This is a genomic window from Roseivirga sp., assembly GCF_034669765.1.
GTDB lineage: Bacteria > Bacteroidota > Bacteroidia > Cytophagales > Cyclobacteriaceae > Roseivirga.
The window spans coordinates 57672-173014 of sequence record NZ_JAXMOQ010000003.1; the positions used below are offsets into that span (position 1 = coordinate 57672).

The following is a 115343-nucleotide window of genomic DNA, read 5'->3' on the forward strand; positions in this document are numbered from 1 at the left end:
AGACTTAGTCTTTGTTAGACCACTAAAGTTATCAAGTAAAAAGGCCATTAGAGCGGTGGCCCCTACTATGGCAAATGCGGACAATACTTTATTATAGTTTCGTGCTTTCATGACATCAATTTTTAAGTTCAAAAATTAAAAAGGTAAGTACCTCAGTCACACACTACTCGGGGCTACTATGCTTACGTAAAACAAGTCATATTGTTTCTGAACTACATTTCAAAAACACCCTAACCCACAAAAAAAGCTGACCGTATTGGTCAGCTTTTAACTATGTTCAAATAAACCACAAACCTTTATTCTGAAATTCTATATATAGAAGTGTTACCATGACTTGATAAAAACTCTGAGCGGTTAACAAGTATTTGAATATTTTCATCTTCAATCACTTGATTACCTTTTAACGATACTTGACCTACAAGTTTATTTTCTGCATTGAATACCTTTATGATTTTTACATCTTCAGCATTTGCGTTGAAAATTTCTTCTTTATCAAAAGCATACATTTCCTTTTTAACTTCGGCTACTGCCTCTGCCAAAAGCTCCATATCAACTCTAGCGTCTATTTCTGAAATATCTTCGTGAGAAGGGACTCCAAATGAATTTGAAGCTGCGAAAAGCGTAATTACTGCTGCTAAACCAAATGCCACAAGGGCGGACAGCGTTTTTTGTTTTTTGAGCACTTGTTTCATGACCTTTTTTTGTTGTTTTTCTGTTTTTTTGTTCACTTTTCTGTTCTTTTCTACTTAGGTGTCCGTTCGTAAGAAATTCGAGTTTGTTTGTTGAATTCCTCTTACTTCCTTTAAGACGACAAAGGTCAACAAAAGTTTAGGATTTGATGAAAAAAAAGTATAATATTTTTATTACCCACATATTAACAAGTGTTAACAGAATAATATTCTGAATCAACCCCTAACAACAAAAAAGCCCACTCGAGGTGGGCTTATAAAGAGATATAATATTTGGCTAAGTCAATGCTTGCTCTAAATCTGCAATCAAATCTTCTATGTCTTCAATTCCAACACTAATCCTAATAAGTGAATCCAAGAGCCCAATTTTCATTCTTTCTTCTCTTGGAACAGCTCCATGAGTCATGGTAGCTGGATGGTTGGATAATGACTCTACTCCTCCTAAAGACTCCGCCAAGGCAAATAATTTCAATTTCTCCATCACTCTGAAAGCCTGCTCTTGATTATCTTCTTTAAATACGAAGGAAATCATTCCTCCATAACCTCTCATTTGCGCTTTTGCAACTTTATGATTTGGGTGATCTTCAAAACCAGGCCAGTAGACTTTTCCGATTTTAGGATGATTAGCTAAAAACTTAGCCACCTTCTCGCCATTCTCACAATGTCTTTGCATCCGTAAGTGCAAAGTTTTAATCCCCCTTAACACTAAAAAGCAATCTTGAGGTCCAGAAACAGCTCCACATGACTTTTGAATAAAGGCTAAATCTTCGGCTAATTGATCATCGTTCATGGCCAATGCTCCCATTACCACATCTGAATGACCCGACAAATACTTAGTAACAGAATGCATTACAAGGTCAGCACCTAAGTCTAGTGGGTTTTGAAGGTATGGTGTAGCAAAAGTGTTATCCACCCCTAGCATTACCTTGTGTAGCTTAGCGATAGCTGCCGCCCCTTTAATATCAATGATATTCATCATTGGATTTGTAGGCGTTTCTATCCAAATCAACTTGGTTTTTGGAGTAATGTATTTTTCAATGTTTGACACATCTTCCAAAGAGATGAAATTGAACTTGATTCCGTATTTCGCAAATATTTTAGTGAAGATTCTATAAGTGCCTCCATAAAGATCATCGCCAGTAATGACTTCGTCACCAGGACCTAAAAGCTTAATCACGGCATCGATAGCCGCCAAACCAGAACCGAAACACAGACCATGCTTTGCTTTTTCTAGCGCAGCAATACTCTCTTGCAAAGCAGAACGTGTTGGGTTCTGTGTTCTAGAATATTCAAAGCCTTTATGGTCGCCCGGTGAGCGCTGTACGTAGGTTGACGTTTGATAAATAGGCGTCATGATTGCCCCAGTAGTGGGGTCTGGTGTTACGCCAGCATGCACTGCTTTGGTGCCGAATTTAGCGCTTGTGTTCTTTTCCATCACTATTTTCGTTTTTAGCAATAAAGGCTTCCATTTCTTTATTCATTTCCTCTTTGCTCTGATTATAGTTAGGTGTTAAAGACAATTTACCGGGAAATTGTTCCACCATTAAAGTTTGTGTAGGGAAGGCGAACCTCACTCCTAGTTTCTCAGCCAAGCGATTTACACTCAACATAATTTCCTGACGGCATCTTAGTTCTTCATTCCAAGTAGGCACTTTGAAGAAAATATAAAGCATTACGTCTAGAGAAGAAGCGCCATAATCATTCAGGAAGATGTTATAAGAATCCTTTCGGGTGTCAGGGTGATTTAAAACGATTTTCTCGACTCCCTTTACAAACACTTCAATTAAATCCGTTGGTGTGTCGTAAGTAATAGCAAGCTTGGTAAAATACCTTCTGTATTGTCGCTTACCGTGGTTATCTACCGTTCTGTTAGAAATCACACTATTCGGTACATACATTAATGAATCTCTAAAAGTTCTGATTCGAGTGGACCTGAAGCCTACTTCTTCTACAGTTCCATCAACATCGTCCGAAGTAATCCAATCTCCGATTTGGAATGGGCGGTCGACAAAGATCATGACTGAACCAAAAAAGTTTTTGAGTGTATCTTGTGCGGCCAAAGCCACAGCCAGTCCACCAATGGATAGACCTGTTATCAATGGCCAGATGTCAAACTTAAGCCCATCAAGAATAGCCATAATCCCAACCAAAATCACGAAGGTTTTCAAAATCTTACGTACCAAAGGCACCAACTGATCATCGAGCGTATTTTGGGTTCTTTCGGCCACTTTCTTCATATAAGCGCCCAGAACGTCCACCATTTTATAGCAGAACAGGGTACCGAAGAAAGGAAGCAATGCTCCAACTCCTAAAATGAGGTATTTAGAAATCGCAATGGGTAACTGAAGCGTAGGAATGAGCACACTTACGAAGGCAAAGACAATAAGTAAACTGAATGGCTTAGCAACAGGCAAAATAAGGTTATTGGCCAAATCTACTTTACCATACTTATGAAGTAATCTAAAAATAACCACCCTTAATAGAAGTGTGAGTATTAAATGCAATATGAAGGCTACCGATATGATGATAAGCCCTCCAATTAATTGCCACATATGAAGACCTAAATATTTTTTAGAGCCTAATTTGGGCAGAAGGTTCAGAAGACGGTCTGTCCCGAAAGGGTAAACCGTTTTATGAATAAGATCTATATCTTGAACAGATTTACCAGCGTAAAACCAGCCATCAGCTTCCTTCTGAACATATATTTCGGGAAACTCATTGAACAACACATAGCGTTTTTTAAACGAAGTGCTATCATAATAATCTGGGCTTTTGGGCACATCATCTAGATAAATGTAGTTACCAGACCCGTCAAATATTTGCTTCAGTTCAATTGCTAGTTTTTCAAGTTCATCTTGAGATAAATCGCCTTGACGTAAGGATTTCGCTGCCTGAGCAGGGTTGTAATTATCTTCCTGTAAATAATTGAGGTGATTGACTATTACCTCATATGGCGAATTGAACTGATCAGGTAAACTGTCATTTTGGGCAACAGAAACCCCAATGCTGAGTACGGAAATAAGTATTGAAAAAAGTAATTTCATTGTATTTTGGCCTATTTGGCAAATGTATAAATAGCCATTTGATTATCGAAATTTACAAAGAGTTCGTATTCCCTTTTGTTCTGATAATAAAGAATGCCTACAGGGTTCGTGGAAAATGCCTCTCTAGAGAATTTCTCTTTACCTTGATCATCGAGAATTACCAAATCACCAGTGGTTAAATTTTGAGCTACATATAATTCACTGTCATTTCTGAAATTGTAGTACTCAAAAACCCAATCTCCTTGCCCTTTAAAATCATACCCGAATTTGCGCTCACCTTTTTCATCAAATACCGTAAACTGATTACTATCCTTCCTAACAGTTAAAAGCCCCGTATTAAGCTTATCTCTCACAGCTATAAAACGACTAGACACCGATGGTTTCACCAATTGATTTCGCCCTTTCACAGTCCCGTTAAAATCGAGTGAAAGCAACTCACCATCTTCACTTAAAACCTTGATGTAGGATTCATTAAACGATGGGCCTTGTTGAATGAAATAATCTCCCGAAATTTGCTTGTCCGTTTGGTATGGGAAGCCGGGATACTCTTCACCCTTTCTGTTCAAAAGGTGAATATTACCGTTAGCCTCAACAATAACAAAGCAATCTCTACCTCTGATTCTAATATGTTCAGGTGCCGCTCGTAATGCAGACCCCATCACCTTTGGTGACCAACCTTCAAGCATTTCGCCTTCTTTGCTCAGCAAATACACATTCCCCCTTCTGTCTGTAGTCGCATATCTATAGTTTTTACTATTATCATAATCCACCACTGAGTATTGTGTAATAGGGAGCTCTGTTGCAAAAGCCATTGGAAAACCTTCTACTTCATCACCATTTCTGTCGATTAAATGAACCGTAGAATCTGTAAACATCAGGTATTGAAGTTTACGATTAGCATAAAAATCTATTTGCTCGATTGCCCCATTTATCTTCCCTTCAAGTTCTTTCTTCCACAAAATATTACCCGTTCTATCTAACAAATAGAGCTGATTCAGTTCATCTTGAAAGATGATCTCCTGCGCATTGTTATTATGGTTTTTAACTACAAATGGTTTAGTGATAAGTTTACTATTTCCATAAGCATTAGTTACTAAACTCAGTCCTATCTCTGGGTTGGTTAACTCAGCATTATTATTGTTACTCTGAACCACTGGCCCTTTTACCGATTCATTAAAAGTAAGCTCAGCACTTACAATGAGTCGATTCGATGCTTCATTGATTTGGAAGTTGAAGTTATCGAATGACGAAAATAATTGAATATGATCTTTAAAGAAGGCCTTCCATTTAGGGTTAAACGAATTGACGAGTGGATCTAAATAGAATTCAAAATTATTGAGTTGTGTTATATTTGCTTCTCGAACCAAATTATCTAAATACCTTCTTTTTTCCGGAATTCTTCCCCAAGTATTTTCGGCATCGTAATCCACCAAAACCGTTTTTAGGGCATCAATATTGTCACTAATGAGCATTACATTATTAAAGAAGGCGTAATAAGGTTTACCAGATTTTTGGTATCGCTCTCCATATGTTTTGGCCAAAAATTGTCCCTCGTTCACGAACCTGATTTCGTTATTAATAAAGCTTTCTGTAAATAAGGTATCGCCATCGGCTCTACTGGCTTTAGAAATCTCTTCAAGCATTTTTGATATTTTGGACACATCAGAAACTTCTGACAAAAGAACTTGAGACATGGTGTTTGCCCCAAGCACAATGTTTACTTCACATATTTCAGAATTCTGAAGGGTTTGAAACAATGAAATATCAAAATCGCTTAGTGACACATTCTGAGATTCATCAATACCAAACCAACGCACAAAACTTGCAGAGCTAGGGATGAAATTTTCTACGTTAATCAAGGCATTTGATGGTAATGTTTGATTAATGGCCTGATTAGAAAGGCTAACTCCATTAAAAGTCAAACCAGCTGCTGATGGCTCTATTTTTATATTTATAAGACCTTTAAGTTGATTTGATGAGGATTCATTATTGCCCGTAAACACATTCCTTAGTCTTCCAACTCTATCTGTATTCAATAGCAGGCTCATCCCCTTCTGGTGTTCCTCCATCTTCAGATCTGGGTTCATCAATCGGTTAGATTCATCTTCTTCAGCACGAATTACATCTTCTAACAAGACAGAATTGGTAGAAATGATGAGGTAACTCCCCAAGCTTATAAAGCCCCATTTAGACGCTTGTACTTCAGCCTCGTAAATGAGCCTTTCATTAAACACCCTGCTTTCAAAAAGCAACTCCTTGTTGAACCATAGGTTAGCTAATTTTTTAATATTCGTTGGCAACCATTCAAACCCATCTGAGCCGATAAAAAAGAGTGGTTCTATACTATTGTTAGACGTTAAATGGAAAGAAACATATACAGGGTTCTCATTGATTTTTGACTGCAGTACTCCTGATGCTACCAATGAGTCTATTTTACTACTGGACTCTGTTAACCTATTAATAAAGGGTAAGGAATTGGCCTCATCCCACCATGAATAACTGGAATAGTCTTTAATGGCTTCTGAAACATTATTGATGGTAATTAACCCAAGGCTATTGGCAGGGATAAGCCTTTGTATTTCAGTACCGTTATCTTTCCTAAAAAAGTAGACATAACCAAGCACTGAGGCCATAACCAAAAAGAGTAGGGTAACAAGTAGAGTTTTCGTTTTCAAGAAGAGTATAGTTTGAATTTCAGAAATCAGGCGAAAATACACATTTCTATTATCACTCAAGTCTAAGCTGAAAAGAGAATCAGAAATCTAAGAGGATTCACCCTATTATGCTAACAGTTTTCCAATGCTTTCATTTTAATTATTGCCTATCAATTATTGATCGTTTGAATTTTGAATCCCGTTTATTTTTTTTGTTTTAACTGATTCAGAAGACCTCTCATTTCAAATATTAATATTCACCCCATTCAAACAATGTTTCAAAATGATCTAGTCAATTTGAAATCGATTTCATAAATTCAAGGGATTCAAATTTACTTTTTAGATATAAACCCTAATTATGTCATCCATCGAAGAAAAGAATATCCCCTCGACCTCAAACACCCGTAGAAATTTCATAAAAACTTTAGGCTTTGCTGGAGCTGCATTTACCATCGTGCCACGTCACGTGCTGGGTAACGGCTTCGTAGCCCCTTCCGACACGCTATACATTGCTGGAATCGGAGCTGGAGGAAAAGGAACCAGTGATTTAGCTTCTTTTGCAACGAGCCCAAATGTAAAAATTGCCTACCTCTGCGATGTTGACCAAAGAAGTCCTAAGGAATCTGTGAAGAATTTCCCTGACGCACCAATGTACAAAGACTACCGCAAGATGCTGGAAGAAAACAAAGACAGCATTGATGCTGTATCTGTATCTACCCCAGACCACATGCACGCTGTACAGGCCATGGCGGCAATGGAATTAGGGAAACATGTTTATGTTCAAAAACCCCTTACCCATGATATCGCAGAAGCTAGGCAATTGACGGAAGCAGCTCAAAAGTATAAAGTAGTTACCCAAATGGGAAATCAGGGAGCTTCGGGAGATGGCGTTCGGAAAATGAAAGAATATTATGATGCGGGATTAATTGGCGAAGTCCATACTGTACAATGCTGGACAAACCGAGCCATTTGGCCTATGGCGCTAGAAACCCCTACCAGAAAAGATAACATTCCGAAAGAATTAGACTGGGATTTATGGCTAGGTACTGCAGAAAAACGCGACTACAATGATGCATATTTGCCTTTTGACTGGAGAGGCTGGTCAGATTTTGGCACTGGCGCATTAGGAGATATGGCTTGCCACATTATGGATCCTGTGTATAGAATTCTACCCATCCTATATCCAGACCAGGTAGAGTGTAGTGCAGCAGACGCTTTCAAGGCTAATTTTGAAACACTCGACTTCCCAAAGAGCTTCCCCACTGCGAGTAAAATTCATTTAAACTACCCAAGAACAGATGGCAAGGGAAATATAAAAGTGGCTTGGATGGATGGAGGCATAATGCCTGAAAGACCGGAAGAACTCGGTGATGATGAAGCATTTGGAAACTGGGATGGTGGAGTACTCTTTATAGGCACCAAAGGAAAACTTCTGGCCGACTGTTACGGAGCGAACCCGAGGTTACTTCCTTTATCATTAAATGAGCAGGTATCGGTAAAAGAAACTATCGCCAGAGTTCCAGAAGGACACTATTTACAGTGGGTAAACGCCTGTATAGCTGGATACGGAAAGGCTGAAACAAGTTCTTCCTTTGACTACGCTGGACCATTCACAGAAAGTATTCTCATAGGAAACCTTGCCTTAAAAGCTTATTTTGAAATAGATCCAAACGCAAAAAATCAAGGTTTCTGGGGTGGCACAAAATACCATGGTAGAAAGAGATTGCATTGGGATGCTAAAAACATGAAGGTAACCAACTTTGACGAAGCGAATAAGTACGTAAAACGAAATTATAGAACAGGCTGGTAAAACCAATTTCCCAATTTAAAACTTGTCTCCATTGATTTGCATTCAGCTTTTCAATGGAGACATTTTCATTTCTACCTGTATTTTGACACAATCTATGAATCACATTAAAACAATCGCATTTGATGCAGATGATACACTTTGGGTAAACGAGCCTATTTTTACAAAGACTAGACTTCAGTTTGAAACTATTCTTTCCAAGTATATTGAAATTGACAACAGTTTAGAACAACAACTTTACGAAGTCGAGCTAAGGAACCTTAAGCTTTTCGGTTACGGGATTAAGGGTTTTATGCTTTCTATGATCGAATCAGCCATAGAGTTAACACAGCACAAAATATCAGGTACCGACATTCAAAAGGTTATTAATTTGGGGAAAGAAATGCTCACCCACCCTGTTGAAGTATTACCTGAAATTCAAGAGAACCTAGAATGGCTTAAAAACAATTATCAACTTCTCGTAATTACTAAAGGAGACTTATGGGATCAAGAGACTAAGATTGCAAGATCAGGTTTGGCTGATTATTTCGACCATATTGAAATTGTTAGTGAGAAGAACGCAGCGACTTACCAAACCATTTTAGACCGTTACCAAATCAACCCTACCAACTTCCTTATGATTGGTAATTCGCTAAAGTCGGATATTCTTCCCATTTGCGAAATTGGTGGGCATGCCATTCACATTCCTTTTCACGATACTTGGGTGCACGAAAAAATAGACAAGCATACCATTGGCGATTACTCATTTTATGAGCTCGATAGTATTGCTGATTTAAAAGCTTATTTAAACAAAAAATAGGCAAAACATTTCCTCTCCTCCACTTGAAAAAAAACTGGTAATCCAGCAATTGAAAATTGAACCATCTCGCTAAATTCGAGCTTTCAAATTTCATGAAGGAATCGAATAATTTTGTACTCTTTGCTGTACCAGCGCTCATCTGGGGCTCTACATGGTATGTCATCACTTTTCAACTTGGTAGTGTAGACCCAATCATGTCAGTAAGTTATCGATTTGCCTTGGCAGGCTTGCTGTTTTTGGCCTATTGTAAAGTCAGAGGAAAAGATTTATCCTTCTCATGGCAAATTCATTTACGTATTGCTCTGCAAGGCATTCTGCTTCATGGTTTCAATTATTGGTTAGTTTACCAGTCTGAGCAATACCTTACCAGCGGATTGGTGGCTGTTGGTTTCTCATTGATCATCTTCTTCAATATGGTTTTCGGTTCCATATTCTTGAAACAACCCATTATACTCAAAGTATTCATTGGGGCGCTGTTCGGTGTGCTGGGCACCATGGTTATTTTTAAGCGCGAACTGATGGCTTTCACCACAGCAGACGAGTCATTTACGGGGCTTATTCTATGCGTTTCTTCAGTGATAATTGCCAGTCTTGGCAATGTAACTTCAGGTTATAACTCAAAATTGAAAATTCCTGTAATGCAATCTACAGCTTTCGCCATGTTGTATGGCGCCATAACCATGCTAATTGTTGCAATAGCCCTCAATCGACCATTCACTATCGATTGGTCGGTTCCTTATATATTCTCCCTAATATATCTGGTCATTTTCGGTTCTATAATCGCCTTCAATATGTACCTCACGCTGATCAGCAAGATTGGTGCAGGAAAGGCAGCTTATACGATTGTAGTCGTACCCGTAGTAGCGGTTGTTATCTCCACAATTTTCGAAGGCTTTGTAATCTCCGAGTACACCATTATAGGAATGCTAATGCTGATTGTGGGTAATGTCTTCGCACTGTATAAGAAGAAGCAACGGAAAGTAGTCACTGCTTAATCCTGGCAGAAATAGATTACTTGATTTCGGCAATACATTCAATCTCTACAAGCGCATCTAAAGGAAGGCCCGCTACGGCAACGGTGGTCCTGGCGGGTGTATGGCCTTCAAAAAAATCACCATACACAGCGTTCATTGTTTTGAAGTGCTGCATATCACTGAGGTAGACATTACATTTCACCACATCCTTCACTCCAAGCCCTTCAGAGGCTAAAACTGCTTTAAGGTTCGCCAATACCTGTTTAGTCTGCCCATCAATCGTAGTTGACTCCACTTTATTGGTTAAAGGATCAATCCCCGTTTGTCCTGAACAGAAAAGTAAATTGCCTGTGCGGATGGCGGAACAATAAGGCCCTAAAGCCTTAGGTGCATTTGGTGCATGAATAATTTTCATGGTGAACTTATTATACTATTTAATTGCCGGAAGTGACCACTTATTCCTTACCGAAATAATTCTTAATCCGATAATATAACATACCGTAAGAATGATTTTCACATCAACATTGACATTGAAATAACCCAAAATCAAAAACAGAATACCGCCAGTTAAGCAGGCTGTTGCATAAATTTCTTCTCTAAAAATCAAAGGTACTTCATTGGCCAACGTATCACGTAATACTCCACCAAAAACAGCAGAGACTGTCCCCATCATTACCGCAATTACGGGGGTTAAACCAAAATCAAGCGTTTTTTCAATTCCAAGAATAGTAAACAAGCCTATCCCTATGGAATCAAACAGGAACATTGTTTTTCTCAGTTTTTCCAAGTATCGTTTGAATAAATATCCCAGTCCAATCCCCCCTCCAATCATTAACAGGTAGTTTTGATCAACCATCCACCCAACTGGCTGACTACCAATAAGTAAATCACGCAAGGTTCCACCTCCAACTGCAGTGATAAAGGCAATTACAGAAGCTCCAAAAGGGTCCATTTGCTTTTTAGAAGCTGCCAACCAACCACTAATAGCAAACACAAGGGTTCCTCCTAAATCAATAACATAAACTAATTCTTCGGTACTCATTCAATTTAACTTTGGGCGAAGATAATTGAATGCTATTAATTCAGCTTAGTTATCTATTTGTCTTTACAGAAACAGTCCAAAATTACCAAAACTACTTAACTGAGTTCTTTACTTTGGTTCATTTCTCACCTAGAAATGGTATTTGGATGAAGAAAAACCAATAGGTTGAAGTATAAGTTGTCCCCACCTTAAGAAGATAGTTCAAGAAGTTTTAACCTAAAGGCTATATAAGTGCGTTGAAATTTCAATAACCCTATTTACCATTCATTTTAAGAGATTCCCGAAATATGTACTAGTTTCGAAGTCGAAACTCAACATATTAAAACAACCACCCGTAACAGGATTTCATGTACATTAATTTAGCATCCCATTATATTCCCACGAATGTAATCCCTAATAGTTATTTCCTCGATAAAAATGGAATGGACGATGAGACCATCATCCGTAAATCGGGAATCAAAAACCGAAGAAAAGCTTCCTCAAATGAAAATGTAAATACAATGGCCATTTCGGCTATTGAAAATGGACTGGACAAATTAGCCTATGACATATCTGAAGTTGACCTGATTATTGGCGCAACCTACTCTCCTTATGACACTGTGGGTACACTTGCTCATGTCGTTCAACAAAAGTACAATATCAATGGAGCTGTAGTATTTTCCATTTCTTCTGCCTGTAGCTCTTTCCTAAATGCAGTTGAGATTGCAGAAGGTTATTTCGCTATGGGTAAAGCTAAAAAAGCCCTAGTGGTAACCTCAGAACATAATTGGGCCTATTTAAACGAATCAGATCCAGTTTCCGCTCATCTTTGGGGTGATGGGGCTTCTGCTGTATTCCTTTCAAAAGAAAGAATTACCGAAAAAGACCATGAAGTTATTGGGGTGAATACAGAAGGCCACGCCACAATTGGGCGAGGACCAAATGGAGTATGTTTAAAGCCTTTTGATGGCGGTATTTCAATGCCCGATGGAAAGGACGTTTTCTACAATGCCATTAAGTTCATGTCAGAAAAGACAATGGCAATCCTCAAAAATGGCGACTGTTCAGTGGACCAATTAGACTACCTGATCCCACACCAGGCCAATGTGAGAATCATCAACAACGTGGCTGAAACCCTAAACTTCCCTATTGAAAAAGTAGTGATTAATATGGTAGAATTCGGAAACACAGGATCTGCGAGTTCTTCCATTGGCTACTCACAAATATTTGAGTCAATGCAAAAAAATCAATTAGCAGTAATCACCGTATTCGGTGGTGGTTATTCCAGTGGTGCCATGCTGGTAAGGGCATAAAAAAAGCCGCTCTAAGAGCGGCTTTCAATTTCATAACAAAATATACTTAGTGTACATCCTGCATCCACCTTTTCAAAATTGGACCGAGTAGGAACACGATGATGGCTGCACCAAATGCATACTTAGCAATTAGTTCAAATCCACCCATGTATATATCGAGAGAATCAAAACCTCCAACGTTTGCATCTGTACTTTCAACAGCAAGTTGTTTACCGATGAAACCAACGATTTGAAAAGCGTAGGCAGAAGAAAGGAACCAAACGCCCATCATAAACGCTACAATTCGTTGCGGTGATAAGTCAGTAATTTTAGACAAACCAACAGGAGACATGAATAGCTCTCCAACTGAAATCAAGAAGTACATTACCATTAAGTAGAAAAATGGCACCATTCCTTCTGAGTCTGCGGCATTTCCGCTTAATGAAAGCACAAAGAAACTGATTGCAGCCAAGGATAAGCCTAAAGCGAATTTATATGGAGTCCGTGGATTCATTTTCTTCTTTGCTAAGAAGCCCCATAATAATGAGATCGGAATAGAAAGAATGATAATCCACATGGAGTTCAATGCATTGGTTTGCGCTGCATCTATCAACCAAAGGTTTACGTTTCTACTCGCAAAAAGGGTGATTACACTCCCTGAGAGTTCATGGAAGCCCCAGAAAATACTCATGAATACCGTAATCAATAAAGCCACCGCTAATTTCTTTCTTTCGGAAGCCGTTGCCTGATACATGATAACCCCCATATAGATTAGGATGGCAACACCTAGTAACTTAAAAATAAGGGTAACAATGTTCTGATCTCCTAAAAAAGTAGCCCCACCACCAATAGCTCCATAAGAGGCTAACATTATCGCAATTACTGGTGCAGCTAAGAAAGCCAAAATAGGCACAAATGTTTTCTTTTTAATACCTAAAACTCTTGTCTCAAGCCTTTCCTCACTTGGGGGCAACCCCTTATCTAAGAATACGCCTTTCTTAATTCCATTCCAGAAAACAAGAAGTCCTGCTAGCATGCCAATTCCTGCTAGTCCAAATCCATAGTGCCAACCATATTCACGGCCTAACCAACCACATAAAAGTGGAGCAGCAAAGCCGCCAATATTAATACCCATGTAGAAAATAGTGAAGCCTGAATCTTTTCGAGTATCCCCATCTTTGTATAGAGCACCTACAAAAGTTGAGATGTTTGGCTTGAAGAACCCATTTCCAACAACAATTAAAGCAAGCGCTAAATAAAAAGTGTATTCGTTTTCAACAGCAAGCACAAAATGCCCAAGCGACATTAGAATACCCCCAAGAATAATTGACTTTCTGAAACCTAAAAGTGTATCAGAAACTCTTCCACCTACCACAGTAGAAGCGTAGACCAAAGAGCCATAAGAAGCATAAACCGCAGCTGCGGCCAAATCTCGTGAGACAAGGGCCTCAAAAATTTCGTTGACCATATATAGGGTCAACAATGCCCTCATTCCATAAAAGCTAAACCTTTCCCAAAGTTCAGCGAAAAAAAGATAGAACAGACCTTTGGGATGCCCCATCATCTGCGGACCTTCAATAGTTCCTTTATCCAGCATAAATTCCGATTTTTGTTTAGTTCAATACCGATAAAACTACTACGGTAAAAGGGTATTTACAAATGTGTTTATGTTAATGACCACCGAACAGAGTTTTTCAACCACTTATAAGAGTGTTTTTATTATTACTGCATGGAATTCTAATCAAAACTTTTTTTCCCTATTTTTGTGCCCCTAAACAGAATGCAATCGTTTGCAAAACAGAGTATTAAAAACTAAGAAAATGCAAGAAAACGGGCTTAAATCCAACGGAGCGAGTGTGAAAGAATTAGGCATCAAAGATGCCATAGTACATTGGAACCTATCGGCAGATGAACTGGCGAAAATTTCTGTGGAAAAAGGTATGGTACAGGAAACGAGTACTGGTGCCATAAATGTGAACACAGGTGAATTCACAGGTCGTTCACCGAAAGACAGGTTTATTGTTAGAGATGAAATCACCGAAGATTCGGTATGGTGGGGAAATATTAACATCCCGTTTGAACCAGCAAAATTCGATGCGCTTTATGACAGAGTAACAGATTACCTTTCTGGAAAAGAAATTTATGCACGAGATTCATATGTTTGTGCTGATCCAAAATACAGAACCAATGTTAGAGTTGTGACTGAATTCCCTTGGTCTAACCTATTCTGTTTTAACATGTTCTTAAGACCTACTTTGGAAGAGTTTAAAGATTTTACACCAGAGTGGACAGTAGTTTGTGCTCCAGGCTTTATGGCTGTCCCTGATAGAGATGGAACAAGACAGCACAACTTTGCAATCTTAAACTTCAAAAGAAAAATCGCTTTAATAGGTGGAACTGGTTATACTGGGGAAATGAAAAAAGGTATTTTCTCTGCCTTGAACTTTATCCTTCCTCACCAAAAAGACACATTAGCCATGCACTGCTCGGCCAACGTAGGTGAAGATGGTGATACTGCCATTTTCTTTGGCCTTTCAGGAACTGGTAAAACTACCCTTTCTGCCGACCCAAGCAGAAAGCTTATTGGTGACGATGAGCATGGTTGGACAAGCGAAAACACTGTATTTAACTTTGAAGGCGGTTGCTACGCTAAAGTAATTGACCTTTCCGAAGAGAAAGAACCAGACATTTGGAATGCAATAAAGCCAGGTGCCCTTTTAGAAAACGTTACTTTCAAAGAAGGTACTAACGAACCTGATTACACAAGTGGTAAAATAACCGAAAACACTAGAGTTTCGTATCCAATTTACCACATTAACAACATTCAGGAATCTTCTGTTGGCGCTAACCCTAAGAACATCTTCTTCCTTACATGTGATGCTTCGGGCGTATTGCCTCCAATCTCTAAGTTGACTCCAGGTCAGGCTATGTTCCACTTTATTTCTGGTTACACTGCAAAAGTTGCGGGTACTGAAGCGGGTATTACAGAGCCAGTTTCGGCTTTCTCTGCTTGTTTCGGAGCTCCTTTCATGCCTTTACACCCTACTAAATATGCTGAAATGCTTGGCCAAAAAATGGAAGCTGCTGGCGTAAATGTATGGTTGGTAAACACAGGTTGGTCTGGTGGTGCTTATGGTACTGGTAGCCGAATGAAATTGAAGTTTACAAGAGCTATGATTACGGCAGCACTTGAAGGCAAGCTTGAGAATGTAGAGTATACAACTCACAATGTATTCGGTTTGGCAATGCCAAATGAGTGTCCTAATGTACCTACTGAAATATTGAGTCCTAAAAATACTTGGGCAGATAAAGCAGCCTACGATGTGGAAGCAGATAAATTAGCCGTTAAATTCAATGAGAATTTCGCAAAATTTAAAGAGTACGCTAGCGAGGAAATCCTAGCAGGCGCTCCTAAAGTGAGCGCATAAGCGAATTAACACTGTAAAAAATAATAGTTATATTAAAGCCTGCTCTCTCTAGAGTAGGCTTTTTTTTATTTAACCCCGTCAAGATGTTTGAATTACAGGAGAGTGATTTCGAAAGCATTAAAGAAACTTTTACCTCTAATGGAGCACTTGAAACAAGAATAGTTCAATTCCTGAAATTAAGTAGTCTAAGATACTATCTCAGTATGAGACAAAACAATATTCAAATTCTATTTCCAGACAATGCAAGCCCTAAAGAGTACAGACTAAGAGGCCTATTAAGTAATCAGAACTGCCAAGCAAACAGAGCTTTATCTCCAGAGGAGCGGGCAAACAATAGAGAATGGATAGAAATAGGTAATAAAACAGTGCATATAGAACTAAGGGGAAACACTTTAAAATTCCCAGATAAATTCTTTGGCTTTAACATATCAAGTGGATCATTGACCATCGATTTAGGAGGAGGCATTATTGATTGCGGAATGCAAGTTGCACGTGCATTAGATTGGTGCAATCTTGAAGAGCCCAATGCAAAATTAAAACTTGACGACACCAGCTTCTTCAAAAAGGGAGATAACATATGTTGTAGTTTTTCAGGAACAAATAGCTCGCATGAAACTAACTTCTGTTACCTACAAAATGATCCAACTGATGAAAACATATTATCCGATTTCATCTTTAAGAAATCCGATACAAAAGACACAGGCAGTCCAATCATTCCGCCAAATGCCTATGTTTCTAATGGTTGTCTTTGGGGTGGAGAAACACCAACCTTTAAAGGTACTGGTGAAATCAGAATTGAAAATGGTTTTGTACAGAATGGCTTTCATTATTTTTCTTTTATCAACAGTAAAATGACTGAGCTTTTAAAAGTTAGTCTCAATACCCTTCATTTCTCAGGTCAATTCTTAGATGGGCTTATGGTAGGGCCAGAAAACACCAATCAGCAACCAGTAGGAAATGTAGGTGTAAATATAACTTCTTGCTATTTTGGTGAATCATATGATATAGCCAAACAGGGTATCTCTTGGAATTCCATTGGTGATTTAGAGATTGATAATTGTCATTTTTTTCGTGGCAACCATGATCCAGATATCTATCAAGACATCACTATAGATTCTACCAGTTATGAGCCAGGAAACATAAAAATTTCCAACTCTGTTTTTGATGGTCAAAAAAGGAGCTTTCTTGATTATGAACATAACCCTAATCCGTATAACACAAGTAACGATGAAAAGGTACTAAGATTAATTTCAAAGTTCGAGTCTGAAGGCAGCTTCAGGTTTATGTACCTAAATTGTTTATCGGTATTGCAAGTCAGGTTTGTAAAAGATATTATTATCACCAACTGTCTTTTTGAAAATTATGAGCGACAACTGATCTTAACACAACTTACCCAGATTCCTTTTAGGATTGACTCTATCGAAGTCAACGACATCATCTACCATTCTGGCACCCCCATAGCTGTCATTTTCTTACTCCCTGGACTAGGTCAATCAAAGCTGCGGATAAAAAAGGAAGGAACTGAAGATGAGGAAGCACTCAGAAATCAGGATGGGACCCTTAAATATCTTGATGATCTTGAACAATGTCATCTAGGTAGTGTCAATTTCACCAACTCTGTTTTTGATGATGTGGGTCAATGGGCCTGGGCGGGACTTTTAGACTATGCCTCAGAATTGGCTCAAACTCACAATGTAGTCACAAAAATCAATGAACGTAAAGAGGTGTTTTCCAATCACATCTCTTTTAATAGCTGCACATTTGTAAAAAGAAGAGAAGACACTCACATACCAAATCAGACCATTGGAAATCAAATATTCATTGACACAACTATTATCAACTATACCAAGGATACACTCTATTTTGGAATACCTAAAAGTAATATTCCACCGAAGCCGAAAGGTCAAATTAGACCCATTTCATCATTCCGTCAAGCAGACGAACCCTATTCGGACTTGAGCATCGCTGGTTATTTACGAATTCTTAGAGGTAAAGTAATTATTAGAGAATCACGAAATCGCAGTAGGCCAGTTCTGCAAGTAATATATTTCAATCAAGGTCAGTTTGCTATATTTGAACCACCTTCTTGGAACCAACCTGACTACAATGAGACTAAAATAACGCCATGGAATTTTTGGCAGCTTTTAGGTATAATACGATTCCTTAGAACCAGAGATTATCAATATGATTCGATTCCTTTAAATTCTCATAACAGAAGTGTAGAGATTTTCTTAATGAATAAAAGAAATCAAACGAGTCAGCTGGAAGCCTTTTTCAACACACTATAAAGCAATTCATGGAATTGAATGACTAAAAATAAGAATGGCTGTCTCATCCGAGGCAGCCATTCTTATTTGTAAACGAGAGTTTTCTTGAGGTGTATAAAAATGACAGTGATGGTTCTTCTGTCGAGTTATCTATTCAATTCTAACTTATTCAAGGCAGTCTGGAGTTCACGCTTTATCTTAATCTGATTCTCCTTAGCTTCAAATTGATGCGCTCTAAAGTCTTCACTTACTTGCGTAAAAGAAGCTTTAATGCGTTTGGCTGATTGAACCACCTTTTTCATACGAGCAAACATGACTATTATTACTACAAATAAAAGGGCTACAATAGACCATACAATAATACTATAGGCTGCCTTACTCAAGAGAATACCAAAGAATGACATATTATCATTCAGCTTTTCACTGGCTTCCAATTCTGATTTCACCGACTCTAACTCTGATTTTAAAGCATTAGTCTCAAGTTCAATCTTGCTCTTCTCTGCCTTTAGGCTTTCTATGCTGTTGGTGTAACTGGTCAAACTATCACCTAAAGCATTTCTATACTCGCTTAAGCTAGTAATCCTGATAATTTTCTTATCCAAATAGGTTCCAGAGGATTGAATCAATTCCGCCCATTGGCTTCTCAAGTCATTTTTAGGTGGTTCTACTTGTTCTTGCCCTTGTTCTTGTCCGAAAGATTGAGGTGAAGTGGTTATTATTAGTGCAACCATCAGCACCAACATGGTTAAAATTCTATATTTCATTTTTTGTAATTATTTGTTAAAAACGCTCTGAAAAAGTAACGGCATAAATCCGATAATCGCATTCGCGAATCACATATTCTATCATATTTAATTTCACCACAAAACTAACCCCTATTCTGTACAAAAAGGAATTATCAACCATAAGGTAGAAGAAAAAAATAAATCTAATCTGTTTCTAAAAATTTGAAGATGGCCATTCAACAATTTTAACTATGATTTTGACCTCAGAAACCATATATTCATCAATTCAAACCACTCAAAATCACCCGTTATGGCAACTTACCAACTTACAATCAATGGCAAGCAACAAACCGTTGAGGCTGATGCAGACACCCCTATGCTATGGGTTTTGCGAGATCACCTAGACCTTAAAGGCACCAAGTTTGGTTGCGGAATCGCACAATGTGGTGCTTGCACCATTCATATGGATGGCAATGCTGTTCGTTCATGCTCAATTCCCGTTTCAGCAGTATCAGAAGCTAAAATCACCACCATTGAAGGGCTTTCTGAAAAAGCCGACCATGTTTTACAAAAAGCTTGGGTAGAACACGATGTCCCTCAGTGTGGCTATTGCCAAGCAGGCCAAATCATGAATGCAGCTGCTTTGCTTCAAAGCAACAGCTCTCCTTCTATGGATGAAATTGAAAACTCCATGAACGGAAATCTTTGCCGTTGTGGTACTTATAATAAAATTAAAGCAGCTATCACTTCAGCAGCAGCTAATCTATAACCTCCAAAACCAAGGAAAAATGACAGTTATAAAAACAAAAGTAGACAGGAGATCATTCCTAAAAACTTCTGCTCTTGCTGGAGGAGGATTAGTGATCGGTTTCAATTGGGCTTGTTCGCCTTCGGCAGAAGTAAAAGATCCTGCATCGGCTTGGTTCGATATCAATGCTTATCTGACCATTGCCGACAATGGTGAGATTACCATCATGTCACCAAATCCAGAAATCGGTCAAAATGTAAAAACCTCTATGCCAATGCTTGTGGCCGAGGAACTGGATGTCGACTGGAAAGATGTGATCGTAAAACAAGCCCCACTTGACAATGTATTTCCTCGTCAGGTAGCGGGCGGAAGTCAATCCATTAGAAGCAGCTGGAAAAGCATGCGGATGGCTGGTGCCACAGCGCGGAGATTAATGATAGAAACAGCCGCCAAAGAATGGGCAGTTGATGCCAACAGCCTTACCACCAAAGGTGGCTATGTGCTCAATGGTAGTAAAAAATTAAGCTATGGTGAATTGGCCTCAAAAGCTGTAGGCATAGAAATCCCTGAAGAAGTTACGTTAAAAGACCCTAAAGACTTCACCATCATTGGTAAGAGTCAAAAGAATGTTGATCTGAATGAAATCATTACTGGTAAACCAGTATTCGGCATTGATTACAAACAAGAAGGAATGCAGTATGCAGTGGTGCTTCGCCCGCCAGCTTTCGGAGCCAAGCTAAAATCCTTTGATGATACAGAAGCACGTAAAGTCAGTGGTGTTAGTGATGTAATTCAATTTGGGGATAAAGTGGCTGTTTTAGGGAATAATACTTGGGCGGCAATGAAAGGTAAAAAAGCTTTAGTTGCCAATTGGGACATGAGCGGACAGCTTGAAGACACGCCTTATCACGATAGCGAAATGAACAAGTTATTGAACAAAAGGTCGGAAAGACCAAGTCGTAACGATGGTGATGCCTTAAAAGCAATAGCTTCGGCAGACAGGGTGTTTGAAAAAACATATGAGGCTCCTTTCTTGCCACACAACACCATGGAACCGATGAATTTCTTTGCCGATGCGACAGGCGATAAAGTTAAACTAGTAGGGCCAATTCAAACCCCAGCAGGTACACGTGGGCAAATTGCTCGACTGCTGGAGAAAAGCCCTGATGATATCACATTGGAAATGACCAGAATGGGTGGTGGTTTTGGGCGAAGGCTCTATGGTGATTTTGCCTTAGAAGCTGCTGAAATTTCTCAGAAAGCCAATAAAGCCGTTCAGGTGATTTTCTCTAGAGAAGATGACATGACTGCAGGAACTTACCGTCCTGCATCCAAATATAAATTCAGAGCAGCTATTAAGGACGGAAAGCTTACTGGCTATCATTTGTCTGGTGCGGGAATGGGACGTAACAACTGGGTTCGTCCAGACTGGTTTCCAGCAGGTGGCATTGAAAACTACTTAATCGAATCAAGCTATATCGATACAAACATTACTACAGGTGCTTGGAGAGCTCCAATCACAAACTTCTTGGCGGTTGCAGAACAATGTTTCTTTGATGAGTTAGCTGCTGAAATGGGGCAAGATGCGGTTCAGCTAAGACTAGATATTCTCGAGCGCGCTAAAAACAATCCTGTTGGGGAGATTGACTATGAACCAGCAAAAATGATTGGGGTAATTAAACTAGCTGCCGAAAAAGGAAATTGGGGCAAAGCCGAAAGCGGTGTAAGCAAAGGCTTTAGTGCGTATTATTCGCACAACACCTATGTGGCCGAAGTGGCTGATGTCATCATGAAGGATGGTAACCCAATCGTTAAAAATGTAACTGTTGCTGTGGATTGCGGAATCGTGGTCAATCCTGATGCTGCGATCAATCAAATTCAAGGAGGCGTAGTAGATGGAATGGGGCATGCACTTTATGGTGACTTCTCTTTTATCAATGGAACACCCCAAGCTTCCAACTTCAACAATTATCGTTTGATAAGAACCAAAGAAGCGCCAACCGTGGATGTGCATTTTGTAGAAAGCTTAAATGATCCTACTGGTTTAGGAGAACCGTCTTTACCACCAGCAGGAGGAGCATTGGCCAATGCCATGGCTAAAGCTACTGGAAACAGGTTCTACAAAATTCCTTTTATAAAGGATCAAATGGTTTTTGGATAGAAAATAGAAACGGAAAATTAAGCCCAACTTCAAATGAGGTTGGGCTTATTGCTTTCTATCAAATCTTCGCTTGAGTTTTTCCCTTGATTTCTAAACTTGATCAAACCGTAGAAAGCCACAATTCCCCAAAAAAAATTAGCCGCAGCCGCAGCATAGGAAAAATCGTAAACAGTGTCAATCACTAAAAATACACTTCCTAGAATATTGTAAACGTGAAATTTGGTATCCCGAAGTGTCCAAACACCACGATTGAGCTGAACGTAACTGATAATGAAAAGTACAGTGCCCAACCAACCTAAGGTTTGAACACTATAACTTATTAGAGTATTGGAAATCATATAATCCGAACTATTGAGGACTAGCCATTGCAATAGTCCCTAAAAAAGTTTGGTTATGGAAGCATTTAACGGTTTCACCCACAAAGCTTAATTTCTGGTTAATCTCTCTTAACTCCAGCTGTAAGTATGGTATTGTACATCAAATGCTCCATCTTCATATAAATCGATCGTGGCAAAACCTGCTTGAGTTTCGTAGTACATTTCATTACCCCACCAGCCTCCGCTTACTGCACCATTGCAACAATAGGTCACACCATTGTACTCTACCTTATCCAACAAATGCATGTGGCCACTTACACAAAGTTTTACATTGTTATGTTGCATAAAAAGCTTTTTGATTCTGTTAAAATCAATGTGCATCCAACCTCCTGGAACCATCCAGTTTCCATCCTTTTCATTGCCTTCATAAAAACCAGTGGCGGTTAAAATTGGAATATGCGACATAATCATAACGGGGGTAGTTGAAGGAGTTTCTTGTAACTCTTTCTCGAACCAATCAAATTGCTTATCATCCAGTTTAGCTGTGTACCAGCCCTCTCCTACAGGATGTGTACTATCAAGAATAATGAATTTCCAGCCGGCCTTTTCGAAAGAATGATATGGCTTGTCCAAGCCCATTTTATCTAATGCGTACTTTTTGCCATAAAGCGGATCGGTTTTTTCACCAGCGCCCCAAACATCATGGTTACCAATGCAATTAACAATTGGTAAGTCATTTTCGGCCTTAATGACTTTATCCCAAAGCTGCCATTGGTTTTCTACACTTGTTTTATCAGTGCCCAAAGCATCGAAAATGGTATCACCACCATTAAAAATCATATCAGGCTTATCCTTCAACGACTGCATAATGTGTAAGCACTTGATAAATTTCTCGGGAGCGTTATCCGCATCACGCAAATGCACATCAGTAAGGTGAGCAAGGCGTAAAACTCTTTTCTCTTTTGGCTGAATTGGCGCTAAACTGTTGCCCATTAAGGCTCCAGTTCCAGCCAAAGCCATTGTTTTTAGAATATTCCGTCTGTTCATCGTTTTCTTATTCAACAATTACCCAAACATTCAACCAGTTATGAGGCGCTTTTAATAAAAGCTTGGTGGTTCCTGTTGGAAAAGTAATGGCCGTTTTAAACTGACCATCTTTCACTTCTGCCTTGCCTAAAAGGGAATATTCATCCTTTCCGCCTTTTGCAAAGTTGTTCGTAGTAGACTGATAAATTTCTACGCTACCAGATTTATCGGCAACATCCCAAGTCAAGGTGAGCTCATTACCTTCTGTTCTGGTTTTGGCATTCATGATTGAAATATCGCCAATGAACGGAATTCCATCCATTTCTTCCTTAATTTGAGTAGGTACTTCTATATCCAAAAACCTTAAAGCACTGGCAGCAACATCTACTACGGGTGGGTTATTTTCAAACCTATCATTTAAGTCATTTTGATTAGTAACAATCCAAGTAATACGTTCTCTCTCCGATTGTCCACCATGCCCTTTTCCTGTTTCTTCACCTCTACCGTGATCCGTTGTAATGATAATCATCCAATCTTCGTTGAATTCCTTTTCGCGCTGCTGAATAGCTGCCCAAATTCTTCCCACTTGGTTATCCATCCCTTTTACCGCTTCAATCATTTGCGGACTATCGCCATACATGTGGCCCATATCGTCCGTAAACTCTAAGTATACCCATGATAAGTTCGGAGCATTAGAAAGCACATAATCAGCCGTTCCTTTGGTAACTTTTTCGTCAATATCAAACATAAAAGTACGATCATCAGTGTGTGGGAATGCCACTGTGTCTAACTCAAATCCATCAAAAGAATAATCAAACTTAAAGTTGCCTGCTTCTGGCTTTCCTTCACCTACCAACTTAGTACGGTTGTCTTCCCATGTTGAAAAAATGGCTGTAGTCATTTCAGGATTGGCCGTTTTAACGGTACGGAAAATATTCCAATAGTTATAGTTTGGGTTTCTTACACTGTTGCCCCAAACATTGTGTTTATTACCCCAAACTCCAGTAATCATATTCATATAACCAGGAGCAGAAATAGTAGGCGTTTGCGTGTATTCGTCTTTTCCTCCTCCTTGGTAGGCACGAGTATAACCACCTTGGGCAGCGATTTGGTCCAAAATTGGCGTATCAACACTTTCCAGCACATCAGCAGGAACTCCATCGGTTAAGATGATCATTACCTTTTTTTCTGGTGCTGTACCGCAGGCCGCCATAACAATGGCCAAAAAAAGTATGCTTATTGATTTCAACATGATATGAATTTTTATCTGATTAATTGAGTGTTTGAGTATTATAGAAATAGATGAACCGAACCATAATTTAAGCTGAAAATGAGAAAATACCAGAAGAGGCCAAAAGCCTCATCCAGTATATCAACATTTGTAACCTAATCTAATTCCATCCAAAAATCTGTGTTAAGCTAGGGTTCAACGCTACTTGAGCAGCTGGCACCGGACGGTAGTAGAACTTTGGATCGTCAAAAGTTCCTCTTTCAATGACCGTTAGAATATGTCCGCTGTTGCCGTCAGATAAAAACACACCTACGTTTTCACCGAAGCTACCAACTCTGTAGTAAGCAAAAGGAACATCTAAGGCATTTCGCTCTTTGGTGTCGGGAATTGAAGCCGAAGCATCCAAAAGAATAATATCTTCAATTCCATCGCCAGTGATATCGTGCTTACCTAAGCCACTGAAGTACAAACCTTTTGGCTCTACTTCTAACAGCTTACCAGCCTTCCAACGCATCAAGTCATCGAACCTGTAACCTTCCAAAGCCATTTCAACTCTTCTTTCTCTTCTGATTTCAAGTAAAACTGGATCCAAAACCGTAGGATACTTTGCCTGCAACATTGGATCTACAGCAACACCCATCGTCAGGTTTGGCATGCCTGCCCTGTTGCGTAATAGATTTATCGACTCGTTCAATACGGCCTGGTTCATTTCATTCAACTCAGCTTTGGCTTCGGCATAAATCAAAAGTGTTTCTGCAAATCTCAACACAGGGAAGTCTAAGTTATTGACAACCGATTGATCTGTTACATTCACAAAACCTTTTAGCTGATGATAGCCCGAGAAGTTCTTCGCCAATTGTTGAACATATAAACCAGCACCTTGGCTGTAAGTTCTTGAGTTCACCATGATAAAGCCAGGGTAAGCATAAGTTTGCGATAACCTCGCATCTCTGTTTTGAAATTCTTGAACAAAGTTGAATTCATCGTAATTGGCTTGGCTCGAATATGAAGATCCGTCTTTCATCAGGTAAGACTGTAATAAGTCTTTAGCTGGGCTAGTCTCATAGTTACCAAACACCGTCTCAGACCAGCCGCTATTTTTCACTTGGTCTAGACTATATACCCCTAAAATTACTTCGGGATTTGACTCTAAATCAGTGCTATTAAACAAGCTGCTGTAGTCCGAAGCGCTATTTCCAGTATTTTTGATACTGAAAGGACCATTGTCCATGATCTCTTTAGCAATGTCTCTCGCCAACTTCAAATACTTATCAGCAGAGGCAGCAAGATTTAGCTCACTGTGATATTTTCTGAAAGTACCTTCGTGTAGCGCATTTCTTGCCATAAAGGCTTTGGCTACCCATCTGTTCACCGCGCCATCAGGCTGGTTCTCGAAAATATTCTCTATTGCAAACTGATAGTCTTCAAACACTTTATCCACTACCATTTCACGAGAATCACGTGACTTGTTCAAGGCTTCAGTATCGCCAGTTTCAATTACAAAATCGTAATAAGGCACATCTGAATACCTTTTCACTTTGTCGTAGTAAAACTGCGCTCTGAAGAATCTTCCCAAACCTTCAAAATGATTCAGTTTTTCTTGAGAAATGTTCGCTTTTTCAAAGTTTTCTAAAAACAAGTTGATTGATCTTAGCGTACCCCAGCTCCAGCCAGAAGTAACAGTAGAAGAAGATGGAGAACTCACCATCATGGTTTTCATTTCAGTATTACCCGTAATGGCAGCATTGTCTGTTCCGCCATCGGCATAGTAAATCCCTGAACCAGGGAAATTGTAAAGGCTATTGACGTAAATATTAAGGTCTTCTTCAGTATTGAAGAAATTTTCTACGCCAATCGAAGTTTCTGGCACTACATCTAAGAAGTTGTCGTCACAAGCTGCAACTGAACAAATTAAGAAGAGTGCAATCAGTATTTTAAAATTTTTCATTTTGAATTCGTTTAAAAATCAGATGATTACAAAGTGATGTTGATACCCAATACATATCGTCTTTGGAACGGGTAAGTGTAACCTTTACCTACTCCTCTTCCACCGCTCACGGCAGGGTTATACTGAATGGCATTGTTTACTGCTTCTGGATCGAAGTAGTCTTTTAGTGCTGACCATTCAAAAAGGTTTTCGCCACTGGCATAAACTCTTACACTCGAAAGACCTGTTCTAGACATTAACCTTACTGGCAAAGTATAACCGATGGTTAAATTCTTGAGTCTTAAGTAAGCTGCACTCAACAAATAATCAGTTTGAGGAATGGCCAAACCTTGCGCTTGATCAATTCTTTCTCCCAAGTTTCTGTCAGCTAACCAAGACTGTAAGTGAGGGTATTTGGCATCCAAATTCTGATCTGCCAAACCTGCATCTATATAAGACTGAGAATGTCTGTCTCTATCTGCACCAGTTTCTGATTCAGCTCTGTAGAAATCGTTCAAGTGAGCATATCCACCAGCATAAGGCTGCTGATAAAAACCCCAGTACAAGTAATCCAAAGGATAGTAATCTCTCTTTCCTACTCCTTGGAAAAGAACGCTTAGGTCAAAGCCATTCCAATCGGCAGAAAGGTTCATACCATATCGGTATCTTGGAGATTGATTACCGATAACTGACAAATCTTTTGTATCATCCAAAGTGTACCCTTTAGTGATCTTATTGTCACCGTTGAGGTCTTTGTACTTTGGCCATCCTTGAACAATTGAGATAGCACCCCAAGGCACAATCGCGTTCTGATCTAAAGCATCAATTTCCTCCACAGACTGGAAGAAACCATCGTTTTGGAGGCCCCAAATTTGGCCTAACTCCATTCCTTCATAGAATTGCGTAATGCTCCCTGTTGGATTATCGAACTTAGTAATGTAAGAACGGCTGTCAGATAAGTTGAAGCCCGCTTTGAAGTTCAATGGCTTGCCTGATAAACTCACTTCGTTTTGGTAAGCTAAAGAGAATTCCCAACCGTTGGTTTTCAAATCGGCTGCGTTTTCTTTTGGTTCAGTAGCACCTAAAACATCCGGTAACTCTCTACCCAAAGTCAACATGCCTTTGGTATCTCTTCTGTAAATATCGAACGATGCCGTTACTTTATTTTCAAGGAATCCCATGTCAACACCAAAGTTTCTAGTCACTACCTCTTCCCAAGAGAAGTTATTTGAAACCAATTGAGGTGAGGAAATTTCTAGAGGAAGCTTTCCATCAATCAGGTAGTTTCCTTGGTAGGCACTCATGGTTGAAATGTATTCATACGGACCAATGGCTTGGTTACCCAAAGACCCAATCGAGCCTCTCAGTTTAAACTGACTTACCCAGTCTCTCATTCCAGCCATAAAATTTTCTTCATCTACTCTCCAAGCAACTGAAGCAGAAGGAAAGAATCCATAACGGTTATTTGAAGGGAATTTAGAAGCGCCATCATATCGACCATTTAATTCAACAATATACTTGTCGTTATAGATGTAATTAAGTCTGTAGAATACACCTCTTACTGCCCATTCCGAAACACTTTCACCCACAAACTGGTCACCAGTAGCCAAGGCAATTGTAGGTAGCGATGAAGAAATAACATTGTTACGCTGTGCACTGAAAGAGTTCCAACGGTTATGTTCTTGGTTAAAACCTAAAGTTCCGCTCAAGGCGTGATCTCCAAATTGTTGTCTGTAGCTTAAGTAGCTATTTAACACGTAGTAATTCTCTACTGAACTGGATCTGTAGGCCGAATTATTACCCTGTTCTCTGATATCACTTGGCCCAAAACCAATGTTATATTTGGTTTGGAACCAGTTTCTATCTTGTCTTCCTCTTCTGAAAGTAAAGTCAGTGTTGAAGATTAAAACATCTTTCAACAATTCGGCTTGTACGCCAAACTGAGACTGAACACTTGTAAATTCAGTAATGTCTTCTCCTCCATCTGTTAATTGAGCAGAAATTACTCCAGCTTCAGAGTTTGCCCAACTTCCGTCAGGGTTAACATCCCATGAGGTTGGGGCAATATTGTAGATAGAGGTAATATCGAAGTAAGAAGGTTCTTTTCTTTCCGTAGTGGTTAAATAAGTGTTGTTGCTGATGGTTAACCAGTCGTTGGCTTTGTATGAAACCTTGCTTCTTACAGTGTATCTATCAAAGTAATCATCAGCAATGGCCAAAACTCCATCTTGATGACTGTATGAACCTGAAAGCAAGTAATTAACGCGATCGTCACCACCACTGATAGAAAGCTGGTGATTGCTCGATGTAGTTTGATCCTTCATGAAATGACGTGACCAATCTTGACCCCCCATGTATTCCCAAGCAGCTTCGTTGGTGGGGTTCATTCTTACCCCAGACAATGATGGATCGTTAGAGCGATCTCTGGCCCAAGCATAATACTGATCACTGAAGTTAATATTGTCCCAAGGCGTGTTGTCAGTTGATGTTTCTAACAATCTTGAGTAGATATAAGGGTCAGTGATTTTGTCTGGCAATACTGTAGCTTGGTTCATTGAAGTGTAACCAGAGTAGCTAATCTTCATTTTATCTGAACCATTTTTTGTAGTGATAATTACTACACCAAAAGCTGCCCTTGCACCATAAATGGCTGCTGAAGAAGCATCCTTAATTACTGAAATACTTTCAATATCCTGTGGAGCAATACGGTTCAACTCCACCGCATCAGAAGGAACACCATCAATCAAAATGAGCGGACTTCCACCATTGATTGAGGTGATACCTCTAATGTTAATATTAGGGGTAGAGCCCGGAGCACCAGAGTTACTATCAATATTCAGGTTAGGAATAACCCCTTGAAGTCCTTCTGTTACACTGCTGATTGGTCGTTTTGCCAATTGCTGAGCATCTACTTGATCTACAGCACCAGAAAGATTTACTTTCTTTTCTACACCGTAACCCACGACTACAAATTCTTGAAGTTCTTTAATGTCTTCTTCAAGTGTGATGTTAATAGTTGACTGATTGTTTACAGTTACTTCTTGTGAAAGAAAACCCACGAATGAGAATACGATCACCGATTCTTGATTTTTCACTTTGATGGAATACTCTCCATCAGCACCTGTAATCATTCCATTGGTGGTTCCTTTTTCAAAAACAGTCACACCAAAAATTGGCTGACCGTCAACATCTGAAATCAGACCTTTGACATTTAAATCTTGGGCAATGCCAAGCACAGACACAAATAAGCACATCAACATTAGGCATGTTCTGCGGAGCTGCCGATGTTGGGTTGAAATAGTGGATGTTAATCCTTTCATAAGTTTTGTTTTAGTTTTAGAGCAGATTTTAGATTGTCAAATGTAGGCTCGACATGTTACCCCATGATTAACCGCGATTTAATTTTAATTGAATAGTTGTTCAATCTATTTTCCGCATATTTGGGTCGCGGAATTACTCCAACAATCAATGGGAAGAAAGAACATTAAAGACCTCAGAAGGCAAGAAATAGTCAAAGCATTCTATAAAACGGCTAAGGCAGAAGGGCTTCAAAATGCCTCTATTGCTAAGATTGCGGAAGCCATGGATGTTAACCCTAGCTTAATCTTGCATAACTTTAAGAACAAAGACGAACTCGTGCTTGCCCTAATTGATTACATTTTAAGTCGTTATCAAAAAATTTATACCACTCGAAAAGAAGGCTCATCTATTGACCACTTAAGAGAGGTGCTCAACAACCTATTCTCAAGAAAATGGAATGCCCTAATTAGCGATGACGTGTATTACAGTTGCTACAGCTTGATCTTCAGAAACAATGTGATCCGTTCTAAATACAAAGAGTTACATGACTCTTTACGGGTTTGGTTAGAGACACATTTGGTAGAATGTATCGAAGAAGGTTCTCTTGAACTGGAAGACCCAAAACGAACCGCGAATTTGATTTACACTATTTTAGAAGGCGCCTACTATTATTTATGTATGGAAAAGAATACGAACAGAAAAGATGAAATCATGGAGCAGTATAAACACCATGCTTATGATATCCTGAAGCTAAAGGTCTAACTTTTGCTTTGTTGCTTGTTCCAAAACTTTTGTTCAAATTGACTTTAAGGATCAAAAACACAACAATGGAAAGCTTTAATTGGGAATCGTTCACACAGAAAATAGCTGTAAAAGCAAGTTTATCTGAATTATACGATGCTTGGACAGTATCTAGAAAAATAGAAAAGTGGTTTTTGAGTGAAGCTACTTTTTACAATTCAAATGGAGAAGCCTTAACGCCTGACCAGCACGTAACTCAAGGCGGTTCTTACCAATGGGAATGGTTTCTATTTGATGATGTTGAAAAAGGAAAAATTACTGAGGCCAATGGCACCGACTTTTTGCAATTCACTTTTGCTGGCGAATGCTTGGTTGATATTCAACTCACCCAAGTTGACGATGTTGTGATGGTTCAATTGACCCAAAAGGATATTCCAACGGACGATAACTCAAAACAAGGAATAAGGTTGGGCTGTGCTTCGGGTTGGGCTTTTTTTCTCGTCAACCTAAAATCTGTTTATGAGGGTGGCTTAGACCTAAGAAACAAAAACGAGTCGCTCAAAGGAATGGTCAATAACTAATTCATTATCCGGAAAAAACACTGAGTATGACAATTGATATCCATGAAACTGGAGAGATTAAAATTGCAGAAGTAACCTCTGACGGTTTCGTCATCAATAACAAAGAAGATGGTTTGGACCTTCTTGGCAATCTCTATTTTCAAGGTTTTGATCATGTAATCCTTCATAAGGAAAATATCGCTCCAGATTTTTTTAATCTTAAAACGGGGATTGCTGGTGAAATACTTCAAAAGTTCTCCAACTACAGGGTTAAGCTGGCCATAATCGGAGATTTTACCGGTCACCCAAGTAAAAGCCTTCAGGATTTCATCTTTGAAAGCAATAAATTGGGACAAATCAACTTCTTTCAAACACTGGATGAAGCGATAAAGAAGTTTTCTAAAAAATAAAGATTTCTATTTCAGAAAGCACATCTGAACCTTTTTGGCTGCATGTACATTCTCATTACAATTGACAACAACAAATACAAATACAACCGTTTTTATAAGTTTAATTAACTTGGAGCACAAAGAGCCCTGCAATGGAGGAGAAGAGTAAGAAAAAAAAAGGCGTCACCAAACGTGATATCATTGAGCTGTCCATTGTTGTGGTGGTTTTTCTGGTTATTTATTTAACAGGTTCTCAGGCGGAAGTTTTTGGCAAAGTTCAACAGGCTGTATTAATTACGGGTGTTGTCAACGCGTCTGAATTAGATGCTGATGAGGTTGTGGATGCCGATTACAATTTCCGATTGGTAAATGAAGAAGGCAACAAAATAGATGTCCGTGATTTAAAAGGAAAAACCATTTTCATTAACATTTGGGCCACTTGGTGCCCTCCTTGTGTGGCCGAAATGCCCAACATCAATTCGCTTTACAACAAGATTGAAAACAAAGATGACATCGTGTTCTTGATGATTTCACATGATGATGAAATGCGCACGGCTCGCACTTGGATTAAACGAAAAGGCTTCGATTTCCCTGTATACAAACTGGCCTCTCCTCTACCCGATGTTTTCGAAACAGGTGTAGTCCCCTCTACTTTCGTGGTTTCACCTGAAGGCAAAATCGTAGTAAGCAAAACAGGGATGGCCAATTACGACACCAAACGCTTTAAGAAATATTTGCTCAAGCTGGCTGAGAAATAAGGCGATGTTCCTTAAGTTTATGAGCTAAAGTGGCAAAACCGAATTAAATTTGGTTCAACTATATTAGGTTGCCCTTTATTTCTGAATAAACTTTGACATTAGCCATGAAGCTCATACACCTTTCTATTTTAACTTTTAGTCTAGCCGCTATTTCCTGCACTCCTTCTAAAAAAGACAAGTTCTCATTAGCCAACCCTGAATTGATTAGCTACAAGGTAGAGCAAACCATGCCGCATGATTCTTCCGCCTACACGCAAGGTCTACTAGTACATAAAGGAAAAATATTTGAAAGCACTGGCCAAGAAGCTTCTTGGATTGGAGTAGTAGACCCTTCGACTGGAAAGCCAGACAAAAAAGTAATACTAGACGACAAATATTTTGGAGAAGGAATTACCATTCTGAATAACAAAATCTACCAACTCACTTGGCAAGAAAAAGTGGGCTTTGTTTACGATTTAGAAACCTTTGAGCTACTAAGAGAATTCAAATACAATAACGAAGGTTGGGGGTTAACCCACGATGGTAAAAATCTGATTATGTCAGATGGGTCAAATTCCCTTTCGTTTTTGGACACCGCCAGTCTTACCACTGTAAATAAACTAAATGTAACCTATAAAGGAGTAGCAGTAAGTAGTTTGAACGAGCTGGAATATGTAGATGGTTTTATTTGGGCAAACATTTACCAAAAAGACCAAATCGCTAAAATTGACGCAACAACAGGCGAAGTACAAGGTTTCTTAGACCTATCGGATTTAACCTACCGTACCAGATTGTTGAACCCTAATGCTGATGTTTTAAACGGAATTGCATGGCATGAATCCACCAAGTCATTATTGGTGACAGGCAAGCTTTGGCCACTGATTTATGTATTGAAACTCACAGGCAGTCCTGAAAAATAAGCCCTTAATTTTTGATCATTGGTCACCTTTACCACCACTTTAGAGCAACTTCATTATGGCCATTGGAGCTATCATTTGCCTGTTAATCCAGAAATAACAGCTCAATTCACAGATGGCAATAACAGACGGGTAAAGTGCATCCTCAATAACAAAGTCACTATCAATACGGCTTTAATGCCTGTGAATGAAGGAAGCTACATTCTTATCAACCAGAAAGCGAGAACCGAACTCAATATAAGTGAAGGCGATGAGATTGAAGTGACTTTAGAAAAAGACAATTCAGAATATGGTATGCCAATGCCTGAGTCCTTTCGGGTTCTACTCGATCAAGATGAGATTGGCGCTAAATTATTCCATTCGCTTACTCCTGGCAAGCAACGTAACCTAATTTACATTGTTGGAAAAGTGAAGAGTGTAGACAGCCAATTGAATAAATGTTTAGCCATTATAGATCACCTTACAGAAACCAATGGGAAATTAGACTTCAAAGCTTTGAATGTAAAAATCAAGGAGTACAATCAGCGCGGTAAAATGCTTTAGGGTTTTGGTAAAAGCAACAAGCTCAGCCACATTATTGAACAGAGAGTTCCATTTACTTAAAGAGTTGACTCCCACTTAGTCGTATTAAACCAAAAATGGGACTACCCTGTCAGGCAGTCCCATTTTATTTATCTCTGTATTAGATCCCACTAGTTTATCTCTTTCACTTCAATCTCCATCACATCTACCGCACTCACCTGAAAATAACCGAATGCTCCATTCGACAGATTGGTTCTTGGATTCGCGGGAGGGGGGGTAAACATTCCTCCATCGTTGTTAAGCAAGTTTGATAAATCATTGTAGAAAATAAACGCCTCACGGCTTATACTGTACATTTCCACTTTAGCGAATTCGCCCGGTTTATAATAACCAGCGGTAGGTATGCCGCTAATGGCTTCTCCTAAAAACTCATCTTCAGAGAAATAGATATCCCCTTCAAAGTCCCTAAGTGTCCTGCCATTTCTATAGAACTTAAAAAGGTAATGATCAACCCTATCCTGCGGTTCTCTAGCATAAAACAGAATTTCATAAAATCTCCCTTCCTCTTCTGGATCCTCCATTTCATCTAAATCAATAGTATTGACAAGAGAGTCAATTTTCGTCACTGGCAACATGGTTTCTGTGGCTGTATAATCCATGCCATCCACTGTGACTTTTAGATGGTAAGTTGTCCAAATGCTACCTGCATATGGTGTTTGAGGTAAATAATAGCCTTCCTTCGAAGGGTCATTACCTGGGTTGTGTACGTATACAACTTCATTATTAGCATCGTCAGTAACCGTAACTACAGCGTCAGTAATGGCTGGGTTTGGGTCTAAAGAATAGAAGCCTCTTGTGTAAGAGAGTTTAATAAAGTTAAGTTCAGAGTTATTGGTCAATACGCCATCAATAACCAGCTTTGGCCCAGAAGCAATTGTATCGATATTGACGGTTTCTTCACAGGAAACGAAGAAAACAGTCAAGGAAAACAGAATATATTTATATAGATTTTTCATCTTGATATAGCCTCGATTAAAATTTAATATTATAAGTAACTGAAGGTAAAATCGGGAATAGATAGATCATTCGTGCTTCCTTCTCATTCCCATCGCCAATGGTATTCCCATCCTTATCTTGCCTCACGCGAGTATAGAGTGAAAAGGGATTCTTACGACTATAAGCATTGTATAAAGAGAATACCCATGATGTTTTCCACTTTCTATTTGCATTAGATTTTGGCGTTAGTGTTGCACTTAAATCGAGCCTGTGGAATGCAGGCAAATTGTACCCATTTCTTTCGGTAATTACATCGGCCGAATATCCGTCACCCCATTCGTAAGTGCCTGAAGGAATGGTTGTCGGCCTTCCAGTTCCATAGGTAAAACCTCCACCAAAGGACCATTTATCACTGTAATCATAAGTAGCCAGCATATTGAAGCTATGTCGTCTGTCGTAGTTTGCCAAAAAGGTTTTACCCACGTTTACGCCATCGATTGTCCGCTCTGTTTTTGATAAAGTATAAGCAATAAAACCAGTAAGTGCTCCCTCCTTTTTCTGTAAGAAGAGCTCTAAACCATAAGCCTCTCCATCACCTTGACGATATTCAGTACTCAAATCAGTATTAAAGAAAACCTGAGCGTTATCAGCAAAATCCGTAACGTTGTCCATCTTCTTGTAGTAAGCCTCCGCAGAAAACTCATACATATTATCATTTAGATTTTTGAAATAACCAATGGCCACCTGATCCGCTACTTGAGGTTTCAGATAATAACTGCTCGGTGCCCAAGTATTAAATGGTAGCGGTACTGTTCCACTAGAAATCAAATGTGTATTCTGAACCATTCGGTTATAACTCATTTTCATTGAGCTCGATTCAGTAAGCATATAACGCAAAGAGAAACGTGGCTCGATGTTCACATAGGTTTTGATGGGCTCGAAACTTATGAAGGAAAGGGTATCCGTTCTTACTGGATCAATATTATCCTTTTCATTTTCGTACAAATAAACATCGCCTTTGCCTACGCTCTGAAAAACGGAGAGTCTAGCGCCATAGGTCATGGTAAGTTTCTTGGAAACCTCATGTTGAGCACCAAGATAAAAAGCATGGTCTAAAGCATATTCATGCTGCAATTCGGTTGCTGTGAAAATAGACTCATCGCTGGATGGAGTGATTTTCCCTGGCGCAAATCGCTTATAGGTTACATGATAACCGAAATCCAATTCGAATTGTGGGGTGGCAAAATAATTAAAGTCATTTTTGAAGCTGAATTCCTGGAGGTTAGAATCCCAACGAATCCCCTGTACTGGGTCTTCAATATCGAGCCCGTAATCAAAGCTTGATGCAATCAGCGAAGTGTTTGAAAACAGCTTATCGCTAAATAGGTGGTTCCATCGGAAAGTAGCCGTCTTATTTCCCCAGTTAAAGCCAAAATCTTCGCCAAAACTGAAATCATCACGCCCTGAATAAACCGACAAAAAGAAACGGTTCTTATTATTGGCTCTCCAATTCACCTTGGCGTTGATATCGTAAAAGTAAACCAAGTTATCATTGTTGGCCGCCCTTAAAAACAAATCGACATAGGACCTTCGAACCGAAAGCAAGTAGGAACTCTCGTCTTTCTTAATTGGCCCTTCCACCGAAATACTACTGGCCAATAGACCAATTCCAGCTTCGCCTTCAAACTCCTTATTATTTCCATCACGGGTTCTAACATCCAAAATGGAAGAAAGTCTTCCTCCAAAACGAGATGGAATTCCGCCTTTGTAAAGCTCAGAATCCTTGATGATATCAGCATTGAATACCGAAAACAGACCGAATAAATGTGATGGATCATACACCGGAGCTTCATCAATCAAAATTAAATTCTGATCTGCACTTCCTCCTCGTACAAAGAAACTGGAAGTGCCCTCGCCCGCAGAAATCACTCCCGGAAGCATCTGAATAGTTTTGATAATGTCGGGCTCACCAAAAAGAGCTGGAAGCTTTTTCACCTGCTTGATGTCCAAATCATTCCTACTCATTTGAATGCTAGACACATTGGCAATTGGACTTTCACCCGTTACCACCACCTCTTCCAATTCAGTAAATTCTTCTGGAAGGGCAATGTTTAATTCAATATCCTTGTCCAGCGTGATCTTCTTTTCTATGGTTTTATAACCAATAAAACTGTACTTGACCGTATAATTTCCTGGTGCAAGCGTAATGGAATAAAATCCATAATTATTGGAAATGACTCCATTCCCAATTTCGACTACTAAAACTGTGACCCCGAGGAGTTCTTCTCCGTTGGAGGCGTCTCGTACATAACCGTTCAAGGTGACCTTCTCTTGAGCAGATGCTAGTACAGAACACAATACGACACCTGCCGTAAGTAAAAATTTGCGCATAATTTAAATTAGAGTTTTGACCTGTTGTTTGTTTAAAAAAATTAGACCTAAAATAGCCTAACCACTTTAATGACGATTCAAATGATGGATACACTTAGACACCATTAAAAAATAATCTTAAGAGTAAGTCGTAAAACCTAAAGAAAGGTTGCAGAAAGCTTCAATTAAATTGGATTTCAGTCGGAAAATTAAGTTAAATATACATGGAGGATATAAAAAAAGAGCTTAGACGAAATCTAAGCTCTTTCAAATTCTTATAAATTTTCTTTTAATTCATCGCAATTACACCGCATCCAATTCTTGGACCCGCAGCACCTGACGGTTGAGAAGTAAAATCATCTATCCCAGCGTGTACAATTACCGCATGGTTCAAAATGTTAGAACTATCATCTCCACCAATTGTCCAGCCTTCCACTTCCATAGAAAGTGTTCCACTTCCATCTTCACCAACCATTAGGTTGCCAATATCGCCTTTGTGAAAGTCTCCACCTTCAGCTCTATTGCCGTGATCTACGCCCATTGGGTTCCAGTGGCCTCCAGCCGAAGTACCATCTGCCGCAGAGCAATCCCCTACCGCATGAATATGCACTGCGTGATTACCTGGCTCTATGTTCATTAGACTTACATCCAACTTGATATTCCCATTGGATAATTCTTTAAATACAACCGTCCCTTTCAGGTTGCTATCGCTTTTACTTTCTAATTCTACCGTTACACTTTTCATAGGTTCAGCCGCCATTTCAGTGGCTGCATCTGACTTTTCCTCAGACTTCTCTTTGTTTTGAGAACATCCAAAAGTCATGGCTGCAACTGCACAAATTAGAAGCATTCCATTGATCTGTTTTTTCATCATATCGATTTCGTTTAATTCTAGTTCAAAGGTTCAAATTATATAACAGAACTACAATGAGAAGTGTTTTAATTAAGTTCAGTAAAGAGAGATTTCATGCAGGCTCGCATTCCAGAAGTTAAATCGATTTAGATTCTAAATGGTTTCTCTCCTCTCAGATTAATAATATTAAATCTATCAATCCAAACCCCGCCATCCACAAACTCTTGTCCATTATGGACATCTATGTAATGCAGGTTTAAACATCAATACGAACTACTATGATAATTTTTGCATTACCGCAAGGCACTTTACTATATTTGCAAGCTCAAATCAATACAATGCGCCTCAGACAATTAGCCCGTAAACTCCAAGTTCAGCCCAAGCAGTTAATCGGTATTTTATCCAAAAATGGGCACGAAATTGAAAACGACCCTAATTTTAAACTGACCGAAGAACAGGAAAACCTTATTCTTTCTATCGTTCCAGTGCCTGAAGCGCCTATTGAGTCCAAAGTAGTTACTCCCAAAAAAGAAGCAGTTAAAGTAGTTGAGGCCATAGAAGAGCCTTTGGAAGTTGTTGAAGAAGTAGAGATTCCCACTGAAGAAGTTCTTACGCCCGAAGTAGTGGAAGAAGCACCAAAAGCAAAACCGAAAACTAAAGCACCGGAAGAAGCGCCAAAGGTGTATAGCTTAGAAAAAGAAGCGCAAGAAAAACACAAGGATGTTGAATTGATTAAAGCGCCTAAACTAGAACTGGAAGGATTGAAAATATTGGGTAAAATTGACTTACCTGAACCCAAAGTGAAGGAAAAGACTAAACCAGTAGAGGCAGAAGAAACTACAGAAAAGCCACAAACTCGGAAGGCTACTCAAAACAGAAGCAATCCTACCCACGACCGCAAAAGAGAAAATCAACGTACAAGACCTACTGCACTTGAGCTAGAAAGAAGAAAGGCTGAAAAAGAAGCCAGACAAAAGAAATTGGCCGAAGAAAAACGCATTAAAGCTTTAAAAGAAAAGCACTATAAAGAAAATGTGCAGGCCAAATTAAAAGCTACTGCCGCAAAGAAAAAGAAGCAAAAATCAGAAACCAATCAGGCTATTGAACAACCCAAAAAAGCCACCAAAGTACCTGTTAAAAAACAAGCGCCTAAAAAAGGTCTCCGCAGGCTTTGGGCATGGCTCAATGGAAAATTGGATAAGTATTAGCCCTTGTTGGTGTTGTCACCAACAAGCCACCTTTTGGCTTCTTCTTTCCTATAATAGCTAACGATTTTGTCCTAGCAGGCGGCACACCTAAGGCTATACAGCATAAATGTTAGTGTGAATACTCCTCCTTGGAGAAGGAGGTTGCCTGCCAGCCGCAGGCTGGGGAGGATTGACATTCACTATCAATAAAATTGTAATTCTAATCCCCCTAGCCCCCTTTTCGGTTCACGAATAACCATCACATTTTGTTGGTGACAACACCAACAAAGGCAGAGGTGACAAGGCCAACAAAGGGAGACACCTCATTCCTATTTACACAGTAGGTGCTTCCAATCAAATTAAAACGATTACATTGAATGATTAATGATGAAATCGTTTCTACATGATTCATCATAAACCACAATAGACTTATGAAAAAACTAATTTACTTCACGCTAGCCCTGTTTACCCTTGTTTCATGTGGCAAGGAAGAAGAGGCAGAAACCAACAAGTTCGATTTCGATGGAATCGATGAAAGCATTAAGCCAGGAGACAATTTTTTCCTCCACGTAAACAAAACTTGGTACGATAACGCTGTAATCGCAGACGACCAATCAGGCGTTGGCTCTTATAGCTTCTTAAATATTCCTCAGAAGGTACTTTTAGAAAATATTTTGGTAGAAGTATCCAGCGGAACTCATGAAAAGGGCAGCGCTGATCAAATGGTAGGCGATTTTTACAACTCAGGAATGAATACCACACTCATCAACGAACGTGGTTTTGAACCCATTCAACCTTTACTTGATCAAATCAACGCCATCAACTCTATTTCAGCAATGATGCAATTTGTTTCCAATGAGTTCAAGTCAGGAAATGGTTCATTGATCAGCATGGGCGTTTCTCCAGACGATGAAAACAGCAGCGTCAACATGTTGCATTTTGGTCAAACTGGTCTTGGCTTGCCCGACCGCGATTATTACTTTAAAACGGATGAATCTACCCTTGAAATCCAAAAGGCATATCAGGCCTATTTGACCAAGCTGTTTGAGTTAACAGGAAATGATAATGCAGCTCAAAGTACTGCAACTGCTTATGGCATCGAAAAGCAATTGGCGGAAGCGCATAAAACGCGTATCGAGCGTAGAGATGTCAAAGCCAATTATAATAAACTGGCCGTAGCCAATCTTAATAAAAATCAACCCAATATTGGCTGGTCCAAATTGTTAAGTCAGTTAGGAGCAGCAGCCGATTCTGTCGATGTGGGTCAACCTGCCTACTATGCAAAACTGAATACTATGCTTCCCTCAATTCCTTTAGCCGATTGGAAGACCTATTTAAAAGCGAATGTATTGACCAATTATGCCGACATCTTAAGTGAGCCTTTTGAAACTGCTGCTTTCGAATACTCAAAAATCATTTCTGGGCAAGCCGTGAAACAATCACGTGCTCAAATCATGGTGAATAAGGTGGACAGACAACTGGGTTTTGCACTTGGGCAGTTATACGTGGCACGATATTTCAATGAAGAGGCGAAAACCAGAGTGGCCGATTTGGTCAACAACCTGCAAAAAGCCTTTGAAACTAGAATCAATCAACTGGACTGGATGAGTGACGAAACGAAAGTTCAGGCCAAAGAGAAATTATATGCGATTACTAAGAAGGTTGGCTATCCCGATGTTTGGAGAGACTACGGAAATGTAAGCATAGAAAAGGACAAGTTTTTTGAAAATGTAGTGGCCTTGAGACAAAACGACTACAAGTATGGTTTAGACAAGTTGAATCAACCTCCTAACAAAGATGAATGGGGCACAACGCCATCGACAGTAACGGCCTACTATAACCCTTCTCAGAATGAGATTGTGTTTCCGGCAGGAATTCTACAATTCCCTTACTTCGATTTACAAGCCGATGATGCCATTAACTATGGTGGAATTGGAATGGTAATTGGCCACGAATTGACCCATGCTTTTGACGATCAAGGCGCTCAATTTGACAAAGATGGAAATGTAAAAAACTGGTGGACGGATGAAGATTACGAGAAATTCCAAGCAAAAACGCAGCAGATCATTGATCGATACAGCTCTTATACTGTTTTGGACAGTTTGCATTTAATAGGCGAATCATCTGTTGGGGAAAATACAGCAGATAATGGCGGGATCTCCATTGCTTATGAAGCCTTTAAGTTAACCAAGCAAGGACAAGACACTGTGAAAATTCAGGGATATACGCCCGACCAACGTTTCTTTATGTCCATTGCCCGTATTTGGCGTGTAAAAACCCGAGACGAGTATTTACGCAATTATGTAAAAACGAATTCCCATTCACCACCCATGTGGCGTGTAAACGGCCCCTTAATGAACTTCACTCCTTTTTACGAAGCATATGATGTTCAGCCGGGTGATGCCAATTACAAACCCCTAGAAGAAAGAATCAAGATTTGGTAAGAGCTTTAGAAAACTAGTTGAAGGCCATGGATGAATAATTCATGGCCTTCTTTATTATCTCCCTCCTAACATAATCACCGCCCAATTTTAGAAAATCTATTAAAATCCATATCCAATTATATTATAGGCGCGCTCAATCAAATTAAAAACTATTAGATTGAGTGAAAAATAGAAGCCATTAATGAAAAAGGTTGAAGTTGTTGCAGGTGTGATATTTTGTCAAGATCAGGTTCTATGTGTTCAGAGACCAAAAAACAAATTCAATTACATTTCAGAGAAATTTGAATTTCCCGGAGGGAAAATTGAAGAAGGCGAAACCAAAGAAGAAGCTTTGCACCGCGAACTATTGGAAGAACTAAATCTTTCAACAAAAATCAAATCCTTCTACCTAACGGTTGTGCATCAATACCCAGATTTTGAATTAACCATGCACAGTTTTACGTGTGAAGTTGAATCGAAAGAACTCACCCTTCATGAACACATTGATCAAAAATGGCTAACGATTAACGAACTTACAGTACTAGATTGGGCTGCTGCCGATATTCCAATAGTCGATAAACTTGTTTCTAATGGATGACCTGATCCTAAGTTTCAATAAGAGTTTACAGACTGGGTATGTAGACAAGTCCATTTTATCTAATCTCGATTTCCAACCAGAGTTACTCGTGAACCAAAAGAATCCACCGAAAAAGGTGCTTTCAACTATTCTTCATGAGCTTGAAAATTGTAATCAGTTTTTTATATCCGTAGCATTTGTAACTACAAGTGGAGTTGCTACGATAATCAACAAATTGAAGGAATTAGAAGATCGAGGGATAAAAGGCGAGATATTAGTTTCTCAGTACTTGAACTTCACCCAACCCGAAGCTCTAAAAAGGTTAGTCCAGTTTACAAATATAGACCTAAGAATTGCTACAACAGGAAACGCTCATACCAAAGGATACATCTTTAAAAGTAAGGAACACTATAACCTAATTGTTGGCAGCAGTAATTTAACTGCAAATGCCTTGTCCACAAACAAGGAGTGGAATATTAAAGTATCCGCGTTAGATGAAAGTGGTCTCGTTGAAAAAATACTGAATGAATTTCGATCTGATTTTGAAAAAGGAGAGAATGTAACGGCAGAATATATTTTGTCTTATGAAAAAATATATCAGAGTCAATTTCTTCTAAATCGAAAAAATAAGCTTGAAAGCTTAACTGAAACTCAAGCGAAGATCACCCCGAATTCAATGCAAAAAGAAGCATTGAAAAATCTTAAAAATTTGCGGGCTGAGGAAAAAAACAAAGCGCTCATCATTTCGGCAACAGGAACTGGAAAAACCTATTTATCAGCATTCGATGCGAAAGCTTTTAACTCGAAAAAATTGCTTTTCGTAGTTCATCGGTTGACAATTGCGAAAGACTCACTAAACACATTTAAAAGTGTTTTTGGGAACGATAAAACCATGGGTTTGTATTCTGGAAGTGAGCAAAATTTGGATTGTGACTTTGTGTTTTCCACTATTCAAACCATTTCAAAAGCAAACCACTTAGACAACTTCAAGAAAGATCATTTTGATTACATCATAATTGATGAAACGCATCGGTCTGGAGCTGATTCATATTTGCGTTTGATTGAGCACTTTGAACCAAAATTTCTACTCGGAATGACCGCCACACCTGAGCGAACTGATGGCAATGACATATTTCAACTCTTCGACCATAACATTGCTTATGAAATCCGATTAAACAGAGCAATGGAAGAGGAAATGCTTAGTTCGTTTCATTACTATGGCATTACTGACTTATCAATTGACGACACCGAAGTCGAGAGAAAATCGGATTTTAGATATTTAGTTTCGAGTGAACGCGTTGAACGCATTATTGAGCAAGTCAAATTCTATGGCAGCGATAATGGAATTACAAGAGGTTTGATCTTCTGCTCCAGAAAGAACGAAGCCGTTGAATTATCCGAATTATTCAATTCAAAAGGATTTAAAACGATTGCCTTGACAGGCGATAGTTCTGAAGAAGAAAGAGCCAGAGCGATTGAAAAAATAGAGACCGATAATCTGAGCGCAAAACTCGATTACATCTTCACTGTAGACATTTTCAATGAAGGGATTGATATTCCAAAAATCAATCAGATCATCATGCTTCGCCCAACAGATTCAGCGATTATATTCATTCAACAATTGGGTAGAGGATTAAGAAAAGTGGATGGGAAAGGGTACTTGACGGTTATTGATTTCATCGGAAACTATGAAAACAATTACCTCATCCCTATCGCCTTGTATGGTGATACATCTTACAACAAAGACTCTTTGAGGAAATTGATAACGGAAGGCAGTAGAATGATTCCGGGAGCTTCTTCCATCAATTTTGATGAAATCACCAAAGAAAGAATCTTTCAATCCATTGACTCTGCCAATATGCAATTGCTCTCTGACTTGAAAAAAGATTACAACCTTTTGAAATTCAAGTTGGGTCGAACTCCAATGATGATGGACTTTATTGAGCATGGTTCTCGCGATCCTTTCTTATTCGTGGATTACGCTAATTCCTATTACAACTTTATCGTAAAAGTTGAGAAAGCAGAAAACGCAGCTTTATCAAAACAACAAGTAAAGTTACTGGAGCTGTTTGCTAAAGAAATAAACAACTCAAAACGACTTGAAGAAAGTCTAATTCTCAAAATACTCATTGTATCAGGTAAACTTTCGGTGCACGAATTGAAAGAACAGGTGCTTAAAAAGTATCGTTACTCTATTTCTGAAGAGACCATAAAATCTTGCGTTTCTAACTTGAATTTTGAGTTTGTTCGCGAAAAGAAAGACGGCAAAATGCTCCCTGCTAAAGAGATCTATGACTTAGATATTCTAAGCATTGTAAACGGAAATTTTGTCTTTTCGAACGCGTTTTCTGCACACTTGTATCAAACTGAATTCAAGCGCTTTCTGCTCGATTCAGCAGCTTATTCGATTTACGAGTTCGACAGATTGTTTGACGCAGACAAATGGCAAAATGGATTTGTGCTTTACAGAAAGTATTCGCGGAAAGATGTGTTCAGAATATTGAATGTGGCGGAAAATCCCATTGCCCAGAACGTAGGAGGATATCTCGTAAGCCCTGATAATGAACATTGTCCAATTTTTGTGAACTATCACAAAGAAGAGCATATTTCGGAATCGACAAAGTATGAAGATGAGTTTGTAAACAATAAAGAATTTGATTGGATGTCGAAGTCCAACAGGTCGGTGAGCAGCAATGATGTTCAATCTATTTTAGGTCAAAAGGGCCCTATTCGCCTTCCGTTGTTTATTAAAAAGAATAATGATGAAGGAATGGATTTCTACTACATGGGCGAGGTAAGTCCTGAATTGAATAAAGTGGAGCAAACCACCATGCCTAACGACAAAGGGAAGCAGCTTTCTGTGGTGAAAATTCGATTCAACTTAGCTAACCCTGTGACATCTATCATGTTCAATTATTTACATGAGAAGTCAGCGATCAAGACTGTTAAGCCGGCAAAAACAGCCAAAGTCATTCCGATTCAGCAATCTTTGAGTTTTGAAGAAGAAATGAAAAACCCAATTCCATTGTATGACTTTTATGCTGCTGCAGGCACATTTAGCGAATTACAATCAGAGAAGGATTTTACTCTCATTGAAGGTCCAGAAAACAGTTCAAGCAAAGATTATTTCGCTTGTAAAATCATTGGTGAATCAATGAATAGAGTCATCCCGAACGGTTCTATTTGCTTGTTCAAACCATACACTGGTGGTAGCAGAAATGGTAAAATTGTGTTGGTAGAAAACATTGATATTCAGGATCCAGATTTCAACTCGGCTTTTACCATCAAAACCTACTCAAGTGAAAAGTCTGTTTCGGAAGAAACGTGGGGACATACTTCTGTTGTGTTAAGACCAAACTCATTTGATAGCTCTTACCAAAACATAATCATCACTGAAGAAAACGCTGCAGAAATGAGAGTTGTAGGTGAGTTTGTGAAAGTTTTAATGGATACCAAAGATTAGTACCACTTAGTGAAAATATAGATACCTCAAATTTATATTGAAACTTTCGCCCTTGTTAGTATTGTCACCAACAAGCCGCCTTTTGGTTTATTCTTCCTTAAAACACCCCTCCTCCACTTTCACCCAAAGCCCAACACCCCATTTCCAAACATAAACCCTCCCTGTCTAATGCTTACAGCATTTAGTTGACCTTCAAACTATACGCCAATACATATAATTAGCCATAAACTAGATGAATTATATCTAATTACATATAATGGCAGTAAGCTACTGTGCCTAGAAAGGTAAGCTTTTAGCCCTTGTTGGTGTTGTCACCGACAAGCCGCATTTTGGTTTATTCTTCCTTAAAACACCCCTCCTCCGCTTTCACCCAAAGCATAACACCCCATTTCCAAACATAAACCCCTCTTCGTCTAATTCTATTAGAATATTCAGGAACATATCTGATGCTTTTGTGTTGTACAAGAAGCTAGATGATTGGATCAAGCTCCCTTTCAAAAGGCCTGAAATCTAGATATTGTCAGGTCAATTCAAGATCATTTGTACAAGGAAGTAATAGGCAGCTTGAGGCCAGCACATCTGCGTAAAATTCAATATAAAATCAATTATGAAAGCATTACAAATTATAAAATACGGTGAGTTGAAAGACGGTTTGGCCATCAACGAAACCGAAAAACCAAGCATCAACGCAACCAGTATTCTTATTCAAACCAAAGCAGCCTCCCTCAACCCTATTGATTACAAACTGGTGAGCGGAGGTTTGAAAGACATGGTTCCCTTGGATTTACCCAGTTCCATTGGCTTTGATGTCAGTGGCATCATTGTGGAAAAAGGCACAGACGTTACTGGTTTTGAAGTGGGTGATGCGGTATATGCCCGAGTGCCCCTACAACAGATGGGGACGGTAGCGGAGTTTGTCGCTGTTGAAAGCGCTGTGGTTTCCAAAAAACCAGAAAACATTTCTTTCGAAGAAGCCGCCAGTTTGCCCTTAATCGGACTTACCTCCATACAAGCCTTAGAGCGTGTGGGTTTGAATAAAAACGACCGCATCCTTATTCATGCAGGCTCAGGTGGCGTGGGCAGTTTTGCCATACAGTATGCCAAAGCCAAAGGCGCCTATGTATACACAACCACCAGCACCAAAAACGTCCACTGGGTAAAATCACTCGGTGCCGACCGTGTCATCGACTATAAAAAGGAAGATTATAAATCTATCGTATCCGACCTCGATCTCGTCTTCGACACACTGGGTGGTGACTATATGCTAGATGCCTTTCAGGTGATCAAAGAAGGCGGAAAAGTAACCAGCATTGCGGGGGTTCCAGATGAGGAAACTGCCGCTATGATGGGCATAAAAGGCTACGAATTACCAGAAAATCTCGCTCGTCTGATCAAAGAAAAGTCGGCCAATTACAAACTCACTTGGATGCAGCCCAATGGGGAGCAACTCGATGAAATTTCTCTTATGGTGAAAGAAGGTAGAATCAAACCGATCATCGACAAAGTCTATCCTTTCGCTGAAGGTATTGAAGCCTACTTATACCTGGCCACAGGAAGGGCCAAGGGAAAGGTGATTATAAGCATGTCCTAAGCGGTTCATGCTTGTTGGTGACAACACCAACAAAGGCAGATTATTAATCTCTAAAAAGTAAAAATCACATGACTGACAAAAAACAAAACATACTAATAGCCGGAGCAAACGGCACAACAGGTAAAATTATTGTTGAATTACTCCAAGCATCGGACCGCTATCGGCCCATCGCCATGGTTAGAAAGGAAGCACAAAAAGAAGCTTTTGAGAAAGATGGAATAACGGCAGTGCTGGCCGATCTGGAAAAAGATTTGAGCCGTGCGGTAACTGGAGTGGATAAAGTAATTTTTGCTGCGGGTTCCAAAGGCAAAAAGGTAATAGCCGTAGACCAAGAGGGAGCCAAAAATTTAACGGATGCTGCAAAAAAAGCAGGAGTCGGAAAGTTTGTAATGCTTAGCTCTATGGGCGCAGATAATCCTTCGGTAAGTGATGACCTTAAAGAGTATTTGAAGGCGAAGCAAAATGCGGACAATCACTTACGCAATAGCGGTTTGGAGTACAGCATTGTACGACCAGGTGCGTTGAGCGATAAAGACGGTACAGGCAAAATTCAGCTCAAAGAAAAACTGGACAAACAGGGAAGTATTTCAAGGGCCGATGTGGCCAAAACCTTAGTGGAAGTGTTGGAAGATGGTGTACAGCAAAACCAGACTTTCGAAATCATAGCGGGTGACACGCCTGTTGAAAAAGCAGTGCTTTAATTTTCACCCTTGTTGGTGACTTCGCCACTGTTGCTGTTGTCACCAACAGGCCACCTTTCTGTTTATTCTCTAATGTATAATTCTAGATTTTGTAGACAGAATATGTTTGAATTCACCCGGAGTGATTAATTCGTATTCTTTGAATTTCTTATTGAAGTAGCTGGGATTATTAAAGCCTGATAAGTAGGCGATTTCGGAGATTTGATGATTCGTGCTTTTAATAAGCTTTTTAGAAAGCTTAATGCGTTCGCAGGTAATATAGTCGATTGGCGAAATCCCTAAAGTGTTTTTGAAAATCTTGAAAAAATGGGACTTGCTCATACAAGCTTTGTCTACCAATTTATCAATGGAGATGTTCTCGGTGAGGTGCGCCTTGATATAACCAATCGCATAGGCAATTCGGTGGTCGCTCAAGAAGTTCTCTGTACTTTCCAATAAGGAGTTTCTGGCTTTTGATTGCAGCAACCTAATAATCAACTCTTTAATAATACCATCGATAAAAATATCCTTAGAGCTGTGATCTTCAGTAAAGGTATATACCAATCTGTCCACCAATTGCTGGATTCCCTTGTGATTGTCTAAATGAAATGAGTTTTCGCCCAAATTCCAGTTGCCATTCTCCTGCAAATCAATAATGGTCATTTCATTAAATGAATCGACTACTTCATTTATTTTACTCGGATCAATAGTAAGTGCCAAGCATTGCGTAGGTGATTCTCTTGTAGCTTCAGGGAAATCAATCAGCATCTTTTTACCACTCGGAATCACCACAGATTCACCCGGAAAAAAATCGAAAGAGGTCATGTCTTCAAGGTGCATTACCTTCTTACCCGTAAGCATACTGGCCAAAACTGGGTAATCAAAAGTTAAACTAACCTTCTCTGCCGCCTGGTGGGTTTCAAAAATATTAAGCTCTGAATAGGCCGAGTTATATACCGTATAGTTCTCAACCAGAGTCGTTAATTTTCTTTCGCGCTTATGCTTTTGAAGAAGTCTTTCCATGGTTTAAGTTAGAATCAGATTTTCATTTCATTATCTAAGACTATCGTCTTATCAGAATTTATTGTTTTAAACGAGCTTGGGTTTCGAAACAGTGTTATAAATCTAAAGAAAAACAATATGAGTTACAGTAAACCAAAATTTAAAGAAAAATATGGGAATTTCATCAACGGCAAGTTCGTTGACCCTGTCGATGGCGAGTATTTCGATAATACCTCTCCTATTGATAATTCACTAATAGCAAAGTACCCTCGGTCTAAACAAGCCGATGTAGACAATGCGGTAGCCGCAGCAAATACAGCCAAAGATGCATGGGGAAATACCTCAGCTGCCGCTAGAGCAGCACTACTCAACAAAGTAGCCGACATTATTGAAGCCAACCTTGAAGAATTCGCGTTGGTAGAAACTTGCGATAATGGCAAGCCCATCAGAGAAACTCTAAATGCTGATGTCCCCTTGGCTGTTGACCACTGGCGATATTTTGCAGCAGTAATTAGAGCAGAAGAAGGTTCGGCTACGGAATTAGACGAAAACACGCTCTCTATGAACATCAAAGAGCCGCTGGGTGTTGTGGCGCAAATCATTCCTTGGAATTTCCCTCTACTGATGTTGTCATGGAAACTTCCTCCAGCTTTGGCTGCAGGTAACTGTGTAGTATTAAAACCAGCAGAGCAAACGCCTTCTTCGGCTACGCTATTGATGGAGAAAATTGCTGAGGTATTCCCTCCAGGTGTGGTAAATGTAATTCACGGTTTTGGACCAGAAGCAGGTAAGCCATTGGCCTCAAGTTCAGGCGTAAACAAAGTAGCCTTTACAGGAGAAACCACTACGGGACAGCTCATTATGCAATACGCTTCCAAAAACCTTAATCCAGTTACGATGGAATTGGGAGGCAAGTCACCTAACGTTTTCTTCAATAGCGTAATGGATGAGGATGATGCTTTCTTAGACAAAGCCATCGAAGGGGCTGTATTGTTCGCCTTCAATCAAGGCGAGGTTTGTACCTGTCCTTCGAGGTTATTGGTGCAAGAAGACATCTACGACAAGTTCATGGAGCGCGTAATCGCCAGAACTAAAGCGATCGTACAATCGAATCCATACGACACATCTTGCATGGTAGGTGCTCAGGCTTCGAATGACCAGTTCGAGAAAATTTTATCTTATATCAAAATTGGAAAAGAAGAAGGCGCCAAAGTATTAACAGGTGGAGAAGCTTGTAAATTGGATGGAGAATTTGGCAATGGCTTCTACGTTCAACCGACTATTTTGGAAGGCCACAATAAAATGAGGGTGTTCCAAGAAGAAATCTTCGGCCCTGTACTTTGTGTAACCAAATTTAAAGATGAAGCCGAAGCATTGGAAATTGCCAACGACACGCTTTATGGTTTAGGTGCTGGCGTTTGGACAAGAGATGCGCATCAGTTGTATCAAATCCCAAGGGCCATTAAAGCAGGTAGAGTTTGGGTGAATTGTTACCATGCATACCCTGCACACGCACCTTTTGGTGGATACAAAAAATCAGGTTTCGGTAGAGAAAATCATTTAATGATGATGAACTACTATCGTCAAACTAAGAACATGTTGATTTCTTACGACAAGAATAAATTGGGCTTCTTTTAGTAGATCCTCAACATTATAATCTAGGGCAAGCCAAATTTGGCTTGCCTTTTTATTACCTAAATTGAACACTATGAAACTAGAAAGGGTAGCCATAACAGATAAAGCAGCCGCACTCGTAAAGCAGCTCCAAGAAAAACACGGTGAACTTATTTTTCATCAAAGTGGAGGCTGTTGCGATGGTTCAGCCCCTATGATTTTCGAAAAAGGAGATATGTATTTAGATGATAGCGATATCCTCCTCGGTCAAATAGCTGGTGTAGATTACTACATGAACAAAGACCAATTTGAGTATTGGAAGCACACCCACCTCACTGTCGACATTACAGAAGGCAGAGGCTCAAGTTTCTCCTTGGAAATCCCTTTAGGCTTCCGTTTCATCATTCAATCGAGATTATTCAGCGATGCAGAAAGCGCAGCTTTGAATAACAATTCAGTTGGCGAATAACTAGGATATTTTGTTGGTGACAACACCAACCAAGGCGCTACTCCAATAAAAGCAACGCCATTTAAAACTCCTTTCCATACCAATAAACACATCAGACAAGGATGTCGCAAAGGTGTCGTAAACATGGCGCAAGGCCTCTAATGTCTATTTCTTATCTTTGAGCTCAACAATATTCCGTAAATGAAGAATATAGAGCAAGCTCAAAAAATAAAGCAGATCAGAAACCGTAAAGGCATGTCTCAAGAAGGGCTTGCGCAAGCTTCTCAGCTAAGTCTACGCACCATTCAGCGAATCGAAAATGGAGAAACCACACCTCATGGTGATTCATTGCAAAAGTTGGCTTTAGCATTGGAAGTATCTCCCGATGAATTGATTGATTGGCAAATACAGGAAGATAAAAGCAAGGTTTCCATGCTACTTCTCTCTCAATTCAGCTTCTTAGCTTTCCCCGTATTGGGAATCATTATCCCATTAGTGATATGGATATTAAATCGACATAAAATCAAAGGCTTGGACAGTGTTGGCAAAGCAACTTTGAATTTTCAGATCACTTGGTCTTTACTACTTTTTGGATTGAACTTACTGGCCTTAATTACAACCCTACTCCTTTTCAAAACCTTTAGTAATGCATTAACCGCTTCTGCCATCATTACCTCAGTATTATACTTATTAAACCTTGTTATGGTCATTAAAAACCTTGTCTCTTACAGTAAACAAGAGAAAGTCACTTATTGGCCAACACTCCACTTATTAAAGTAACTAAAATGAAATTATTGAATAAATCGAACCTAGAGCTTGCCTTAAGACAATGCGTTTTCTTAATTCTGAATGTTTATGGTCTATCTAAATTATTAGGTGGCCAGTTTTATATGAAGGGAAACCTACCAGCCGAAATAGCCAATACAACGTTAGGCGAAGTCAACAGTTTTTCAATCGCATGGACATTCATGGGGCATTCTTATGCATACGTTTTATTTGTAGCGCTCAGTCAGCTCTTAGGTGCTTGGTTTCTACTTTGGAACAAAACAAAATTATTAGGCATTCTCATTCTTATGCCCATCATGGTCAACATTATGCTGTTCGATGTTATCTTTCTAGATGTTTACCCCGCACTGGCCAATGCAGTCATCGTTACGGTAATGCTCTTTCTCATTTTGAACTACAACCGTGAAAGAGTATTCTCTGCTTTTCAGCTACTTACTGGAGTTAACGAAGCCACTAGCCCGCACATGAAAAGGCGATTATCTGCACTGGTTATCGCCATACTGGCAATCATATCTATATACTTCTTTGATACATTGATTGAGTACTGGCTAGGCGCCAGTCAATATAAAATAACTGGCTAATTCTACTCCTTCAACAACACAAGCACATTCACTCTATAAAGCTTACCGATTGGGACAGAATGGCCAGCTACTTGAATTCTGTTGCCTTCAAGGTTAACAATATGGGGTTTGGCTATAATAGAAGTAAACTGACTCATTACCTTCTACAAACAAGTATTTGACAATGGAGAAAAGGAAGGCAAATAACCCTACCGCTTTCAATCAAATCATAAACTTGCTAGATTCGTCTCAAATTATTGGGTGAATAAAAACCCTTAACTCTGGTCAAGTGATTTAAATGAAAGCATTTACAAAACTCAAATACGGTGGCCCCGAAGTTCTTCAGTTAGAGGAAATAGAAAGGCCAACGATAAAAGATGGTCATATTCTAGTCCGCGTTGTAGCGAATTCTGCCAACCCTGCCGATTGGCATATTTTAAGAGGAAAACCATTTTTTGCACGGTTCACATTCGGGCTGCTAAAACCAAAAGATAAAGTGTTAGGTGCTGACTTTTCTGGTATTGTAGAGGAAGTGGGCAGTAATGTAAGTCGTTTTAAGGTCGGTGACCATGTATTTGGAGAGAAAATGCTAGGAGGTGCATTTGCGGAGTTCATCTGTGTATCGGATGCGGTTTGTGCAAAAATGCCCATGAAAATTGGATTCCCTGAAATGGCTGCGGTGCCAATAGCGGGATTAACTGCCTTACAAGCCCTAATCACGCATGGTCAACTTAAAGCGGGAGAATCGGTTTTAATCAATGGTTCGTCCGGTGGTGTTGGGCATTTTGCGGTACAAATTGCTAAAGCATATGGTGCTCAAGTAACGGCAGTTTGCTCAAGTAAAAGTGCCGAATTCGTGAAATCATTAGGAGCAGATAAAGTCGTAGCATATGATCAAGTGGATATTCATCAGTATAAAGGCAAATACGATTTAGTTGTAGATACACACGGCAACCTTACACTCAAAGACTATAAACGATTAGGGCAAAGAGGAGTAGTTGTGGGCTTTACTAATATGAAGCACATGATCTCACTTCTGTTGAGTTCGGCACTTAGTAAATTCAACCTAGGCCAATTTACAGCCAGCCCAAACAAAGTGGATTTGGAAAAACTAGCCTCTCTAATTCAAGAGGGAAGCATTCAGCCACGGATAGAAAAGACCTATTCGTACCCTAAGATTCCAGAAGCCATAGCCTATATCGAAGCCATGCATACCAAAGGAAAAGTAGTCATGGTTTGGCCAAGTGACAGTAAGACAGTAAACCACATACACTAATCAAAAGAGTTTTCCCTTAATCTTCAACAATGAATAAACTCATTAGCTTCAAAACAGCCACAAAACTAAGTCTAGTAATATTCAGCCTGCTGGCTCTTTTTCATCTCGTCATTATCATTGGCATCGTTCTTTTCGACTACGCACCCATTGAGTATTTATGGGGTGGAAGAATGGAAACAAAAAACCAACTTTTGGGCTTCGAATTCATCTCCTTTTTCATTACACTTCTATCTGTTATCGTGGTACTTATCCATGATCAAAGTTTAAGTAAGCCTCGGTTTAAGAAGGTCGCCCACATTTTTATTTGGGTATTGTTCGTAATGTTTGTGTTGAATACGGCCGGAAACATTGTGGCTGAAACAAACTTCGAAAAGTCATTTGCTGTTGTAACGCTAACGCTCGCTATACTCTGCTTAAGAATGGCCTTAGAGAAAAAAGAAGGCTTAAAGAATCAAGATAATGATAAACTCTGAAGCCTTGCAAATCCAGTTTATAATTAAACTCAAATAACCGTGCTCGATAATTTTGACGAATACTACTTGAATAAAGAAGAGCCTAACAAAAGCTGCTTACTGGCTTTGCGAAGTCTAATTCTGAAACAAGACGAAGAAGTTACGGAAACAAAAAAGTACGGGATGCCTTGCTTCTGTTTCAAGAAGAAGATGTTTTGCTACCTATGGACAGACAAGAAAACAGACGAGCCCTATATTCTTTTTGTGGAAGGAAAACTGTTAGGTCATCCAAAGCTAGAAACCGGCACAAGGTCGAGAATGAAGATTTTTAGGGTAAACCCGAATGCAGATCTACCTAAAAACACCATAGAAATGCTTCTACATAGCGCATTGGATTTATACAGAAAGGGAATCATCAAGACCAAATAAGTCCTAAATCGATCTTTCAATTCTTTCAACTTTCAAATCATAACAATTTGATAAATATCACACTTCGATAACTACACATTATTTACCTAAATTTTAGAGATACTTTATTCTTATTTGTGTACAGCACATATGAAATGAATAGAAGCCAATTTTTATCATCTAAAATTTAAGACAATGAAAAAAATATTATTCCTCACTGGAGACTTCACAGAAGATTACGAAACAATGGTCCCTTTTCAGATGCTTGAAATGGTGGGTTACGAAGTGCATACTGTATGTCCTGATAAGAAAAAAGGCGATATAGTTAAAACTGCCATCCACGATTTTGAAGGAGATCAAACCTATACTGAAAAACCTGGTCACAATTTCGCATTGAACTATAGCTTTGACGAGGTGAATGTTGAGGACTACCAAGGCTTAGTCATTGCTGGCGGTAGAGCACCTGAGTATTTGAGGCTGAACCAGAGAATCATAGAAATCACAAAGCACTTTTTCACTGCTAATAAACCTGTTGCTGCAATTTGTCATGGCATTCAGATCTTAACCGCTGCTGATGTTGTAAAAGGAAGAAAACTCACCGCTTACCCAGCTGTTGGGCCTGAGGTGACTTTGGCTGGTGGAGAATTTCAATCCATTCCTGCAGATGGAGTTTTTGTAGACGGAAATCTAGTTACTTCTCCAGCATGGCCTGCGCACCCAAGCTTTATCAGAGAATTCTTAAAAGTAATGGGTGCTAAAATCGAAATATAAGCCGATTTCAGAGTAGGAATCAACTATAAATCAAATGTCCGTTAATGGCTTAGCAAAGCTTTTGTCGGACATTTTTTTTTGAGAACTCAAAAGAGCAACCTTATTATTTACCTCCCCCATTCTTCACTTTAATCACCTCTGCCATTACACTCAAGGCAATTTCCCTTGGTAATTTTGAGCCAATATCAATTCCTATTGGCGCATGAATGCTGTCAATTACTTCAGAACTAAACCCATATTCCTGTAACCTTTCAACACGCTTGGCATGGGTCTTTCTGCTGCCTAAAGCACCAATATAAGCCACCTTAGATTTTAACAGTATCTTCAAAGCCTCGTCATCTATTTTGGGATCATGAGAGAGGATTACGGCATAAGTGTTCTTGTCTAATTTCAAGTTGGGCAACACTTCCTGAGGCCATTTCACATGTATGGTTTGAGGTTTTATTCTGTATTGGGTTTTGCTGGCAAAAGTAGCTCTGGGGTCAATTAAAATAGTTTCAAAACCAAACATATGCGCCAGCTCCGTCAGCTCTACAGTAATATGTGCCGAACCGATCAGCAGCATGACTGGTTTTTTGGGAAACACCTGCACAAAATGACTTCCTGAGCTTAGCACTTTGCTATCTCCTTCGTAAAAAGCCTGCTCCAATTCAGGTAAGAGCGACTTATCAAATGCAGCTCCCGTGGTTTCTCCATTGGCTTTTACGATGGAATACTGCGGCTTATCTTCCAAACTAGACAAGAGCATAAAACCTTCATCTTGATTTAAAAGCTCATCCATTGTAGTCCAAATGGCTTCTGGGTAAAATGGCTGGACAAATACATCCAGAGCACCACCGCAACTCAACCCTACTTCCCAAGCATCTTCATCAGAAACACCAAAATGAAGTAGCTCTGCTTTTCCATTTTTAATGATTTCGAGTGCTTTTTTCACTAAAGCACCTTCCACACAACCACCGCTCACTGAGCCAGTCATTTCTCCATTTTCAGAAATAATCAATGCAGAACCCACTGGTCTTGGCGAACTTTTCCATGTATTGATTACCGTAGCTATGGCAAGAGTTTGCCCATCTCTGTTTAATTTGCGTATACTTGAAACTATATCAATCATTACTGCACATTATTCACACTAAAAACGAAGATACACTTGCTTTACGATAATCACGGCAGACAACTCAGATATTTGAGATTAGGAGTAACCGATAGGTGCAATCTGCGCTGCTTTTATTGTATGCCCGAAGATGGGTTGAATTTCAGCCATCGGAGCCAAATTCTTTCTTTCGAAGAAATGGAAAGGCTGACACGGATTCTGGCAGAAATGGGGATCAATAAGGTGAGAATTACGGGTGGTGAACCATTCGTTAGAAAGAATATTATGGAGTTGATTGAAAATATCAGCACCATTGAAGGCATTAATTCCGTGAATATTACCACCAACGGAACCAGCCTCATTGAGCATTTACCCAAACTCAAAGCCATGGGTATTGATGCCATCAACCTTAGTCTAGATTGCTTGGATAAAGAGCGTTTTCTGAAGATCACGAAAAGGGATGAATTTGATCAGGTAATGGATTCGTTTCATGCATTGATGGACTCAGGAATTACAACTAAAATCAATATGGTGGTGATGGAAGAGCACAATATTGAAGATATCATTCCTATGTGCGAACTCACTTTACAGCATAAGGTAAGCGTTCGATTTATTGAAGAAATGCCTTTCAACGGGGGTGGGAAAAAATTCACGCCAATCACGTGGAATGCCCGACAGATTTTGGCACATATTCAAGGCCATTATCCTAATGTTGAAAAACTCGCTGACGCAGAAAGCTCTACTTCGCTCAATTATCAATTACCGAATGCCAAAGGAAGTTTCGGGATCATTCCGGCCTATACGCGTACCATTTGCCATTCCTGCGACAGAATAAGGTTAACGCCAAAAGGCGAACTAAAAACCTGCTTGTATGATGGCGGAAGCTTCAGTTTTAGAGACTTCATGCGTGCTGGTGCTACGGATGAAGAAATAAGAAATCAGTTTAGTACGCTGTTCAGCAACCGAGCTAAAGACGGCTTTGAAGCCCAACAAAAATCATCAAATCCTTTTGAATCAATGGCCACCATTGGCGGATAAAATCACCCTATGGAATTCATTCAGTTTACAGAAGCACTTAATATCGTTAAAGACCACCCTTTCATTCCCTTAGTTGAAAAAAGAGAATTGAAAGACTGTGTAGGTCTAATTTTAAACGAAGACCTTAAAGCCGATCGTCCTTTCCCTCCTTTTGACCGGGTGACAATGGACGGAATTGCCATTGCCTTTTCCGAGTTTGAAAAAGGGCAACGGCACTTTAAAATCGAAAAAACTATTCCAGCAGGCACACCACAATACACAGTCAAGAATGTTGCTGAATGTGTGCAAATTATGACTGGAGCCATGATGCCCATTGGCATGGATACGGTTATTCGTTATGAAGATTTAACGATTGTGGATGACACTGCAACCGTTAATATCGAAACGATTAAGCCGCAACAAAACGTCCATTTTAAGGGAATGGATAGACAATTGGGTGATACCCTCCTTAAAAAAGGAACTAAGTTAGGAGCGCCTGAAATGAATATTGCCGCAGCCATAGGAAAGGCCGAGCTTTCTGTGCTCGTTCCGCCCAAAGCGGTAATAATCACCACTGGCGATGAATTAGTCTCCATTGAAACCACTCCTGCAGCACACCAAATCAGAAGGTCAGGGAACTACGGAATCCAAGCCTTGCTCAATCAATATGGAGTAGAAACCTCCATGCATCACATGAATGACAACAAGGCTTTGATGAAAGAAGATTTGGCAGCGTTAATCGAGACATATCAATGCATTGTGTTAACCGGAGGTGTGTCGAAAGGCAAGTTTGATTACCTACCTGAGATTTTAGATGAGCTGGGCGTTCAAAAGCATTTTCATAAAGTAAACCAAAGACCAGGAAAGCCCTTTTGGTTTGGTACGGCAACCAATGGAAGTACCATTTTCGCCTTGCCAGGTAATCCTGTTTCTTCCTTTATGTGTGCCTCGGTGTATATTCAAGCCTGGATAAATGCTTCGCTAAAAATCACTCCAAAAACGATCAAAGTAAAACTTAACAAAGAAGTCAGTTTTCCGCGGCCACTCACCTACTTTTTAGAATGCGCCACTGCCTTTGATGAAAACGGAACACTGCTGGTCTCCCCTTTTATTGGGCATGGATCGGGAGATTTTGCCAATCTTGCTGTGGCCGATGGTTTCGTAATTCTTCCTGCTGAAAAGTCGGTTTTCAAAGCAGGAGAAGTCTATGATTTTGTACCTTTTAGAAATCTGTTTTAAATCATGAGCAAAGAATTCACCCATATAGATCAGAACAAGCCCACCATGGTAGATGTTGGCGATAAAGTAGAAACCAAACGTACGGCCATTGCTCAAAGCATTGTTCAACTTCCAGCCGAAATGAAGGCCCATATCGCTGAAGGCGAAATCAAAACTTTGAAAGGCCCTGTTTTTCAAACGGCCATTATTGCTGGTATTCAAGGAGCCAAGAGAACATCTGAATTGATTCCACTTTGTCATAACCTGCCTTTGAGCAAAGTTGAAATCGACATCAAACTTCTAGAAAATCTTCGGGTTGAAATTACTTGCGAGGCCAGAACTTTTGGAAAAACTGGCGTTGAAATGGAGGCATTGACTGGTGCTTCGGTGGCCGCCTTAACGGTTTATGATATGTGCAAGGCGTTCTCTCATAACATCGAAATTCAAAACACCCGTTTGATAAAGAAGACAGGTGGAAAAAGTGATTTCAGCCAAGCATAATATTGAATTGAATTCTTCCAGATTTTAATAGCTTTGAGTTTATGCCTCATGTAATGTTTACATCTGCCCTCAAAACCTTCTTCCCAAACCTAAAGGAAGAGTATATTGAAGCGGACAGCATTAAAGTACTCCTTTCAGAACTAGAGAAAAAACACCAAGGAATACAAGGCTATTTGGTTAACGAAAAAGGTCAGATAAGAGAACACGTAAAGTTCTATATTGACGATGAACCTTATGACGTCAAGGTACATACCGAAATATCAAAATCGGCTCAAATCCACATTATACAAGCCATATCGGGAGGGTAATGAAGTTAGCAGTAGGCACAGACAAAGGCTTGCTTATCTATAAGCAAGCGAAAAATAGCGAATGGGTTTTGGCCGATATTCACTTTATAGGAATGCCTATTGGTACTTTTCATGCCGATAAAAACCAACATTGGTGGGTAGCCATCAACCACAAACATTGGGGACCAAAGGTTTATGTTTCAGCAAACATGGGCAAAACATTTACTGAAGTAAACAGCCCTAAATTCCATACTGACAGCCCTTTTACACTCAAATCCATTTGGACGATTAAATCTCAAAGCATAGGCCCTGTTCACCGCATACACATTGGAACTGAACCTGCCGCACTATTTTACTCTGATGATTTGGGCAAAAGCTGGAATGAAATGAATGGACTCAGCAATCACCCCTCTCGGTCCAATTGGCAAGGCGGTGGAAAAGGAAGCAACTCACCATTTTTGCACACCTTGTTAACAAATCCAGAAAATGAGGAGCATTTAATCATAGGCATTAGCTGTGCGGGTGTTTTCCAAACTTATGATGGAGGAATGACTTGGCAACCGAACAATACGGGGCTCAAAGCCTTCTTTTTACCCAATTCAGAAAGCGTTGTTGGCCATGACCCGCATACGATTTGTCAGTCAAAAATAAACCCCAACATACTCTGGCAACAAAATCATTGTGGTATCTATCGCTCTAATGACCACGGAAAAACTTGGCAAGACCTTACCGATCAGAAAGGAAAAGCGGTCTATGGTTTTGCAATGGCCATTGCTGAAGACAATGATTCTGAGGCTTGGGTAATCCCAGCACAGAGCGATCATTTGAGAATACCGCACGAGCAAAAACTAGCAGTCTATTACACAAAAGACGCTGGGCAAAACTGGGAGTCTCTCGAAAACGGACTTCCAAACCCAGCTTTTGACCTCGTATTACGCGATGCAATGGACATCATGGGTAATGCTTTGGTTTTCGGTACAAACAATGGTAACCTCTATATTTCAATGGACAAAGGCCAGCATTGGACTACAATAAGTCAGAATTTGAGTGCGGTTCGATCCGTTACCTTATTTCTTTAGTAAAAAAAGGTAGGTGTACTCAGAACGAAAGTAAACTTCAAGCACTTTGAATTTGACAATTCTGATCCTTCAACAATTCTTCAATATGATCTAGATCCAAACTATCTACGGTGTTTTTGAAATTGGCTTTGTACTCTTGCACCAACTCTTTCCGTTTCATTGCCTCTAAAAACCTTCTCATGTCTTCTCTGGTTTCCAATATCAACCCCGGAACAGGGATTGCCTTTTTAGAAGTTGCATCCAAGCGCACCATAGTAAGGTATGAAGAGTTCGTATGCCTAATTTCTCCGGTGATAATGCTTTCCGCCTCTACCCTTATACCTACGGTAACCGAAGAAGTGCCCACATGATTTACAGAAGCATGTAAGTGCACTAAATCACCCACCTCAACAGGTGCTAAAAAATCCACCACATTCATTGAAGCAGTAACACAATAGCCACCTGCATGCTTAGCAGAACAGGCATAGGCCACCTTATCCATTAATGAAAGAATGGTTCCTCCGTGAATTTTACCACCAAAATTGGCATAAGAAGGAATCATTAACTCCGTAATGAGCGTCTTGGAATAATTAACAGTGCGGTAAATTGTTCTATTCATATCGATAGTTTCTGGATAAGGCTAAAGATGACAAAACTTTTCATATCAAGGGATATCTCTTTTAGCAATTCGGGTTTAAAACCCGAAAGTACAACTCGAAAAGTCGAGTAAAACCTTCTAACATAACAATTTATTTATTCTTAATTAATTCTATTGGGTATTATATTCTGTAAAATGCGATACTCTTCGTATATTGCGGCATATCTGCGCCAATGAAACTCCTAAAATTTATCCCTTTCTGTTTTTCCCTAATCCTGTGTGTTGGCTGTAAGGCTCAAGACAACAAGGCTGATCAAATAAAAATGGCATTGCTGGCTGCTCCTGTTGAAGTGAGAGACGGTGCTCATGTTTATGGGTTTGATAAAGACGGAAAGTTTATCACGTTGCGTGAAGGAACAAATGGTTTTATTGTTCGCTCAGATGATCCAAACCAAGAAGGGTTTGAAGTAGTATGTTACGGAGTTGATGCTGAACCCTTTATGGCCCGCGGACGTGAATTAAAATCCAAAGGTAAAGGCAGAGCAGATGTACTCACAATGAGAGAGGAAGAAGCAGAAGCCGGCACATTAAAAATGCCCAATTATGGCTCTGTACTTCATATCTATTATGGCCAAGATGCCAAATACAATCCTGAAACCGAGGAAATTGAGGGAGCAAGTTATAGATATGTAATCTATACACCTCAAGCTACTCAAGCGTCAACAGGATTACCTCTAAGACCAAATGGCCCTGGCCATCCGTGGTTGATGTTTCCTGGAACACACCGGGCTCATATAATGATTACCCCACCGGAGGGAAATTAAAATCTATTAGAATTTACTTAAGGAGGGATTCGATCAACAAACATCAATCCTGCCTTTTTGAATATATTGTTTAATTGAACGGATTTCTAATCCAAAAATGAAGTTATGACAGCAGAATCTAAAGGTTCAAAGTACGATGAGAAAATTGAAGAAGTAATTAGTAAGCTTTTGCGTAGAGGTTTTACCGACATAAAAGCCACTATTGAACCTTATGAAGTACCTGCAAGTATCGTAGGCCAAAATCACGAATCTGAATTGATTCCTGACATTACTGCTGAGAAATGGGGCGGAAAAGGATACTTCGAAATCTCTAAGAAAGATGTAGACCCAAGTGAATTGGCCAGTAAATGGAAAGTGCTTGAGTTATTGGCTAAAATGAAAAGTGGTGAATTTCAAATTTATGTTCCCCATGGTAGCATGCAGTTCACACAACGTATCATAGACAAGTACAGCATTCAAGCAGAGCTTGTTAAAATCTAATTTGAGTTTTCAATCATAACTCAAAAGAGCTTCTGATTCTTCAGAAGCTCTTTTTTTTTACCTAATAAAACTATGCTGAAGGCTTCCCTGCTACAAAACCGGTGCTCCAAGCAGCCTGAAAATTAAAGCCACCAGTCACACCATCCACATCGATCACTTCTCCCGCGAAGAACAAGCCTGGACATTTCCTGCTTTCCATGGTATTGAAATTAACATCTGCCAAGGCCACACCTCCCGAGGTCACAAACTCTTCCTTAAAAGTGGTCTTTCCTTTCACCTCATAGGTATCGTTCAAAAGGAGATTGATTAACCTATTGAGGTTCTTCTTACCTATTTCAGCCCAAATACCTTCACCATCAATTTCTACTTTCTCTAAAAAGAAATCCCAGAGCCTATTTGGTAGGTCCAACGGATTCTTATTCCTGATTTTCCTTTTCCCAATGGTTTGAAGTGAATTGACAAACCAAGTTCTCAACTCTTCCTCATTCATTGTCCCTAACCAGTTCACCTGAATGTTGAAATTGTAACCAAGATCAGCCAATACCCGAGCACCCCATGCGGAAGACTTTAATATGGCTGGGCCGCTCATTCCCCAGTGAGTAATGAGCAATGGCCCAGATTGCTGAAGTTTAGTGCCCTGAACGCGCACAGTAGCATCTGGAACCGACAGTCCCATTAAGTTCTTGATAGGCTCCTTGGGCATATTGAATGTGAAAAGTGAAGGTACAGGAGAAATTATCTCATGCCCCAAATCCTTCAGCCAATCAAAGCCTTGTGCTTTTGGGCTTCCACCAGAAGCGACAATCACTTTATCAAAATGCTGAATTTTCTCTCCAATTTGTAAATCAAAGCCAGGACTTTTAGGCTTAATGGAATATATATTAGTGTTGAGCACCACTTGAATTCCAAGCTTACTCGTTTCCTTTAAAAAGCAGTCAATAATCGTTTGAGAGTTGTCGGTGGTAGGAAACATTCGGTTATCAGCTTCGGCTTTCAACTCTACTCCTCTTTCCTCAAACCATGCCAAGGTGTCTGTTGTCGTAAACTGTCCAAATACTTTTTTAAGTTGCTTTTCTCCCCTTGGGTAGAATTTCACTAAATCATTATTATTAAAGCAAGCGTGCGTTACATTGCAGCGCCCACCTCCAGAAACCTTTACTTTAGAAAGTAGCTTTCCAGTTTTCTCAAAAATGGTTACCCTAGCATCGGGTGAGTGAACTTTACAAGAAAAGGCGGCAAAAAACCCTGCCGCCCCTCCTCCAATAACTGCTATATTTTGGGGCATAGCCCAAAGATATAAAGACTAATTCAATGCCTTACTCTATCCTTAAAGTTTCAACTGGGTTTGAACTTGCTACACGATAAGACTGTAGACTCACTGTCAGTAGCGCAATGAGCCAAGAGCCAATACCTACAACCAGAAAGATCCCGATGCCTATACCAATACTGTTGGCATAACTCGCTAACCATTGGTCCATCATATAATAAGTGATTGGTGCTGAGATGATGAATGCGATCAATACCAAAGCGGTAAATTTCTTCGAGAGAATCATTACTATTTGGCTTACCGAAGCACCCAACACTTTTCTAATTCCCATTTCTTTCAAACGCTGTTTAACGGTAAAGGAAGCCAAACCGAAAAGACCAAGGGAGGCAATGATAATGGCCAAAACAGACAGTATGCTAATCACTTTTGTCAGCTGTTGCTCCGACTGGTACATCTTATCGATGTGGTCATCCAAAAACTGATACTCAAACGGACGCTGAGGATAAAGTGTAGACCATACTGCTTCAATTTCAGCAAGGCCTTCTTGCAGTTTATCTGCTCTCAGTTTCACATCTACTTCGCTCCAACCCCATGGTTGTTGACTCATGAAAAGTGGCTCTACTTTCAAATTGAGCTTATTGTAGCTAAAGTCCTTTACAATCCCCACTATGACTCCAAGCGTGTCGTTTCCGCCAAAATGGAATGGCATCCCCAGCACTTCTCTGTCGCCAGCGCCTAACTCTTTGGCTAAGGTTTCATTCACTACAAAACTTAACCCTGCTTTATCATTGGCATACTGGTCACTCAAAGCCCTGCCCTCCAAAATTTCCATTTCAAAGAAGTCCATAAAATTATTGTCTACCACCACAAACGAACTAGAGCCATTAATCAAAGCGGTGTCGGCCCTGTACTGCATGCTTGTCTGGTGTAAGTTATTACCCAATCGTTGCGTAGTAGCGGTTACATCGGTAATGTTCGATTGATTTCTCAATTCGGTTTTGAATAATTCGTATTTCGAATTGGTGTCATTATACATGTTGACGGTGACCACCAATTCCTTTTTGAAGCCCAAATCGAGGTTCTGCATATAATTAAGCTGCTGAGTAGCCAAGACAGTACCAATGATAATAGCGATGGCAATGGCATATTGAAACACTACCAGTGCATTTCTGAAGAAGGATTTACCAGCCTTCATTCCGCTGCCTTTCAAAGCCATTACCGTATTGAAACCAGACATCACCAAAGCGGGGTAGACTCCTGATAAAAAGCCGATGAATATAGCAATAGCCAAAACCAGAATAAGGTGGAGTGGTTGGAAGAAAAACGATAGATCAAGGTTTCTATCTATAATTCCGTTCAGAGGCCCAATGGCGGCAAAACTCAATAAAAAGGCAATAATTAACGCAATAAAGGACAACATAATCGACTCCATCATAAACTGTCCTGTAATCTGTCCTTTATAGGCCCCTATTGACTTTCTAACACCAACTTCCCTAGATCGGGTAGCTGCTCTAGCAGTAGAAAGATTCATGAAGTTGATACTGGCAATGAGCAGAACGAAAAAGGCCAGAATCAGAAATATATTCACTGAGCTACGCGCAAATTTCTTGTGGTTATTGTAGTCGTGAGTAATGTCCATGGAGCCCAAATGCACGTCAGACAAAGGTTGAAGAAATAAGGAGTAAAACTCCAACACCTCTTCGCCCATGTATTTCACCAGAAAGTCATCAAACTTGGCTTCAAGCTTTTCAACATCTGTGTTATTCGCCAGCTGCAAATAGGTATTGAGGTAATTCGATCCCCATCCATTTCTTCTTTGTTCTGAATCCCAAAGTTTTGTGCTCGTCAAAGCATCGAACTGTAAGTGAGAATTATCGGGCACATCTGCGAACACGCCTGTTACCTTTATTTGGTTCTCATCTCCCTCACCAGTTCTAATAACTTGGCCAATTGGGTTTTCGTCTCCAAAAATTCGCTTGGCCAATGTTTCGCTTAAAATCAGATTGTTAGGTTCATCAAATACGGAATACCTGTTTCCTTCTATCATCTGAAAATCGAACATCTTCAAAAAGGAAGTATCAACTCGAACAAGGTTTTCGGTATAGTGTGATTGATCTTTATATTGAACCAATGTTCTGCCCAATGTCCAATAGCGAGTAAAATCCGTAATTTCAGGATAATCAGCCAGTAGGTTTGGCCCCATGGGATACATGGATAAGGCTACTTTTTGCTCTGAAACAGCGCCAAAGCTCTGCACCTCGTCCAGCCGGTAGATGTTGGCCTTCTTTTCATGAAAGCCATCGAAACTGAGTTCGTTGTTGACAAAAAGAAGAATGAGCAAGCAAGAAGCCATGCCCAAAGCAAGCCCGAAAATATTAATGAATGAATAGCCCTTGTATTTGAGCAAATTTCGGAAGGTGATTTTGAAATAGTTTTTGTACATGACCAGTGGGTTATAAAATGTGAGTTTTCGTTTTAAACCAAAATTGCGAAGTGAGCAAAGCACATCAATGAAGTAGCGCCATTTGGCCCTTGCCATGCTCATATCGTGTAATCGTTCTTGAAAAAGTTCGGCCAAATCGCCTTCCACTTCATCGTAGATTTCGGGAGAAATGATCCGTTTCAGTAATTTCCTTAATAATACAGGAGGCTGTTGTTGTTTCATTTTTGAGTTGATAACTGTGGAATTGCATTCCAAAAGGACTGACGCAATGATTGAGCTTCTCTCAAGGATTTAAAGCCATAAGCGGTGACCTTAAAAAAACGCTTACTCTTCCCTCCTCTTGTTTTTGTAGCCCCTCCAACGCTGGACTCTAAAAAACCTTTTTCTTCCAACCGATATAAGGCAGTATGAATGGCACTGATGTTCGCTTTGCGATCGGCCTTCTCTTCTATTTCACTTTTTACCACCACAGCATAAGCGTTATCATTAAGTGCGGCAACCGCCAAAAGCACAAGTTCTTCGAATTCTCCCAGGTGTGTCCCTCTCATTACAATAACATTATCATCACTTTTGTAAACAATATACTCAAGACTATGTAAAAGGTTACAAAGCTGAACGATTATTTAGGCAGGCCGGAGCCACAACATGTGCAATGAAATCCATGCTTTGTAGAAAAGTCTCACATGAAAACAGACTCGTTTTTCACAACAAAAATACACAAACATCTGTATAACAAGCAGTTATAAACAAACTTCAATTGATGGAACGGCTGTTGCGCCTATTTAAGCAGAACTAAATAAAAAAACATGGACGCAATAAAAGATAAAATCAAAGGAAACTGGAATCAACTTAAAGGTAAAGTGAAGCAAAAATATGGTAGCCTTACCGATGATGATTTAACATACGCTGAAGGCCAGGAAGATGAACTTCTTGGTAGAATTCAAGAAAAGACAGGTGAGTCAAAAGAAGCCGTTAAAAAATTCATCGACTCACTCTAGTCACCTAATAGTTAGCCCGATTAATAGCCCAGTAGGAATCCTAATGGGCTATTAATGTATCAGAGCATCAATAACAAATTTCACTAAAACCAAGATCATGAAAGCCATAGACTTTACTGCGCTAAAAGCATTATACATTAATTGTACCCTTAAAAAATCACCAGAGGTAAGCCATACCGATGGACTCATGAAAGTCTCCATGGACATTATGGAAAAGGAAGGAGTCACTGTTGACCATATGCGATTGGTTGACCATGAAGTGGCTTTGGGTGTTTACCCTGATATGACAGAGCATGGTTGGGAAAAAGACGAATGGCCAGAACTGGTGAAGCGAGTGTTAGAGGCTGATATTCTTATTATAGGTACGCCTATTTGGCTAGGTGAAAAGTCATCGGTAGCTCAAAAGCTGATTGAACGACTTTATGCCATGAGTGGCATACAAAACGACAAAGGTCAATACCTCTTCTATGGCAAAGTGGGTGGTTGTGTAATTACTGGAAACGAAGATGGTGTAAAACATAACGCGATGTCTATTCTATATGCCTTGCAGCATGTTGGGTATTCAATAGCGCCTCAGTCAGATTGCGGATGGCTAGGTGAAATAGGTCCTGGCCCGAGTTATTTAGACAAAGAGTCGAATGCGGGTCAAAATGATTTCACCAATAGAAACACCACTTTTATGACCTATAACCTTATGCATTTGGGTAAAATGCTGAAAGAAGCGGGTGGTTATTCTGCTTATGGCAACTCTAGAAAAGACTGGGATAACGGTAACAGATGGAGCTTTGAGAATCCAGAATATAGAGAAGGTCCTAGCTAAATGGTGAGCCAAAAAATGATGTCCACCCTCCTATTCATACGTCTACCATAATTCGTAGAGTTGTCGTAAGTGGGGTTGAAAAGGCCGAAATCTTTGATTTCAATGGACTCTTTTTTAACGTCCTTATTTTCTAAAAGCAGTTTTATCACAGATTGGCTTCGCGCTTCGGAAAGCAACTCATTGTATTCGCTTCCGCCAACATCATCTGTGTGACTATGCACTGTTATCATGAAATTATGAACATTCGGAATGGAATCAAGAAAAGCTAATAACTGCTTAGATTCCTGTGAATTAACATAAGAACTTCCTCCTCTAAAAAAAACACTTCGAATATAAGAAGGATCTCCAACTTGGGCTTTGGTAGACAGACAACCGAAAATCAATATGGCGACAAAGAGGCTCTTCACTTCCCTTAATTTATAGCATAAAAATGATTTATACATCTATAATAAAACCAAAGGTAACGAGCTGCCTATATTTTTCTGATATTCGGTAATTTTAGAGGCTAAAATGAAGAGATTAATCATGATCATGGGTGTTTCGGGTGCAGGAAAAACCACTGTTGGAGAAGCACTATCTAAGTCTTGTCACATCCCTTTCCTCGATGCTGATGACTTTCAAACTAAAGAGATTATCAGGAAAATAAGTAGTGGAATCTCTCTAAATGATGATGATCATTGGACTTGGTTAGCTTCAATTGTAGAGCATGTTTTAAATACGCATAGATCAGATTTTATATTGGCTTGCTCGGCTTTAAAACAATCCTATCGTGATTACCTTTCGCAGCGCTTAAGCATCATCTTGGTATATTTAAAGACTTCAGAGGCAGAAGCAATGGAGCGCTTAATCAACAGAAAACCCCAATCATTACAGCGCCTCTTAGTTCAATCGCAATTGGCCATATTGGAAGATCCAAAAGACGCAATAGTTATAAATGCTGAAAACAGTCTAGATAAGGTCTTGGAAGAAATTGAAGGTAAAATAACGAATAGGTGAATCGAATTCTGCTTAAAGGATTTTAGCCATTACGATCATTATTCACAGACTTTCGGTATTTTCACAAAGTATATAGTTATCCCTTATGGAAAAGAGTATCACAGAACTTATGAATGACCCTGCCATCAGCAATTTGGTAATCGTTTTCGTTGGTCTATCTGTCATTTGGATACTGATTAAATTTATCCAAAACAGGTTCACTGGAAAAATCAAAGCAGCTGACAACCGACATAGGACTAAAAAGCTCATCAGTTTCATAGGTTATTTCCTGACCATAATCCTCATTACTACAGTATACAGTGACCGTTTAGGTGGTTTTGGCGTTGCCTTGGGGGTTGCTGGTGCAGGAATTGCCTTTGCCTTGCAAGAAGTAATCACCAGCGTGGCGGGATGGTTAGCCATAGTTTTCGGTAATTTCTATAAAACTGGTGAACGAGTGCAACTTGGTGGTATCAAAGGCGATGTGATGGATATTGGGGTTTTGCGTACTACCCTTATGGAGGTTGGCCAATGGGTAGATGGTGATCTTTATAATGGTAGAATTGTAAGAATCTCCAACAGCTTTGTGTTCAAAGAGCCTGTTTTTAACTATTCTGCAGACTTTCCTTTTTTATGGGACGAAATGACAATCCCACTCAAAACGGAATCAGATTACCAATACGCAAAGGACACTTTCCTGGCAATTCTGGAAAGTTCTTTAGGTGATTTCACAAAAAATTCTCAGGAAGCTTGGAATAAAATGACCCAAAGTCTTTATGTAGAAAATGCACAAATCACCCCTATGGTAAGTATGTCTTTTAATGAGAGCTGGATGACTTTTACCCTTCGGTACATTGTGAATTATAAAATGCGTAGAACTACAAAAGACATGCTTTACATTCAAATTTTAGAAGCCATCAGGGCCAGTAATGGCAAATTGAAAATAGCTTCGGCTGCCATGGAAATTACCGCAATGAAAAACGATTAGATTTCAACCAATGGAAATTAAAACTTTTAAGAACCCTGAAGCTACTGCAAAAGCCTTTGCGGATTATTTATGCGAAAAACAGCTACAGGTTAATCGGTTGAACATTGCACTTTCTGGTGGTTCAACTCCTAAACTTCTATTTGAAGTTCTGGCACAGAAATATTTAGATAAAATTGAATGGACCAAATTTCACTTCTATTGGGGAGATGAACGCTGCGTACTGACTACTTCTGGCGAAAGTAACTTCGGTATGACCTATGAATACCTTTTTCAACACATCGAAATACCTGAAGAGAATATTCATCGTGTTTTGGGTGAAAACAACCCAGAAAAAGAAGCTACTCGTTATGGCAAATTGATTACAGAAAACCTGCCTTCAATTAACGGTTTACCCCAATTCGATTTGGTAATACTTGGTTTGGGTGAAGATGGCCATACTGCTTCAATTTTCCCTCATCAGATGGGCCTGCTTACTTCAAAAGAAGTTTGTGCTGTAGCGGAACATCCAACTTCTGGTCAAAAACGAATTACGCTTACGGGCTCAGTGATCAATAATGCTAAGGAAGTCTGCTTTGTAGTGGTAGGTGAAGCTAAAGCTGAAAAAGTGAATGAAATTCTAAATATCACTGGCCACTGTGAACTTTACCCAGCGGCCTACATAAAGCCTACCCATGGTGAGCTGATTTGGTTTTTAGACAAAGCCGCTTCCGGAAAATTAGAGCTTTAGTCTTCGTATTCTCCATTCAGCCCAAAGCAAATTAGGTACCCAACAAAGCCAAGCGATAATTACATAAGCGGAGATAAAATCCATTCCAAAACCTACTTGAAACATTGGTAACCAAATGCGAAGCGTAACTGCAGCAAAAGTAACGGCATAGCTTCTAATCATCCATTTTTCATGAAGGGAAACTTTCCCTTTCCGTATCGTTCTATACCCCTGAATGGTAGTGTACAACCAAGCACAAGCCAAGCCGATAAAGCCCAATTTAGAAACCCAACCACCTTCAGCATAGACAGCAATATATAAGCCCGTTATGCCACTCAGCAGCACAGCAATCACATAGACTTTGCCCAAGTTTCGGTGAAAATTGAGGTACTTATTCCTGAATTTCTTCATGAATTGAGACCATCCTATCAACAAAGAAAATCCCCCAACATAAATGTGAATATTGAATAACAGCCTCCATAATTGGCTGGATTTAATGGCTTCTGATTTTTGGGAAAGCAGTCCGAATTGCTCTAGATTTTCTGTGAATATGTAGCCCAAAGGGTACAAGCCAACACCTATGGCAAAGAAGACTAGGATAAACCAACCAAATTTTTTCATCGTAAATCAATTAAAAAGCATCTTCCCACAATTGATGGCCAGACCTAGTGTCATTCAAAAAAATAGACTTGCTCAACTACAAGATAAGACCTCTCGAATGAAAATAAAAGTGACATTCAAAAGGGAAATCTACTGTAATCAAGATGATATATTGAATTCATCAATCTCTCAATCGAGCCTTAATCCACTTCTCCCACTTTAGATTTAAGAGCAATGCCAAACCGATTTGTGACCAACAACATATTTACAAGAAATTCAAAATTAAATCTTCTGAACCTTACATAAATAGAAAGGTAATAATTATATTTATACCCAATAAAAACACACTTTATGAAAAAGCTAACTTCTTTGATTTTTGTTCTTCTCGTTTTCAGTGCTTGCACGGACGCGTCTCCCGACATAGAGTACACCGATCAGAGTGCATACATCGAGAATGAAACTTCCGACACTATATACATCTCTTATTCTACTGATAACCAAGTACTTGAAGATCGCAATAGTAATCAATTAAAGCTTTTAAGTTCCATAAAAATCGATTCTGTTTCACTAGGAGAGTATAATAATGATTGGTTTGATAGATCTGACCATAAGATTCTAGACCACATTTCTCTGGGTAGTCAAATAGTAATGACCAGTGATGAACTCAACTCAAAGATTCACTATTTGAATATCTACAAAATAGTGGATGGAAATATTTTGAAAGCCAATATTGATTTAACTGCCTACAAGGCTTGGAACAAAATAAGGCCATGGGATGACAATAGAAGAGTACGTACACGTAAGTTTTATTTTTATGTAACCGATGAGCTCTTTGAATAAAGATGTTGAACTCATCCCTTTTAGCTTTCCTCTCAGAAAAAATCAAGCGTAAACACAAAGAATTAGTATCTCAGACCTTAGTCATTGCTAAGGCCTGAGTTTAAAACCAAGGTTACTCACTCCTAAGGGTATCCACTGGGTTTTTATGGGCAGCCCTAAGCGATTGATAACTAATGGTTGCAATGGCAATGGCCAAGGTGCCTAGCATAGATACAGCAAACACCCAAATATGAATCGGAGTACGGTTAGCGAAATCACTTAGCCACTGATCTACTAAGAAATAGGCAATCGGTGATGCTAACAGCATGGCGATCAAAAACAGTTTGGTAAACTCAGAAGAGAACAGCACCACCAGTTCAGAGATTCTCGCACCCAAAACCTTTCGAATGCCCAGCTCCTTCAGCCTTTGTTCGGCAGAGAAAGCGGCTAAACCGAATAGGCCCAAACAGGCAATAAGCAAAGCCATGATGGTGAAAATATTGAGTACCAAACTCATTCGGCTTTCTTCTTGAAAGGTATTCTCAAAGTCTTCATCCAGAAAACTGTATTCGAAAGGAATGGTAGCATCCACTGCCTTAATGCTCGCTTCAACTCGATCGAGTACAGTCTGTAAATCTTCAGAACTGGCAACAACTTGGGGATTCAAACGCATGGAATAGAAAGATAGCCCAGCACCATAATCCCACACCTTGTTGTTATCGAGGTTGATGAAAATTAGGGGTGCAATTTCTTGACGTACACTAGCGAAATTGAAATCCTTCACCACGCCAATGACTTCGAATTTATCCTCGCTGCCCGATGCCAAAGCCACAAACTGACCTACGGCACTACTCGGATCATCTCCTCCCCAGCCCAATACTTTCACGGCTTCTTCATTCAGAATCACTTTGTATTGATCGGTAGTTAATGCTTGATCAAAATTACGGCCTGCCAAAAACTCTAAGCCCAACACGTCCAGGTAATCCGCTTCTACACGTAAGTTGCTTAAAGCCACCACAGGCGCTTCTGGCTCCGTAGATTTATACCGATCACCCGAATCAACATAAGGCGGCACACCAAAGGATTTTCCGACTTTGGTAAAGGCTGGCATAGTGGCCAACTCAGTCTTTAGGCGTTCGGTATCGAAGCCCATTTGCTCAATATTGCCGATTTGCAAAACATTTTCTTTAGCAAATCCCAAATCTAGATTCGAAGTATAGTTCAGCTGTTTCTGGACGAAGAAAGTACAAATAATCAGCGTCATGGAAATGGTGAATTGAAAAACCACCAAGCCATTCCTAATGCCTTTCCCCCTAAAACCTGCGCTCATTTTGCCTTTTAATACCTGAATCGGTTTGAAGGAAGACAGGTAGAAAGCTGGATAACTGCCTGCAATAAAACCCAAAAGTAAAACGAAAACCAGTAGCACCGCAATAAAAGCGGGTTGGCTTAAATAAGGCGTGAGTAATAACTCTTTCCCCGAAATGGCATTGAACCAGCCCAAAGATGAATTGACAATAAAGAGTGCCGCCACTGTGCTTACTGCCACAAACAAGGTAGACTCAAAGATGAATTGCTTGATCAAAGTACCTCTTTCGGAACCCAATACTTTCCGGATGCCGACTTCCTTGGCACGATTGGAAGAACGGGCTGTAGAAAGGTTCATAAAGTTGATGCAGGAAAGTACCAATACCAAAATCCCAATGGCCATAAACACTTTCACCAGTTGCGGATTGCCAACAGGGCCAAAGGCATTGTAGGGAGGGTCTTCCGACAAATAAATCTCTTTCACAGGCTGTAAGGTCAATTTCCAAGGATTACCAGCGGTAAATTCTTCAAAGCTCTGATTGAAAATTTGCTCTGTGGTGGCAGGCGCATATTTAGGGGGAATGGCCTGAATCTTATCGTTCAAGGCAGCCATATTAGTGCCTTTATTTACCTTCGCATAAGTAGTAAACGCTGTCCAAATCCATTTCCAGCCATCACGGTCCATTTGGGCCTGGTAGCTGTTCAGCGACACCAAAACATCAAACTGTAAATGAGATTTACTTGGCACATCAACCAAAACACCCGTCACCACAAAGCTTTGCCAAGTGCCATCCCATTGCTTTACTTCAAGCGTTTTTCCCATGGCGCTTTCATAACCAAAATAGCGCTCGGCAGCGGTTCGGGTCATCACCATACTATTGGGGCCTTCAATGGCGGTTTTTGGGTTCCCTTCTGAAAACTCAAAAGAAAAAACTTCAAAGAAGTTGTTTTCTACAGCGTAGAAGGCACTTTCTTCAAAGGACTTGTCCTTTTTAGCCTCGGCTTTATAATTGGTGATTTGTGAACCCAAGGACATGATTCGAGTGACTTCCTCGAATTCCGGCACTTCTTCTCGCAACGCCACCGCCACATTGGGCCCAGTGTTCGACATTTGAGCCGTCCAATCAGTCCATATATTGGGTTGGTTAACCCGATAAACCCGATCTATCTCGGGTAGAAATGTGTCGTAGGTAGTTTCATGGTGAATGAAAAGACCGATTGTGAGCGAAATACTAATTCCGATCATTAAACCGAGCAGATTGAGCACGGTGAATTGCTTTTGCCTGATGGCATTACGCCAGGCAATTTTAAACATGTTTTTGATCATCATGGTGTTATTACTTTGAGTTTTGAAAAGTGAAAAAGAAGAGAATCCTATAAGCAAATGGAGGGCATCGATCCAATACATGAACCGCGCATACCGCTTGCCTTTGACCAGCATTCTGTCTTCGTAAATTTCTTGTAAGTCCCCTAAAAACTCTTCCAAGTACATTTTATTGATGCACTTAGCTGCCAACCAATTAGCGAGTTTAGGCGTATTGAATTTCTTCTTAGGCATTAGTGACCTGCATTAAGTTGTGGAATCAACTGCCACATTTTTTGGCGAACATCTTGGGCGGCTTCTAATTGGCGCATACCCGAAGGAGTGACTTCGAAAAGGCGTTTGCGTCTGTCACCTCGTTTTTCGGTGTTACCGCCCATTTCAGATTTGAGCAAACCTTTGTCTTGCAAACGGTAGAGGGTAATGTGCACCGCACCCAAAAGTATGGAGCGACCGCTGTGCTTTTCTACTTCCTGTTTTACATTAATGCCATAGGCCTCCCCTTTTAAAATACAGACCGCCAAAAGCACCAACTCTTCAAACTCACCTAGCCCTTTATTTTTCATTAGATATACATTATATGTTATACAAAGTTATAAGTAATAGATTGAAATACAAATGAGCTAATTAAATGGAATGAGATTACTCTTAAACTCTATCCGTAAAGGGCGCGGAGTTGCGCAAAGGCTTAGTAGTTAAATGACACTTAGTAATTTAACTCTAAACTTGTTTTGGCAACCTTTAAATCTACCCTCCCTGAATCCTAGTATTTAATGTTGTTTCATAAGTCATTCCGTAGGTTCCGAAGCTTCGGAATTTCACGACTCACGAGACAACTCCTTTTTTGTATTTCTGAAAAAGACCTTTACAAGGTGACTGTTCTGGGCAATGGCTCACGCAACAAGAAGGTTATGCAATTTATAGTTTAGAACAACTTCCTCAAGACCAACATTATTTGTGTATTTACTATAAGGACTTTTTAATAAATTACGTGGAATATGAGCGTCATAAACTTGCCAGCGCTTAGCATTGCACTCCCCCAACCCAAATCCTATGAAATCACTTTTTACCAGCCTCCTCATTGTCTTATTGATGATTTCATGTGCCTCGCCAAAGCAAGAGGATGAGGATGGGATGTTTGTTGTCAATCAACCGGCAGAGTTTGAAAGTCAGGAAGCCATTTGGTTGATTTGGCCAGCTACCGATCATAAAGAAGGGGAATCCGTTGAAAAAGTCACACTCTCAATTATTGAAGCCCTTATCGAAGACGTAAACATTGTGGTGACTTGTAAGGACAAAGCACTGCTAAACCATGCCAGCGAAGTATTAAAAAACCACTTTGGAACGCTGAAAAATATCACCTTGCTAGAAATCCCTTCTTTTGAGATTTGGGCAAGAGACATGGGGCCAATCTTTGTAGAAACGAACCAAAACACCATGGCCATTGCTGACTTTAACTTTAACTCCTGGGGCTATTCAGACACCTTAGACCTTGATACGAAAACCGAAGAAATGTATGATGTAAGAGTCGCTGAGCACTTTAATTTACCTGTTATTTCCAGCGCAATGATTAGCGAAGGAGGAAATAGAGAAGTGAATGGAAAAGGGACATTGATTACCACAGCCTCAGTGGAAGAAGGTAGAAACCCAGGCATGACCAAGCTGGAAATGGAAACTGAATACAAAAGACTTTTGGGTGTTAAAAAAATCATCTGGCTCAATCAAGGTTTGGTGGAAGACAATCACACATTCCTTGGGCCTGTTACCACCTCAGATGGCACAAAGGCTTATACCGTAGTGACCACCAATGGTCATATCGATGAATTCGCCCGTTTTGTAAATGACTCCACCATTCTTTTGGCAGAAATAGACAGTGCTGAATTTGATGATCCTATCGCTTTTGAAAACCATCAACGCATTGAGGAGAATTACCAAATACTGTCCTCTGCCACTGACCAAGACGGTAACCCATTTACGATTGTACGGCTGCCGCTTCCTGGTACCATTTTCACCACAATGAGCCCAGGAGATTATGTGTATGAATACATCAAAACACTTGATTACACCGATGGAAGCACATTTCCTGATGGAGAAACCGTAAAAGTAATGGCGGCACTCAGTTACCTCAACTTCATTATTACCGACAAGGTGATTGTTGGTCAAACTTGCTGGAGAGCAGGAATGCCTGAGGAGTTGAAGTTAAAAGATGAAAAGGCCGCTCAGGTGTTGCAGTCTGTTTTTCCCAATCGAAAAGTAGTGATGATTGATGCCTTTGCTGTCAATTTAGGCGGTGGTGGAATTCATTGTATTAGTATGAATCAGCCTGCGTTTATGAATGATTAGGATTAAGGCCTCACAAGAGCAAAAGGCGAACATTCCACATTCCAACCGTCATTCTGAAATTTCAGTCCGAGGCAACGAGAGATGGAATGAAAGCTCCGAAACTTCGGAGTGTCTGTCCTTATCCTCAACCGTATTACACAGACGGATTCTTACTTCACCCTTCGTTACACTCCGGGCTCATCAGAATGACGGGAAGTGATGGCCTCTGCGTCACTTAGCGTTCTTTGCGGTTAAAAAACACAAACCTTTAAAATCCCCAAGGGGCACTTGGTGTAGTCACCGTTTTGGTTAGGTCAAATTTTACTGAGAACACGCGGTCACTTCCAATTCTTTTTAAGTTGTAGGTAAAGCTTTTGTCATCTACTGTCACCCACCAAACATTGTTAGAAGCGTAAGGAATTAGGTCTGAAGTTTCTTGATCTGCAGGGAAAAACTGAATATTGTCCAATCCTGTATTGGAGCTTAGACCACCATATTGTGTAACTTCATCTTCGGTACCGTCCTCATGTCTATGGTCGTGTTTTAAACGAATGAGCTTATCTTCTGTCATCGTAAAAACCCAAGTACGAGACTTATCTTCGCCCACAAAAAATGGAATTCTGATTGTATTGTCTTCGCAAGAACGCACATGCATCACAAGTTTCTCTCCCATAAAACCATCTCCCTCTACTCCTCCGGCAGTAATTTCTCCTTCATAAGACTTTCCGCAATGCGTTTGTAATGTATTCCAAAACGTTACCGAACCTGGGAGTTCTTGTGCCATGATCTGGATAGGAAACAACATTAAAATCAACAACTTTTTCATACGCTATAGCTTATATATTAAACAATGATATGGGTATTATTTGAATTTAAGGCATGTCTTCTTGTTAATTCCACTAAGCAAATGATTGAACTGCTACGGACCTTGCTATCGCTATTTAGCCATTTGTAAAATTCGCTTCAATTCTCTCACCATTTCTATGCTGGTAGTGCTTTCGTTTTTCGGAATGGCTGCACTGTGATATTCCGTAGCGCCCGTCTCAAATAAGCGTTCCAAATTGTTTGGTCTCACACCTCCACCTGGCATAATAATCATTTCGCCTTCGGCTTCTTCAATCAACTCGCCTATCATATCAAGCCCGTCTAAAGCATTTGGGGCGGTGCCCGAAGTCAATATGCGTTGAATCCCGATTTCCTTCAATGTTTCCAGTGCCTCGAATGGATTGGGCACAAGGTCGAAAGCCTTGTGGAAAGTAACGTCTAGAAAACTGGCACATTCCAGCAGTTCTGCCGTCTGATAATCATTAATGGTTCTGTCCTCATTAAGGCAACCAATCACCACACCATCGCAGCGCATTTCGGCACAATGGCGAATGTCTTCTTTCATGAGCTCCATTTCCATTTTGGAGTACACAAAATTACCCGCACGCGGACGGATCAATACAAATACAGGAATTTGGAGCAGTTCTCTGGTCAGTTTAATCAAACCGTGACTGGGGGTAAGTCCATCGGCTTCTAAGTGCGAACAGAGTTCGATTCTATCGGCTCCACCGTTTTGGGCGTTCAGGGCAGATTCTATGGAATTGGCACAAATTTCAAGTAGCATAGGGCAAATATGGAAATAGCTTTGGCAATAAACCCGCTGATGAAACAATTTTCTTAAACACCCTTTTATATTTGTGCTTAGGATAGAAAAATCAAACATAGGTTATGAAAAATATATCAGTTATTGGTTCAGGTACAATGGGCAACGGAATCGCTCATGTTTATGCTCAAAGCGGCTTTGCTGTAAATTTGGTAGACATTTCTGCTGACGCTTTAGCGAAAGCCGTAAAGACCATTGAAAAGAATTTGGATCGAATGGTGGCCAAAGAAAGAATTGACGAAGCCACTAAAAATTCGACTTTAGCAAATATTACTACCCACACCGACCTTAAAACTGGCGTAGCCAATGCCGACTTGGTGATTGAAGCGGCTACCGAAAACGTAGACATCAAACTTAAAATCTTCCGTGATTTAGACGCCTTCACCAAGCCTGAATGTATTTTGGCTTCCAACACCTCCTCTATTCCAATTACTAAAATTGGTGCGGCCACCAACAGACCTGACAAGGTGATTGGAATGCACTTTATGAATCCTGTTCCGGTCATGAAATTGGTAGAGGTGATCAATGGCTATGCTACTTCGGCTGAAGTAACGGCTTTGGTAATGGAAACTTCAAAGAAATTGGGCAAAGTGCCTGTGGAAGTAAATGATTACCCTGGCTTTGTGGCCAACCGTATTTTGATGCCGATGATCAATGAAGCCATTATTTCTTTGTTTGAAGGCGTGGCGGGTGTTGAAGAAATTGACACCGTAATGAAACTAGGCATGGCGCATCCGATGGGGCCATTGCAACTGGCCGACTTTATTGGGCTAGACGTTTGCCTTTCTATTATGAATGTGCTTTACGAAGGCTTTGGTAACCCGAAATACGCTCCTTGTCCACTGTTGGTGAACATGGTCACCGCTGGTTATTTAGGCGTGAAATCTGGCGAAGGTTTCTATTCTTGGAACCACGGCACCAAAGAGCTGATTGTTTCAAAGCAGTTTAAGAAATAAGGAAATCACTTTCCAGCATTAGAAATTGAGAGTGTCTAAAAAGGCACTCTTTTTTGTTTCATTAGTACTGCTTTCCGTTAGGCAGGTGCATTACAAAATAGGCACTCGCCAGAGGGAAGCACCAGTGGGGATATATCAAAAGTCTGGCTTCTCATCCCAACCTTGAGGTGGAGGCTTAATGTCTTTCTGAACAATTTCTATTACTTCAAAAATTTTAGGATCGTCCTCGTAATAAAGAATTAATAACCGTTGCCCAACGGTAGCTCTACCGCATAGCCTAGAGAAACATCTATCTCGAATAGAATCATCTTTTACTCTATAAATAAAGCCAACCCCTCTCGATTGACTAGTTGATTCAATACTAGTGACATCGGCAATAGTATATTTCACTTTTGATGTACTAACTATTACAGTCTTGTAGACTAGGTAAACAATGACGAAAACAGCAAGTGCTCCTAACAAAACTTTGGGGAAGCGAGTATCTACCTTTGGTTCATTATTTAATTCCATTCCTTTTACAGTCTAATTATTATCTAAATTTCTAGCATTTACTTCTCACTAGTTTGGACTGGTCTTATCCCCATTCTCAACGCTTAATATATAAAAAACCAGCCTTGTTTCTAAAGCTGGTCTTTCTGTTCTATTTCATCCTCGTTTACCGTACTAAAGGCACTTCTTAAAATAGGTACTCGCATAGAGGTATTATTCCAAGCCAAAAAACAGTGGTCTAAGCCCCCATTCTATTAACAAACTATCAGCTTCGAAAAGAGTAATCTCCTTACCGACTGTAGGTGGAAACTTATCCTTAAAATATGTTATCAATCTAAAATTGGTCGAATCTATCATACCTGGATACCAACTGGAAATAAGTCTGTAAGCTTTATCAGTTATTGACTCAAAGTGAAAAACATCTTCCTCTTTCAATAAAGTATTATTACTGAAATAAATCCTCTTCCATAAATGACTAGGCTTTTCTGAAAGCACTCGGTTTTGGCGATTGCTCCAGTAAACGAAATTGGTATCACAGTCATGAATTACCCATTCTGGTTCAATAATAGGCAAACCTAGTTCAATTCGGTTTTCATTATAGTCTAATCCATACTGCTCAGGGCACGCACCAGTTCTATTGTTGGTACAGCTAAAAGCGTTAAAAACAATAATTATGAATACAGGTTTGAATAATTTCATTTTAAGGCTACTTAGTTTGCCTAACCTTCTACAATATTACAAAATACGCACTTCTTGTGCATAAGAAGATAGCGCTAGATTTGATTGTGAGTAGTAAACGAATCCTGATCCCGAAACTTCTGGATCAGGATGACGATCTAAAAAAAGCTAACTCGGAACATACCCACTAATTAAACCTTATTCATTAGCTTTAATCTTAACAATCATGACAATAGCAAAAGCATTCAACATTCTAATTGTTAGCTTAAGCCTTATCGCTTGCAAATCGGAGCCTGCACCAGAGGTAGATGAGATTAGTACTTCCCCCAATATTTTGCTCATTATAGCCGATGATATGGGTTTAGATGCTACACCTGGTTTTTCTGAAGGAAGTGTAAAACCTTACATGCCCAACCTAGAAGCATTAATGAACTCAGGTGTTTCGTTTATGAATTTTTGGTCAGCGCCAGTTTGCACTCCTACCCGAGCCACAATCTTAACCGGAAAATATGGAGTGAATACCGGGATTTTAGGGGTCGGTGATGAAATAACAACGAACGAAACCTCTCTGCAAAAGTACATTGATAACAATGCGTCAACCGATTATAACCATGCCGTCATAGGCAAGTGGCATTTGTCGAATAGCGCGTCAAACCCTACGGACATGGGCGTAGGCTACTATGCGGGAATTCTAAGCGGGACGGTTCAATCCTATACCAGTTGGCCATTAACTGAAAACGGTAGTACTTCGACCAATACAGAATACACTACCACCAAACTCACTGATTTGGCCATTGATTGGCTAGGGGCGCAAAGCCAGCCTTGGTTTTTGTGGATGGCCTACAATGCTCCGCATACCCCCTTCCATTTACCGCCTTCTGATTTACATCATCAGGGAGACTTAGCCTCGGACAGTGGGTCAATTGACGCTAACCCAACTCCCTATTATATGGCGGCCTTAGAGGCCATGGATACTGAGATCGGACGTTTGCTGGCTTCAATACCAGAAGAAGAAAGAAGCAATACCATTGTAATTTTCATTGGCGACAACGGAACTCCGAACCGTGTTGCTCAAGCACCTTATGGACGCCAAAAAGCCAAAGGGACATTATACCAAGGCGGTGTAAATGTCCCCATGGTTGTGTCGGGAAAAGGTGTAACCAGGGGGGCTGGAGCAACAGAAACAGCATTGGTGAACTCCACCGATTTGTTTGCTACCATCGCTAACCTAACGGGCATTGAAAACACGACAATCAATGACAGTCAAAGTTTCGTTGCTATGCTCTCTCAAGCCAATCAAGAAGGAAGGGATGTGATTTACACTGAAGCTATTGAGACTAACTCAGCCGGCTATACAATTAGAAATAGCAAATTCAAATTGATCGTTTTCACTAATGGAAATGAAGAATTCTATGACCTAGAGAACGATCCTTATGAAACCGAAAACCTATTAAACGGAACGCTGAGCACGACAGAAGCCAGTGCAAAAACTGAATTGAAAAATAAAGCACTAGAGATTAGAGGCTAATTTTACAAAATTTCACCCTCCCTCTTTCTACAATTAAATCAGACCTTAAGTGATTTTGGGTCTTGGTGAGTATTCCAAAAAGTGATTAAATCAATTCTATTGGCTGACTTTGACACTCTATAAAACAAAGTCATGTGCTTATTTATAACGCACTTATAAACCTGATCAGACTTTCTATAGACAGGATACAACTTAGGATTTTGCCGAATTGAATTTACTACTTCATCAATTCGATCAAGGAAGTTATTGATGGTCAATACATCCCATTCCTTACTCAAATAGTCTAATTTTTGGTTCAAAGTGAACTTAGCTTCAGTTGTCCATTTAACAACGAAACTCATGAGCCATACTTAGCCCGCATTTCGGACATTACATTCTCGTGGTCATGGACTTCATTAGACTTGGATTGTTCAACCCCTTTATCAATAGAGTTTTCCAATAATTCGGCCCTCTCCTCCAGTGCATTTTGCAAAAAAGCATTTACACGAGAAACAATAGTAGCGTCCTGCAATTGTATCAGTCGCTCTATTAAATGAAGTTTCTCTGTTTTGATATCCATAGTACAAAGTAACGAATTATAGCAATAAAAGTATAGCCCATACTCAGTAGGGAAATGATTGATATTTTATTTACTCAGGCTCTAAGCCGATCCAAAAACCGCATCAAAGAACGAAGTATTAGAAATTAGTGGCTAATTCTATAAAACTTCACCCTTCCCTTTTCCTCAATCAATTCGAGGCGCCATTGCTTTTCAGCCACTGCCTTTTTAAAGGCGGCAAAGTTGGCGGTATCGTTATACTCTTCATTGAAGTAGGCTTCATTGAGCAGCACATAATCACCCATTTCAATTTGAGAGAAATCCATTTCAGAGAACCAGAGATACTTATCCTCTACTTCGTTGAAACTGTAAAAGTAAGGATATCCATAAGAATTAAGCCCATCGGTAATGATGGTTTGGACTGCTTTATCTTCCACCAAATATTGCTGTACAATGCTTTGTTCTTCTTTAAAACCTCGATTGCCCGATTTGTAAATGGTGTAAGCCGGAATCATTAAAAAGCCAAGCACAGCTGCAATCAGTACCACTTTGTTTTTCAATAATTCAAACCATTGATGCTGAGGCCAGAAAGTAACGGCCGTCATAATAAAAGCAGGAATAAAAAAAGCGATATGTCGTGTTTCCAGCGGCAATGGACTATAATACCTCCAGTTGGTTGAAAAGAACCAATAGCTCAGCATTAAAATCAGACTGGCAATCGGCCAAAATTTATCGGCTTGTTTTAGGTTGAAATCCTTTCGTTTTAAGCCAATCATAGCAGGCAAAGCCAACAACAGCGGAATAAAATAACCACCCTTGGTGAAGGTAATCAGCGGTAAATAAGTCAGGCGTTTCCAAAGCAGAGATTCCTTATCGAAGAAAGTTTTAACGGTGGCCACATGATTGTTCGCAATATTTTCGAAACGATACATAAAGCTGCCTTTGGTTTCCAAATACCAAAAACCATGGAGCAGAAAATAGAAAATGCCCAAACTGATAAAGATGCGCCAAAAGCCTTTGTTCCTTCTATTAATTCTGTCGGTAATAAAGAGATAAGCCAGCAGCGGTAACAACAGAAACACCGTGGTTTTGATCAGAAATGCGCCCAGCAATGCGGTGGCCGTAATAAATCCAGTCAGCCGATAATCCGCTTCATTTTTCAGCACCAAATAATAGCCCACCAGAAATATAAAAATGCAGAACGTTAATGGCAGTTCCGGAAAAAGGTGAATAGCGAAATTGATCATGTGGTAATCACAGAGTATGAGCATTCCGCCCAAAAGTCCGATCCAGTAATTTACCCTATTCCCCAAAAAGAAAAAGAGGTTGATTAGGCCCAAACCACATAGCATAGGAAAAACCACCATGCTGTATTCGTTAATCCCAAACAGGTCAATAAACCAAGCGGTGGGGTAAATCAGGGCCAACCTACTTGTGAAATGATTGGTGGTTACTTCAAAAGTGCCTTGATTAATTTCATTGGCAAAATTGAGGTAGGTGTAGTCATCCCAAAACGAAAGACCTTCGTTGGCGAAAAACCAAACCGCTATAAAAAGCAGGTTGATGGCCAACTGAATCCAGCGGTATTGTTGGGGTGAAAAAATTCTCTCTGCGTTCATTAGCAACGAATATAATTGAAATCAAGCCATCTATTCCTATTTTAGTGACCAAACCCGTTATGCACTTATTCTATCAACCCGATATTCCCGCAGGCACTTTGCATTTAGATGACGAAGAGTCGAGACATGCCATTAAAGTTATGCGCTTAAAATCAGGCGATAGCATTCAACTTACCGATGGTAAAGGCAGCTTTTATACCGCTAACATTACCGAAGCACATCACAAAAAGTGCGCTTTCGAAATTACAAGCAAAGAAGAGGTCAAGCCACATTCCACTTTCAGGCACTTGGCCATCGCCCCTACCAAAAACCTAGACCGCACCGAGTGGTTTGTGGAAAAAGCGGTAGAGTTGGGTGTAGACCGAATCTCCTTCCTCTTAGGTGATCATTCTGAAAGGAAAGTATTGAAGCTGGATAGAATTGTAAAAAAGGCCATTGGTGCCATGAAGCAATCGGGGCAGGCTTTTATGCCGCAACTCAATGAACTGACTTCCATCAAAAACTTCATCAAAGAAGTTCAATCGGATCATAAATTTATGGCTTATGTAGATTTTGAAAACGAAGCTTTACTGAAAGACAAACTGGTCAGTTCGGCATCAAACTTAGTGATGATTGGCCCTGAAGGAGATTTTAGCGAACGCGAAGTGGAAATGGCCTTGGCCGCAGGGTTTGTAAAAGTAAGCTTGGGTGCCAATCGTTTGCGTACCGAAACGGCTGGTTTGGCAGCGGTGCATTTGATGAATTTGGTTTGAAATACCTTATTCAAAATAGCATCCCGACCAACAAAATTGTAAATCGTCAATCTAAATTCTAAATTCACCCATGGCTTTAAATTACATCTGGGTTGCCTTTTTCCTAATCGCCTTTGTGGTGGCGCTCATCAAACTCATCTTCTTTGGTGATACCGAAGTTTTTCCGGCCATGATCCAAAGTACTTTCGACATGGCGAAAACAGGCTTTGAGCTTTCATTGGCCCTAACCGGAGTTTTAACCTTGTGGATGGGTATTATGCGCGTGGGTGAAAAAGGTGGAGTTGTAGCCATTATTGCCCGATTTATCAGTCCACTGTTCACCAAGATCTTCCCAGACATTCCAAAAGACCATCCAGTATTTGGCCCTATGGTCATGAACTTTTCGATGAACTTTTTAGGCCTCGACAATGCCGCCACTCCCCTAGGATTAAAGGCCATGAGTGGTTTGCAAGAACTCAACACCAACAAAGACACTGCCTCCAATGCTCAGATTATGTTCTTGGTATTGAACACTTCGGGCTTAACGCTAATTCCTGTTTCTATTATGGCTTATAGGGCTACAGAAGGCGCAGCCAACCCAGCAGATATTTTCATTCCCATTTTATTGGCCACCTTCTTTTCCACTTTGGCTGGGCTGATTACGGTATCTATTTATCAGAAAATTAATCTTCTGAATAAAACCATTCTGCTCTATTTAGGCTCGCTCACTGCCCTTATCGTTTTAGCGATTTACTATTTTCAAAGCATTCCTCAAGAAGAGGTTCAAGTCATTTCTTCGGTGGCCAGTAGTCTTATTCTCTTTACTGTGATTGCCTCCTTTATTGGGCTTGCGCTCAAAAATAAGATCAACGTTTATGAGGCATTTATTGAAGGAGCGAAAGATGGTTTCAATGTAGCCATCAAGATCATTCCTTATTTAGTCGCCATTTTAGTGGCCATTGGCGTGTTTCGTCAATCGGGTACTTTAGACATTATTGTAAATGGGCTTCGCGAAGTGTTTGCCCTTACAGGTATGAACACTGATTTTGTTGATGCCCTCCCTACTGCCCTGATGAAACCACTAAGTGGCGGTGGCGCCCGAGGTATGATGGTAGAATCAATGCGGACTTATGGAGCCGACTCATTTGTAGGTCGTCTCTCCAGCGTCTTCCAAGGCTCAACCGAAACCACATTCTATGTACTGGCCGTGTATTTCGGTTCTGTGAATATTAAAAACTCTCGGTATGCCGTTACCGCTGGTCTTATAGCCGACTTTGTGGGAGTAATTGCCGCCATATTTATCGCTTATCTATTTTTCTATTGAGCAGTTCAAAACCTATTGTGCTAAATAGGAGTTGAAAGCAAAACAAAACAAACAAAACCACAAACATGAGAAAATCAATCATTACGCTTTTTGCCCTAGCGGCATTGCTGGTCACTTTTAACGCGCAAGCACAGAAATTCCCAGACCCAGACGCAAGCCCTATGGATGCTGCTTACTTCCCAGATCAACAGCCACTGGATGAAGTAATGGGTAGACCAGTGAAAGAACTTAAAATCAAAATTTACTATGGGCGCCCTCAGCTAAAAGGCAGAGTGATGCTAGGAGAAAAACCAGCTCCTTTTGGCGAATTGTGGAGACTAGGCGCTAATGAAGCCAATGAAATCACTTTTTACCAAGATGTTACAGTTGGCACGACAAAAGTAAAAGCAGGCACCTATACGCTATTTGCAATTCCCAACACCGACAAATGGACATTTGTACTGCACAGTAAATTAAACACTTGGGGAAATTACACTTTAAAAGACAGCAAAGAAATTGCTACAGTTGATGGCCCAGTGAGCAAGTCTGACGAGTCTATCGAATACCTTTCTATGGTGTTTAAAGAAGTTGCTGGTGGCACTCACTTAATGGTAGGCTGGGAAAACACCATTGCTGAAATGCCTATTAAGTGGTAATAAGAACTTAACTGAAAATTGAAAGGCACCGAGAGGTGCTTTTTTTTTGTGGTTTAACGTTTTGAATAAACGCCTGTTTTAATGGCGTTTATTTTTTTGTTGGCAAACGTATACAAGGCATTTTATCTAAAATTCGATAGTAGATAATAATTCTAATCAACTGATTTTGGTGCATTACGCAGCATAAAAATTCCCATCAACATGAACCATATTATTTGACTTATTCCAAAAATTTCAGTGAATACATCTAATGGATAAATAGTTAAAATACCTGCCAGACCAACTACAACACCTAAAAAAATGAATGATTTTGGGAAACTTTTCTCCTTTATAGACGCTAAACTTAAAAGTAGTACCCAAATTCCTCCCACAATTTCGTTTCCACCTCCTAAACCTTCAGTGACTATACTAACACTAGACCAGATTAACATTGCTTGTTCTGGTTCTTTGGCTCCAAGTTCAACGACAGAGTTTAGACCTATGTTTCCTATCATTCCACTAGCTATGACAAGTCCAACCCAAATCAAACCAAATACAGAGGCAATCTGAGAAAGGACTGGAGAAAATTCTTTCAAACGTTGATGGATAGCGAGAACCAATACGGCAAGCAAAATACCGAACAATACATATATAATCAGGTTCATCACTGATAAGATGAGTTGATTATCAGTCAGAAATCTAAGCTCCTGTACTGAATCTGCATCTATAGGAGGATATACTAATACTGCACCATAAACAATGAAAGCAGTTATATAAATAACAGCTTCTAGAATTGCTGCTATGCCTCCTGTTTTTTGTAAATTATTCATCATTTTATCTTTACATTTTGTTATAGGATGCAGACGAATCAATTGACAAGATGTTACAATTTAAGAGCTAATGTTTGCCAACGTTCTATAACGCGCACTTTAATGCTCGATGTATTTCCAATAGTTAGTAAAAAGTCAAGTTAGCTACGGAAATAGCTGTGCTATACGCACCTTTTAACAAGTGCTATTTTAGTGAAATTAACTGATAAAACAGTAATATGCATTGGGCACTTAGCATTTAACAGCCAAGAGAGTCTGCGTTCAGCGTCATTGTTCCTTCGTTGTAGCTTTCACCGCTGGCCGTAGCCTCTGGCGTAGGGCTCAGCGCAAGCGTTGCGAACCTGCTAATGTATATCGAAGTGAAAGAGTAAACGTGAAGCAATCTCACCGCTAAATTGCTGTGCTAGAGATTGCTTCATGACAACACTCCCCTAGCCCCTCTTTTTAGAGGGGAATAGTTCAGCATCAATTTTGAGCATTTGCATTAAAATTGATGCAAATAACCTCCAACCCCATAAGTAACCTCAAGAGCAATCCCTCCTTTCTCTTGCGCCCGAAGCTTTCACTGGTGGCTGTAGCCTATGGCAAAGGACTCAGCGAAGGCGCAGAGAAGGGTAAGGGAGGTGATTAAATAAGAATGCACAATCAATTGACCATACCAACCCACCCCTAAGCCCTCCCAAGAGGGGAATAGTGTGGTGCTAATTTTAAGCATTTAAGATCCTTCTTAACCACTACAGCATTTCCTTCTTAAGGAGGGCAGGGAGGTGACTATACTAGAATGCAGAACTCATTAACTATGCCAAACCACCCCCTACCCCCGCCAGCGGGGGACAATTCAGTGCCAATTTTAAGCGCCTAAAATCCCTATTAAGCTCCACGGTATTCCCTCCTTTCTCTTGCGCCCGAAGCTTTCACTGGTGGCTGTAACCTGTGGCAAAGGACTCAGCGAAGGCGCAGAGGAGGGTCAGGGAGGTGAGAAGCTCCAAAATCACAATGAACCTAAAGTAAACTTCTATCTATAATTTTGAGCCAACTCTTCCGCTTATCCCTTCAATAGTTAGCGTAAAATAAAGCCGTTGTATTTCAGATACTTTGGGCTTATTATTGGTACAAACAACCTTACATGCATGAAAAAGATTTTTACACTCCTGCTGACCTTTGCTGTTATACAGCTTTCGGCACAGCAGCACAAAGCTGACTTTAAGGCAGCTCAGAAATTTAGCTCAAGTAATCTGAGCAAAATGCTGAAAAGCACGCGCGTATCTCCGCAGTGGTTTAAAGACAGCGACAAATTTTGGTACACTTACACCACTACTTCTGGAAAGAAATTCTACGTAGTAGACCCGGTAAAGAAAACCAAAAATCAAATGTTCGATAACAAGGACTTTGCAGCGCAATTGAGCGAACTTACCCGCAAGCCTTGGAACCACAATGACCTTGATTTAAAAGGCTTGAAACTGGAAGATGACAATACCACACTTAAGTTTATGGTGGACAGCATCGACTACCATTTCAACCTGAATTCAAAGCTTATTACCAAAGGTGATTCTACTGAGAAAAGACCTAAGAGAAACAACTGGGCTTCTTATTCTCCAGACAGTACCTACATCACATTTGCTAAAAATCATAACCTATATATGATGATGGCAGACGATGCGGATTCAACTGAAATTCAATTGACAGAAGATGGTGAAAGATGGTTTAGCTATGCAGGTGATGCGGGTGACACCACCACCGACAAAAGGTCTAGAGCAAGAGTAAGATGGTTTAAAGACGAGGCGAAATTCTTTGTTAACCGTTCTGATTCGAGAAAAGTAGAAGAACTTTTTGTAATTAACGAGTTAACGCTTCCGCGACCAAAATTGGAAGTATATAAATATGCCATGCCGGGCGATCAAAATGTCCCCCAGGAACATCTTGAAATCTTCGACCCGAAAACAAGAACACATATTGAAGTTGATGTCGAAAAATTCACTGACCAAACCATCAGTGCTTACTTACCGGGTGAAACTTCTGACAAGCTTTTCTTGACCAGAATGAACCGAACTAGTGATACACTAGACGTAAGTGTAATCAATACCGCCAATGGTGACTTGAAAGTGCTTTTCCAAGATGTTGACCATCCTTATTTCAACTGGGATTATCAGCAATTATTGATCATGGAAGAAGGAAAAGAGTTGATCTGGTGGTCGGAAAGAACTGGCTTCGGGCAGCTTTACCTTTATGATGGCCAAACAGGTGCTTTGAAAAACAAAATCACCAACAGCGGTCATTTCGTAACTGGCCAAGTGCAGAGTGTGGACACCGTAGGTAGAAAAGTTTATTTCGAAGCTTTCGGAAAAGAAGATGGCATTGACCCTTACTATGCTTTAATGTACAAAGCCAATTTTGATGGTTCTGGCTTCAAAGCCATTTCTACTGAAAACGGAAACCACAGAATAAGCATGTCGAAGTCGAATAAGTACTATGTAGACAATAACTCTGCGGTAGATGTTACGCCAACGGCCTCATTAAAAGACAATAACGGAAACGTAATCATGCAGTTAGAAACTGCCGATTTGAGCTTATTAGAGCAAGCGGGTTGGGAAAAACCAGAGCGTTTCACCATGAAAGCCGATGATGGCATTACCGACCTTTACGGTGTAATGTTTAAGCCATTCGATTTTGATTCTACAAGAACCTACCCAATCATTTCTTATGTATATCCTGGACCACAAGTAGAGTCGTTCACCAATGATTTCACCATTACTGGCGGTTACCAAACGGCCATGGCGCAATTGGGCTTTATTGTAGTGAGTATGGGCCACAGAGGAGGTTCGCCTATGCGTTCTAAATACTACCACACTTACGGATGGCAGAACTTAAGGGATTATGCTTTGGCTGATGACAAGCGTGCTTTAGAGCAACTGTCTGAAAGACACGAGTGGATCGACCTTGACAACGTTGGTATCTTCGGTCACTCAGGTGGTGGATTTATGTCTACCGCGGCCTTGCTTACCTATCCTAACTTCTACACCGCTGCGGCTTCTTCAGCGGGTAACCATGACAACAACATTTATAACAAATGGTGGGGCGAAACGCACAATGGTGTGATCAAAAAAGAGAAAACGAAAAAGGACAAAGACGGTAACGAAACTACCACTGTCACTTGGGATGGAAAAGTAAAAACCAACCAGTCTTTGGCCAGCAACTTAAAAGGACATCTATTACTTACACATGGTACAATCGATAACAACGTACATCCAAGTAATAGTATGCGTGTAGCAGACGAGTTGATGAAAGCGGGTAAACGTTTCGATTATATGCCAATTCCAGGTTCTAGACATGGCTATGGCAGTAAGAGAGATTACTACGAGCAATTGATGTGGTATTTCTTTGCTGAGCATTTGCTAGGCGACTACAGAAACAATGTAGATATGGATTTACCTGACGGTAATTAATTAGAAATAACACCAACCAAATTGAAAAGACCTGTAAGAGATTGCAGGTCTTTTTTTGTTTTAGAAAAGTAAAGTGTAGACTTACTTTTTGTCTTTGTTGGTGTCCATTCAGCAATCCCCACAAACTGCGCCCTTGTAGGTGCTCTTCACCACCAAACCTCAAAACTACAATTCCCACTCTACCCAAGGCAACATGGGGTTACGTCCAATATCCTAAATAGATCATTTCATATTTTTTAGGTATATTACTGGTATAAAATAATTTAAGTCAATTAAATACAAGAACATGAGATCGAATATTATTTTTATTCTAATTATAGCAATATTCGTAAGCTCGTGTGATAAGGATGAAACAGCAGATGATGATTATACCCCAGTTGTAGAGACTAGCACCGAAGTCTCGTTTCTAAGTAATTCTAAAATCATTCTCCCTACGCAACAAGAGTCTGCCGCTTTAATGGCCACTTCAGATGTGTACTCACAAAAGCTAAGTACATTTGACATTAAAGCTAAAACACAAAACATTAACTCTAATAGTGAATCTCAATACCTTCAGTATGCCTCGTTACAAGCTAAATCATGGACCGCATTAGAGATTGATGCAATAAAAGTCATCATAGCTTCTGCCAAAGCAAAAATTGAGGCATTGGGGTTAAATCTTGAATTGCCAGCTGAGATAAAATTGGTAAAAAGCTCGATGGAAGAAGAAGGGGATGCCAATGGCTACACTAGGTCAAATTACATTGTCCTAAAGTCCCCACCTACTGAGTCATTATTCTTACACGAATTATTCCATATTTATTCAAGAGCAAACCCTACGAAGCGAGATGAATTATACAGTACTATTAATTTTGAAAAGTGTAGTTTAATCACACTACCCACAGCAATAAAAGATGGAGAAATCACAAATCCAGATGCTCCTGTATATGAACACTTTTTGACAGTTGAAATCGGTGGAGAGCAAAAGGATGTTATGTTCATTATCTATTCTGAAAACCCTTATACTGGAGGCTCCTTTTTCAGCTATTTAAGTCAAAAATTGATGATCGTTGAAGGAGATGCTAATAATAAAACTCCTGTTTTAATCAATGGATCACCAGTTCTTAAAGACTTTTCTGAGGCATCCAATCTAAAAGCTCTAATCGGAAACAATACAAATTATACTATTCATCCAGAAGAGGTTTTAGCCGATCATTTCAGACTATTAATATTACAAACCAGTGTGCCAGACCAGTCTTTCTTAGACGAAATGGAACAAATATTAAAATAAGCCCTGTCACAGGTGGCTCTATTTCTCTACCATCGGTATTGAATGTGATAGTAATAAACTAGGAGATTTATCCTTCTCAACCCCTATTGGTGCCTAATTGGCTTTTCGGAAGATTAGTGAAGGCAAGAAGATCGGACATAAGTGCGCTTTTTTAGGCCTTTGTATTTCTTAGCTACACGAAATAAAACTGTAACCATTCCAAAAGTTTGGTTGTCTCATGGTAAACCCCTTTCCAAAAAAAACAACCTAAATGAATCTGCAATTACCCAATACCGATTCAAAATCAACGAATCATAAAAGCTTTCTTTTCGACTTGATTATTTACATCTCGGTCATGTTCTTGATTAGGGAAGTATATTTTCCTCAGTTCGGTTTTATGGTCAATGGTCTTTTTTGGTCGTTTACAACCTTGGTGGTTGCAACTTGGAGAATGCGAGTCAGAAACGTTACTTGGAAAGAATTGGGGTTACGGAAACCCAAAAGCTTACGGAAAACATTAGGTATTTCTGTTCTAATACTTATCGCTGTTGTGATATCCATAATGGCTTTCGAAATTATCAAAGACGCATTACCATTTACAATTGTCCCAGATACATCGCCTGAAACTGCCGCTTCCAAATTTGGAAACCTAGAAGGAAATTGGTGGCTATTCTTCTCCATCATGCCAATGGTGCTATTGGAGTCTGCTTTGGAAGAAGTACTCGATAGAGGCTTCTTAATGAACTGGATTGAACGTCTTTTTTCTTCAACAGCTTTCGCTACGATCATTGCTGTCCTATTACAAGCTGCAATTTTCGGGTTTAGACACTCAAACGATTTTTCAGCACGGTCAATCACCGCAGGGCTTATTGGCTTAGTTATGGGAATAGCCTATGTGAAATTTGGCCGGAATTTATGGCCATTAATCATAGCACATTGTATACTCAATACAATGTCTATGATGGATAGGGTATAACAATCCATATTCCAAGGGCATAAAAAAACTGGTGAAGCAAATGCCTCACCAGTTTAAAACCTGATCAGTTAATTACTTAACTAATTATTTCCTTTCGTTTTCTCTTTCAATAGGCTTGCACCCTCACCTTCTACAGTGCTTTTGGTTTCGTCTACCAGTTCATACCCTAAAGTTCTTCCTTTAAGTGTTGCTGGCAATCCGTTGGCCATCCACTCTGGCATTGGTGCTCCTTTAAGGTAATGATCGAAGAACTGCCCCATTCTGATAGAAAGATCCTTTCTGTTTTTACGCTGAACAAGGTTATGATCTTCACCATTGTAAACCACCAACCAAGATGGTTTACCTAAACGTCTAAGTGACATATAGTACTCAATACCTTGGTACCATGGCACAGACCCATCTTCATCATTGTGCATAATAAACAATGGCGTATTCACTTCATCCATTCTAAACAATGGTGAGTTGTCGATATAACGTGATGGAGTTTCCCATAAGGTTCCTCCCAAACGGCTTTGAGTTTTCTCATATTGGAACATACGGCTCATTCCGCTCCCCCATCTCACACCACCGTAAGCTGAAGTCATGTTTACCACTGGAGCTCCTGCACCACCTGCGGCAAACATATTAGTTTTCGTTACCAAGTAAGCCACTTGGTAGCCTCCCCAACTCTGGCCTTGAATTGCCATTTTGCTTTTGTCAACAAAGCCCATATTCACAACCGCATTTGCAGCTGGAACAACGTGGTTATAAGCACTTGGCCCAGGGTATCCTAATTGGTACTTAATGTCCGGCACTAGCACTAAGTAATCATTACTCACATAATATGGAATATTGATGGTACTTGCGCTTGGCGCTGGACTTGGGTGGCTATGTAAACTGTTAGTTCTTCTTTCATAGAAATAAACAATCATTGGGTATTTCTTATTCGGATCGAAGTTTTCAGGCTTGTAAAGAATCGCCTGCATTTCTTCTCCATCTTCTAATGAATTGAATTGGATAAGCTCGGCTGTACCCCAATTGTATGGATCTTCTTGCGCACCAACATTGGTAAGCTTTTTCAAGCCGTCCATTTTGTAGCTATTGGCAACGTACAACTCACCAAAATCTTCATAAGTAGATTTAGTAAAGATAACACGATCAGAATCCTCAGCTTTGATCAATCTACCGAAGCTCACATCTTCCATTACCACTTTGGTTGGGTTAGCTGCTTTTGAAAGGTTGGCAGTATAAAAACCATCTTGCATTGTCCACTCGTGTGTTGCTGAAAGCAATACTGGAGCTTTCATCGAAATGAATTCTTCATCTCTATTTAGCGACTGATATCTAAAGCTGATATTGCTCTTACGACCAAAACCATTGGTTACATTTTCTGGCGCTACTTTTCCTTTTGGATCAATTTTCCAGATATCGAAACGATCGTTAACAAAGAAAGCTGCATCTTTTTCGCTCCATCCAGCACTTCCGTAAGAACCCGCCATAGAAGGGGAATCGTGCAATTCATTGGCAAAACTCACATCTATACCTTCAGTTAGGTTTCTTGTGGTTTCCGTAGCAACATCCATTACAAACCAATCTTCTACTTCTGGATCGTACCAAGTAAGGAAGTTACCCTCTGGTGACAATGACATAAAGCCTCTGCCTGCCTGCATCAACAACTTGGCTTTGCCTGTATTCACATCAACTTTATAATAGTCGCGAGGCTGTTGTGTATCCCAAGTAGACTGAACTCTATACGATTGATCATCTGTAGCCAATACAAAGTCACGGTCGTTTTCAGCATCAATATAAATGTTCTCGAGGTACGGAGTACCCAGCTGAACCATTTTCATTGACTTCAAATCCATCATTACATCGTAAGTCTTATTCTTATCTCTGTTGGCTCTTAATTTCTGCATTGGTTGGATATACGGGTCATTATAAGACCATACATCTACCGCAGGACGTTCAGAGTCCAACATTGTAGAATCTTCTTCATAAGCGTACTTCACTGGGCGTGGAGCAGTTCCGAAGTAAAGTCTCTTTCCGCTTTCTGAGAAACGAGGATTGCTATTATCACTCACCATCCAGTTATTTGGCAAACCAGCAGTGGTAGTATCAGCAATAATTTTAGCTTCATTACTTCCCGCTTTCCAATGCATTAAACTGAAATATTTATCATCAGCTTTGCTATCAGAGTTGGTAGCAAAAAATACAAGCTGCTCACCATCTTCAGTAGTGGTTAGTTTTTTGTAATCCTTTAAACCTGAATTCAAAGTAGTTTGCTTTGCTGATTTGGTATTGAATGCAAATACAGCTGCTGGATTCAGTGAATCAGCCTCATCTTTTTCAAAATACAAGTAGTTACCTTTTTCGGTCAACTCATATTCCACTACGCCTTCAAAACGGCTTTCATTACCTGAAACCATATTGTAAAGCACCAACTCAGTACCTTTAGATTTTGATTTTGGTTTCTTGGCTTCTTCAGATTTTTCGCCTTCCTCTTTCTTGGCTTTTCCCTCTTCAGGAGTTTCGTGTGACCAAGCAATCCATTCTGTAGATTCGCTTGATAGTTGATAGTTTTTCACCCTAGCAATTTTCTTAATCTCACCGCTCTTAAGGTTCACAATGAAAAGAGAATCTTTAGGCATTTTTGCACTGGTTGTTTTCTTAAGTTTCAGTGCATGTTCTTTTTCATATTCAGGACTAACGGTAGCTACCACAAAATCACTGTTCTTAGTAAAAGAATACCTACCTACTCTATCGATAGTAAAGGTCTTGTTGTTAGTTAAGCTCTTAATCTCAAGGATTCCATCTCCTACCTGAGGGCTAATTCTATAAGCGGTCCAATTACCATCATTGCTTATAGTCGTGGATTGCAGGCTTTTCCAGTCATCATAAACATCATGTGTTAGTGGTTTCTTTTGGGCGGTTGCCTGAAAGAACATAAACAGCATGAAAATTGAAAATAAGCTGATTTTCGTTTTCATAGGTTTTCTTTTCTAATTGTTATTAATCCATACAAATATAAAAGTTAGGCGCTACATAGAAACAGTTCTTATATTGACGGAATCAACTTGAATTAAAACTTAAAATATCATGTTCAAAAAGACACTCTTATTTTCTTTTTTGATGGTGCTTTCTCTTCATGCTTTTGCGCAAAAAACACCTGCGGAAAAAACAATTGCAGAGATCACTAAAGACGCTATTAAAAAGGAAGGCTTTTTCAATTATTACTGGGATGAAGATGCCGGTAAAGTATATTTAGAAATCAAAAAATTTGATGAAGAATTCCTCTACATCAACTCGCTATCCGCTGGTATTGGCTCAAACGATATTGGCCTTGACCGTGGTAAACTAGGCGGCACTAGTGTTGTTGAATTCAGAAGAGTGGGTTCAAAAATCCTTTTGGTTGAACCCAATTACAGCTATCGTGCCGTTTCCAACAATGCCGATGAAGTTGAAGCCGTAAAGCAAGCCTTTGCCGAGTCGGTACTCCAAGGCTTTAAAGTAGAAGCCGAGGAAAATGGCGTGGTATTAATCGATATCACCCCAATGATTCTCACTGATTCTTATGGCGTGGCAAATACGCTTAATCGCTCTCGTCAAGGCACATTCCGTTTCGATGCCAGCCGTTCGGCCATTTACCCTCCAATGTTGAAGAACTTCCCGAAAAACTCGGAATTTGAAGCTACAATTACATTAGTGGGTAGTGCTACTGGTGGTGCGCTTAGAAGTGTAACCCCTAGCTCAGATGCGGTTACCGTTCGAATGCACTATTCTTTTGTAGAATTACCAGATGCTGGTTACGAGCCAAGAAAGCTAGATCCAAGATCTGGGTTCTTTGGTATCTCATATATGGATTACGCTACGCCAATTCAAGAAGACATTAGAAAGAGATTTATTAACAGACATAGATTAGCAAAAAAAGACCCTAACGCCAAAGTAAGTGAAGCTGTTGAGCCCATCATTTATTATGTAGACAGAGGTGCTCCAGAACCAATTAAATCTGCCTTAATCGAAGGAGGGCAATGGTGGAATCAAGCTTTTGAAGCTGCTGGTTACAAAAACGCTTTCCAAGTGCGCGAAATGCCAGCCGATGCCGATCCAATGGACGTACGCTATAACTTGGTGCAGTGGGTACACCGTTCCACCCGTGGTTGGTCATATGGTTCATCAGTTTCAGATCCACGAACTGGCGAAATTATCAAAGGACATGTGAGCTTAGGCTCTTTAAGGGTTCGTCAGGATTTCTTGATCGCTCAAGGTTTGATCAATCCATATGAAAACGGCACTACACCTGACCCAATCATGCTCAAATTGGCCATTGCTCGTTTAAGGCAACTTTCTGCACATGAAATTGGACATACGATCGGTTTGTCACATAGTTATGCTTCTAGTGCCGATGGAGATGCTTCTGTAATGGATTATCCACATCCTCAAATTGGGCTTAAAAACGGAAAAATCTCATTAGAGGCTCCTTACGATATTGGTATTGGCGAATGGGATAAAGTAGCCGTTACTTATGGCTACCAAGACTTTCCGAAAGGAACGGACGAAGACAAAGCTTTGAACAATATTATTGAAAAAGGCTTGAAAGATGGTTTGCACTTTCTTACTGATTCAGACTCTAGGTCTCCTGGTAGTGCACATCCTTTCTCTCACCTTTGGGACAATGGGAAAAGCCCTGTGGATGAGTTGAACCGATTAATGGAAGTAAGAGCAGTCGCCTTAAAGAACTTCTCTGAGCAAAACATTCCAATGGGATCTCCGATGACGACCCTTGAAGAAGTATTTGTACCAATGTACATGCTGCACCGCTACCAGTTAGAAGCAGCTTCTAAGGTAATTGCGGGCGCTTACTACAACTATAAATTAAGAGGCGACTCTCAGCCATTGCAACAAACGGTGCCTGTTGGCGAGCAAAAAGCAGCCCTTGCTTCTCTTATCAATGTGTTGAAACCCGAGAATTTAGAGGTGCCTGAGCATATTCTTAAAATCATTCCTCCAAGAACACCGGGTTACGGAAGATCTAGAGAAACCTTTAATGTAAGAACGGGAGTACTTTTCGACCCTGTTTCTCCTGGAGAAGCAGTTGCAGCAACCACAATGAGTTTCTTGTTCAATTCGCAACGTGCTACGCGTTTGGTACAGCAAAAAGCAATGGACAGCAATCAAATCGGACTTCAAGAGGTAATTAACGCAGTTGCCAACCTTGCCTTCGATGCAAATTATAGCGGTTACCTTGCCGAGCTACAGAAAGTAGTTGCCGACAGCTTTATCAGCGAATTGATGTCATTGAGTATGAGTTCTCAAGCATCCGTTTCTACTCAAGCAGAAGCAATGGCAGCACTTAGAAATCTTGCTAAAAAGCTAGCCAGTGGAAATGATACTTTCCAGAAAGAGTTGTCATTTAGAGTAGCTCGCTTTTTAGAAAACCCTAAAGAAGTAACACCTACAAGTTCATTGACTCCTCCTGATGGTTCGCCTATCGGAATGGATGCGCAATTTTGGTGTACTTTCGAAGGAAACTAACTCAACAAAAACACATTGAAAGAGTGAAAAAGAGCCAGAATATCATGGCTCTTTTTCATTTCTGATTACTTTTATAATTACTGTTCGTCTTAGCCATAACTGAAATAACTATGAACAAAAGGAACGCTGTAGCACTCGTATTAATCATTGTATCATTGGCGTGCCTCTATCCCGGACTCACAAAGCCCATCATTCAAATTAATATCGGAGCACAACTACCTTTAATCGGTGAATTCAAACTTTTTGAAAGAACACAAAGTGTGGTAGAAAGTATCCAATCACTTTTTGAAACCAATAATGATTTAGTGGCTTGGTTGATTCTAATTTTCTCTATTATAGTCCCCATCACAAAAGCGGTGATTCTTTTGGCCGTTTTAGCCTTTAAAAAATTACCTGGTCGCAAGGCCCTATATCGGTTTGTGGGTCTTATTGGAAAATGGTCTATGGCAGATGTTTTTGTAGTTGGTATTTTACTGGCTTTTCTAGCCACTGGTGAAAATGAAAGTATTCGTGCTGAACTGTATGAGGGCTTTAATTACTTCTTGGCCTATTGTATTATCTCCATTCTTGCCATTCAGGTAATGGACGTTAAAACCGATGATTTAGTACAGTAGTGATTTGAGACAGGTATGCTAATTAATTTTCTGTATTTAAACGAATTCAGAAACTTCTTTCCAGTCTAACTAATTTCAGAATCACCAGTAATTACTACCTTTTGAAATTGGTATTGGTCAATAAATACCCCTCGATAAAAACAGAAATAGGATATTGAAAATAAAAGTATCTGCCAACCTAAAGAAAAGATTGACAGATAATAATTTCATTCACGCCTCATACAGATAGTTATAAATGTATTTACTTTAAACATGACAGCATTTACTTAACGTAAATGGTCTTACGGTTGATGAATTCCATCATGCCATCCTTAGCCAACTCTCGGCCATAGCCAGAGCGTTTGGTTCCACCAAATGGTAGTCGAGGATCAGACTTTACAAGTTCGTTAACAAAGTAGGCACCATCACTCACTCTATGAGCCATCTCAACTGCCTTTTTAATGTTGGTCGTGCAAACGGTTACTCCTAATCCAAAAGGCGATAACTCAGACAATCTAAAAGCATCGTCAATGTCTTTTGCTTTGATTATTGCCGCCAACGGACCGAAGGTTTCTTCATCGAAAGCAGGCATTCCGGGCTTAACATTACCTAATACTGTTGGTTCGTGATAGCAATTATCCTGATTTCCACCCAAAAGCAATTCGGCTCCCATTTCTACAGAGCTGCGGACTTGCTTTTGCAACTGATCGGCCAAATCGATTCTGGCCATTGGCCCAACCTTGGTGTCTTCATTTATTGGGTCGCCTGATTTAAGTTGACGGATTGCCTCAGTGAACTTAGTCACGAACTCATCATAGATACTTTCCATTAGAATGAATCGCTTGGCGGCAATACAGCTTTGACCACAATTCAGCATTCTTGCCACAAGAGCCGTCTGAATGGTCTTGTCAATATCAGCATCGTCCCAAACAATAAAGGCATTATTTCCACCCAATTCTAACAAGGATTTTTTTATATGACGACCTGCAATTTCTGCTACTGCCGACCCTGCCCTTTCACTACCCGTTAAACTTACTGCCTGAACCGCTTTATTTGCTATGATTTTTTCTGTTTGATCGTGATGAACAATCAGATTTTGGAAGACTCCTTTAGGAAAACCCGCTTTTGTAAATACTTCTTCAATTAGAATCGCGCTCCCGAATACATTGGGCGCATGCTTCAACAAACCTGTATTTCCGGCCAAAAGTGTTGGCGCTGCGAATCTAAAAACTTGCCAAAAAGGAAAGTTCCAAGGCATAATTGCCAATACGCTACCTATCGGGTCGTGCTGAACAAAACTTAATTGAGCATCTGTTTCAATTATCTCATTTGCTAAAAATGCTGCTGCATTATCGGCATAGTAATCGCAAACCCAAGCACATTTATTAACCTCAGCCCTTGATTCACTAATGGGTTTTCCCATTTCAAGCGTTATCATTTCAGCATAGACTTCCACATTGGTTCGAAGTACTTCTCCTGCCTTTTTCATAAGAAGAATTCGCTCACTTAAAGGCGTATTCCTCCAAGGCTCAAAGGCTTCCCCAGCCAGGTTGAGTTTATCATCTAATTCGGCATTAGAGATACCTGTATAGCTTGCTATCTCCTTATTACTATAAGGATTGATGCTTTTAAATTCCATAAATTAAATATTATTTAGTCAAACTACCGATGAGGTTAGGCTGCTCTCTTTTGTCTTCAACAATCTGAGAAGAATACTTTCCTTTGATGGCATTGATCCAGTTCTTGGCCCTGTCGGTGAGTTCAAAATCATCTGTCATCATTCTTCCTCGCGACACCAAAATACCTAAATCAGCTCCTTCGTAGAGGTAATTTCCTTCTTTCGTAATTCTCAAGAAGAACGCTTCTTGTTCGCTTTCCACTGCTCTTCTGTGCGTATCCATTCTGTCGAATTGGATATGACCATTATCAAACATTTTCCAAATACCCGATTTTGGAGCTTCACTAACGAACTCCACTGTGTCTTGGGTGTGCTTTATGATCAACTGACTCCAGCCATCCACATTTTCTTGTCTAGCCCATCTCGCGTTGAGTGCCTTAACGTTGAGTTTATACTCCACATTCATCCATTCCAAAATATGGAAGATAAAAAGAGGTGCATCGGCCAATGCAAACACCGCATGATTGGTGATAGAACTCGCACCAGTCACTCTCGGGTTAAGTTCACCTAGGTAAATTTCTCCATTGTCTTGATCAATCAAAAAGTCCAATTCGAAATAGCCTTTATAGCCTTCTTCTCTGAGTTGATCTCCGAATAATTCAGTGTACTTTTTTGCCTTTCTTCTTAATGAAGGACTAAATGCGTTAGGATATATCTCATTTCCGCACCAACCGCCTTTATAAGGTGTCAACTCTTTGAAGCCAACCAATTCAGTCATCAAAGGGGCTACTATGGTTCCGTGTTTCGTAACACAGGCTTCGATTGCTGAGCCTTTGCAATTGATACGCTTCATAATTTTCACTTCCTTCTCCTTCACGATTTCCTCTTCATATTTCTTGAATTCGGTTTCATTAGAAATAAAGAAAGTGGTGTGGCCTGAATCACCAAAAGGCGTTTGAATTACTAAATCGCTACCGAGTTCTTTCGATACGGTTTGTAAATGAGTGTAACTCTTAACTTTTGAAAGCACATAAGGAACACATGGAACACCCGCTTTTTCGGCAAGTCTATTCGTGTTTACCTTATTATCCATGAAGGTTCGCATTTTGGCACTAGGAAACATTACTTCTAGCCCCTGCTTTTTAGCAAGTTTTTCTGTTTCTTCATCAAACATCAAAAACATTACTTTACCTGCATTCCCACCTTTAGTCCTTGTCTTTAAGTAGTCCTGTACTTCAGGATGCTGTAGCAAGTAATTATTGATATCTTCAATGCTTTCGAATTCATCGTGTGGTATTTCTTCTTTAGGAGAAAAAACATTAGGATGAAGCCCATCAAAACACTCAATATGACAGATAAACTTGAATCCTTTGATCCATTCGTCTGCCCCAAGTAGGTTGAAATTGGTCGCACTGATAAAGTAGATTGGTGTTTCATTTTTATAAAAGAAGCGTCTGATATCCGCTACGCCATTCAGTTTTTCGATACTCGTTTTCTTCTTGGTCATCGTGATTATTTTGTGTTTGATAATTTATTTTTCTTTGAAATACTCATAGCACCTAATGCTGTTCCCGTTTTTTGTCGGTCGAGTACTTTTTTATTGAATACCCTTAGACCTAAGTCTGCTCTGTAACCATGAATTTCAGAAACATCCAGTGCGAGTAGAAATTCGATAATTTCAGTACTCACTACTTGGCCTGGCACTAGTACAGGAAAGCCCGGAGGATACGGTATTACAAAAGAAGAGGCCACCAATTCCTTTCCATTTTTCATGGATGGAAGGCATTCTTTTAATGGAATGTATTCGTAATTGGTTTCGTCATACGCGAGGAAATAAGCCTCACGCAAGTTACCACCTGGGACACCAGGCACAGCCTGAAATGAACGGTGAAAATGACTAAAATCAGGCAACGGAGGCACATCTTCGGTAAGCGACTTAATTCTAGCTTCTCGTATTTCCATTTCGCGACCGTTCAGCGACTTAATCTCATCATCCAATTCCTCAGCAATGGTTAGTAATGCGTTGGTTAAATAAGTAACACTTCCCCTGGTAGTACCAATATTGGTCATAAAAAGGACGGTATTCCTCGATGTTTTATTGATCTGAATGTTGAATTTATCCATCAAGTATTTGTTCTTGAAAGTATCTCCATCAACGCCAGTTCTACCAATATGCAGAGTGACTTTTGTAGGGTCTAGGACAAATTCATCTTGTTCCCAAGGTAATTCCATTCTGTTCCATCCTGCTTCTTTACAATAATACTCCGTAAGGCCTGTTTGTCTATATTTGTTTGGAATAAAGTCGTGTACTGTCAGGACATCGAAGTATTTATTGAGCATGGGGTTATCATTGACTTTTGCCCTAAGTACCATCGCCAATTCCACACTCTTTTCAACCAGTTCGAAACCCTCGAACTGCACTTGTCTTCTGCCCGCATCCAAAGATGCTAACATCTGATAATTGGGTGAAGTAGAAGTATGGGTCATGTAAGCTTCCAAAAACGTGCTTTCGCTCTTCCTTCTAAATTCCTGATCCCAGATGTGGATCATTGATCCTTGCCTAAAGCTACTCAGGGTTTTATGCGTGCTTTGTGTGGCATATACCCTTATTTTCACCTTGTCAGGGTCAGGCAATAATGGTAATTCACCTTCTGAAAGATTCTTTATATGATGCTCATATTCCTTTCTATAGCTACTACTTTGATATTTTCCAGCCAATTTCCGGGCCGAAAACATTCCTGTTCTCTGTTTATAGGTATAGGTAAATCCTGCAAAAGCAAACCATGCTTCGTCCCAAAGAAAAATCATGTCAGGCTTAATGGCCAAAACTTCTTCCATTACCCTTTGCACGTTGTATACAAGTCCGTCAAAAGAGCAATTGGTGAGTAAAAGCATCTTTGCTTTATCTAACCTGCCAGCTGCTTTCAGCTGAATTAGCCTTCTTTTGATTTGCTCAAGCGGTACCGCTCCGTACATTGAATATTTTTCAATGGGATAGGAATCTAAGTACACTGGAAGCGCACCTGAAAGCACTAAGCCATAGTGATGTGATTTATGACAATCTCTATCGACCAGCACCACATCTCCTGGCTGAACGAGTGCCTGCATTACGATTTTATTGGCAGTAGAAGTACCATTCGTTACGAAAAACGTCTGCTTAGAACCATAAGCCGCGCTCGCCATTTTCTGAGCCTTTTTCAAGGGTCCAGTGGGTTGCAAAAGGGAATCTAAGCCACCAGTGGTGGCTGATGTCTCGGCCAAAAACATATTGTTCCCATAAAAATCACCAAAATCTTGAATCCAACGAGATTTGAAAACAGAGTTCCCTCGTGAAATAGGCATGGCATGAAAAACTCCAGTAGGCTTTTGGCTGTATTCCTTTAAGGCAGTAAAGAATGGCGTTTGATAGCGATCTCTGATGCCCATCATAATGCTCAAATGTATTTCTAGCAAATCCTCTCTTCGATAAAAGATCCTTTTAAAGGTTTTTATGGTGCTGTCCTTAAGGTCTCTTAATGCCGTATCCGTAACATAATAGGTATCCAATTCTGGTCTGTACTGCCTCGCCAGCCTGCCTAAAATTGGGCCTAATTCTACATCTTTTCTTCCCGACAGGTCAAGTTTAATAACGTTTTGAACGTAAGGCTTAATAATGGCAGAAATTCCTTTTGAATAATAAGGAGGCGCATAGCGTACCACTACTGCCTGAATATTATAGTTAAAAAGTAGTGTTATCAGCGCATCTTGAAAAGAGCGCTGTACCACAAAGCGATAAGTAAAGGTGTCACTCTTTTGGGAGAGCTCCGCTGCTTTTTGATGAAGGGCAATTTCATCTGCTTCAGACATGTCTTCCACAAAAAGCACTTCAAAATAATTCTGTTGAACATGATCCGCTTCTTCCCTCTTCTCCACCCCCTTCATGGTCTTCTCATCCGTCAGATCAATGAAATCTGGATTGCTGCGATAACTATCGCTTACCAATCTTCGGGTGGTTTCAGCCACATTATTGGCCAAAGCAGTATGTTCTTTTCTACTCAAGGCTAGCTTATATTGTTCGACAAGCTTTTTACCTGGAAAAGCAAAGAAAGCCTCTACCTCACCAAGTTCTTTCAGTAAAATTTTAACATCATCGGTAATAGCATTTTCATTCTTGGAATCTCGATGGCAACGGGCCAATTCAGAGGTTTGATTCTTCAGATAATTCCAATAGGTAACTCTTAACTGACCTATGTTATAAAATGGAGCGGACGTATAGTTCTTCTTTTTCGGCACAATTAAATATTAGAGTGTAAGGCTAGTTTGTTTCCTTCTGAATCGATGAAAAGGGAAAAGTATCCAGAATCATCACTAATCATGGTTTTTCTCATAATAACCCTTCCTCCCGCTTGTTCAATTCTTTCAAGCATGACTTCCATGTCATCAACGGCATTTAGGTAAATCAGCACCCCCGTTTCACTTGGGATGCAACCTTGCCCCATAACCAAGGCACCACCCACCCCGGTATCGGTGGGCAGTATTGCCATGGCATATTCTGAGGTACCAATAATTTCCAATTGCACATCATAAACATGATTAAAAAAAGCAACCGCTCTCTGTAAATCCAGCACGGGAATCTCGAACCAGTTGAGAATAGGTTGTTTAGGCTTTTTCTTGATTGGTTTTGACATAAGATTTCCCATAGCTTTTATTTATGTTTTTAAGATTTAGAATTTAATTACTAGTAGTCTTACTCTACTAAATTCACTGGCAGCTGGATCATGCTTTCCCTCTGTTTCAACTCAGTGAGTTGTTCAGGTTTTTGAGGTTTAATTAATGGCCCTAAAGACTCAAGATATTCATGCTTCTTATGTGCATTATAGATACTGAAATCTCCCATGTGATCCCTAAAACTTTTCAGCGGTTGACCTAAGCGCATTACACCAAGTTCTCTGCTTCGCTGAACCCGTTCCATATCAATTTCAATAGGAATGATTTCTTCGGTACTCCCTGCTTGATACATTATTCGACCATCAGGGCCGCAAACCGTAGAGCGACCAATACCACCAGAATCTAAACCGTTGATATCGAAGAAAAAGCACTGGTTAACAGCCGCCATGGTTTGAGCAATTGAATGCTCAATATCTCTATCCATAGTACCCGTTAAGGTTGGGTGAAGAATTACTTCGGCACCCATTACCGCAAGTGTTCTTATGGTTTCTGGAAACCACATATCATAACAAATGGATAGTCCGAAACGACCTACATCAGGAATATCGAAAATACAGAACTCGCTGCCTGGAGTGACTCCTACCTCATACGGATAAAACGGAAACATCTTTCTGTAGCGAGAAACCACTTCCCCTTGAGGATTAATGACCAGAGCGGTATTGTAAATTTTGTCGCCCGACTTTTCGAAAATAGAACCTGGAACGAGCCAGATTTTGTGTTTCTTCGCCATGGCCTTCATTTCATCTTCGAAATGACCAGGCAATTCCTGAGCATAATAAGTGAGTGGGCCATAGCCACATAACTCACTAAAGAGAACAAGATCCACCGCAGGATACACATTCATCGTGATATCCAGCTTTAACTTCATCATTTCCAAATTGGAATGGGTTGCGGATACCTTCATTTGTATCCCAGCAATAGTAAATGGCTTCATGTACTCTTAATTATTGATTTGAATTTTTATTTCTTCTACTAGTATATCCAATCCCGCGTTCAATTGTTCATCAGTGATGACTAAAGGTGAGAGGATTCGGATAACGTTTTTATAAGTTCCTGCACTTAAAAGGATTAAGCCTTTCTTGGCGCAGCCCTTTACAATGCGCGAACATAAATCACTATCAGGAGCATTCGGGTCACCATTTTCAACAAATTCGATTCCTTGCATTGCCCCTACACCGCGAATATCTCCAATGGCTGGACACTCCTTCATGAAATCGACCATCCTTTTATTGATCACTTCGGCAATATGAAGCGCTTTCTCATTCAGGTTAATTTCCTTCATGTATTTGATAGTTGCCAGAGCTGCTGCACAACACACAGGACTACCAATGTAGGTTCCACCGATACTCCCAGAAGCTGCTGCATCCATCACTTCTGCACGGCCCACAACTGCCGCAATTGGCAAGCCAGAACCTAAAGATTTAGCATAGGTGCTCAAGTCAGGCTGAACACCGTAATGTTGCCATGCCGCCCAATGACCAGTTCTACAAAAACCGCTTTGTACCTCATCTATGATCAACATTATATTATGTTCGTCACAGTAATCACGAAGACCTTGTAGATAGGCTTTTGGTACTGGGTTAAAACCACCTTCACCTTGAATTGGCTCTAAAATGATTGCCGCTAGGTTATCAGGATCAACTATGTTTTTAGCACTATCATGCAACAAAGCGAGATGTTCCTCAACAAACTCTTCTTCGGTTCTTCCATTTCCCAGATGATAGAAATTAGGAAAAGGAATTCGGTACACCTCAGGACTGAAGGGACCACAACCTACTTTATAAGTAATCTTGCTGGTAAGCGTCATGGCCATCATGGTTCTCCCATGATAGGCATCTGTAAAGCAAAGTATACCTTGCTTACCAGTGGCCTGTCTAGCGATTTTAACTGCATTTTCCACAGCTTCAGCTCCAGTACTGACTAACATTACCTTGGTATGGTCACCATGAGGTAAAATTTCAGCAATCTGCTCGCACAATTCGATGTAGGGCTCATAAGTCACCACATTGAAACTGGTATGCAAATATTTTTCTGCCTGAGCTTTGATTGCCTCAACAACAGGCTCAGGACAGTGACCAGCATTAGCTACTCCTATTCCGCCAGCAAAATCGATCAGCTCGCGGCCATCCAGGTCTGTTATTATTGCTCCTTTAGCATGGCTTACAGTAGCTGTATTGAATACGCCAACCCCGTTGGCTACAATTTTTTTTCTCCTCTCAAGGAGCTCTTGGGATTTAGTTCTTTCAGCAATCATTGATTTAATTATAGGTATTTCTTTAGACAGGGAGTTTATAAAAAGTCACATAGATTGTGGATTTTATAACCCAATTAATATAAGTATTAAAAGTGGATTACAAGCTATATAGAGCCATGTATTTATGATATATTTTAGCCCAGCAAATATTACCAGCATTAAATGACTAGTATTTGAAGCAATATCTAAAATCGAATCGTTTAGATTTGCACCCTCATGAAAACCCCACGTAGATCGCTGACCGAAGGCCCAATTCTAAAAACATTAACCATGTTAGCCCTGCCAATCATTGGGGTAAATTTATTGCAAACGGGTTATCAGTTAGTCGATGCTTTCTGGGTAGGGCGATTAGGCGCCAATGCAGTGGCAGCAGTTTCCATTAGTTTCCCCATTAATTTCTTATTGATTTCACTCAGTTCAGGCTTTGCTTTTGCTGGCGCCATTCTAATAGCGCAATATGCTGGCGCTAAGAATTTCAAGATGGTGAACCATGTTGCACGACAAACTTTGCTCATGGCTTTTCTAATTTCCTTAGTAGTTTCAATTATTGCCTACATCTTCTCTCCTCAAATACTCTATGCAATTGGAGTAGAGGAAATCATTTTTGATGATGCCAACCTCTTTCAGCGTACCATATTTATTGGACTAATCTTCAACTTTGGATTCATTATGTTCCAATCCCTCTTACGTGGAGTTGGGGAAGTTAAAATACCGCTCTACATCAATGGAACCACCTTACTTCTTAATTTCTTCCTAGACCCTTTATTCATTTACGGCTGGGGGCCTATTCAGGCTTATGGAGTAACGGGAGCCGCTGTTTCTACATTGGTTACACAGTTTATATCCATTGCCGTTGGGATGTACATATTACTCAAAGGCACTACAGAGATCAAATTGAGCATTAAAGCCTTTTCATTCGATTGGCCATTACTTAAAAAAGCTTTCAAACTGGGATTTCCTTCTTCTATCGAAATTTCGGCTAGGGCTTTAGGGCTTACGCTAATGACTGTTTTGGCAGCTCGTTTCGGCACAGAAGTGTTAGCAGCCTACGGAGTAGGTTCTCGATTAATAAGTTTTGTGGTGATTCTAAGTTTAGGGCTTTCAAAAGCATGCACCACTTTGGTGGGACAGAACATGGGCGCTCAACGGATAGACAGAGCAGAAAAAACTTCCTATTATTCTTCTGTCATTGGTTTCATTTCTCTGTCCATTGTGGGATTGATATTTTTCATTTTTGCTGAACCTCTCACCCGCGCCTTCCTATCTGGTGACGATTATGTTGTCGGCATGGGGGTTGATTTCCTTAAAATCACCTCCCTGAGCTTTGGTTTTATGGGCCTGCAAATGTCGATCATAGGCACCTTAAGAGGCTCAGGAAATACCGTATCATCAATGGTGCTAACGATTATAGGTATTTGGGTAATTCAATTCCCTGTGGCTTGGTATTTGTCCTCACACACAAACTTGGATTACGATGGCCTTTGGTGGTCGTTCCCTATCTCCAATGTCATCCCTGCTTTAATTACCTTAGGCTGGTATAAAACAGGTAGGTGGAAAAATAAAAACTTGGTGCATTCTAGCGTTGAAAGCTAAATACACCAAGAAATACTATTATTGTAAAAAGAGCCCTTTAGAATTTAAAGTCTCCGAAAATATCATCATCATCGTCATCTTCTCCCCAACCACGGTTCTTTTTAGATTTCTGTGGTTTAATCGGCATTTTCTTTTTTCTAAAGCCGTCATCATCACCACCTCTTCCTGTTGGGGCTTCCTTTTTCTTTTTATTCGGAGAGTTTTTCCTTGGTGCTCCTTTAGATGGAGCATCGGACCATTCAGAACTTCGACTGCTCTTTTCTGGTTTACCTCCGATTTCAGAATCTTCCTCGTCTCTACTTTCTTCTCGTCTCGGTTTAAAATCTGTTCTCTGACCTTGGCCAGAGCCACCAGTAGGTTTTCTTTCGTTCGACTTTCTATCCTCAGCTTCAGAAACAGAAATATTCCTTCCGTCTAAAGCTGTTCCGTCTAACTGAGTAACTGCCTTTTGGCCATCTTCATGGCTCGCCATTGTTACAAAAGCGAATCCTTTGGATTTACCGGTTTCTCGATCAGTAATGATCTTTAAGCTTTTCACCTGGCCAATTTGTTCAAACAAAGCGCGCAGGTTACTTTCTTGGGTTTCGTAGCTCAACCGGCCTACAAAAATGTTCATGTTCCTTAATTAATTCTATTTGATTTTCGCCCCTAAGTTATTAGTATTTTGGGATTTGTCTTCAATATCGGTAAGAACAAAGCATTTCAAAATTTATTTCATAATTTATTTAACTTGAAGTCTGAAAAAAACGAACTTATGAAACGTCAATACGCCTTAATTTTTCTGTTTGCCTCCTTTTTAATTGTAAGCTGCGGAAGCTCAAAAAGCAACAAAGAAAAATCAATCGATAACGCTGCCCAACCAGAAGAGTGGACTTCACTTTTCAACGGAAAGGACTTTAGCGGCTGGGAAATGTATGGCGAAGAGCCAATTATGGAACAATGGCAAATTGTAGATGGTACAATTGCCTGTAATGTTGGCTTAGGAGAAGAAAACGCTGGTTTCAACCGCTCCGTTATGACGACTACCGAATATGCCAATTTCGAATTAGAACTGGAGTACAAGATCTCTAAAGGTGGAAATAGTGGTGTTTTTTATCACGTAGTACAATTAGAAGGTAAAGGACACGATTATTTAACTGGCCCTGAATTCCAAGTGCTTGATGATGAATTTTCAAGATCTGAAAGTGAAGCCAATAAAATGGCGGGTTCGAACTATTCAATGCATGCTGCAGCTGAAACCAAAAAGCCAAATCCATTTATGCAGTGGAATAAAATCAAAATCGTTTACAACAACGGGCATGTGGAGCATTGGCTGAATGGAGAAAAAGTATTGGAATTTGAAGAAGGCAGTGAAGACTGGTTAGCACGCAGAGCAGCTGGTAAATGGGCTAATTATGAATTCTACGCCAAATCAAAAACTGGCCGCATCAGCCTGCAAAACCACGGAGACGAAGTGTATTTCAAGAACATCCGAATTAAGGAGCTGTAGAAAGGGCTTTTTCACTTAGGCCCCGAGGAAAAACTAGAATTGGTTACAAATGTCAACGGGAACATACAGCTAAATTTACATTCAGGTGGTTTTCGCTGTTAGTGGCCGCCAAAGTCTAATTTTGAGGACTTGGGAGGATGATTTATATAAATACATCACCGGGATTGTTCAGAATAAGGAGCAGAAAATGCTGGCTATTAATGGAATGCCCGACCATATTCATTTTTTAATCGGCATGACACCTTCTTGTTGTTTGTCTGATTTGGTAAGAGAAGTCAAAAAAGCCTCTAACAAATGGATCAACGAACAGGGCCTAGTTAAAGGCCAGTTTAAATGGCAAAGCGGATTTGGTGCATTCTCTTATAGCCATAATGCCTTGGATAAGGTGATCGCCTATATCATGAACCAAAAAGATCATCATCGAAAAAAGACATTCCGAGAAGAATACATTGAATTTTTGAATAAATATAAAATCGAATTCAAAGATGAATACCTATTCGACTGGCTGGACGAATAGAAAAGGTACAACCCCTTCAGGGTTGTTTCTACATCAAACATTTCATTGCTACAAATGTGACATCCCGATGGGATGCTTAGCATGGCTTAAATTAGCATCATAATTAATATATAAATGTTGCGCCCCGATGGAGTGCTTAGCCGAATTTATTCATGATAACCGACCCCAGCGGGGTCATATCATTATAGAAAAACCACAATGCAATATGATCTCCCGACCCCAGAGGGGTCGCACCGTATACCATGCATCAAATGATAATAATTCCACAAATTCAATTCATCAAAACGTACAAAAAATATTCAACCCCTTCAGGTGGATACAAATATTCTTATCTATAAATGTGGCATCCCGATGGGATGCGTAGTTATGAAAACACTTCAAGGATTACAAATCCTATGTTCTATAAAATAACCATTGTTACTGACCCCAGCGGGGTCGTACCCAATACCATCCGCGAAATTATCTTAATTTCGCGGTATGAAGGCGCAACATCTTTACCTCATTCGTATTCAATATTTAGGGTTTAGGTTCCACGGCTGGGCCAAACAACCCGAGGTAAAAACGATTCATTACATGGTGGATCGCACATTGGCTTTTGTACTCGGGCACCATGATTTTAAAACCATGGGCACCAGCCGTACAGATGCCAAAGTCTCGGCTTTAGACTATGCTTTTGAGCTTTTCCTTCACGAACAGATTCAAGATGAAGCCGAGTTTTTAATTCAGCTCAACATCAATTTACCACCAGATATCAAAGCACTTGACCTCAAAAAAGCAAGCGAAGATTTCAATATCATCCAATCACCAAGGGCCAAAGAATACATTTACCTCTTTGCTTTTGGAGAGAAGCCACACCCTTTTTGCGCACCTTTTATCACTACGGTTCCCGAGCAATTGGACATAGACCTTATGAAAGAAGGCGCCAAACTTTTTGAAGGTTTCCATGAGTTCAAGGCTTATTGTAAAAGACCCAAAGAAGACACCATAACCCAAAGGGAAGTGAGTTTTTCTCGTATCGAACCCAATGAACAATTCACCGCCAGTTTTTTCCCCAAGCAAAGCTACATCTACAGAGTAAAGGCCAACGGCTTTTTAAGGCACCAAATCAGAATGATGGTGGGGCAATTATTACTCCTAGGCAAAGGAGAAACCACTTTAGAAGAAATTGGGCTTTCTTTAAAAGGACTTCATACCAAAGAAATATTCCAAGTAGCCCCTGGTTCTGGCTTAATTCTCAATAAAATTGACTTCGAAGAAGAATAGTACTTCATATTTTTAATAGGTTTCCCAGTTATCCATATTTTGAACCAAGCCTATAACAAGCACGCATTTCATACAAAACTTTCGAAAAATGAATCTGAGAAGGTTACATTTATGAATCTGTTAATTCCTTGAAAGCTACTATTGCCATCATATTGCTCGCTTTGCTTACCCTCCCTTTCGGAGGCACTTATCTATTTCTTGAAATGGAGAAAGCAAAAGCAAAACAACATGCAGCCTTAGCCATAGCGAATGAGGAAAACCCTGTAGAAATGGTTCATTTGGCTTTTACAGCAGCCCAAATGAAAACGGACCTACGCTGGGAACACGATGGCGAATTCGAATATAAGGATCAGATGTACGATATTATCTCCCGAGAAGTAAAGGGCGACACCACCTACTTTTATGCTTATTGGGATAAGTTAGAATCGCTTGTTAATCACAAATTCAATGAACTTATAACGCTTCATTTTGGTGGAAAATCTGACCAACAAGACGATAGTCAATTGGTTGTCTCATTGGTTAAGGCGCTCTATGTTCAGCCAAGTGTACAATCCACAACTTTTTTTCAAACCCAAGTTTCCACTGAATTTCTTGAGATCGAAATGATCTACGACCCTAGGTCGCAAGGAATAGACGGTCCTCCCCCACGCATAAATGTATAAACGTTGCTTTATCTAAAGCATCCTGGAAATTCTTTCCATGTATTATGAGCCCTATAGGCTCAAAAAACAGTTTATACATCATTTTATATTTTCATATGAAAAAACATTTATTCATATGGTGCTTTGTGCTATGTGTCTTTCAAGGCATGGCGCAAACCGTTACCATTATTGATAAAAATACGGGTGAACCGCTTGAGTTGGCTACTTTAGCCAGCAATTCACCAAGGGCCTTTGCGGTTACAAACATTAAAGGCCAAGCCGATATTACTGCCTTTGAAGGTGCTGAGATTATCGAAGTAAGAATGTTGGGCTATGAAAAAGCAATGGTGAGTTATGCCATTCTTTCCCAAACAAATTACATCGTTGAACTGATCGTTTCTAAATTATCGATGGATGACGTGGTGGTTTCGGCCAACCGTTGGCACCAAGACAGACAAGACGTTCCTAACAAGATCACGACAATTACACCTTCAGACATACAGTTACAGAACTCTCAAACTGCAGCCGATTTACTGGGCAGCACTGGAGACGTTTTTATTCAAAAAAGTCAACTGGGTGGTGGCAGCCCAATGATTCGGGGGTTTTCCACCAACAGGTTATTAATTACAGTAGATGGCGTAAGAATGAACACGGCCATTTTCAGAAGCGGAAACTTGCAAAACGTAATTTCCTTGGATGCTTTTGCCACGGAAAGCGCAGAAATTTTATTTGGCCCAGGCTCTGTCATGTATGGCAGCGATGCCATTGGAGGGGTAATGAGTTTTAGAACTTTAAACCCACAGCTCTCTCATTCAGACGAGACTTTAGTGAAAGGTTCAGCTGTTGCGAGGTACTCTTCTGCCAATGGCGAAAAAACGACTCACTTAGACATCAATGTGGGTTGGAACAAATGGGCTTCCGTAACCAGTTTTTCAAACCTCAATTTTGGGGATTTGAGAATGGGCAGCAATGGGCCAGATGAATATCTAAGGCCATTTTATGTAGAGCGCCAAGACGGTGTGGATGTCGTGGTGACCAATGACGATCCTTTGGTCCAAAGGCCGACTAGCTACGAGCAAACCAACTTGATGCAAAAAGTAAGGTTCAAACCTAATGCCAACTGGGACTTCATTTATGGACTGCACTATTCGACTACTTCAAACTACTCTCGTTATGACAGATTGATCAGAACCCGAGGCGGTTTACCAAGAAGCGCGGAATGGCAGTACGGACCACAGGTTTGGTTAATGAATAACTTGACGGCCACCCATCAGGGAAACAGCAGATTATACGATCAAATGAATCTTCGTTTAGCTCATCAGTTCTTTGAAGAAAGTAGAATTGACAGGGATTTTAATGGCATTACCAGGGCATCACGTGTTGAAAAGGTAAATGCTTATTCCTTCAACCTAGATTTTGACAAAGCCCTAAAAACAGGCACAGAATTGTTTTATGGTTTTGAAACGGTTTATGATGATGTAAATTCAACCGGTACCGATGAAGACATCACCACTGGCGATGTTGTAGAAGGGCCGGCACGCTATCCTCTATCCTCTTGGGCATCGTATGCTTTGTATGCTTCGTTGCAGCACCGCATTTCTCCGAAACTCTTATTGCAAGCTGGAACGCGCTACAACTACTTTAAGCTTGACGCTACTTTCGATACGCGTTTTTATCCTTTCCCTTTTGAAACGGCTGAAATTTCGAATGGTGCCGTTACAGGTAGTTTTGGCTTGGTGTTTAACCCAGAAACTGACATGACGATCTCTACTAATCTGTCTACTGGCTTTAGGTCGCCAAATGTGGATGACGCAGGAAAAGTGTTTGATTCTGAACCAGGTTCAGTCGTAGTTCCAAATCCAGAATTAGGCCCTGAATATGCCTACAATGCTGAGGTTGGAATTGCCAAAGTCTTTAATTCGTCTATAAGAATTGATGTAACAGGCTTTTATACGCAGTTAGAAAATGCTTTAGTGAGAAGAGATTTCACCCTAAACGGTCAAGATCAAATCATGTATAATGGTGAATTAAGCCAAGTTCAGGCCGTTCAGAATGCGGCTTATACGAAAGTATACGGCATTCAGGCAGGGATTGAGTTTAAGTTCGATTCTGGCTTTGGTTTTTCTACCCGCTACAATTTTCAGCATGGAGAAGAAGAGCT

At 40.0% G+C, this 115343-nt stretch carries 102 protein-coding genes (2 of these 102 cut by a window edge); 58 read left to right on the forward strand and 44 right to left on the reverse strand.

Going from position 1 to position 115343, the window contains the following annotated elements:
- The 5 genes from VOI17_RS06295 to VOI17_RS06315 form a co-directional block, all read right to left on the reverse strand.
- Positions 1 to 111: the 5' portion of a hypothetical protein gene (locus VOI17_RS06295; protein ID WP_323756393.1), read on the reverse strand. It extends 228 nt beyond the left edge of the window; the window shows 111 of its 339 coding nt (coding positions 1-111); the start codon lies at positions 109 to 111; its stop codon lies beyond the left edge, outside the window.
- A gap of 185 nt (positions 112 to 296) precedes the next feature.
- Complete coding sequence (locus VOI17_RS06300) at positions 297 to 728, reverse strand: hypothetical protein (protein ID WP_323756394.1); 432 nt, start codon at positions 726 to 728, stop codon at positions 297 to 299.
- Between the two features lie 238 nt (positions 729 to 966).
- Positions 967 to 2124: a cystathionine gamma-synthase gene (locus tag VOI17_RS06305; RefSeq protein WP_323756395.1), complete on the reverse strand. Its 1158-nt coding sequence runs from the start codon at positions 2122 to 2124 to the stop codon at positions 967 to 969.
- Positions 2102 to 3733 (reverse strand): mechanosensitive ion channel family protein, encoded by a 1632-nt coding sequence (locus VOI17_RS06310; RefSeq protein ID WP_323756396.1) that lies wholly within the window; start codon positions 3731 to 3733, stop codon positions 2102 to 2104. Before VOI17_RS06310 ends, VOI17_RS06305 begins: the two co-directional genes overlap by 23 nt.
- 11 nt (positions 3734 to 3744) lie before the next feature.
- On the reverse strand, positions 3745 to 6408 hold the full coding sequence (locus tag VOI17_RS06315) for a hypothetical protein (protein WP_323756397.1): 2664 nt from the start codon (positions 6406 to 6408) through the stop codon (positions 3745 to 3747).
- Positions 6409 to 6754: 346 nt separating this feature from the next.
- Between VOI17_RS06315 and VOI17_RS06320 the strand changes: the two genes are divergently transcribed.
- The 3 genes from VOI17_RS06320 (at position 6755) to VOI17_RS06330 (ending at position 9988) form a co-directional block, all read left to right on the forward strand.
- On the forward strand, positions 6755 to 8197 hold the full coding sequence (locus VOI17_RS06320) for a Gfo/Idh/MocA family protein (RefSeq protein WP_416376046.1): 1443 nt from the start codon (positions 6755 to 6757) through the stop codon (positions 8195 to 8197).
- A gap of 94 nt (positions 8198 to 8291) precedes the next feature.
- Entirely contained in the window at positions 8292 to 8993 is a 702-nt protein-coding gene (locus VOI17_RS06325) for an HAD family hydrolase (RefSeq protein WP_323756399.1), read from the forward strand.
- A gap of 92 nt (positions 8994 to 9085) precedes the next feature.
- Entirely contained in the window at positions 9086 to 9988 is a 903-nt protein-coding gene (locus tag VOI17_RS06330) for a DMT family transporter (RefSeq protein WP_323756400.1), read from the forward strand.
- Between the two features lie 16 nt (positions 9989 to 10004).
- Here VOI17_RS06330 and VOI17_RS06335 read toward each other — a convergent pair whose 3' ends face one another.
- The gene (locus VOI17_RS06335) at positions 10005 to 10382 is read right to left on the reverse strand and encodes a Rid family detoxifying hydrolase (protein WP_323756401.1); all 378 of its coding nucleotides are present in this window, start codon (positions 10380 to 10382) and stop codon (positions 10005 to 10007) included.
- A gap of 15 nt (positions 10383 to 10397) precedes the next feature.
- Positions 10398 to 11009 carry a trimeric intracellular cation channel family protein gene (locus VOI17_RS06340; protein WP_323756402.1) on the reverse strand — a complete coding sequence of 204 codons (612 nt, stop codon included), beginning with the start codon at positions 11007 to 11009 and terminating at the stop codon, positions 10398 to 10400.
- Positions 11010 to 11356: 347 nt separating this feature from the next.
- On the opposite strand from VOI17_RS06340, the gene VOI17_RS06345 reads away from it, so the two are divergent.
- Positions 11357 to 12301, forward strand: a complete 945-nt coding sequence (locus VOI17_RS06345; protein WP_323756403.1) for a ketoacyl-ACP synthase III — start codon at positions 11357 to 11359, stop codon at positions 12299 to 12301.
- A gap of 46 nt (positions 12302 to 12347) precedes the next feature.
- On the opposite strand, the gene VOI17_RS06350 is transcribed toward VOI17_RS06345, so the two are convergent.
- On the reverse strand, positions 12348 to 13877 hold the full coding sequence (locus VOI17_RS06350) for an oligopeptide:H+ symporter (protein ID WP_323756404.1): 1530 nt from the start codon (positions 13875 to 13877) through the stop codon (positions 12348 to 12350).
- Between the two features lie 223 nt (positions 13878 to 14100).
- Between VOI17_RS06350 and pckA the strand changes: the two genes are divergently transcribed.
- Positions 14101 to 15708, forward strand: coding sequence for a phosphoenolpyruvate carboxykinase (ATP) (gene pckA / locus VOI17_RS06355; RefSeq protein WP_323756405.1), 1608 nt, complete (start codon positions 14101 to 14103; stop codon positions 15706 to 15708).
- Positions 15709 to 15791: 83 nt separating this feature from the next.
- The gene (locus VOI17_RS06360; RefSeq protein ID WP_323756406.1) at positions 15792 to 17996 is read left to right on the forward strand and encodes a hypothetical protein; all 2205 of its coding nucleotides are present in this window, start codon (positions 15792 to 15794) and stop codon (positions 17994 to 17996) included.
- A 125-nt stretch (positions 17997 to 18121) separates the two neighbouring features.
- On the opposite strand, the gene VOI17_RS06365 is transcribed toward VOI17_RS06360, so the two are convergent.
- The gene (locus VOI17_RS06365; RefSeq protein WP_323756407.1) at positions 18122 to 18739 is read right to left on the reverse strand and encodes a hypothetical protein; all 618 of its coding nucleotides are present in this window, start codon (positions 18737 to 18739) and stop codon (positions 18122 to 18124) included.
- 271 nt (positions 18740 to 19010) lie between these two features.
- On the opposite strand from VOI17_RS06365, the gene VOI17_RS06370 reads away from it, so the two are divergent.
- Entirely contained in the window at positions 19011 to 19469 is a 459-nt protein-coding gene (locus VOI17_RS06370) for a (2Fe-2S)-binding protein (RefSeq protein WP_323756408.1), read from the forward strand.
- A 19-nt stretch (positions 19470 to 19488) separates the two neighbouring features.
- The gene (locus VOI17_RS06375) at positions 19489 to 21609 is read left to right on the forward strand and encodes a xanthine dehydrogenase family protein molybdopterin-binding subunit (protein ID WP_323756409.1); all 2121 of its coding nucleotides are present in this window, start codon (positions 19489 to 19491) and stop codon (positions 21607 to 21609) included.
- A gap of 29 nt (positions 21610 to 21638) precedes the next feature.
- On the opposite strand, the gene VOI17_RS06380 is transcribed toward VOI17_RS06375, so the two are convergent.
- The 5 genes from VOI17_RS06380 to VOI17_RS06400 all read right to left on the reverse strand — a co-directional run bounded on the left by VOI17_RS06380 (position 21639) and on the right by VOI17_RS06400 (position 29430).
- Complete coding sequence (locus VOI17_RS06380; protein ID WP_323756410.1) at positions 21639 to 21947, reverse strand: CBU_0592 family membrane protein; 309 nt, start codon at positions 21945 to 21947, stop codon at positions 21639 to 21641.
- Between the two features lie 108 nt (positions 21948 to 22055).
- Positions 22056 to 22973 (reverse strand): metallophosphoesterase family protein, encoded by a 918-nt coding sequence (locus tag VOI17_RS06385; protein ID WP_323756411.1) that lies wholly within the window; start codon positions 22971 to 22973, stop codon positions 22056 to 22058.
- Between the two features lie 7 nt (positions 22974 to 22980).
- Positions 22981 to 24204 (reverse strand): alkaline phosphatase family protein, encoded by a 1224-nt coding sequence (locus tag VOI17_RS06390; RefSeq protein WP_323756412.1) that lies wholly within the window; start codon positions 24202 to 24204, stop codon positions 22981 to 22983.
- Positions 24205 to 24343: 139 nt separating this feature from the next.
- Positions 24344 to 26131, reverse strand: a complete 1788-nt coding sequence (locus VOI17_RS06395; protein WP_323756413.1) for a RagB/SusD family nutrient uptake outer membrane protein — start codon at positions 26129 to 26131, stop codon at positions 24344 to 24346.
- 26 nt (positions 26132 to 26157) lie between these two features.
- Positions 26158 to 29430: a TonB-dependent receptor gene (locus tag VOI17_RS06400; protein WP_323756414.1), complete on the reverse strand. Its 3273-nt coding sequence runs from the start codon at positions 29428 to 29430 to the stop codon at positions 26158 to 26160.
- 148 nt (positions 29431 to 29578) lie between these two features.
- On the opposite strand from VOI17_RS06400, the gene VOI17_RS06405 reads away from it, so the two are divergent.
- The 6 genes from VOI17_RS06405 to VOI17_RS06430 all read left to right on the forward strand — a co-directional run bounded on the left by VOI17_RS06405 (position 29579) and on the right by VOI17_RS06430 (position 33297).
- Positions 29579 to 30172: a TetR family transcriptional regulator gene (locus VOI17_RS06405; RefSeq protein ID WP_323756415.1), complete on the forward strand. Its 594-nt coding sequence runs from the start codon at positions 29579 to 29581 to the stop codon at positions 30170 to 30172.
- 65 nt (positions 30173 to 30237) lie between these two features.
- The gene (locus tag VOI17_RS06410; RefSeq protein ID WP_323756416.1) at positions 30238 to 30732 is read left to right on the forward strand and encodes an SRPBCC domain-containing protein; all 495 of its coding nucleotides are present in this window, start codon (positions 30238 to 30240) and stop codon (positions 30730 to 30732) included.
- Positions 30733 to 30758: 26 nt separating this feature from the next.
- On the forward strand, positions 30759 to 31121 hold the full coding sequence (locus VOI17_RS06415) for a DUF4180 domain-containing protein (RefSeq protein WP_323756417.1): 363 nt from the start codon (positions 30759 to 30761) through the stop codon (positions 31119 to 31121).
- A 131-nt stretch (positions 31122 to 31252) separates the two neighbouring features.
- Positions 31253 to 31858 (forward strand): TlpA disulfide reductase family protein, encoded by a 606-nt coding sequence (locus VOI17_RS06420; RefSeq protein WP_323756418.1) that lies wholly within the window; start codon positions 31253 to 31255, stop codon positions 31856 to 31858.
- A 104-nt stretch (positions 31859 to 31962) separates the two neighbouring features.
- Positions 31963 to 32757, forward strand: a complete 795-nt coding sequence (locus VOI17_RS06425; protein WP_323756419.1) for a glutaminyl-peptide cyclotransferase — start codon at positions 31963 to 31965, stop codon at positions 32755 to 32757.
- Between the two features lie 18 nt (positions 32758 to 32775).
- Entirely contained in the window at positions 32776 to 33297 is a 522-nt protein-coding gene (locus VOI17_RS06430) for a YdeI/OmpD-associated family protein (RefSeq protein WP_323756420.1), read from the forward strand.
- A gap of 149 nt (positions 33298 to 33446) precedes the next feature.
- On the opposite strand, the gene VOI17_RS06435 is transcribed toward VOI17_RS06430, so the two are convergent.
- From VOI17_RS06435 to VOI17_RS06445, 3 genes are all read right to left on the reverse strand, one after another.
- Complete coding sequence (locus VOI17_RS06435; RefSeq protein WP_323756421.1) at positions 33447 to 34292, reverse strand: DUF4249 domain-containing protein; 846 nt, start codon at positions 34290 to 34292, stop codon at positions 33447 to 33449.
- A 16-nt stretch (positions 34293 to 34308) separates the two neighbouring features.
- The gene (locus VOI17_RS06440; protein WP_323756422.1) at positions 34309 to 36663 is read right to left on the reverse strand and encodes a TonB-dependent receptor; all 2355 of its coding nucleotides are present in this window, start codon (positions 36661 to 36663) and stop codon (positions 34309 to 34311) included.
- A 268-nt stretch (positions 36664 to 36931) separates the two neighbouring features.
- Complete coding sequence (locus VOI17_RS06445; protein WP_323756423.1) at positions 36932 to 37516, reverse strand: superoxide dismutase family protein; 585 nt, start codon at positions 37514 to 37516, stop codon at positions 36932 to 36934.
- Between the two features lie 317 nt (positions 37517 to 37833).
- Between VOI17_RS06445 and VOI17_RS06450 the strand changes: the two genes are divergently transcribed.
- From VOI17_RS06450 to VOI17_RS06475, 6 genes are all read left to right on the forward strand, one after another.
- Entirely contained in the window at positions 37834 to 38703 is an 870-nt protein-coding gene (locus VOI17_RS06450) for a hypothetical protein (protein ID WP_323756424.1), read from the forward strand.
- 410 nt (positions 38704 to 39113) lie between these two features.
- On the forward strand, positions 39114 to 41126 hold the full coding sequence (locus VOI17_RS06455) for a M13 family metallopeptidase (protein ID WP_323756425.1): 2013 nt from the start codon (positions 39114 to 39116) through the stop codon (positions 41124 to 41126).
- A gap of 181 nt (positions 41127 to 41307) precedes the next feature.
- Entirely contained in the window at positions 41308 to 41703 is a 396-nt protein-coding gene (locus VOI17_RS06460; protein ID WP_068413676.1) for a (deoxy)nucleoside triphosphate pyrophosphohydrolase, read from the forward strand.
- Positions 41696 to 45145 carry a DUF3427 domain-containing protein gene (locus tag VOI17_RS06465; protein ID WP_323756426.1) on the forward strand — a complete coding sequence of 1150 codons (3450 nt, stop codon included), beginning with the start codon at positions 41696 to 41698 and terminating at the stop codon, positions 45143 to 45145. The genes VOI17_RS06460 and VOI17_RS06465 overlap by 8 nt, the downstream gene beginning before the upstream one ends.
- Before the next feature lie 607 nt (positions 45146 to 45752).
- Positions 45753 to 46736, forward strand: a complete 984-nt coding sequence (locus VOI17_RS06470) for an NADP-dependent oxidoreductase (RefSeq protein ID WP_323756427.1) — start codon at positions 45753 to 45755, stop codon at positions 46734 to 46736.
- Between the two features lie 68 nt (positions 46737 to 46804).
- Positions 46805 to 47437, forward strand: coding sequence for an SDR family oxidoreductase (locus tag VOI17_RS06475; RefSeq protein ID WP_323756428.1), 633 nt, complete (start codon positions 46805 to 46807; stop codon positions 47435 to 47437).
- 69 nt (positions 47438 to 47506) lie between these two features.
- Here the strand turns inward: VOI17_RS06475 and VOI17_RS06480 are convergent, their stop codons facing one another.
- Positions 47507 to 48439, reverse strand: a complete 933-nt coding sequence (locus VOI17_RS06480) for an AraC family transcriptional regulator (RefSeq protein WP_323756429.1) — start codon at positions 48437 to 48439, stop codon at positions 47507 to 47509.
- 117 nt (positions 48440 to 48556) lie between these two features.
- Between VOI17_RS06480 and VOI17_RS06485 the strand changes: the two genes are divergently transcribed.
- The 4 genes from VOI17_RS06485 to VOI17_RS06500 all read left to right on the forward strand — a co-directional run bounded on the left by VOI17_RS06485 (position 48557) and on the right by VOI17_RS06500 (position 51847).
- The gene (locus VOI17_RS06485; RefSeq protein WP_323756430.1) at positions 48557 to 50056 is read left to right on the forward strand and encodes an aldehyde dehydrogenase family protein; all 1500 of its coding nucleotides are present in this window, start codon (positions 48557 to 48559) and stop codon (positions 50054 to 50056) included.
- 70 nt (positions 50057 to 50126) lie between these two features.
- A complete protein-coding gene (locus tag VOI17_RS06490) occupies positions 50127 to 50501 on the forward strand; it encodes a DUF779 domain-containing protein (protein WP_323756431.1) in 375 nt (124 codons plus the stop codon).
- Positions 50502 to 50681: 180 nt separating this feature from the next.
- Entirely contained in the window at positions 50682 to 51260 is a 579-nt protein-coding gene (locus tag VOI17_RS06495; protein WP_323756432.1) for a helix-turn-helix domain-containing protein, read from the forward strand.
- Positions 51261 to 51265: 5 nt separating this feature from the next.
- Complete coding sequence (locus tag VOI17_RS06500) at positions 51266 to 51847, forward strand: hypothetical protein (protein ID WP_323756433.1); 582 nt, start codon at positions 51266 to 51268, stop codon at positions 51845 to 51847.
- Between the two features lie 2 nt (positions 51848 to 51849).
- Here the strand turns inward: VOI17_RS06500 and VOI17_RS06505 are convergent, their stop codons facing one another.
- Positions 51850 to 51984, reverse strand: coding sequence for a hypothetical protein (locus VOI17_RS06505; protein ID WP_323756434.1), 135 nt, complete (start codon positions 51982 to 51984; stop codon positions 51850 to 51852).
- A 140-nt stretch (positions 51985 to 52124) separates the two neighbouring features.
- On the opposite strand from VOI17_RS06505, the gene VOI17_RS06510 reads away from it, so the two are divergent.
- From VOI17_RS06510 to VOI17_RS06525, 4 genes are all read left to right on the forward strand, one after another.
- On the forward strand, positions 52125 to 53102 hold the full coding sequence (locus VOI17_RS06510; RefSeq protein WP_323756435.1) for an NAD(P)-dependent alcohol dehydrogenase: 978 nt from the start codon (positions 52125 to 52127) through the stop codon (positions 53100 to 53102).
- 29 nt (positions 53103 to 53131) lie between these two features.
- On the forward strand, positions 53132 to 53575 hold the full coding sequence (locus tag VOI17_RS06515) for a hypothetical protein (protein WP_323756436.1): 444 nt from the start codon (positions 53132 to 53134) through the stop codon (positions 53573 to 53575).
- A 39-nt stretch (positions 53576 to 53614) separates the two neighbouring features.
- On the forward strand, positions 53615 to 53983 hold the full coding sequence (locus tag VOI17_RS06520) for a DUF1801 domain-containing protein (protein WP_323756437.1): 369 nt from the start codon (positions 53615 to 53617) through the stop codon (positions 53981 to 53983).
- Between the two features lie 174 nt (positions 53984 to 54157).
- The gene (locus VOI17_RS06525) at positions 54158 to 54733 is read left to right on the forward strand and encodes a DJ-1/PfpI family protein (RefSeq protein ID WP_323756438.1); all 576 of its coding nucleotides are present in this window, start codon (positions 54158 to 54160) and stop codon (positions 54731 to 54733) included.
- Positions 54734 to 54836: 103 nt separating this feature from the next.
- Here VOI17_RS06525 and VOI17_RS06530 read toward each other — a convergent pair whose 3' ends face one another.
- Positions 54837 to 55844: an XdhC family protein gene (locus VOI17_RS06530; RefSeq protein ID WP_323756439.1), complete on the reverse strand. Its 1008-nt coding sequence runs from the start codon at positions 55842 to 55844 to the stop codon at positions 54837 to 54839.
- 36 nt (positions 55845 to 55880) lie between these two features.
- Between VOI17_RS06530 and moaA the strand changes: the two genes are divergently transcribed.
- The 5 genes from moaA to VOI17_RS06555 are packed head-to-tail and all read left to right on the forward strand — an operon-like array spanning position 55881 to position 59925.
- Positions 55881 to 56861 carry a GTP 3',8-cyclase MoaA gene (moaA, locus tag VOI17_RS06535; RefSeq protein WP_323756440.1) on the forward strand — a complete coding sequence of 327 codons (981 nt, stop codon included), beginning with the start codon at positions 55881 to 55883 and terminating at the stop codon, positions 56859 to 56861.
- Between the two features lie 9 nt (positions 56862 to 56870).
- Positions 56871 to 58079: a molybdopterin molybdotransferase MoeA gene (locus tag VOI17_RS06540; protein ID WP_323756441.1), complete on the forward strand. Its 1209-nt coding sequence runs from the start codon at positions 56871 to 56873 to the stop codon at positions 58077 to 58079.
- 3 nt (positions 58080 to 58082) lie between these two features.
- Positions 58083 to 58559: a cyclic pyranopterin monophosphate synthase MoaC gene (gene moaC / locus VOI17_RS06545; RefSeq protein WP_323756442.1), complete on the forward strand. Its 477-nt coding sequence runs from the start codon at positions 58083 to 58085 to the stop codon at positions 58557 to 58559.
- Between the two features lie 53 nt (positions 58560 to 58612).
- Positions 58613 to 58867, forward strand: coding sequence for a hypothetical protein (locus VOI17_RS06550; RefSeq protein ID WP_323756443.1), 255 nt, complete (start codon positions 58613 to 58615; stop codon positions 58865 to 58867).
- Complete coding sequence (locus VOI17_RS06555) at positions 58867 to 59925, forward strand: WD40/YVTN/BNR-like repeat-containing protein (protein WP_323756444.1); 1059 nt, start codon at positions 58867 to 58869, stop codon at positions 59923 to 59925. Before VOI17_RS06550 ends, VOI17_RS06555 begins: the two co-directional genes overlap by 1 nt.
- Positions 59926 to 59962: 37 nt before the next feature.
- Here the strand turns inward: VOI17_RS06555 and VOI17_RS06560 are convergent, their stop codons facing one another.
- Positions 59963 to 60523: an acyl-CoA thioesterase gene (locus VOI17_RS06560; protein WP_323756445.1), complete on the reverse strand. Its 561-nt coding sequence runs from the start codon at positions 60521 to 60523 to the stop codon at positions 59963 to 59965.
- A gap of 212 nt (positions 60524 to 60735) precedes the next feature.
- Here VOI17_RS06560 and VOI17_RS06565 point away from each other — a divergent pair, with 212 nt between their 5' ends.
- Both VOI17_RS06565 and VOI17_RS06570 read left to right on the forward strand, forming a co-directional pair.
- Positions 60736 to 61326 (forward strand): hypothetical protein, encoded by a 591-nt coding sequence (locus tag VOI17_RS06565; RefSeq protein WP_323756446.1) that lies wholly within the window; start codon positions 60736 to 60738, stop codon positions 61324 to 61326.
- A 105-nt stretch (positions 61327 to 61431) separates the two neighbouring features.
- Positions 61432 to 61806 carry a hypothetical protein gene (locus tag VOI17_RS06570; RefSeq protein WP_068413612.1) on the forward strand — a complete coding sequence of 125 codons (375 nt, stop codon included), beginning with the start codon at positions 61432 to 61434 and terminating at the stop codon, positions 61804 to 61806.
- Positions 61807 to 61876: 70 nt separating this feature from the next.
- Here the strand turns inward: VOI17_RS06570 and VOI17_RS06575 are convergent, their stop codons facing one another.
- From VOI17_RS06575 to VOI17_RS06585, 3 genes are read right to left on the reverse strand one after another with little or no spacing between them, the layout of a single operon-like run.
- Positions 61877 to 63091: an NAD(P)/FAD-dependent oxidoreductase gene (locus VOI17_RS06575; protein WP_323756447.1), complete on the reverse strand. Its 1215-nt coding sequence runs from the start codon at positions 63089 to 63091 to the stop codon at positions 61877 to 61879.
- Positions 63092 to 63122: 31 nt separating this feature from the next.
- A complete protein-coding gene (locus VOI17_RS06580) occupies positions 63123 to 65738 on the reverse strand; it encodes an ABC transporter permease (protein ID WP_323756448.1) in 2616 nt (871 codons plus the stop codon).
- Complete coding sequence (locus VOI17_RS06585) at positions 65735 to 66064, reverse strand: PadR family transcriptional regulator (RefSeq protein ID WP_323756449.1); 330 nt, start codon at positions 66062 to 66064, stop codon at positions 65735 to 65737. The genes VOI17_RS06580 and VOI17_RS06585 overlap by 4 nt, the downstream gene beginning before the upstream one ends.
- A 258-nt stretch (positions 66065 to 66322) precedes the next feature.
- On the opposite strand from VOI17_RS06585, the gene VOI17_RS06590 reads away from it, so the two are divergent.
- Together VOI17_RS06590 and VOI17_RS06595 are read left to right on the forward strand one after the other, a co-directional pair.
- Positions 66323 to 66514 (forward strand): CsbD family protein, encoded by a 192-nt coding sequence (locus VOI17_RS06590; RefSeq protein ID WP_323756450.1) that lies wholly within the window; start codon positions 66323 to 66325, stop codon positions 66512 to 66514.
- A gap of 97 nt (positions 66515 to 66611) precedes the next feature.
- Entirely contained in the window at positions 66612 to 67334 is a 723-nt protein-coding gene (locus tag VOI17_RS06595) for a flavodoxin family protein (RefSeq protein WP_323756451.1), read from the forward strand.
- On the opposite strand, the gene VOI17_RS06600 is transcribed toward VOI17_RS06595, so the two are convergent.
- Positions 67331 to 67741 carry an OmpA family protein gene (locus VOI17_RS06600; protein WP_323756452.1) on the reverse strand — a complete coding sequence of 137 codons (411 nt, stop codon included), beginning with the start codon at positions 67739 to 67741 and terminating at the stop codon, positions 67331 to 67333. The two genes, VOI17_RS06595 and VOI17_RS06600, sit on opposite strands and share 4 nt — an antisense overlap.
- A gap of 103 nt (positions 67742 to 67844) precedes the next feature.
- Here VOI17_RS06600 and VOI17_RS06605 point away from each other — a divergent pair, with 103 nt between their 5' ends.
- From VOI17_RS06605 to pgl, 3 genes are all read left to right on the forward strand, one after another.
- The gene (locus VOI17_RS06605) at positions 67845 to 68330 is read left to right on the forward strand and encodes a gluconokinase (protein ID WP_323756453.1); all 486 of its coding nucleotides are present in this window, start codon (positions 67845 to 67847) and stop codon (positions 68328 to 68330) included.
- Positions 68331 to 68415: 85 nt separating this feature from the next.
- Positions 68416 to 69297, forward strand: coding sequence for a mechanosensitive ion channel family protein (locus VOI17_RS06610; protein ID WP_323756454.1), 882 nt, complete (start codon positions 68416 to 68418; stop codon positions 69295 to 69297).
- Positions 69298 to 69307: 10 nt separating this feature from the next.
- The gene (pgl, locus tag VOI17_RS06615; RefSeq protein ID WP_323756455.1) at positions 69308 to 70024 is read left to right on the forward strand and encodes a 6-phosphogluconolactonase; all 717 of its coding nucleotides are present in this window, start codon (positions 69308 to 69310) and stop codon (positions 70022 to 70024) included.
- On the opposite strand, the gene VOI17_RS06620 is transcribed toward pgl, so the two are convergent.
- Positions 70013 to 70624: a DUF2306 domain-containing protein gene (locus VOI17_RS06620; protein ID WP_323756456.1), complete on the reverse strand. Its 612-nt coding sequence runs from the start codon at positions 70622 to 70624 to the stop codon at positions 70013 to 70015. The genes pgl and VOI17_RS06620 overlap by 12 nt on opposite strands.
- 330 nt (positions 70625 to 70954) lie before the next feature.
- Between VOI17_RS06620 and VOI17_RS06625 the strand changes: the two genes are divergently transcribed.
- Positions 70955 to 71443, forward strand: coding sequence for a hypothetical protein (locus VOI17_RS06625; protein ID WP_323756457.1), 489 nt, complete (start codon positions 70955 to 70957; stop codon positions 71441 to 71443).
- 112 nt (positions 71444 to 71555) lie between these two features.
- On the opposite strand, the gene VOI17_RS06630 is transcribed toward VOI17_RS06625, so the two are convergent.
- On the reverse strand, positions 71556 to 74288 hold the full coding sequence (locus VOI17_RS06630; protein WP_323756458.1) for an ABC transporter permease: 2733 nt from the start codon (positions 74286 to 74288) through the stop codon (positions 71556 to 71558).
- Entirely contained in the window at positions 74288 to 74617 is a 330-nt protein-coding gene (locus VOI17_RS06635; protein WP_053224537.1) for a PadR family transcriptional regulator, read from the reverse strand. Before VOI17_RS06635 ends, VOI17_RS06630 begins: the two co-directional genes overlap by 1 nt.
- Positions 74618 to 75104: 487 nt before the next feature.
- Here VOI17_RS06635 and VOI17_RS06640 point away from each other — a divergent pair, with 487 nt between their 5' ends.
- Entirely contained in the window at positions 75105 to 76394 is a 1290-nt protein-coding gene (locus tag VOI17_RS06640; RefSeq protein ID WP_323756459.1) for an agmatine deiminase family protein, read from the forward strand.
- A 247-nt stretch (positions 76395 to 76641) separates the two neighbouring features.
- Here VOI17_RS06640 and VOI17_RS06645 read toward each other — a convergent pair whose 3' ends face one another.
- The gene (locus VOI17_RS06645) at positions 76642 to 77199 is read right to left on the reverse strand and encodes a hypothetical protein (RefSeq protein WP_323756460.1); all 558 of its coding nucleotides are present in this window, start codon (positions 77197 to 77199) and stop codon (positions 76642 to 76644) included.
- 111 nt (positions 77200 to 77310) lie between these two features.
- A complete protein-coding gene (locus VOI17_RS06650) occupies positions 77311 to 77982 on the reverse strand; it encodes a copper homeostasis protein CutC (protein ID WP_323756461.1) in 672 nt (223 codons plus the stop codon).
- A gap of 104 nt (positions 77983 to 78086) precedes the next feature.
- Here VOI17_RS06650 and VOI17_RS06655 point away from each other — a divergent pair, with 104 nt between their 5' ends.
- Complete coding sequence (locus VOI17_RS06655; protein WP_323756462.1) at positions 78087 to 78977, forward strand: 3-hydroxybutyryl-CoA dehydrogenase; 891 nt, start codon at positions 78087 to 78089, stop codon at positions 78975 to 78977.
- 135 nt (positions 78978 to 79112) lie between these two features.
- Here VOI17_RS06655 and VOI17_RS06660 read toward each other — a convergent pair whose 3' ends face one another.
- The gene (locus VOI17_RS06660; protein ID WP_323756463.1) at positions 79113 to 79487 is read right to left on the reverse strand and encodes a hypothetical protein; all 375 of its coding nucleotides are present in this window, start codon (positions 79485 to 79487) and stop codon (positions 79113 to 79115) included.
- Positions 79488 to 79679: 192 nt separating this feature from the next.
- Positions 79680 to 80165 carry a hypothetical protein gene (locus VOI17_RS06665; RefSeq protein ID WP_323756464.1) on the reverse strand — a complete coding sequence of 162 codons (486 nt, stop codon included), beginning with the start codon at positions 80163 to 80165 and terminating at the stop codon, positions 79680 to 79682.
- 205 nt (positions 80166 to 80370) lie between these two features.
- Between VOI17_RS06665 and VOI17_RS06670 the strand changes: the two genes are divergently transcribed.
- Positions 80371 to 81672 carry a sulfatase-like hydrolase/transferase gene (locus VOI17_RS06670; protein ID WP_323756465.1) on the forward strand — a complete coding sequence of 434 codons (1302 nt, stop codon included), beginning with the start codon at positions 80371 to 80373 and terminating at the stop codon, positions 81670 to 81672.
- A 38-nt stretch (positions 81673 to 81710) separates the two neighbouring features.
- Here VOI17_RS06670 and VOI17_RS06675 read toward each other — a convergent pair whose 3' ends face one another.
- From VOI17_RS06675 to VOI17_RS06685, 3 genes are all read right to left on the reverse strand, one after another.
- Positions 81711 to 82013, reverse strand: coding sequence for a type II toxin-antitoxin system RelE/ParE family toxin (locus VOI17_RS06675; RefSeq protein WP_323756466.1), 303 nt, complete (start codon positions 82011 to 82013; stop codon positions 81711 to 81713).
- Positions 82010 to 82231 (reverse strand): hypothetical protein, encoded by a 222-nt coding sequence (locus VOI17_RS06680; protein WP_323756467.1) that lies wholly within the window; start codon positions 82229 to 82231, stop codon positions 82010 to 82012. The genes VOI17_RS06675 and VOI17_RS06680 overlap by 4 nt, the downstream gene beginning before the upstream one ends.
- 125 nt (positions 82232 to 82356) lie before the next feature.
- On the reverse strand, positions 82357 to 83829 hold the full coding sequence (locus tag VOI17_RS06685) for a hypothetical protein (RefSeq protein ID WP_323756468.1): 1473 nt from the start codon (positions 83827 to 83829) through the stop codon (positions 82357 to 82359).
- A 59-nt stretch (positions 83830 to 83888) separates the two neighbouring features.
- On the opposite strand from VOI17_RS06685, the gene VOI17_RS06690 reads away from it, so the two are divergent.
- From VOI17_RS06690 to VOI17_RS06700, 3 genes are all read left to right on the forward strand, one after another.
- On the forward strand, positions 83889 to 84581 hold the full coding sequence (locus VOI17_RS06690; RefSeq protein ID WP_323756469.1) for a 16S rRNA (uracil(1498)-N(3))-methyltransferase: 693 nt from the start codon (positions 83889 to 83891) through the stop codon (positions 84579 to 84581).
- Positions 84582 to 84651: 70 nt separating this feature from the next.
- Entirely contained in the window at positions 84652 to 85884 is a 1233-nt protein-coding gene (locus VOI17_RS06695) for a nucleoside recognition domain-containing protein (RefSeq protein ID WP_323756470.1), read from the forward strand.
- A gap of 65 nt (positions 85885 to 85949) precedes the next feature.
- Positions 85950 to 86519 carry a DUF2911 domain-containing protein gene (locus VOI17_RS06700; protein WP_323756471.1) on the forward strand — a complete coding sequence of 190 codons (570 nt, stop codon included), beginning with the start codon at positions 85950 to 85952 and terminating at the stop codon, positions 86517 to 86519.
- Between the two features lie 152 nt (positions 86520 to 86671).
- Here the strand turns inward: VOI17_RS06700 and VOI17_RS06705 are convergent, their stop codons facing one another.
- A complete protein-coding gene (locus VOI17_RS06705; protein ID WP_323756472.1) occupies positions 86672 to 87331 on the reverse strand; it encodes a DUF4386 family protein in 660 nt (219 codons plus the stop codon).
- Positions 87332 to 88458: 1127 nt separating this feature from the next.
- Here VOI17_RS06705 and VOI17_RS06710 point away from each other — a divergent pair.
- The 3 genes from VOI17_RS06710 (at position 88459) to VOI17_RS06720 (ending at position 92996) form a co-directional block, all read left to right on the forward strand.
- Positions 88459 to 90771 (forward strand): S9 family peptidase, encoded by a 2313-nt coding sequence (locus VOI17_RS06710; RefSeq protein WP_323756473.1) that lies wholly within the window; start codon positions 88459 to 88461, stop codon positions 90769 to 90771.
- 286 nt (positions 90772 to 91057) lie between these two features.
- Positions 91058 to 92041 (forward strand): hypothetical protein, encoded by a 984-nt coding sequence (locus VOI17_RS06715; protein ID WP_323756474.1) that lies wholly within the window; start codon positions 91058 to 91060, stop codon positions 92039 to 92041.
- Positions 92042 to 92291: 250 nt separating this feature from the next.
- On the forward strand, positions 92292 to 92996 hold the full coding sequence (locus VOI17_RS06720; protein ID WP_323756475.1) for a CPBP family intramembrane glutamic endopeptidase: 705 nt from the start codon (positions 92292 to 92294) through the stop codon (positions 92994 to 92996).
- A gap of 80 nt (positions 92997 to 93076) precedes the next feature.
- Here the strand turns inward: VOI17_RS06720 and VOI17_RS06725 are convergent, their stop codons facing one another.
- On the reverse strand, positions 93077 to 95962 hold the full coding sequence (locus tag VOI17_RS06725) for a prolyl oligopeptidase family serine peptidase (protein ID WP_323756476.1): 2886 nt from the start codon (positions 95960 to 95962) through the stop codon (positions 93077 to 93079).
- Positions 95963 to 96071: 109 nt separating this feature from the next.
- Between VOI17_RS06725 and VOI17_RS06730 the strand changes: the two genes are divergently transcribed.
- The gene (locus tag VOI17_RS06730) at positions 96072 to 98507 is read left to right on the forward strand and encodes a zinc-dependent metalloprotease (protein WP_323756477.1); all 2436 of its coding nucleotides are present in this window, start codon (positions 96072 to 96074) and stop codon (positions 98505 to 98507) included.
- Positions 98508 to 98617: 110 nt separating this feature from the next.
- Positions 98618 to 99121: a paraquat-inducible protein A gene (locus tag VOI17_RS06735; protein ID WP_323756478.1), complete on the forward strand. Its 504-nt coding sequence runs from the start codon at positions 98618 to 98620 to the stop codon at positions 99119 to 99121.
- A 262-nt stretch (positions 99122 to 99383) separates the two neighbouring features.
- Here the strand turns inward: VOI17_RS06735 and VOI17_RS06740 are convergent, their stop codons facing one another.
- The 6 genes from VOI17_RS06740 to VOI17_RS06765 are packed head-to-tail and all read right to left on the reverse strand — an operon-like array spanning position 99384 to position 107679.
- Positions 99384 to 100739: an NAD-dependent succinate-semialdehyde dehydrogenase gene (locus VOI17_RS06740; RefSeq protein ID WP_323756479.1), complete on the reverse strand. Its 1356-nt coding sequence runs from the start codon at positions 100737 to 100739 to the stop codon at positions 99384 to 99386.
- 10 nt (positions 100740 to 100749) lie between these two features.
- The gene (locus VOI17_RS06745; RefSeq protein ID WP_323756480.1) at positions 100750 to 102225 is read right to left on the reverse strand and encodes a biotin carboxylase; all 1476 of its coding nucleotides are present in this window, start codon (positions 102223 to 102225) and stop codon (positions 100750 to 100752) included.
- 5 nt (positions 102226 to 102230) lie between these two features.
- Complete coding sequence (locus tag VOI17_RS06750) at positions 102231 to 104990, reverse strand: aminotransferase class I/II-fold pyridoxal phosphate-dependent enzyme (RefSeq protein WP_323756481.1); 2760 nt, start codon at positions 104988 to 104990, stop codon at positions 102231 to 102233.
- A 2-nt stretch (positions 104991 to 104992) separates the two neighbouring features.
- Entirely contained in the window at positions 104993 to 105397 is a 405-nt protein-coding gene (locus VOI17_RS06755) for a VOC family protein (RefSeq protein ID WP_323756482.1), read from the reverse strand.
- A 47-nt stretch (positions 105398 to 105444) separates the two neighbouring features.
- Positions 105445 to 106359, reverse strand: coding sequence for a carbon-nitrogen hydrolase family protein (locus VOI17_RS06760; protein ID WP_323756483.1), 915 nt, complete (start codon positions 106357 to 106359; stop codon positions 105445 to 105447).
- Positions 106360 to 106365: 6 nt separating this feature from the next.
- Positions 106366 to 107679, reverse strand: coding sequence for an aspartate aminotransferase family protein (locus tag VOI17_RS06765; RefSeq protein WP_323756484.1), 1314 nt, complete (start codon positions 107677 to 107679; stop codon positions 106366 to 106368).
- Between the two features lie 216 nt (positions 107680 to 107895).
- Here VOI17_RS06765 and VOI17_RS06770 point away from each other — a divergent pair, with 216 nt between their 5' ends.
- Positions 107896 to 109272 carry an MATE family efflux transporter gene (locus VOI17_RS06770; protein WP_323756485.1) on the forward strand — a complete coding sequence of 459 codons (1377 nt, stop codon included), beginning with the start codon at positions 107896 to 107898 and terminating at the stop codon, positions 109270 to 109272.
- A 37-nt stretch (positions 109273 to 109309) separates the two neighbouring features.
- Here the strand turns inward: VOI17_RS06770 and VOI17_RS06775 are convergent, their stop codons facing one another.
- Positions 109310 to 109888: a hypothetical protein gene (locus VOI17_RS06775; RefSeq protein ID WP_323756486.1), complete on the reverse strand. Its 579-nt coding sequence runs from the start codon at positions 109886 to 109888 to the stop codon at positions 109310 to 109312.
- Between the two features lie 138 nt (positions 109889 to 110026).
- Between VOI17_RS06775 and VOI17_RS06780 the strand changes: the two genes are divergently transcribed.
- From VOI17_RS06780 to VOI17_RS06800, 5 genes are all read left to right on the forward strand, one after another.
- A complete protein-coding gene (locus tag VOI17_RS06780) occupies positions 110027 to 110761 on the forward strand; it encodes a DUF1080 domain-containing protein (RefSeq protein WP_323756487.1) in 735 nt (244 codons plus the stop codon).
- Positions 110762 to 110834: 73 nt separating this feature from the next.
- Entirely contained in the window at positions 110835 to 111278 is a 444-nt protein-coding gene (tnpA, locus tag VOI17_RS06785) for an IS200/IS605 family transposase (RefSeq protein ID WP_416376047.1), read from the forward strand.
- 477 nt (positions 111279 to 111755) lie between these two features.
- On the forward strand, positions 111756 to 112541 hold the full coding sequence (locus tag VOI17_RS06790; RefSeq protein ID WP_323756489.1) for a tRNA pseudouridine synthase A: 786 nt from the start codon (positions 111756 to 111758) through the stop codon (positions 112539 to 112541).
- A 128-nt stretch (positions 112542 to 112669) separates the two neighbouring features.
- Complete coding sequence (locus VOI17_RS06795; RefSeq protein ID WP_323756490.1) at positions 112670 to 113203, forward strand: hypothetical protein; 534 nt, start codon at positions 112670 to 112672, stop codon at positions 113201 to 113203.
- Positions 113204 to 113298: 95 nt separating this feature from the next.
- On the forward strand, positions 113299 to 115343 hold the 5' portion of the coding sequence (locus VOI17_RS06800) for a TonB-dependent receptor (protein ID WP_323756491.1). It continues 361 nt past the right edge of the window; only the first 2045 of its 2406 coding nucleotides appear in the window; the start codon lies at positions 113299 to 113301; its stop codon lies beyond the right edge, outside the window.

Coding starts and splice junctions, on each gene's coding strand:
- VOI17_RS06620 (WP_323756456.1), bottom strand. CDS start 70,624: ATGAAAAAATTTGGTTGGTTTATCCTAGTCTTCTTTGCCATAGGTGTT.
- VOI17_RS06510 (WP_323756435.1), top strand. CDS start 52,125: ATGAAAGCATTTACAAAACTCAAATACGGTGGCCCCGAAGTTCTTCAG.
- VOI17_RS06730 (WP_323756477.1), top strand. CDS start 96,072: ATGTTCAAAAAGACACTCTTATTTTCTTTTTTGATGGTGCTTTCTCTT.
- VOI17_RS06375 (WP_323756409.1), top strand. CDS start 19,489: ATGACAGTTATAAAAACAAAAGTAGACAGGAGATCATTCCTAAAAACT.
- VOI17_RS06395 (WP_323756413.1), bottom strand. CDS start 26,131: ATGAAAAATTTTAAAATACTGATTGCACTCTTCTTAATTTGTTCAGTT.
- VOI17_RS06705 (WP_323756472.1), bottom strand. CDS start 87,331: ATGATGAATAATTTACAAAAAACAGGAGGCATAGCAGCAATTCTAGAA.
- VOI17_RS06425 (WP_323756419.1), top strand. CDS start 31,963: ATGAAGCTCATACACCTTTCTATTTTAACTTTTAGTCTAGCCGCTATT.
- VOI17_RS06790 (WP_323756489.1), top strand. CDS start 111,756: ATGAAGGCGCAACATCTTTACCTCATTCGTATTCAATATTTAGGGTTT.
- VOI17_RS06710 (WP_323756473.1), top strand. CDS start 88,459: ATGAAAAAGATTTTTACACTCCTGCTGACCTTTGCTGTTATACAGCTT.
- VOI17_RS06410 (WP_323756416.1), top strand. CDS start 30,238: ATGGAAAGCTTTAATTGGGAATCGTTCACACAGAAAATAGCTGTAAAA.
- VOI17_RS06450 (WP_323756424.1), top strand. CDS start 37,834: ATGCGCCTCAGACAATTAGCCCGTAAACTCCAAGTTCAGCCCAAGCAG.
- VOI17_RS06565 (WP_323756446.1), top strand. CDS start 60,736: ATGAAACTCCTAAAATTTATCCCTTTCTGTTTTTCCCTAATCCTGTGT.
- VOI17_RS06555 (WP_323756444.1), top strand. CDS start 58,867: ATGAAGTTAGCAGTAGGCACAGACAAAGGCTTGCTTATCTATAAGCAA.
- VOI17_RS06625 (WP_323756457.1), top strand. CDS start 70,955: ATGAAAAAGCTAACTTCTTTGATTTTTGTTCTTCTCGTTTTCAGTGCT.
- VOI17_RS06690 (WP_323756469.1), top strand. CDS start 83,889: ATGCACTTATTCTATCAACCCGATATTCCCGCAGGCACTTTGCATTTA.
- pgl (WP_323756455.1), top strand. CDS start 69,308: ATGGAAATTAAAACTTTTAAGAACCCTGAAGCTACTGCAAAAGCCTTT.
- VOI17_RS06595 (WP_323756451.1), top strand. CDS start 66,612: ATGAAAGCCATAGACTTTACTGCGCTAAAAGCATTATACATTAATTGT.
- VOI17_RS06635 (WP_053224537.1), bottom strand. CDS start 74,617: ATGAAAAATAAAGGGCTAGGTGAGTTTGAAGAGTTGGTGCTTTTGGCG.
- VOI17_RS06325 (WP_323756399.1), top strand. CDS start 8,292: ATGAATCACATTAAAACAATCGCATTTGATGCAGATGATACACTTTGG.
- VOI17_RS06610 (WP_323756454.1), top strand. CDS start 68,416: ATGGAAAAGAGTATCACAGAACTTATGAATGACCCTGCCATCAGCAAT.
- VOI17_RS06645 (WP_323756460.1), bottom strand. CDS start 77,199: ATGAAAAAGTTGTTGATTTTAATGTTGTTTCCTATCCAGATCATGGCA.
- VOI17_RS06700 (WP_323756471.1), top strand. CDS start 85,950: ATGAGAAAATCAATCATTACGCTTTTTGCCCTAGCGGCATTGCTGGTC.
- pckA (WP_323756405.1), top strand. CDS start 14,101: ATGCAAGAAAACGGGCTTAAATCCAACGGAGCGAGTGTGAAAGAATTA.
- VOI17_RS06465 (WP_323756426.1), top strand. CDS start 41,696: ATGGATGACCTGATCCTAAGTTTCAATAAGAGTTTACAGACTGGGTAT.
- VOI17_RS06460 (WP_068413676.1), top strand. CDS start 41,308: ATGAAAAAGGTTGAAGTTGTTGCAGGTGTGATATTTTGTCAAGATCAG.
- VOI17_RS06720 (WP_323756475.1), top strand. CDS start 92,292: ATGAATCTGCAATTACCCAATACCGATTCAAAATCAACGAATCATAAA.
- VOI17_RS06675 (WP_323756466.1), bottom strand. CDS start 82,013: ATGAGTTTCGTTGTTAAATGGACAACTGAAGCTAAGTTCACTTTGAAC.
- VOI17_RS06400 (WP_323756414.1), bottom strand. CDS start 29,430: ATGAAAGGATTAACATCCACTATTTCAACCCAACATCGGCAGCTCCGC.
- VOI17_RS06495 (WP_323756432.1), top strand. CDS start 50,682: ATGAAGAATATAGAGCAAGCTCAAAAAATAAAGCAGATCAGAAACCGT.
- VOI17_RS06605 (WP_323756453.1), top strand. CDS start 67,845: ATGAAGAGATTAATCATGATCATGGGTGTTTCGGGTGCAGGAAAAACC.
- VOI17_RS06385 (WP_323756411.1), bottom strand. CDS start 22,973: ATGAACAGACGGAATATTCTAAAAACAATGGCTTTGGCTGGAACTGGA.
- VOI17_RS06630 (WP_323756458.1), bottom strand. CDS start 74,288: ATGCCTAAGAAGAAATTCAATACGCCTAAACTCGCTAATTGGTTGGCA.
- VOI17_RS06715 (WP_323756474.1), top strand. CDS start 91,058: ATGAGATCGAATATTATTTTTATTCTAATTATAGCAATATTCGTAAGC.
- VOI17_RS06665 (WP_323756464.1), bottom strand. CDS start 80,165: ATGAAATTATTCAAACCTGTATTCATAATTATTGTTTTTAACGCTTTT.
- VOI17_RS06365 (WP_323756407.1), bottom strand. CDS start 18,739: ATGAAATATAGAATTTTAACCATGTTGGTGCTGATGGTTGCACTAATA.
- VOI17_RS06590 (WP_323756450.1), top strand. CDS start 66,323: ATGGACGCAATAAAAGATAAAATCAAAGGAAACTGGAATCAACTTAAA.
- VOI17_RS06540 (WP_323756441.1), top strand. CDS start 56,871: ATGGAATTCATTCAGTTTACAGAAGCACTTAATATCGTTAAAGACCAC.
- VOI17_RS06435 (WP_323756421.1), bottom strand. CDS start 34,292: ATGAAAAATCTATATAAATATATTCTGTTTTCCTTGACTGTTTTCTTC.
- VOI17_RS06485 (WP_323756430.1), top strand. CDS start 48,557: ATGAGTTACAGTAAACCAAAATTTAAAGAAAAATATGGGAATTTCATC.
- VOI17_RS06775 (WP_323756486.1), bottom strand. CDS start 109,888: ATGAACATTTTTGTAGGCCGGTTGAGCTACGAAACCCAAGAAAGTAAC.
- VOI17_RS06440 (WP_323756422.1), bottom strand. CDS start 36,663: ATGCGCAAATTTTTACTTACGGCAGGTGTCGTATTGTGTTCTGTACTA.
- VOI17_RS06455 (WP_323756425.1), top strand. CDS start 39,114: ATGAAAAAACTAATTTACTTCACGCTAGCCCTGTTTACCCTTGTTTCA.
- VOI17_RS06655 (WP_323756462.1), top strand. CDS start 78,087: ATGAAAAATATATCAGTTATTGGTTCAGGTACAATGGGCAACGGAATC.
- VOI17_RS06340 (WP_323756402.1), bottom strand. CDS start 11,009: ATGAGTACCGAAGAATTAGTTTATGTTATTGATTTAGGAGGAACCCTT.
- VOI17_RS06475 (WP_323756428.1), top strand. CDS start 46,805: ATGACTGACAAAAAACAAAACATACTAATAGCCGGAGCAAACGGCACA.
- VOI17_RS06735 (WP_323756478.1), top strand. CDS start 98,618: ATGAACAAAAGGAACGCTGTAGCACTCGTATTAATCATTGTATCATTG.
- VOI17_RS06780 (WP_323756487.1), top strand. CDS start 110,027: ATGAAACGTCAATACGCCTTAATTTTTCTGTTTGCCTCCTTTTTAATT.
- VOI17_RS06415 (WP_323756417.1), top strand. CDS start 30,759: ATGACAATTGATATCCATGAAACTGGAGAGATTAAAATTGCAGAAGTA.
- moaC (WP_323756442.1), top strand. CDS start 58,083: ATGAGCAAAGAATTCACCCATATAGATCAGAACAAGCCCACCATGGTA.
- VOI17_RS06760 (WP_323756483.1), bottom strand. CDS start 106,359: ATGAAGCCATTTACTATTGCTGGGATACAAATGAAGGTATCCGCAACC.
- VOI17_RS06685 (WP_323756468.1), bottom strand. CDS start 83,829: ATGAACGCAGAGAGAATTTTTTCACCCCAACAATACCGCTGGATTCAG.
- VOI17_RS06500 (WP_323756433.1), top strand. CDS start 51,266: ATGAAATTATTGAATAAATCGAACCTAGAGCTTGCCTTAAGACAATGC.
- VOI17_RS06755 (WP_323756482.1), bottom strand. CDS start 105,397: ATGGGAAATCTTATGTCAAAACCAATCAAGAAAAAGCCTAAACAACCT.
- VOI17_RS06525 (WP_323756438.1), top strand. CDS start 54,158: ATGAAAAAAATATTATTCCTCACTGGAGACTTCACAGAAGATTACGAA.
- VOI17_RS06640 (WP_323756459.1), top strand. CDS start 75,105: ATGAAATCACTTTTTACCAGCCTCCTCATTGTCTTATTGATGATTTCA.
- VOI17_RS06770 (WP_323756485.1), top strand. CDS start 107,896: ATGAAAACCCCACGTAGATCGCTGACCGAAGGCCCAATTCTAAAAACA.
- VOI17_RS06335 (WP_323756401.1), bottom strand. CDS start 10,382: ATGAAAATTATTCATGCACCAAATGCACCTAAGGCTTTAGGGCCTTAT.
- VOI17_RS06550 (WP_323756443.1), top strand. CDS start 58,613: ATGTTTACATCTGCCCTCAAAACCTTCTTCCCAAACCTAAAGGAAGAG.
- VOI17_RS06310 (WP_323756396.1), bottom strand. CDS start 3,733: ATGAAATTACTTTTTTCAATACTTATTTCCGTACTCAGCATTGGGGTT.
- VOI17_RS06530 (WP_323756439.1), bottom strand. CDS start 55,844: ATGATTGATATAGTTTCAAGTATACGCAAATTAAACAGAGATGGGCAA.
- VOI17_RS06570 (WP_068413612.1), top strand. CDS start 61,432: ATGACAGCAGAATCTAAAGGTTCAAAGTACGATGAGAAAATTGAAGAA.
- VOI17_RS06505 (WP_323756434.1), bottom strand. CDS start 51,984: ATGAGTCAGTTTACTTCTATTATAGCCAAACCCCATATTGTTAACCTT.
- VOI17_RS06345 (WP_323756403.1), top strand. CDS start 11,357: ATGTACATTAATTTAGCATCCCATTATATTCCCACGAATGTAATCCCT.
- VOI17_RS06660 (WP_323756463.1), bottom strand. CDS start 79,487: ATGGAATTAAATAATGAACCAAAGGTAGATACTCGCTTCCCCAAAGTT.
- VOI17_RS06490 (WP_323756431.1), top strand. CDS start 50,127: ATGAAACTAGAAAGGGTAGCCATAACAGATAAAGCAGCCGCACTCGTA.
- VOI17_RS06305 (WP_323756395.1), bottom strand. CDS start 2,124: ATGGAAAAGAACACAAGCGCTAAATTCGGCACCAAAGCAGTGCATGCT.
- VOI17_RS06445 (WP_323756423.1), bottom strand. CDS start 37,516: ATGATGAAAAAACAGATCAATGGAATGCTTCTAATTTGTGCAGTTGCA.
- VOI17_RS06670 (WP_323756465.1), top strand. CDS start 80,371: ATGACAATAGCAAAAGCATTCAACATTCTAATTGTTAGCTTAAGCCTT.
- VOI17_RS06515 (WP_323756436.1), top strand. CDS start 53,132: ATGAATAAACTCATTAGCTTCAAAACAGCCACAAAACTAAGTCTAGTA.
- VOI17_RS06575 (WP_323756447.1), bottom strand. CDS start 63,091: ATGCCCCAAAATATAGCAGTTATTGGAGGAGGGGCGGCAGGGTTTTTT.
- VOI17_RS06765 (WP_323756484.1), bottom strand. CDS start 107,679: ATGATTGCTGAAAGAACTAAATCCCAAGAGCTCCTTGAGAGGAGAAAA.
- VOI17_RS06405 (WP_323756415.1), top strand. CDS start 29,579: ATGGGAAGAAAGAACATTAAAGACCTCAGAAGGCAAGAAATAGTCAAA.
- VOI17_RS06580 (WP_323756448.1), bottom strand. CDS start 65,738: ATGAAACAACAACAGCCTCCTGTATTATTAAGGAAATTACTGAAACGG.
- VOI17_RS06330 (WP_323756400.1), top strand. CDS start 9,086: ATGAAGGAATCGAATAATTTTGTACTCTTTGCTGTACCAGCGCTCATC.
- VOI17_RS06360 (WP_323756406.1), top strand. CDS start 15,792: ATGTTTGAATTACAGGAGAGTGATTTCGAAAGCATTAAAGAAACTTTT.
- VOI17_RS06725 (WP_323756476.1), bottom strand. CDS start 95,962: ATGAAAACGAAAATCAGCTTATTTTCAATTTTCATGCTGTTTATGTTC.
- VOI17_RS06420 (WP_323756418.1), top strand. CDS start 31,253: ATGGAGGAGAAGAGTAAGAAAAAAAAAGGCGTCACCAAACGTGATATC.
- VOI17_RS06470 (WP_323756427.1), top strand. CDS start 45,753: ATGAAAGCATTACAAATTATAAAATACGGTGAGTTGAAAGACGGTTTG.
- VOI17_RS06680 (WP_323756467.1), bottom strand. CDS start 82,231: ATGGATATCAAAACAGAGAAACTTCATTTAATAGAGCGACTGATACAA.
- VOI17_RS06390 (WP_323756412.1), bottom strand. CDS start 24,204: ATGTTGAAATCAATAAGCATACTTTTTTTGGCCATTGTTATGGCGGCC.
- VOI17_RS06695 (WP_323756470.1), top strand. CDS start 84,652: ATGGCTTTAAATTACATCTGGGTTGCCTTTTTCCTAATCGCCTTTGTG.
- VOI17_RS06740 (WP_323756479.1), bottom strand. CDS start 100,739: ATGGAATTTAAAAGCATCAATCCTTATAGTAATAAGGAGATAGCAAGC.
- VOI17_RS06650 (WP_323756461.1), bottom strand. CDS start 77,982: ATGCTACTTGAAATTTGTGCCAATTCCATAGAATCTGCCCTGAACGCC.
- VOI17_RS06560 (WP_323756445.1), bottom strand. CDS start 60,523: ATGAATAGAACAATTTACCGCACTGTTAATTATTCCAAGACGCTCATT.
- VOI17_RS06370 (WP_323756408.1), top strand. CDS start 19,011: ATGGCAACTTACCAACTTACAATCAATGGCAAGCAACAAACCGTTGAG.
- VOI17_RS06350 (WP_323756404.1), bottom strand. CDS start 13,877: ATGCTGGATAAAGGAACTATTGAAGGTCCGCAGATGATGGGGCATCCC.
- VOI17_RS06745 (WP_323756480.1), bottom strand. CDS start 102,225: ATGACCAAGAAGAAAACGAGTATCGAAAAACTGAATGGCGTAGCGGAT.
- VOI17_RS06380 (WP_323756410.1), bottom strand. CDS start 21,947: ATGATTTCCAATACTCTAATAAGTTATAGTGTTCAAACCTTAGGTTGG.
- VOI17_RS06585 (WP_323756449.1), bottom strand. CDS start 66,064: ATGAGAGGGACACACCTGGGAGAATTCGAAGAACTTGTGCTTTTGGCG.
- VOI17_RS06480 (WP_323756429.1), bottom strand. CDS start 48,439: ATGGAAAGACTTCTTCAAAAGCATAAGCGCGAAAGAAAATTAACGACT.